Source organism: Mycolicibacterium aromaticivorans JS19b1 = JCM 16368 (assembly GCF_000559085.1).
In the GTDB taxonomy this organism is placed as follows: domain Bacteria; phylum Actinomycetota; class Actinomycetes; order Mycobacteriales; family Mycobacteriaceae; genus Mycobacterium; species Mycobacterium aromaticivorans.
In genome coordinates, this window is the sequence record NZ_JALN02000001.1 from 4862228 (window position 1) to 4976747 (window position 114520).

The 114520-nt window shown below is 66.4% G+C and carries 106 protein-coding genes, 1 tRNA gene, 3 rRNA genes and 1 pseudogene (2 of these 111 cut by a window edge); 68 read left to right on the forward strand and 43 right to left on the reverse strand.

The window, feature by feature from the left end:
• The 6 genes from cydC to Y900_RS23195 all read right to left on the reverse strand — a co-directional run.
• Positions 1-324, reverse strand: partial view of a thiol reductant ABC exporter subunit CydC gene (gene cydC / locus Y900_RS23170; protein WP_036344726.1) — the 5' end (the start) only. Its footprint begins 1281 nt before the window's first position; 324 of the gene's 1605 nt are visible here — the first part of the coding sequence; the start codon lies at positions 322-324; its stop codon lies beyond the left edge, outside the window.
• Complete coding sequence (gene cydD / locus Y900_RS23175) at positions 311-1915, reverse strand: thiol reductant ABC exporter subunit CydD (protein ID WP_036344727.1); 1605 nt, start codon at positions 1913-1915, stop codon at positions 311-313. The genes cydC and cydD overlap by 14 nt, the downstream gene beginning before the upstream one ends.
• A 56-nt stretch (positions 1916-1971) precedes the next feature.
• Positions 1972-3015 carry a cytochrome d ubiquinol oxidase subunit II gene (cydB, locus tag Y900_RS23180; RefSeq protein ID WP_036344728.1) on the reverse strand — a complete coding sequence of 348 codons (1044 nt, stop codon included), beginning with the start codon at positions 3013-3015 and terminating at the stop codon, positions 1972-1974.
• Between the two features lie 10 nt (positions 3016-3025).
• Positions 3026-4474 (reverse strand): cytochrome ubiquinol oxidase subunit I, encoded by a 1449-nt coding sequence (locus tag Y900_RS23185; RefSeq protein WP_036344729.1) that lies wholly within the window; start codon positions 4472-4474, stop codon positions 3026-3028.
• Between the two features lie 110 nt (positions 4475-4584).
• On the reverse strand, positions 4585-5166 hold the full coding sequence (locus Y900_RS23190) for an HdeD family acid-resistance protein (RefSeq protein ID WP_036344730.1): 582 nt from the start codon (positions 5164-5166) through the stop codon (positions 4585-4587).
• A 67-nt stretch (positions 5167-5233) separates the two neighbouring features.
• Positions 5234-5557, reverse strand: coding sequence for a hypothetical protein (locus tag Y900_RS23195; RefSeq protein WP_237752630.1), 324 nt, complete (start codon positions 5555-5557; stop codon positions 5234-5236).
• A 180-nt stretch (positions 5558-5737) separates the two neighbouring features.
• On the opposite strand from Y900_RS23195, the gene Y900_RS23200 reads away from it, so the two are divergent.
• The 3 genes from Y900_RS23200 to Y900_RS23210 are packed head-to-tail and all read left to right on the forward strand — an operon-like array spanning position 5738 to position 8297.
• Positions 5738-6607, forward strand: coding sequence for an ABC transporter substrate-binding protein (locus Y900_RS23200; RefSeq protein ID WP_109751129.1), 870 nt, complete (start codon positions 5738-5740; stop codon positions 6605-6607).
• A 5-nt stretch (positions 6608-6612) separates the two neighbouring features.
• A complete protein-coding gene (locus Y900_RS23205; protein ID WP_036344733.1) occupies positions 6613-7533 on the forward strand; it encodes an amino acid ABC transporter permease in 921 nt (306 codons plus the stop codon).
• A gap of 11 nt (positions 7534-7544) precedes the next feature.
• Positions 7545-8297, forward strand: a complete 753-nt coding sequence (locus Y900_RS23210; RefSeq protein WP_192827607.1) for an amino acid ABC transporter ATP-binding protein — start codon at positions 7545-7547, stop codon at positions 8295-8297.
• Positions 8298-8299: 2 nt separating this feature from the next.
• Here the strand turns inward: Y900_RS23210 and Y900_RS23215 are convergent, their stop codons facing one another.
• Positions 8300-9571, reverse strand: coding sequence for an adenylate/guanylate cyclase domain-containing protein (locus tag Y900_RS23215; protein WP_081845353.1), 1272 nt, complete (start codon positions 9569-9571; stop codon positions 8300-8302).
• 81 nt (positions 9572-9652) lie between these two features.
• The gene (speB, locus tag Y900_RS23220) at positions 9653-10621 is read right to left on the reverse strand and encodes an agmatinase (protein WP_036344735.1); all 969 of its coding nucleotides are present in this window, start codon (positions 10619-10621) and stop codon (positions 9653-9655) included.
• Between the two features lie 45 nt (positions 10622-10666).
• On the opposite strand from speB, the gene Y900_RS23225 reads away from it, so the two are divergent.
• Complete coding sequence (locus Y900_RS23225; RefSeq protein WP_036344736.1) at positions 10667-11464, forward strand: nitrilase-related carbon-nitrogen hydrolase; 798 nt, start codon at positions 10667-10669, stop codon at positions 11462-11464.
• Between the two features lie 132 nt (positions 11465-11596).
• Here the strand turns inward: Y900_RS23225 and Y900_RS33600 are convergent, their stop codons facing one another.
• From Y900_RS33600 to Y900_RS23245, 4 genes are all read right to left on the reverse strand, one after another.
• On the reverse strand, positions 11597-11806 hold the full coding sequence (locus tag Y900_RS33600) for a hypothetical protein (RefSeq protein WP_157838268.1): 210 nt from the start codon (positions 11804-11806) through the stop codon (positions 11597-11599).
• 65 nt (positions 11807-11871) lie between these two features.
• Complete coding sequence (locus Y900_RS23235; protein ID WP_036344738.1) at positions 11872-12600, reverse strand: phosphatase PAP2 family protein; 729 nt, start codon at positions 12598-12600, stop codon at positions 11872-11874.
• A 1148-nt stretch (positions 12601-13748) separates the two neighbouring features.
• Positions 13749-15530, reverse strand: coding sequence for a PE family protein (locus tag Y900_RS33155; RefSeq protein WP_157838269.1), 1782 nt, complete (start codon positions 15528-15530; stop codon positions 13749-13751).
• 691 nt (positions 15531-16221) lie between these two features.
• Positions 16222-16298: transfer RNA gene (locus Y900_RS23245), tRNA-Leu, on the reverse strand.
• A 115-nt stretch (positions 16299-16413) separates the two neighbouring features.
• Here Y900_RS23245 and Y900_RS23250 point away from each other — a divergent pair.
• From Y900_RS23250 to Y900_RS23275, 6 genes are all read left to right on the forward strand, one after another.
• Entirely contained in the window at positions 16414-17031 is a 618-nt protein-coding gene (locus Y900_RS23250) for a two-component system response regulator PdtaR (RefSeq protein ID WP_036344739.1), read from the forward strand.
• Positions 17032-17217: 186 nt separating this feature from the next.
• Positions 17218-18438, forward strand: a complete 1221-nt coding sequence (locus Y900_RS23255; RefSeq protein ID WP_036344740.1) for a branched-chain amino acid ABC transporter substrate-binding protein — start codon at positions 17218-17220, stop codon at positions 18436-18438.
• 79 nt (positions 18439-18517) lie between these two features.
• The gene (locus tag Y900_RS23260; protein WP_036344741.1) at positions 18518-19555 is read left to right on the forward strand and encodes a branched-chain amino acid ABC transporter permease; all 1038 of its coding nucleotides are present in this window, start codon (positions 18518-18520) and stop codon (positions 19553-19555) included.
• A complete protein-coding gene (locus Y900_RS23265) occupies positions 19552-20742 on the forward strand; it encodes a branched-chain amino acid ABC transporter permease (RefSeq protein WP_036344742.1) in 1191 nt (396 codons plus the stop codon). The genes Y900_RS23260 and Y900_RS23265 overlap by 4 nt, the downstream gene beginning before the upstream one ends.
• A complete protein-coding gene (locus Y900_RS23270) occupies positions 20739-21608 on the forward strand; it encodes an ABC transporter ATP-binding protein (protein WP_051660216.1) in 870 nt (289 codons plus the stop codon). The genes Y900_RS23265 and Y900_RS23270 overlap by 4 nt, the downstream gene beginning before the upstream one ends.
• Positions 21595-22332, forward strand: a complete 738-nt coding sequence (locus tag Y900_RS23275; protein ID WP_036344743.1) for an ABC transporter ATP-binding protein — start codon at positions 21595-21597, stop codon at positions 22330-22332. The genes Y900_RS23270 and Y900_RS23275 overlap by 14 nt, the downstream gene beginning before the upstream one ends.
• On the opposite strand, the gene Y900_RS23280 is transcribed toward Y900_RS23275, so the two are convergent.
• Positions 22333-22815, reverse strand: a complete 483-nt coding sequence (locus Y900_RS23280) for a hypothetical protein (protein ID WP_036344744.1) — start codon at positions 22813-22815, stop codon at positions 22333-22335. It lies immediately after the preceding gene.
• Positions 22816-22859: 44 nt separating this feature from the next.
• Complete coding sequence (map, locus tag Y900_RS23285; protein ID WP_036344745.1) at positions 22860-23630, reverse strand: type I methionyl aminopeptidase; 771 nt, start codon at positions 23628-23630, stop codon at positions 22860-22862.
• Between the two features lie 50 nt (positions 23631-23680).
• Between map and Y900_RS23290 the strand changes: the two genes are divergently transcribed.
• Positions 23681-23959: a helix-turn-helix domain-containing protein gene (locus Y900_RS23290; RefSeq protein WP_036344746.1), complete on the forward strand. Its 279-nt coding sequence runs from the start codon at positions 23681-23683 to the stop codon at positions 23957-23959.
• On the opposite strand, the gene Y900_RS23295 is transcribed toward Y900_RS23290, so the two are convergent.
• Genes Y900_RS23295 through Y900_RS23305 form a run of 3 tightly spaced genes read right to left on the reverse strand, consistent with a single transcriptional unit; the run spans position 23937 to position 25813 of the window.
• Positions 23937-24164, reverse strand: a complete 228-nt coding sequence (locus Y900_RS23295) for a DUF167 domain-containing protein (protein ID WP_036344747.1) — start codon at positions 24162-24164, stop codon at positions 23937-23939. The genes Y900_RS23290 and Y900_RS23295 overlap by 23 nt on opposite strands.
• On the reverse strand, positions 24165-25364 hold the full coding sequence (locus Y900_RS23300; RefSeq protein WP_036344748.1) for a lipid-transfer protein: 1200 nt from the start codon (positions 25362-25364) through the stop codon (positions 24165-24167).
• On the reverse strand, positions 25361-25813 hold the full coding sequence (locus Y900_RS23305) for a Zn-ribbon domain-containing OB-fold protein (RefSeq protein WP_036344749.1): 453 nt from the start codon (positions 25811-25813) through the stop codon (positions 25361-25363). Before Y900_RS23305 ends, Y900_RS23300 begins: the two co-directional genes overlap by 4 nt.
• A gap of 94 nt (positions 25814-25907) precedes the next feature.
• On the opposite strand from Y900_RS23305, the gene Y900_RS23310 reads away from it, so the two are divergent.
• Positions 25908-26204: a hypothetical protein gene (locus tag Y900_RS23310; protein ID WP_036344750.1), complete on the forward strand. Its 297-nt coding sequence runs from the start codon at positions 25908-25910 to the stop codon at positions 26202-26204.
• A gap of 29 nt (positions 26205-26233) precedes the next feature.
• The gene (polA, locus tag Y900_RS23315) at positions 26234-28945 is read left to right on the forward strand and encodes a DNA polymerase I (RefSeq protein WP_036344751.1); all 2712 of its coding nucleotides are present in this window, start codon (positions 26234-26236) and stop codon (positions 28943-28945) included.
• Here the strand turns inward: polA and Y900_RS23320 are convergent.
• Positions 28912-29580 carry a trimeric intracellular cation channel family protein gene (locus tag Y900_RS23320; RefSeq protein WP_051660218.1) on the reverse strand — a complete coding sequence of 223 codons (669 nt, stop codon included), beginning with the start codon at positions 29578-29580 and terminating at the stop codon, positions 28912-28914. The genes polA and Y900_RS23320 overlap by 34 nt on opposite strands.
• 23 nt (positions 29581-29603) lie before the next feature.
• On the reverse strand, positions 29604-30749 hold the full coding sequence (locus tag Y900_RS23325) for a PrsW family intramembrane metalloprotease (RefSeq protein ID WP_036347622.1): 1146 nt from the start codon (positions 30747-30749) through the stop codon (positions 29604-29606).
• A gap of 180 nt (positions 30750-30929) precedes the next feature.
• Between Y900_RS23325 and rpsA the strand changes: the two genes are divergently transcribed.
• Positions 30930-32384, forward strand: a complete 1455-nt coding sequence (gene rpsA / locus Y900_RS23330) for a 30S ribosomal protein S1 (RefSeq protein ID WP_036344752.1) — start codon at positions 30930-30932, stop codon at positions 32382-32384.
• Between the two features lie 74 nt (positions 32385-32458).
• Entirely contained in the window at positions 32459-33640 is a 1182-nt protein-coding gene (coaE, locus tag Y900_RS23335) for a dephospho-CoA kinase (RefSeq protein ID WP_036344753.1), read from the forward strand.
• Here the strand turns inward: coaE and Y900_RS23340 are convergent, their stop codons facing one another.
• From Y900_RS23340 to Y900_RS23350, 3 genes are all read right to left on the reverse strand, one after another.
• Positions 33641-34093, reverse strand: coding sequence for a nitroreductase/quinone reductase family protein (locus Y900_RS23340; protein ID WP_036344754.1), 453 nt, complete (start codon positions 34091-34093; stop codon positions 33641-33643).
• 29 nt (positions 34094-34122) lie between these two features.
• On the reverse strand, positions 34123-34659 hold the full coding sequence (locus tag Y900_RS23345) for a hypothetical protein (protein WP_036344755.1): 537 nt from the start codon (positions 34657-34659) through the stop codon (positions 34123-34125).
• A gap of 61 nt (positions 34660-34720) precedes the next feature.
• The gene (locus Y900_RS23350) at positions 34721-35227 is read right to left on the reverse strand and encodes a ribonuclease FAU-1 family protein (RefSeq protein WP_081845209.1); all 507 of its coding nucleotides are present in this window, start codon (positions 35225-35227) and stop codon (positions 34721-34723) included.
• A 69-nt stretch (positions 35228-35296) separates the two neighbouring features.
• Between Y900_RS23350 and uvrB the strand changes: the two genes are divergently transcribed.
• Both uvrB and Y900_RS23360 read left to right on the forward strand, forming a co-directional pair.
• The gene (gene uvrB, locus Y900_RS23355; RefSeq protein ID WP_036344756.1) at positions 35297-37468 is read left to right on the forward strand and encodes an excinuclease ABC subunit UvrB; all 2172 of its coding nucleotides are present in this window, start codon (positions 35297-35299) and stop codon (positions 37466-37468) included.
• Positions 37469-37515: 47 nt separating this feature from the next.
• On the forward strand, positions 37516-38919 hold the full coding sequence (locus Y900_RS23360; RefSeq protein ID WP_036344757.1) for an MFS transporter: 1404 nt from the start codon (positions 37516-37518) through the stop codon (positions 38917-38919).
• Positions 38920-38922: 3 nt separating this feature from the next.
• Here the strand turns inward: Y900_RS23360 and Y900_RS23365 are convergent, their stop codons facing one another.
• A complete protein-coding gene (locus tag Y900_RS23365) occupies positions 38923-39627 on the reverse strand; it encodes an MgtC/SapB family protein (RefSeq protein ID WP_036347625.1) in 705 nt (234 codons plus the stop codon).
• 517 nt (positions 39628-40144) lie between these two features.
• Between Y900_RS23365 and Y900_RS32175 the strand changes: the two genes are divergently transcribed.
• Positions 40145-43615: a hypothetical protein gene (locus Y900_RS32175; RefSeq protein ID WP_131536252.1), complete on the forward strand. Its 3471-nt coding sequence runs from the start codon at positions 40145-40147 to the stop codon at positions 43613-43615.
• A gap of 21 nt (positions 43616-43636) precedes the next feature.
• Here Y900_RS32175 and Y900_RS23380 read toward each other — a convergent pair whose 3' ends face one another.
• Positions 43637-44506 (reverse strand): alpha/beta fold hydrolase, encoded by an 870-nt coding sequence (locus Y900_RS23380; RefSeq protein WP_036344758.1) that lies wholly within the window; start codon positions 44504-44506, stop codon positions 43637-43639.
• A gap of 140 nt (positions 44507-44646) precedes the next feature.
• Positions 44647-46185 (reverse strand): glycosyltransferase family 39 protein, encoded by a 1539-nt coding sequence (locus Y900_RS23385; RefSeq protein ID WP_036344759.1) that lies wholly within the window; start codon positions 46183-46185, stop codon positions 44647-44649.
• 337 nt (positions 46186-46522) lie between these two features.
• Between Y900_RS23385 and Y900_RS23390 the strand changes: the two genes are divergently transcribed.
• Both Y900_RS23390 and Y900_RS23395 read left to right on the forward strand, forming a co-directional pair.
• Complete coding sequence (locus Y900_RS23390; RefSeq protein WP_036344760.1) at positions 46523-46969, forward strand: universal stress protein; 447 nt, start codon at positions 46523-46525, stop codon at positions 46967-46969.
• A gap of 34 nt (positions 46970-47003) precedes the next feature.
• The gene (locus Y900_RS23395) at positions 47004-48014 is read left to right on the forward strand and encodes a magnesium transporter CorA family protein (RefSeq protein ID WP_036344761.1); all 1011 of its coding nucleotides are present in this window, start codon (positions 47004-47006) and stop codon (positions 48012-48014) included.
• A 4-nt stretch (positions 48015-48018) separates the two neighbouring features.
• Here Y900_RS23395 and Y900_RS23400 read toward each other — a convergent pair whose 3' ends face one another.
• Entirely contained in the window at positions 48019-48459 is a 441-nt protein-coding gene (locus tag Y900_RS23400) for a DUF2752 domain-containing protein (RefSeq protein ID WP_081845210.1), read from the reverse strand.
• Positions 48456-48758: a CD225/dispanin family protein gene (locus Y900_RS23405; RefSeq protein ID WP_036344762.1), complete on the reverse strand. Its 303-nt coding sequence runs from the start codon at positions 48756-48758 to the stop codon at positions 48456-48458. The genes Y900_RS23400 and Y900_RS23405 overlap by 4 nt, the downstream gene beginning before the upstream one ends.
• Before the next feature lie 222 nt (positions 48759-48980).
• Between Y900_RS23405 and Y900_RS23410 the strand changes: the two genes are divergently transcribed.
• Positions 48981-49469 carry a lipoprotein LpqH gene (locus Y900_RS23410; protein ID WP_036344763.1) on the forward strand — a complete coding sequence of 163 codons (489 nt, stop codon included), beginning with the start codon at positions 48981-48983 and terminating at the stop codon, positions 49467-49469.
• Here the strand turns inward: Y900_RS23410 and Y900_RS23415 are convergent.
• Entirely contained in the window at positions 49466-49912 is a 447-nt protein-coding gene (locus tag Y900_RS23415; RefSeq protein WP_036344764.1) for a MarR family winged helix-turn-helix transcriptional regulator, read from the reverse strand. The two genes, Y900_RS23410 and Y900_RS23415, sit on opposite strands and share 4 nt — an antisense overlap.
• A gap of 167 nt (positions 49913-50079) precedes the next feature.
• Here Y900_RS23415 and Y900_RS23420 point away from each other — a divergent pair, with 167 nt between their 5' ends.
• The 3 genes from Y900_RS23420 to Y900_RS23430 are packed head-to-tail and all read left to right on the forward strand — an operon-like array spanning position 50080 to position 53869.
• Positions 50080-50523 (forward strand): MmpS family transport accessory protein, encoded by a 444-nt coding sequence (locus Y900_RS23420; protein WP_036344765.1) that lies wholly within the window; start codon positions 50080-50082, stop codon positions 50521-50523.
• A gap of 35 nt (positions 50524-50558) precedes the next feature.
• The gene (locus Y900_RS23425) at positions 50559-53378 is read left to right on the forward strand and encodes an MMPL/RND family transporter (RefSeq protein ID WP_051660462.1); all 2820 of its coding nucleotides are present in this window, start codon (positions 50559-50561) and stop codon (positions 53376-53378) included.
• Positions 53375-53869, forward strand: a complete 495-nt coding sequence (locus Y900_RS23430; protein ID WP_237752631.1) for a hypothetical protein — start codon at positions 53375-53377, stop codon at positions 53867-53869. The genes Y900_RS23425 and Y900_RS23430 overlap by 4 nt, the downstream gene beginning before the upstream one ends.
• On the opposite strand, the pseudogene Y900_RS31100 reads toward Y900_RS23430, so the two are convergent.
• Positions 53840-54025 (reverse strand): annotated as a pseudogene (locus Y900_RS31100) (MBL fold metallo-hydrolase); the annotation flags it as partial. The gene Y900_RS23430 and the pseudogene Y900_RS31100 sit on opposite strands and share 30 nt — an antisense overlap.
• A 15-nt stretch (positions 54026-54040) precedes the next feature.
• Between Y900_RS31100 and Y900_RS23435 the strand changes: the two are divergent.
• From Y900_RS23435 to Y900_RS23490, 13 genes are all read left to right on the forward strand, one after another.
• On the forward strand, positions 54041-55471 hold the full coding sequence (locus tag Y900_RS23435) for a recombinase family protein (protein WP_036344767.1): 1431 nt from the start codon (positions 54041-54043) through the stop codon (positions 55469-55471).
• Positions 55472-55709: 238 nt separating this feature from the next.
• A complete protein-coding gene (locus Y900_RS32180) occupies positions 55710-55958 on the forward strand; it encodes a hypothetical protein (RefSeq protein WP_131536254.1) in 249 nt (82 codons plus the stop codon).
• 545 nt (positions 55959-56503) lie between these two features.
• Complete coding sequence (locus tag Y900_RS30450; RefSeq protein WP_131536255.1) at positions 56504-57730, forward strand: AAA family ATPase; 1227 nt, start codon at positions 56504-56506, stop codon at positions 57728-57730.
• A gap of 384 nt (positions 57731-58114) precedes the next feature.
• A complete protein-coding gene (locus Y900_RS23445; RefSeq protein ID WP_036344768.1) occupies positions 58115-58480 on the forward strand; it encodes a hypothetical protein in 366 nt (121 codons plus the stop codon).
• On the forward strand, positions 58477-58923 hold the full coding sequence (locus Y900_RS23450) for a hypothetical protein (protein WP_036344769.1): 447 nt from the start codon (positions 58477-58479) through the stop codon (positions 58921-58923). Before Y900_RS23445 ends, Y900_RS23450 begins: the two co-directional genes overlap by 4 nt.
• Before the next feature lie 2 nt (positions 58924-58925).
• Positions 58926-59504 (forward strand): hypothetical protein, encoded by a 579-nt coding sequence (locus tag Y900_RS30455; protein ID WP_051660223.1) that lies wholly within the window; start codon positions 58926-58928, stop codon positions 59502-59504.
• A 213-nt stretch (positions 59505-59717) separates the two neighbouring features.
• Positions 59718-60563 (forward strand): phage major capsid protein, encoded by an 846-nt coding sequence (locus Y900_RS23460; protein ID WP_036344770.1) that lies wholly within the window; start codon positions 59718-59720, stop codon positions 60561-60563.
• A gap of 563 nt (positions 60564-61126) precedes the next feature.
• Positions 61127-61492, forward strand: a complete 366-nt coding sequence (locus Y900_RS23465; RefSeq protein ID WP_036344771.1) for a hypothetical protein — start codon at positions 61127-61129, stop codon at positions 61490-61492.
• Positions 61492-61746: a hypothetical protein gene (locus Y900_RS23470; RefSeq protein ID WP_036344772.1), complete on the forward strand. Its 255-nt coding sequence runs from the start codon at positions 61492-61494 to the stop codon at positions 61744-61746. Before Y900_RS23465 ends, Y900_RS23470 begins: the two co-directional genes overlap by 1 nt.
• Positions 61743-62375 carry a hypothetical protein gene (locus Y900_RS23475; RefSeq protein ID WP_036344773.1) on the forward strand — a complete coding sequence of 211 codons (633 nt, stop codon included), beginning with the start codon at positions 61743-61745 and terminating at the stop codon, positions 62373-62375. Before Y900_RS23470 ends, Y900_RS23475 begins: the two co-directional genes overlap by 4 nt.
• Before the next feature lie 203 nt (positions 62376-62578).
• The gene (locus Y900_RS32185; protein ID WP_131536257.1) at positions 62579-62905 is read left to right on the forward strand and encodes a hypothetical protein; all 327 of its coding nucleotides are present in this window, start codon (positions 62579-62581) and stop codon (positions 62903-62905) included.
• Positions 62902-63399, forward strand: a complete 498-nt coding sequence (locus Y900_RS23485; protein ID WP_036344775.1) for a hypothetical protein — start codon at positions 62902-62904, stop codon at positions 63397-63399. Before Y900_RS32185 ends, Y900_RS23485 begins: the two co-directional genes overlap by 4 nt.
• Positions 63396-63677, forward strand: coding sequence for a hypothetical protein (locus tag Y900_RS23490; RefSeq protein ID WP_036344776.1), 282 nt, complete (start codon positions 63396-63398; stop codon positions 63675-63677). Before Y900_RS23485 ends, Y900_RS23490 begins: the two co-directional genes overlap by 4 nt.
• A 188-nt stretch (positions 63678-63865) precedes the next feature.
• Here the strand turns inward: Y900_RS23490 and Y900_RS23500 are convergent, their stop codons facing one another.
• Together Y900_RS23500 and Y900_RS23505 are read right to left on the reverse strand one after the other, a co-directional pair.
• The gene (locus tag Y900_RS23500; protein WP_036344778.1) at positions 63866-64210 is read right to left on the reverse strand and encodes a hypothetical protein; all 345 of its coding nucleotides are present in this window, start codon (positions 64208-64210) and stop codon (positions 63866-63868) included.
• 157 nt (positions 64211-64367) lie between these two features.
• Positions 64368-65045 carry an MBL fold metallo-hydrolase gene (locus Y900_RS23505; RefSeq protein ID WP_036347636.1) on the reverse strand — a complete coding sequence of 226 codons (678 nt, stop codon included), beginning with the start codon at positions 65043-65045 and terminating at the stop codon, positions 64368-64370.
• A gap of 83 nt (positions 65046-65128) precedes the next feature.
• On the opposite strand from Y900_RS23505, the gene uvrA reads away from it, so the two are divergent.
• Positions 65129-68029, forward strand: coding sequence for an excinuclease ABC subunit UvrA (uvrA, locus tag Y900_RS23510; RefSeq protein ID WP_036344779.1), 2901 nt, complete (start codon positions 65129-65131; stop codon positions 68027-68029).
• On the opposite strand, the gene Y900_RS23515 is transcribed toward uvrA, so the two are convergent.
• The 5 genes from Y900_RS23515 to Y900_RS23535 form a co-directional block, all read right to left on the reverse strand.
• Positions 68026-68760, reverse strand: coding sequence for an SDR family oxidoreductase (locus tag Y900_RS23515; RefSeq protein WP_109751131.1), 735 nt, complete (start codon positions 68758-68760; stop codon positions 68026-68028). The two genes, uvrA and Y900_RS23515, sit on opposite strands and share 4 nt — an antisense overlap.
• Positions 68754-68999 (reverse strand): hypothetical protein, encoded by a 246-nt coding sequence (locus tag Y900_RS23520; RefSeq protein WP_036347638.1) that lies wholly within the window; start codon positions 68997-68999, stop codon positions 68754-68756. Before Y900_RS23520 ends, Y900_RS23515 begins: the two co-directional genes overlap by 7 nt.
• Positions 69000-69004: 5 nt before the next feature.
• Entirely contained in the window at positions 69005-70420 is a 1416-nt protein-coding gene (locus tag Y900_RS23525) for an alpha/beta hydrolase (RefSeq protein ID WP_036344781.1), read from the reverse strand.
• Positions 70421-70507: 87 nt separating this feature from the next.
• Positions 70508-73804, reverse strand: coding sequence for a bifunctional lysylphosphatidylglycerol synthetase/lysine--tRNA ligase LysX (gene lysX / locus Y900_RS23530; RefSeq protein WP_036344782.1), 3297 nt, complete (start codon positions 73802-73804; stop codon positions 70508-70510).
• 45 nt (positions 73805-73849) lie between these two features.
• Complete coding sequence (locus Y900_RS23535) at positions 73850-74185, reverse strand: DUF1844 domain-containing protein (protein ID WP_036347640.1); 336 nt, start codon at positions 74183-74185, stop codon at positions 73850-73852.
• A gap of 283 nt (positions 74186-74468) precedes the next feature.
• Between Y900_RS23535 and infC the strand changes: the two genes are divergently transcribed.
• The 4 genes from infC to Y900_RS23555 are packed head-to-tail and all read left to right on the forward strand — an operon-like array spanning position 74469 to position 76535.
• Positions 74469-75071 (forward strand): translation initiation factor IF-3, encoded by a 603-nt coding sequence (infC, locus tag Y900_RS23540; protein ID WP_081845211.1) that lies wholly within the window; start codon positions 74469-74471, stop codon positions 75069-75071.
• A gap of 29 nt (positions 75072-75100) precedes the next feature.
• A complete protein-coding gene (gene rpmI, locus Y900_RS23545) occupies positions 75101-75295 on the forward strand; it encodes a 50S ribosomal protein L35 (RefSeq protein WP_036344784.1) in 195 nt (64 codons plus the stop codon).
• Between the two features lie 48 nt (positions 75296-75343).
• On the forward strand, positions 75344-75733 hold the full coding sequence (rplT, locus tag Y900_RS23550) for a 50S ribosomal protein L20 (RefSeq protein ID WP_011780528.1): 390 nt from the start codon (positions 75344-75346) through the stop codon (positions 75731-75733).
• A gap of 1 nt (position 75734) precedes the next feature.
• Positions 75735-76535 (forward strand): TrmH family RNA methyltransferase, encoded by an 801-nt coding sequence (locus Y900_RS23555; protein ID WP_036347642.1) that lies wholly within the window; start codon positions 75735-75737, stop codon positions 76533-76535.
• Positions 76536-76620: 85 nt separating this feature from the next.
• Here Y900_RS23555 and Y900_RS23560 read toward each other — a convergent pair whose 3' ends face one another.
• Together Y900_RS23560 and Y900_RS23565 are read right to left on the reverse strand one after the other, a co-directional pair.
• Positions 76621-77856, reverse strand: a complete 1236-nt coding sequence (locus tag Y900_RS23560; protein WP_036344785.1) for an acyl-CoA dehydrogenase family protein — start codon at positions 77854-77856, stop codon at positions 76621-76623.
• Between the two features lie 12 nt (positions 77857-77868).
• Positions 77869-78891: an oxygenase MpaB family protein gene (locus tag Y900_RS23565; RefSeq protein ID WP_036344786.1), complete on the reverse strand. Its 1023-nt coding sequence runs from the start codon at positions 78889-78891 to the stop codon at positions 77869-77871.
• Between the two features lie 188 nt (positions 78892-79079).
• On the opposite strand from Y900_RS23565, the gene Y900_RS23570 reads away from it, so the two are divergent.
• Positions 79080-79925, forward strand: coding sequence for an adenylate/guanylate cyclase domain-containing protein (locus tag Y900_RS23570; protein WP_051660463.1), 846 nt, complete (start codon positions 79080-79082; stop codon positions 79923-79925).
• A gap of 9 nt (positions 79926-79934) precedes the next feature.
• Positions 79935-80723: a rhomboid-like protein gene (locus tag Y900_RS23575; RefSeq protein WP_036347644.1), complete on the forward strand. Its 789-nt coding sequence runs from the start codon at positions 79935-79937 to the stop codon at positions 80721-80723.
• Here Y900_RS23575 and Y900_RS23580 read toward each other — a convergent pair whose 3' ends face one another.
• Complete coding sequence (locus Y900_RS23580) at positions 80724-82304, reverse strand: FMN-binding glutamate synthase family protein (protein ID WP_036344788.1); 1581 nt, start codon at positions 82302-82304, stop codon at positions 80724-80726.
• Between the two features lie 119 nt (positions 82305-82423).
• On the opposite strand from Y900_RS23580, the gene pheS reads away from it, so the two are divergent.
• The 10 genes from pheS (at position 82424) to argH (ending at position 94460) form a co-directional block, all read left to right on the forward strand.
• Positions 82424-83467 (forward strand): phenylalanine--tRNA ligase subunit alpha, encoded by a 1044-nt coding sequence (pheS, locus tag Y900_RS23585; protein ID WP_036344789.1) that lies wholly within the window; start codon positions 82424-82426, stop codon positions 83465-83467.
• Positions 83467-85962: a phenylalanine--tRNA ligase subunit beta gene (gene pheT / locus Y900_RS23590; protein ID WP_036344790.1), complete on the forward strand. Its 2496-nt coding sequence runs from the start codon at positions 83467-83469 to the stop codon at positions 85960-85962. The genes pheS and pheT overlap by 1 nt, the downstream gene beginning before the upstream one ends.
• Before the next feature lie 125 nt (positions 85963-86087).
• Positions 86088-87122, forward strand: a complete 1035-nt coding sequence (gene argC / locus Y900_RS23595; protein ID WP_192827542.1) for an N-acetyl-gamma-glutamyl-phosphate reductase — start codon at positions 86088-86090, stop codon at positions 87120-87122.
• The gene (gene argJ / locus Y900_RS23600; protein WP_051660224.1) at positions 87119-88378 is read left to right on the forward strand and encodes a bifunctional glutamate N-acetyltransferase/amino-acid acetyltransferase ArgJ; all 1260 of its coding nucleotides are present in this window, start codon (positions 87119-87121) and stop codon (positions 88376-88378) included. Before argC ends, argJ begins: the two co-directional genes overlap by 4 nt.
• The gene (gene argB, locus Y900_RS23605) at positions 88375-89247 is read left to right on the forward strand and encodes an acetylglutamate kinase (protein ID WP_036344792.1); all 873 of its coding nucleotides are present in this window, start codon (positions 88375-88377) and stop codon (positions 89245-89247) included. Before argJ ends, argB begins: the two co-directional genes overlap by 4 nt.
• On the forward strand, positions 89244-90410 hold the full coding sequence (locus Y900_RS23610) for an acetylornithine transaminase (protein WP_036344793.1): 1167 nt from the start codon (positions 89244-89246) through the stop codon (positions 90408-90410). The genes argB and Y900_RS23610 overlap by 4 nt, the downstream gene beginning before the upstream one ends.
• Positions 90407-91336: an ornithine carbamoyltransferase gene (gene argF, locus Y900_RS23615; protein WP_036344794.1), complete on the forward strand. Its 930-nt coding sequence runs from the start codon at positions 90407-90409 to the stop codon at positions 91334-91336. Before Y900_RS23610 ends, argF begins: the two co-directional genes overlap by 4 nt.
• Entirely contained in the window at positions 91315-91818 is a 504-nt protein-coding gene (locus tag Y900_RS23620; RefSeq protein ID WP_081845212.1) for an arginine repressor, read from the forward strand. Before argF ends, Y900_RS23620 begins: the two co-directional genes overlap by 22 nt.
• Before the next feature lie 24 nt (positions 91819-91842).
• A complete protein-coding gene (locus Y900_RS23625) occupies positions 91843-93051 on the forward strand; it encodes an argininosuccinate synthase (RefSeq protein ID WP_036344796.1) in 1209 nt (402 codons plus the stop codon).
• The gene (gene argH, locus Y900_RS23630; protein ID WP_036344797.1) at positions 93048-94460 is read left to right on the forward strand and encodes an argininosuccinate lyase; all 1413 of its coding nucleotides are present in this window, start codon (positions 93048-93050) and stop codon (positions 94458-94460) included. The genes Y900_RS23625 and argH overlap by 4 nt, the downstream gene beginning before the upstream one ends.
• Position 94461: 1 nt before the next feature.
• Here argH and Y900_RS23635 read toward each other — a convergent pair whose 3' ends face one another.
• Positions 94462-96261 carry an ABC-F family ATP-binding cassette domain-containing protein gene (locus Y900_RS23635; RefSeq protein ID WP_036344798.1) on the reverse strand — a complete coding sequence of 600 codons (1800 nt, stop codon included), beginning with the start codon at positions 96259-96261 and terminating at the stop codon, positions 94462-94464.
• A 129-nt stretch (positions 96262-96390) separates the two neighbouring features.
• Between Y900_RS23635 and Y900_RS23640 the strand changes: the two genes are divergently transcribed.
• From Y900_RS23640 to Y900_RS23655, 4 genes are all read left to right on the forward strand, one after another.
• Positions 96391-99381 carry an acyl-CoA synthetase gene (locus tag Y900_RS23640; RefSeq protein ID WP_036344799.1) on the forward strand — a complete coding sequence of 997 codons (2991 nt, stop codon included), beginning with the start codon at positions 96391-96393 and terminating at the stop codon, positions 99379-99381.
• Positions 99382-99452: 71 nt separating this feature from the next.
• Positions 99453-100004 carry a hypothetical protein gene (locus tag Y900_RS23645; RefSeq protein ID WP_051660225.1) on the forward strand — a complete coding sequence of 184 codons (552 nt, stop codon included), beginning with the start codon at positions 99453-99455 and terminating at the stop codon, positions 100002-100004.
• Between the two features lie 5 nt (positions 100005-100009).
• The gene (locus tag Y900_RS23650; protein WP_036344800.1) at positions 100010-100210 is read left to right on the forward strand and encodes a Trm112 family protein; all 201 of its coding nucleotides are present in this window, start codon (positions 100010-100012) and stop codon (positions 100208-100210) included.
• A 33-nt stretch (positions 100211-100243) separates the two neighbouring features.
• The gene (locus tag Y900_RS23655) at positions 100244-101056 is read left to right on the forward strand and encodes a 1-acyl-sn-glycerol-3-phosphate acyltransferase (RefSeq protein WP_036344801.1); all 813 of its coding nucleotides are present in this window, start codon (positions 100244-100246) and stop codon (positions 101054-101056) included.
• 4 nt (positions 101057-101060) lie between these two features.
• Here Y900_RS23655 and Y900_RS23660 read toward each other — a convergent pair whose 3' ends face one another.
• Genes Y900_RS23660 through Y900_RS23670 form a run of 3 tightly spaced genes read right to left on the reverse strand, consistent with a single transcriptional unit; the run spans position 101061 to position 103203 of the window.
• Positions 101061-101678, reverse strand: a complete 618-nt coding sequence (locus tag Y900_RS23660; RefSeq protein ID WP_036344802.1) for a TetR/AcrR family transcriptional regulator — start codon at positions 101676-101678, stop codon at positions 101061-101063.
• The gene (locus Y900_RS23665) at positions 101675-102505 is read right to left on the reverse strand and encodes an ABC transporter permease (protein WP_081845213.1); all 831 of its coding nucleotides are present in this window, start codon (positions 102503-102505) and stop codon (positions 101675-101677) included. Before Y900_RS23665 ends, Y900_RS23660 begins: the two co-directional genes overlap by 4 nt.
• The gene (locus Y900_RS23670) at positions 102439-103203 is read right to left on the reverse strand and encodes an ABC transporter ATP-binding protein (RefSeq protein ID WP_036344804.1); all 765 of its coding nucleotides are present in this window, start codon (positions 103201-103203) and stop codon (positions 102439-102441) included. Before Y900_RS23670 ends, Y900_RS23665 begins: the two co-directional genes overlap by 67 nt.
• Positions 103204-103262: 59 nt before the next feature.
• Here Y900_RS23670 and Y900_RS23675 point away from each other — a divergent pair, with 59 nt between their 5' ends.
• From Y900_RS23675 to Y900_RS23720, 10 genes are all read left to right on the forward strand, one after another.
• Positions 103263-103874 (forward strand): DNA-3-methyladenine glycosylase, encoded by a 612-nt coding sequence (locus Y900_RS23675; protein WP_036344805.1) that lies wholly within the window; start codon positions 103263-103265, stop codon positions 103872-103874.
• 27 nt (positions 103875-103901) lie between these two features.
• Complete coding sequence (gene tyrS, locus Y900_RS23680; RefSeq protein WP_109751133.1) at positions 103902-105173, forward strand: tyrosine--tRNA ligase; 1272 nt, start codon at positions 103902-103904, stop codon at positions 105171-105173.
• 392 nt (positions 105174-105565) lie between these two features.
• Positions 105566-107085 (forward strand): 16S ribosomal RNA (locus Y900_RS23685).
• A gap of 412 nt (positions 107086-107497) precedes the next feature.
• Positions 107498-110618: ribosomal RNA gene (locus Y900_RS23690) — 23S ribosomal RNA — on the forward strand.
• Positions 110619-110765: 147 nt separating this feature from the next.
• Positions 110766-110878: ribosomal RNA gene (gene rrf / locus Y900_RS23695) — 5S ribosomal RNA — on the forward strand.
• The 16S, 23S and 5S rRNA genes sit together here, the layout of an rRNA operon.
• Before the next feature lie 122 nt (positions 110879-111000).
• The gene (locus Y900_RS23700) at positions 111001-111837 is read left to right on the forward strand and encodes a tetratricopeptide repeat protein (protein ID WP_081845214.1); all 837 of its coding nucleotides are present in this window, start codon (positions 111001-111003) and stop codon (positions 111835-111837) included.
• A 1-nt stretch (position 111838) separates the two neighbouring features.
• Complete coding sequence (locus Y900_RS23705; RefSeq protein ID WP_036344807.1) at positions 111839-112864, forward strand: HAD-IIA family hydrolase; 1026 nt, start codon at positions 111839-111841, stop codon at positions 112862-112864.
• Entirely contained in the window at positions 112861-113049 is a 189-nt protein-coding gene (locus Y900_RS23710; protein WP_036344808.1) for a hypothetical protein, read from the forward strand. The genes Y900_RS23705 and Y900_RS23710 overlap by 4 nt, the downstream gene beginning before the upstream one ends.
• 8 nt (positions 113050-113057) lie before the next feature.
• Positions 113058-113867 (forward strand): TlyA family RNA methyltransferase, encoded by an 810-nt coding sequence (locus Y900_RS23715; RefSeq protein ID WP_036344809.1) that lies wholly within the window; start codon positions 113058-113060, stop codon positions 113865-113867.
• Positions 113864-114520, forward strand: the 5' portion of a protein-coding gene (locus tag Y900_RS23720; RefSeq protein WP_036344810.1) for an NAD kinase. The gene runs 264 nt beyond the window's last position; only the first 657 of its 921 coding nucleotides appear in the window; the start codon lies at positions 113864-113866; the stop codon falls past the right edge of the window. The genes Y900_RS23715 and Y900_RS23720 overlap by 4 nt, the downstream gene beginning before the upstream one ends.

Below are 114520 nucleotides of genomic sequence, written 5' to 3' on the forward strand. Positions count from 1 at the left end.
GGTGAGCAGGTCACCGCTGTGCAACCGCGCCGTGATGTCGGCCGGGCCGTGGGCCAGGCGGCGGTAGATCTCAGCCCGGGCACCGGCCGCCGCCCGCAGCGCGGTGTCGTGGGACGCCAAACGTTCGCAGTAACCGAACACCCCGCGCGAGATGCCCAGTGCGCGCACCGCCACCACGGCGATCGACAGGTCCAGCACCAGCGGCATCTGCCACGCGCGGGTGATCAGCCAGGCGGACACCCCGGCCAAAGCCAGTGCACTCCCCAGCGCCAGCGTGCCGAGCGCGATGGCAAGCAGCAGCCGGAGTCGGTCAAACGCGGGCATGGTGATCGGCCTCCACCGCGATGACGTGGTCGGCGATCCGGACCACACTGTCTCGATGCGCGACCACCACCACGGTGGATCCTCCTGCTGCGCGATCGCGGATCGCTTGCAGCACAGTCTCTTCGGTGGCCTCGTCCAGGTGCGAGGTCGGCTCGTCGAGCAGCAGTACGGGCGCGCGGGAACCGAGTGCCCGGGCCAGGCCCAGTCGCTGGCGTTGCCCCAGGGACAACCCCACGCCGCCCCGGCCGAGCATGGTGTCCGGTCCGTTGGGCAGTGCGGCCAACACGTCGGTGAAACCGGCTGCGTCGCAGGCGGCCTGAGGATCGGTGAGCGTGCCGAACAGTGCCAGGTTCTCCGCGACCGTGCCTGGAATGATCACCGGGCGTTGAGCCAACCAGGCCAGCTGCCGCCACCAGGCCGACCGGTCCATATCGTCGACGTCGAGATCGTCAACGGTGATCCGGCCGTGGGTGGGACTGACCAGTCCCGCGATCGCGAGCAGGGTGGTGGACTTGCCTGCGCCGTTGGCGCCGGTGAGTACGGTGACGCTACCGGGCAGTATGCGACCCGACAGCAGGTGCGGTGACATTCCGTCGCGGCCCGCGACACTCAGGGCGTCGATGACGATCTCCGCGCCTGCCGCGTCCACGGTGCCGGTGCCGTGCAACGGCGCGGGATTCTGCTGGATCAAGGCGAAAGCTTTGTCGGAAGCCGCCTTTCCGTTCTGGGCGGCGTGGAATTCTACGCCGACTCGACGCAGCGGCCAGAACACGTCGGGCGCCAGCAACAACACCGTCAGCCCCGCGGCCAGACTCATTTCGCCGTACACCAGTCGCAGACCGATGCTGACCGCGACCAGCGCGACACCCAGAGTGGCGATGAGTTCGAGTACCAGTGCCGACAGGAACGCGATGCGCAGGGTGGCCATGGCCGAACGACGATGGGCGGCACTGAGTGTGGTGATGCGCTGTGCCGGGCCGTCGGCACGGCCGAGGGCCCGCAAGGTGGGGATGCCGGCGATGAGATCCAGCAGCCGGGCCTGCAGTGTGGTCATCGCGGCCAGCGCCGCGGCTGATCGCTCCGCGGTGGCCAGACCGATCAGCACCATGAAGATCGGGATCAGTGGCAGGGCGACGAGGACGATCAACGCGGATTGAAAATCGTTGAACGCGATCACCACAACGGTGGCCGGGGTGAGGATCGCTGCCAGGAACAGCGCCGGTAGATACGCAGTGAAATACGGCCGCAGGCCGTCAAGTCCGGTGGTGATCACGGTTGCGGCGTCGTCGTGCTGGGCGTCGCGCGCACCGGGTGGCAGCCCGGTCACCGTCCGCAGCACCTGGCCGCCGAGGTCGGCGATGACCGCACTGGCGCCCCGCTGACCGAGCCGGCCCTGCAGCAGGAGGATCAGCGCCCGAAACAGCCAGAGCCCGGCCAGGATCGCCAGTTCGGCGCGCCAGTGGCCAAGGCTGCGGGTGGCCGGGTCGGTGATGACGCCGGCCACCAGATGGCCGAGGATCACCGCGCCGGCGATCGCGCAGCCCGCGATCAGCGTTCCGCAGCCGACTGTCGCGACCACGTACCGGCGCACAGCCGAAGAGGCCCGCCACAGACGTGGGTCCAGCGGGCCCGACCGGCGCTGGGAGCTCAGGGCACGCGCCTCAACGGCAGGCCGACGGACTTCGGAATCGACTCGGCGAAGACGCGTTTACGGAACACCCAGTAGGTCCAACCCTGGTAGATCAGCACGATCGGAGTGAATATCGCGGCCGCCCACGTCATCACCTTCAGGGTGTACGGACTGGACGAGCCGTTGTAGATCGTCACGTCGTAGGCCGGGCTGATGGTAGACGGCACCAGGTTGGGGTATAGCGACCCGAACAGCAACGTCACCACCGCGGCGACGACGATCGTCGTGGCCAGGAACGCCCAGCCTTCCCGCGCGGCCCACGCCGCCGCGACGGCGGCCAGTTGGGCGATCACGGCGATTGCCAGGACTGCCCAGGTCCACGGCTTCCCGTACGCCAGTTGCGTCCACACGCCGAACGCGGCGACCAGTACCGTCGCGGGGACGCTGAGCGTGCGGGCCAGCCCGACGGCATCGCCGCGTACCGCACCGCCGCTCTTGAGGGCCAGGAACACCGCGCCATGGAACAGGAACAGCGAGCAGGTGGCCAGCCCACCGAGCAAGGTGTACGGGTTCAGCACGTCGGACACGGCGAGGTCTGCAACGTTCTTGTCCGGCCCAACGGGGAGTCCCTTGACCAGGACCGCGAACGCGACACCCCACAGGATCGCGGGCAGCCACGACCCGGTCGCGATGCCGATGTCACACCAGCGCCGCCACTTCGGATCGTCGATCTTGCCGCGCCATTCGATGGCCACGACACGCGCGATCATCGACAGCAGGATCACCAGCAGCGGCAGGTACAGCGTGGAGAACACGGTGGCATACCAGTGTGGAAAGGCCGCGAACATGGCTCCGCCCGCGGTGATCAGCCACACCTCGTTGCCGTCCCATACCGGGCCGATCGTGTTCAGCACCGCCCGACGATGAGTCTCGTTATCTCCCTTGCCGATCCGGCCCAGCCAGGTCATCACCATGCCTACGCCGAAGTCGAAGCCTTCCAGGACGAAGAAGCCCAGGAAGAGCACCGCCACGATCACGAACCAAATCTGTTGCAGCCCCATGGTTGGCTCCTCAGTACGCGAACGATAGGGGTGCGACTTCGTCGTCCCCGGGTGGGGTGGGCGGTGCCGGCTCGGCGTCGTGCTCGAGCGGGCCCGCGGTGACATATCTGCGGACCAGGTAGAACCAGATGACCGCCAACACGGCGTAAATCAGCGTGAACGAGATCAGCGACACCCACACCAGACCCGGTCCGTGTAGCGACACGCCTTGCCGGACGGTCAGCCGGACCAGTTGGTCGCCATCGGGGTTGGGCGCGACCACCCACGGCTGGCGGCCCATCTCGGTGAACACCCAGCCGGCTATGGCACCCAGGAACGGTGTCGGAATCGTCCACAGCGCGAAGCGGGAATACCACCTTGTGCCGGGCACCCGGCCGCGGCGCGTCAGCCACAGCGTGGCCAGTGCGAACAGCAGCGGCACCGCCATCAGGCCGATCATCGCGCGGAACGCCCAGTAGGTGACGAACAGGTTGGGCACGTACCAGCCGGGACCGAACTTCTGTTCGTATTGCTGCTGAAGGTCTTTGGTGCCCTGCAACGTCACGCCGCTGAGCTTGCCCTCGGCCAGGAATGGCAGTGCGAAGGGCACTTCGACGACGCGAGTGATGCTGTCGCAGTTGTTGTGCGTCCCGACGGTCAGAAGTGACAGTTTGGGATCGGTTTCTGTGTGGCACAACGATTCGGCGGCAGCCATCTTCATCGGCTGCTGGTGAAACATCAGCTTGCCTTGCACGTCGCCGGTGAAAAACAAACCGACACAGGCGACCAGCGCCACCAGCGAACCGAGGATCGCGCCCGGGCGGTACATCGCGACGGCATCCGGGCCGCCTTTGGACCGCACCATCCACCAGGCGCAGACAGCAGCCACGAACGTCGCGGCGGTGAGGAACGACGCGGTGACCGCATGCCAGAAAGCCGCGACTCCGGTGTTGTTGGTGAACAACTCGACGATGCTCCGCAGTTCGGCGCGGCCCGTCTGTGGGTTGAACCGGGTGCCCACCGGGTGCTGCATCCAGGAATTCGCGGTGATGATGAAGAAGGCCGACAGGTTGACCGCGATGGCCACCAGCCAGATCGACGTCAGGTGCAACCAGCGGGGGAGTCGGGTCCAGCCGAATATCCACAGCCCGATGAACGTCGACTCCAGGAAGAAGGCAACCAGGCCTTCCAGCGCCAGCGGTGCGCCGAACACATCGCCGACGAAGCGCGAGTATTCGCTCCAGTTCATCCCGAATTGGAACTCCTGGACAATGCCGGTCGCGACACCGATGGCGAAGTTGATCAGGAAGATCTTGCCGAAGAATTTGGTCAGCCGATACCAGGCCGGGTTGTCGGTGATCACCCAGATCGTCTGCATGACAGCGATCAGCGGCGCCAGCCCGATCGTGAGTGGCACGAATATGAAGTGGTAGACCGTCGTGATTCCGAATTGCCACCGGGACACGTCAAGAGCGCTCATCGCCGAACTCTCCAATTAACGCGAAAGGCGCGGATCGCCTATCTACGACAAAGTGTAGTAGTGATCCGCGCCGTTCGCGCTAGAGCCTTTTGGCCTTTGTGACGAGAATCCTAGGGCGCTGTGGCGGCGATTCGGTCGCCGAGGTTTTTCGAGGCCTTGCGGATTCCGAAGGAGGCCACCACCTCGAAAACGCCGATGACGACCAGCCAGATGCCTACGACGAGGGTCAGTGTGGCCAGCGACGGGAATGGCGACGCCAGCACGACGATGCCGGCGATGAGGCTGATCACGCCGACGAAAATCTCCCAGCCGCGGCCGGGGGTGTCCGGGTCGCTGATCGCGGACACCGCGGTGGCGACGCCACGGAAGATGAAGCCCACGCCGATCCAGATCGCCAGCAGCAGAATGGAGTTCTGGATGCTGCGGAAGCAGAGCACCGCCAGGATCAGCGCAGCGGCACCGCTGATGAACAGCATGACCCGGCCGCCGGCCGACACGTGCAGGGTGAAGGCGTGGAACACCTGCGAGATGCCCGTCACCAGAAGGTAGGCGCCGAAGAAGATCGCGGCGACGAGGATGGAGATTCCCGGCCAGACGAGTACCAGGACTCCGAGAACGAGCGACAGAACGCCCGACAGCAGGACCGACTTCCACAGATGCGGCAGAAGCGGCGGGGCAGAGGTGGTTGTCATGGCCGGAAGTGTTGCACAGCAGGTAGACAATGGACGCCATTTGAGCACTTCAACGGGTGAATTGACGTCAAAGAGTGTCCTCGTCGTCACCGCGTTCGCGCAGCGACAGCCAGTACAGCATGGTGATCAATCCGAAAATCAGGAGCGCGGCGATCAGATCGGACCACTGGAACGGGTAGACGGCCCCGTCGATGGACAGCACCATCACGGTTTCGGCGACGGCGAAGAACAGAAAGAAGACACCGAGGAACCGGCGGGCCGCCGAACGATGCAACCGGGTCCGGCGGACCTCCACCATCAGGCTCAGCAGCAGAACCGGCAGCACTTGCGCGAGGGTCGCGGCCGTCGGGCCGTCCATGATGGCGAAGTGGACTCGATTGAGGTCAGGCACGCCAGGCCACACTAGCTGCGCGTACCTGTGGATCCGCTGCCAGATGGTTACGGTGCTACTACTGTTCCGTTACCGGGAGTACAAAACCCGGATGGGGCCATTAGTTTCGGGCAGGACGGCCCGGGATGCAGTCGAGAGAAAGAGGCAACCGTGCTCACTGGATGGTGTCGCGTAGTTGGAGTGATTGGCATAGCCGGTGCCCTGGCATTGTCCGGCTGCAGCAGCAAAAGCGACTCTGGCGCAGGGCCGTCGACGGCGACCACGGCGGCCAAGGCGCAGAAGGTCGACGAGATCGCGGCGACGGTTCCCGATGACATCAAGAAGTCGGGCAAGTTGGTCGTTGGCGTGAACATCCCTTATGCGCCTAACGAATTCAAGGATTCCAGCGGCAAGATCGTCGGCTTCGACGTCGACCTGATGAACGCCATCGCCTCCACGATGGGCTTGACCGCCGACTTCCGCGAAGCGGACTTCGCCAAGATCATTCCCTCGATCCAGCAGGGCACCTTCAACGTCGGCATGTCGTCGTTCACCGACACCAAGGAGCGCCAGCAGTCGGTGGACTTCGTCGACTACTTCAACGCGGGCATCATGTGGGCGCAACGGCCCGGGTCGCCGATCGACCCCAACAACGCGTGTGGCAAGAAGGTCGCCGTGCAGGCGACCACCACCGAGGAAACCGACGAGCTCCCCAAGAAGAGCAAGGCGTGCACCGACGCCGGCAAGCCGGCCATCGAGATCCTGAAGTTCGACGGGCAGGACGCCGCCACCAACGCAGTGGTGCTCGGCCAGGCCGACGCGATGTCGGCGGACTCGCCGGTGACCGCGTACGCCATCAAGCAGAGCAACGGCAAGCTGGAGGCCGCCGGCGAGATCTTCGACTCGGCGCCCTACGGCTGGCCGGTCGCCAAGGGTTCGCCGTTGGCCGCTTCCCTGCAGAAGGCGCTCGAACACCTCATCGAGACCGGTGATTACAAGACGATCGCCAGCAACTGGGGTGTCCAAGCCGGGATGATCACCAAGCCGGTCATCAACGGGGGGACCAGCTAACCGATATGGCTGTCGACGAGTCGGCTCCACCTGCCATCAACGCGGTACCGCTTCGTCATCCGTGGCGGTGGGTGGGGGCGGCCGTCATCATCGTCCTGGTTGCCCTGTTCATCTATGGCGCGGCCACCAATCCGGCCTACGGCTGGTCGACGTACGGCGAGTATCTGTTCAACGACCGGATCATGCTCGGTGTCTTCAACACACTGCAGCTGACGGTGTACGCGATGGTGCTCGGCATCGTGCTCGGTGTGATCCTGTCGGTGATGCGGCTATCGCCGAACCCCGTATTCGGTTCTGTGGCATGGGTTTTCCTGTGGATCTTCCGCGGCACACCGGTGTACGTGCAGCTGGTGTTCTGGGGGCTCATCCCGACTATCTATCAGCACATCCAGTTGGGCGTGCCGTTCGGGCCGTCGTTCTTCCACCTCGACCTGCAGAACCTGTCCATTCCGTTCCTGCTGGCGGTCATCGGTCTCGGACTCAACGAGGCCGCGTACATGGCCGAGATCATCCGAGCAGGCATCACGTCGGTGCCCGAAGGGCAGTCGGAGGCATCGACCGCGCTGGGTATGTCGTGGGGAATGACGATGCGCCGCACCGTGCTTCCACAGGCGATGCGGGTCATCATTCCGCCGACCGGCAACGAGGTCATCAGCATGCTGAAGACCACATCGCTGGTGACGGCCGTGCCGTATTCCTATGACCTGTACAGCATTGCCTCGCGGGAGATCGCGGCTCGGACATTCGAACCGGTTCCGATGCTGCTGGTGGCCGCGACCTGGTACCTGGTGATCACCAGCGTGCTGATGGTGGGGCAGTACTACCTCGAGAAGTACTTCTCCCGCGGCATTTCCCGAAAGTTGACCTCCAAGCAGCTCGAGGCCTTGGCCAAGGCGCAGACCGGTACGGAGGCGGGACACGTATGACCGGCGAACCCATGGTGCGCGCTGAGCGGGTGTGCAAGGACTTCGGCGCCCTATCGGTGCTCAAGGGTGTGACGCTGTCGGTGGACCCCGGCAAGGTGCTCGTCCTTGTCGGGCCGTCGGGCTCCGGCAAGTCCACATTCCTGCGCTGTATCAATCACCTTGAAAACGTCAGTGCCGGAAGGCTTTACGTCGACGGTCAATTGATCGGCTATCGCGAGCGTGGCGGCAAACTGTACGAGATGGCCCCGCGTGACGCGGCCAAGCAACGCCGCGACATCGGTATGGTGTTCCAGCACTTCAATCTTTTCCCGCACCGCACGGCGCTGGCCAACATCATCGAATCGCCAGTACACGTCAAAGGGGTCAAAAAGGCGGCCGCCCTCGATCGGGCACGGGATCTGCTCAATCAGGTGGGCATGACGGACAAGGCCGACGCGTACCCGGCGCAGCTCTCAGGCGGCCAACAACAGCGGGTGGCGATAGCCCGCGCGCTGGCGATGGACCCCAAGCTGATGTTGTTCGACGAGCCCACCTCGGCGTTGGACCCCGAACTCGTCGGCGAGGTGCTGGGCGTGATGAAAAAGCTTGCCAGCGAGGGCATGACGATGATCGTGGTGACGCACGAGATGGGCTTCGCCCGTGAGGTCGCCGACGAGCTGGTGTTCATGGACGGTGGGGTGATCGTCGAAAGCGGGCCGCCGCGGGAAGTCCTGAGCAATCCGCAGCACGACCGGACGAAGGCCTTCCTGTCCAAAGTCATGTAGCGCTAACCGGTTGGACTTTCGACCCGCCCGCTCTCTTCGTGGGCGGGTCGATCGCCGTCCGGACTGGTGGTGGCTCGGCGGTCGACCAGGTACCAGGTATGCATCAGGCCCTTGCCCTTCACGTCGACGTCGCCGCGCTCCTCGAGGACGAACCGGTCCCGCAGCCGTTCGTAGACATCCTGGGGGACCTGAATGCGGCCCTCGGGGTCGGTGGTCTCCATGCGGGAGGCGACGTTGACCGCGTCTCCCCACACGTCGTAGAAGAACCTGCGGGCACCGACCACGCCGGCGACCACAGGGCCGGCGGCCATTCCCATTCGTAGCGGCACGAGCTGACCGTTGGGATCGCGCAGATCCCGCACGGCCTTGGCCATGTCGAGCGCGAGGTTCGCCAGCGCGTCGACGTGATCGTCGCGGGGCTCGGGCACGCCGCTGACGACCATGTAGGAGTCGCCGGTGGTCTTGATTTTCTCCAGGGCGTGCTTGTCGACCAGGCGATCGAACGTGGTGTACAGCCGGTCGAGGAAGCGCACCAGTTCGGCGGGGGCGATCTGGCTGGCTCGCTCGGTGAAGCCGGCGATGTCGGCGAACAGGATCGAGGCGTCGTCGTATCGGTCGGCGATCGTGCCGCGGGCCGGGTCTTTGAGCCGGGCCGCGATGGTGGCCGGAAGGATGTTGGCCAGTAGCGCTTCGGAGCGCAGGTACTCGAATTCCATTGCCGCCTCGGCGCGGGAGACTTCCCGCATGGCGTACCAGACCGTCGCGAAGATCATCACACATGCGGACACCGTGGTGATCACGAAGCCGGCGTTGACCAGCCAGCGCGGCTGTATACCGGTGTCTCCGGGGACCAGGAACTGAGAAGCGATGGTCAACCCGGCGCCGATCGCCACCACCATCGAGGCCAGCACGACGTGCTCGACACCGAGCACGAGCACGGCCAGCGACGCCGACACCAGATAGTAGAACTGGATGCCGGAGTCGGTCCCGACCTGCCAGCCGACGATCGTCAGGGACAAGAACGCGAAGAAGATGAAGGCCAGCGCGGCGATGCTCTCGCCGAAGCGGTGCAGTAAAGGGATGACCCCGAAGATGGCCGCCGTACCGAGATTGACCAGCCCGATGGTGACCAAATGGTCTGCGGTGATGAATTGCAGGATGCCGATGACGGCGGTGACGACGGCAGCCATCGTCGCCGCGATGTTGAGCACGCGCTGACGGCGGGTGATCGACTCGGCCCAATGCAGGTTGCGAGCCGGCGCGCGGCGCTGCATCTTCTCGCAGTCCGCGCGCTGGGCCGGTCCGTCCGACGGCACCGAACCAGCGCATTTCCGCAGGGTGCCCACAATCGCAGCCTATCGGTTGGCCGCAAGCACCGAGAGGAGTTCGTATCCGACGTGGGCCGCGGCGATCCCGGTCATCTCGGCGTGGTCGTAGGCCGGGGCCACCTCGACGATGTCGGCACCGACCACGTCGAGGCCCACCAGCCCGCGCAACGTGTTGAGCAGTTCGCGCGACGTCAACCCACCGGCTTCCGGAGTTCCGGTGCCGGGTGCGTGCGCGGGATCGAGGACGTCGATGTCGACCGAGACGTACACCGGTCCGCCCGCGAGACGCTTGCGCATACGCTCCACAATGCTTGTGACACCGTCGAATTCGTAGTCATCGGAGCGGATGACCTGGAAGCCCAGAACGGCGTCATCCTCCAGGTCGGTCTTGCTGTACAACGGGCCGCGGATGCCCATGTGCAGCGACCTCTCCATATCGATCAGCCCTTCCTCGCTGGCCCGCCGGAACGGCGTGCCATGGGTGTAGGGCGCGCCGAAATAGGTGTCCCAGGTATCGAGGTGGGCGTCGAAATGCAGCACTGCCACCGGGCCGTGGTCGCGGGCCAGCGAGCGCAGGATCGGCAGGGCGATGGTGTGGTCACCGCCGATGGTCAGAACAGTCGAGCCGTCCTTGCGCAGGTCGGTCATCGCGGTGTCGATTCCCGCGATCGCCTCCTCGATGTCGAAGGGATTGACGGCGACGTCACCGCAGTCGGCCACCTGCTGAGTGATGAACGGATTGACGCCCAACGCCGGGTTGAACGGCCGCAGCAGCTTGGAGGCCGCGCGGACGTGCGATGGCCCGAATCGCGCTCCGGGCCGATAGGACACGCCGCTGTCGAAGGGAACCCCGACGATGCGAACGTCGGCGCCGGGCACCTCGGAGATCCGCGGCAGCCGCGCGAACGTCGACGGCTCGGTGTAGCGGGGATACTTCGTGGCGTCGACGGGTCCGACGATCCCGGAGTCCGGCACGTTGTCGATCTCGGATGCCATGTTTCCTCCTCTGCCGGTTCCTTGCGGCGAGGTTAGCCTGCAAGGATGACCCGGATCGCGTGCGCCCAAATCGACCCCACCGTCGGCGCGCTGGCCGCCAATCTCGAGCTGTCGACGGATGCTGTCGCTGACGCCGTCGCGCAAGGGGCCGACGTCGTGGTGCTGCCGGAGCTGGCCACCTCCGGCTATATGTTCGCCGATGCTGACGAAGCCCGCTCGGTGGCGGTGCGCCCCACCGATCCGGCGTTCGACGCGTGGCGCTCCGCCGCCGGCGACGCGATCGTGATCGGCGGGTTCTGCGAGCTCGGTGACGACGGTTTGCTGTACAACAGCGCGATCGCGCTCGACCGCGACGGACTGATCGCGACCTACCGCAAGACACATCTGTGGGACCGGGAGAAGCTGATCTTCACCCGCGGCGCCGCGCTGCCTCCGGTGCTGAAGACACGGCACGGCGCGATCGCGGTGATGGTCTGCTATGACCTGGAGTTCGGTGAGGTGACTCGCCAGGTGGCCGTTGACGGCGTGGAATTGATTGCGGCGCCGGTGAATTGGCCGCTGTTCCCCCGTCCCGAGGGGGAGCGGCCGGGAGAGGTGATCACGGCGATGTCCACCGCACGGCTCAATCGGGTGGTGGTCGCGGTGTGCGACCGCGCGGGAGTCGAACGTGGCCAGCCGTGGACGCAGGGCAGCGTGATCGTCGACCCCGACGGCTGGGTGGTCGCCGATGCAGGGTCGGGACCGGGGCTGGCCATCGCCGACGTCGACCTGACCGCCACGCACGACAAGACTCTGACGGAGTATGTCGACCTGCTCTCCGATCGGCGCCTAGACCTCTACTGAAAAGCCGCCCAAAAGTTTGCTTGAGCAGTATGCTGCCCTCGTTGGACCCACAGCGGTTATCCAGTAAAGTGGCCTTTCGCCACTACGGTGTACGCAGATAGGAATTATCATGAGCTCTTGTCGCCTGACTCGTCAGATTGCACTCTTTGCTGGCGGGGCTGCAATCGTCGGGATGGGCGCGTTGACCGCGTGCAGCTCGAACGCGAAGGAGGCCCCCTCGTCGACGACGACCACTCCGTCGTCCACCGTGGCGCCCTCGCCGACCGAGAAGGCTGTGTCGCCGGGTGGCGCGAACTCGTTCTCGCCGACGGTCAACCCCGCGCCGCCGGGAACGGTCTGCAAGCAGATCGTCGGCAACCAGTGCGTCCGGTGATCGTGGACCGTCGTTAAGCGGCTGGCGGCAGCTTTCAGACGGTACGGCTGCGGGTCCGCCTCACCTGGCGGCCGTCCTCCGTGTCGTCTCGCCTTTGCGGCCGCGACGTAATGGCCGCAGCACTCAGTGCCACGAGCGCCCCGCCGAGCAGCATGCCCCCGATGACATCGGTGAAAATGTGAGCGCGGACGTAGAGCGCCAGCCATGCGACGGCAAGGACACCTATCGCGGCAACGCTTGAAATCACTGCCTTCGCAGCGTGCTTGCGCCCGACGCCTACGCACACCGCGATCGTTCCGAACAGTGTGGCGGCTCCGGTGACATGACCGGAGGGAAACGAATTCATGTAATCGAGGTCTGACCAGTCAAGCATTGACCCGTCGCGCAACTGGGCGAGATTTTCGGGCGTTCGCTCGACGATGTGCTTGAGCGCCTGCTCGAGCACCGCACCCGCGCCGACGGATCCAGTCACGGCAACGAGGCGCATGATCGAACGCGCGTTCACGGCCAGTAGAGTTCCGCTCACCAATCCGGCGACTGCCACGTGGATGGGTTGACCGATGTAGTCGAAGATCCCGGTCGAATCGCCCCGCCGATTGTGCGATCGATGCGCGTCGAACCAATTCCAGACCGATGTGTCGAGCGCTGTCATCCACCAGGAGTTGATCTCGGCAGCCATGTACGCCAGCGCGCCGAACAGGCCCGCGGCGAGCAGGACCAGCGCGAATCGCTGCCGTCTCGATGTGATGTCGATGTCGCTCATTGTGCCGCAATGGCTCATCTCATCGTTGCGGGTAGTCCAAGGCGCCAATCGGCCGCGATTGATCCGGACCCGGTCAAGGGAACCCGCCACGGCAAGGGGGGATAAGGGGCCGTGGCGGGCTCGATACGTCAACGGTGGGTGGACCGGAGCAGTTCCCCGACCGCGACACCGATGCGGGAGGCGGTATCTGCAGGCGCTTTGCATCTGCGCGCTCCGCAGGCCCCAGCCGCCTGATTGCGGGCGGTACGGATAGCGCGTTTCTGGTGCCCTCGGTGAGATCCGAACTCACACTGCACGGGTTGTGAAGGTGTGGATCCTACGTTGTTCCAGCTCACAGCTGTTGGGGCAGGTTGATGACCGTCGGGGACCGGTGAGGATGAACTACCAGTGCAGATAGGTTTTTTATCGATGTCTCCCGATAGTCCTCGGGTGTCCGCGATCGGTGCCCTGCTTACTGTCTGCTTACTGGAATCGAGTTGTCCGAAACAGCCTTTCAGCCCGTTCACCCTAGCCATCGCTCCCAAGAATGCGAACTAATTGATAGCTCGAATGACCCGGGGAGTCGACTTGCCAGTAATTTTCTGACAGTGCTGGCAGGGGAGAAAACCTGTTCCGCACTCCAACCGAATCAGGCGACCTCCCTTGCGCGTCCACTCTTTGGCCCTTGGGTTCTCACCCCGCGGGGGCAGGTGGGCGGACCCACCTCAGCGCGGCCACGATCCGGTTTTACATCCTGAAGAATATTGAGTTGGGGCGTGCACTTCGGCCACGTCGGTCGTCGTCGCCTCGCTCGGCGTAGCGATGTGCAGGCGTGGATTGACTCGAGAACCACGACAGTGTGATGGGTACTGCGCACGCGGCGTCGACTCGTTGTCGGCTGGGGTCACCGAGACGACGGTGTTGGTGACCGTGGCGATCACCGATACGCCGGTGAAGTAGACGTAAGCGCCGTCGGGGCTGATCGCGACCCCCGGCTCCGCTGAGGTCGCGGGATGCCGGAGTCATGGGAAATCTGACCCACACTCGGAGCACCCGGGCGGTGATCCGGGGCAGCGGGGTCGGAGTGCGGGCGTGAACCCTGGGGGCACTCGAACTACGCCTCACATGCACGCCGAATCCGTTGCCGCACAGCAGATTCGCGCGCGAAGTTACCCGCCCGCGCCGGTGGTGCCCGGGCTGCCCGACAGCGCCCCCGCGGCTCCGCCCTTGCCGCCCTCCCCGTCGGACCCGTTCGGAAGCCCACCCTCGCCGGTCCCGCCCGCCCCGCCGTCGCCACCGTTGCCGCCGTTGCCGATCCGCCCGGCGTTCCCGCCGGCCCCGCCGCCCGCACCGTTCCCGCCGGCGTCGAACGAACCGTTGCCGCCGGAGCCGCCGGCCCCGCCGGCCCCGCCATTGCCGTACAGGGACCCGCCGGTGCCGCCCTGACCGCCGAGCCCACCGTTGCCCCCGGGAGCATTATTCGGCGGCTGGCCGTCGCCGCCGGTGCCGCCGGCCCCGCCAACTCCGCCCGTGCCGATCAGCCCGGCATTGCCGCCGGCGCCGCCGCCACCACCGTTCCCCCCTGAAACGCCTTCAGCGAAACCGCCACCGCCGCCGCTGCCGCCGGCCCCACCGGTCCCGTAGAGCCATCCGCCGTTGCCGCCGTTGCCGCCGGGTCCGCCGTTCCCGCCTACGCTGTCGAAGCCGGCCCCACCGGGCCCGCCGGCGCCGCCGGCCCCGATCAGCCCGGCGGCGCCCCCCGCCCCGCCACGTCCTCCGACAACGTTGGGGCCGCTCCCCCCGCCGCTGACCCCACCGGACCCGCCGGACCCGCCGGCGCCGTACAGCCAGCCGCCGGCGCCCCCGTTGCCGCCGTTGCCGGCGGGCTCGACGTCACCGCCGGGCGTGGCGTCGCCGCCGGTCCCACCCGCCCCGCCGGTGCCGATCAGGCCCGCGGCGCCGCCGTCCCCGCCGGTGCCGCCGGTGAAACCGCCGCCGCCGCCCTGGCGGGCGTTCCCGCCGTCCCCGCCGGCTCCAGCACTGCCGTACAGCCAGCCGCCGTGGCCACCGGCGCCGCCATCGCCGCCTGACCCGGGGACATGTACGTCCGTCGCGTTGCCGCCGTGGCCGCCGCTACCGCCGGCCCCCAACAAGCCCGCGCCCCCGCCGGCTGCCCCGGCGCCGCCGTTCCCGCCGCCGCTGGTGTTCCCGCCGGCCCCGCCGGCGCCGGCGTCGCCGGTCAACCAGCCGCCGTGCCCGCCTGCCCCGCCGTTGCCGCCGGCGCCCCCGGCGCTGGAGTCCCCGCCGGCCCCGCCGGCCCCGCCGTTGCCCACCAAGCCGGCACAGCCACCGGCACCACCCGTACCGCCGCTGACCCCGCCGGCGCTGCTGGCCCCGCCGGCCCCGCCGGCGCCGCCATCCCCGCCCAACAACCCGCCGCGCCCGCCGTTGCCGCCCGCACCGTCGTTGATCCCCGCGACCCCGGCCCCGCCGTTACCACCCTTACCGAACAACCCGGCCGCCCCGCCGTTGCCGCCGTTGAAGCCGTCACCACCGCCACCGCCGAACAATCCGCTGCGCCCGCCGTTGCACGCCACCCCGCCGGTGCAGGTGGCTGCGGTGTAGCTGAATCCGGTGCCGAACAACAACCCGCCGTTGGGGTGCGTTGCGGTGCCGTTGCTCACGAAAACACCGATCCACCCCGCGATCAGCGCACCCGGATGCCAACCTCCACTCGTCGGCCCCACCACCGCAATCGGCATGGTGACAGTGCTGGTGCGGCGGGGATCAGCCAGCGTGGACACCACAGACGCCGCGGTCAGCGCCGCACCTGAGCTGCTACCCGAGGACAGCGGCGACGACGACGTGGTGGGTGTGGTTGGCGTCGTGTCGTGAGGCGGCGTCGGCGACCCTGCCGAGCCGGTCACGATGGACGCCGAGAGTTTGCTCACCGGAGTGCGGTGCTGATCGCCGGCACTTGCACCCGACCCACCTGCATGACCAGTCGACGACGACGAGGTCCCAGAGCCCGAAGCACTTGAGGACCCCAACGACGGCGTGTGATGGGTCGAGCCGGCCGGCGACGCCCCCGAGGCTGCCGAGCCGGCATCCGCCCACGCCACCGCTGGCACTGCCGCGATCCCCACCCCGAGACCCAGTGCGATCGCCAGACCACCGACGCGGCCCATGTACCGAGACCCATCGGGCGAGGGCGCTACCGGCGACCGATCACGATGGGCGACACGGGTCTGAGACGAGTGACGAGCGACCATTGGCAACTCCCGAACAGCTGAGGTCCACGAGGCACCGGCACCCCGCAGAATGCCCCGATTATTAACGCAACTGCCCATATCCGCTTGTCGTTTCGATCAAAACAATCGCTCCGCCAGCGCAGTGCCAGCACCTCACCGCATGCCCTGGACTTACTCAGCGGCAAGAACCCGATAGACCGTGGTGTTCGGGACTCGGAAAATCGATGCTAGGGGCGCTGAGAATTGCTCGATGCCGTCGTGCGCGTTTGGCCGTTCTGGCGTAGCTAGTGGCGCGGCGCAACGCTCTGACCTGCGAGCGCGCGGTGCGTAGGACGTACGTAGGGTGCTTGCATCCGCAACTGCTAGCAGGGCTAACAACAACCGCGGTTTCTGGTGCCCTCGGTGAGATTCGAACTCACACTGCACGGGTTTTGAATCCGTTTCCTCTGCCAGTTGGGATACGAGGGCAGGCCGCGTTCACGGCGGTGTCCCACCATAGTGGATGACCGCGCCGGGGGCGCCAACCGGTCGGTCGCAGTGCTGCGAGGTGGCTGATTACCGCTGACCACGCAACAATGGCCGCATGACGGACGCCGAAGACCGCACATCCCGCCGGGTGCTGATCGCCGAGGATGAAGCGTTGATCCGGATGGATCTGGCCGAGATGCTTCGGGACGAGGGCTACGAGGTGGTCGGCGAAGCCGGGGACGGCCAGGAGGCCGTCGAGCTGGCCGAGCAGCTGCGCCCCGACCTGGTGATCATGGACGTCAAGATGCCGCGGCGTGACGGGATCGACGCGGCCGCCGAGATCGCCAGCAAGCGCATCGCGCCGATCGTTGTGCTGACCGCCTTCAGTCAGCGTGACCTGGTGGAAAAGGCGCGCGATGCCGGCGCCATGGCGTACTTGGTCAAGCCGTTCTCCATCAGCGATCTGATCCCGGCGATCGAGGTGGCGGTCAGCCGGTTCGGCGAGATCGCCGAACTGGAGCGTGAGGTCGCCAACCTGTCGGACCGCCTGGAGACCCGCAAGCTGGTGGAGCGGGCGAAGGGGCTGCTGCAGGCGAACCAGGGCATGACCGAACCCGAAGCGTTCAAGTGGATTCAGCGTGCGGCCATGGACCGGCGCACCACGATGAAGAGGGTCGCCGAGGTGGTGCTGGAGACGCTCGACACGCCCGGTTCGGATCCCGCGTCGAATTGACGCGTTAACTTTGCATTTCCTCTGACCGCGCCGTTTACGGCGATCCGGAATATGCTCACGGCCAGGCGTGGGCCAACAAGACGCGCTGCGGCCACCGGTTGGTTATGTTCTACCGCAGTGTCGAGAGTGGGCCGGAGAGCGGTCTGCGATGTCGGCGCCGTGAAACTACTGACCCGGAGGTGAAACGTGCGCGCACGCGCGACACGCAGTGCAATCGCCGCTAGCTCGGCGCTGCTGGCGGTCATCGGCATCGCCGGCTGCAACCAGCAGTCCCCGTCGAACGGTGGTGGGAACTCCTCGCAGGGCGACCTGAAGATCGTCGAGCAAGTCCAGATCGACCAGAACGGTGCGGAAGTCAAGCCCGACGCCGGTGCCACTCCGGCCGATCCGGCCGGTGACGGCAAGGCGACGTGCCCGCCGGTGTCGATCGCGATGGCCGGTGCGCTCAACGGACCAGACGCCGCGCTGGGCATCAACATCAAGGACGGCGTGCAGCTGGCCATCGACAAGCACAACGCCGCCAACCCCGGCTGCCAGGTGCAGTTGAAGCCGTTCGACACCGAGGGTGACCCGCAAAAGGCCACCGCCATCGCGCCGCAGATCGTCGACGATGCGTTCACGATCGGGCTTGTCGGACCGGCGTTCTCGGGCGAGACCAAGGCCACCGGCGGGGTGTTCGACCAGGCCGGCCTGGTCGCGGCAACCGCGTCGGCCACCAACGTCACGCTGTCCGAGCAGGGCTGGAAGACGTTCTTCCGTGGCCTGGCCAACGACGGCGTGCAGGGTCCCTCGGTGGCCAACTATCTGAAGAACACCCTCAACCAGAAGAAGGTCTGCGTCGTCGACGACAGCACCGACTACGGTGTCGGCCTGGCACAGGCGGTCCGCGAGACCCTCGGCCCGGTCGCTCTCGATGCCTGCAAGATCTCGGTCAAGAAGGGCGACAAGGACTTCTCGGCCGCGGTCACCCAGGTCAAGGGCCAGTCGCCGGATTCGGTGTTCTACAGCGGTTACTACGCCGAGGCCGCTCCGTTCGTCCAGCAGCTGCGCGACGGCGGGTACACCGGCAAGTTCGTCAGCGCTGACGGCACCAAGGATCCGGAGTTCGTGAAACAGGCGGGGCAGTCCTCCAAGGACGCCATCCTGTCCTGCCCCTGCGGGCCGGCCACCGGCAGCTTCGCCGACGAGTACACCAAGAAGTTCGGTCAGCCGCCCGGCACGTACAGCACCGAGGGATACGATCTCGGTACTGTTCTGCTGAAGGGCATCGACGCCGGCAAGATCACCCGCCCCGACCTGCTTGCCTGGGTCAAGAACTACAACGGCCAGGGTGTTGCCCGTAAGTACCAGTGGACCGACAAGGGCGAACTCACCACTACCCTGATCTGGATCTACAAGGTTCAGTAGCCGATTCGCGAGACGCGTCCGGGACCGCAAGGCTCGGACGCGTTCTCGTTTCAGACACCCAAGGAGGCCGCCGCTAACGATGGTCTACCAGAGCTTCGGCCAGATCACGTATCTCGCCAGTGACATCGGTTTCAATATCGACAATCTGCGAGACGGCTTCTGGCAGTTGACCATCGACGGCCTGTCGTGGGGCGCCATCTACGCTCTGGTGGCTGTTGGGTACACCTTGGTGTTCGGCGTCCTGCGCCTGATCAACTTCGCGCATTCCGAGATCTTCATGCTGGGCATGTTCGGCTCCTACTTCTGCCTGGACATGATTCTCGGGTTCACCCCGAGCGGTGATGCCTACAGCAAGGGCATCTTACTGACGGTGTTGTACCTCGGCATCGCCATGCTGTTCGCGATGTTGGTATCGGGTTCGGCCGCAATGGGTTTGGAGCTGGTCGCCTACCGGCCGCTGCGGCGCCGAAACGCCCGGCCGCTGACGTTCCTGATCACCGCCATCGGTATGTCGTTCGTGCTGCAGGAGTTCGTCCACTTCGTGTTGCCGAAGATCATCAAAGACTACGGCGGCAGCAACGCCCAGCAGCCGATCATCTTGGTGCAGCCGAAGACTCAGTTCGAAGTTTTCGGTGCGACGGTCTCCAACGTCACACTGGTGATCGTCGCGGCCGCGCTGATCTTCGCGGCGCTGACCGATATCGCGATCAACCGGACCAAGTTCGGCCGCGGTATCCGGGCGGTGGCCCAGGACCCGACGACGGCGACGCTGATGGGGGTGTCCCGGGAGCGGATCATCCTGACGACGTTCCTCATCGGTGGTCTGCTGGCCGGTGCCGCCGCGATGCTCTACACCCTGAAGGTGCCGCAGGGCATCATCTACTCGGGCGGATTCCTGTTGGGCATCAAGGCGTTTTCTGCGGCCGTGCTCGGCGGAATCGGCAACCTGCGCGGGGCGCTACTCGGCGGACTGGTGCTGGGCATCATGGAGAACTACGGCCAGGCCGTGTTCGGCACGCAATGGCGTGACGTCGTCGCTTTCGTGCTGTTGGTTCTGGTGCTGCTGATCAGGCCCACCGGGATACTCGGGGAAAGCCTCGGAAAGGCGCGAGCATGAGCGAGCAGACGCCAGGGAAGTGGTCGGGCCGGCTGCTCGCCCCCGGCGACGGTCTGCGCGGCTGGTGGTCGGGCCTGAGCCGGGTGCAGAAGTGGGGCTTCGGAATTCTGGGTTTCGCGCTGCTGGCGTTGTCACCGCTGCATCCGCCGCCGTTCTTCGATACGCCCGGAATCAGCTTCGGCGGCACCATGGCACAGTTCGCCATGGTGGCGATCATCGCGATCGGCCTCAACGTCGTCGTAGGCCAGGCCGGGCTGCTGGATCTGGGTTACGTCGGCTTCTACGCCGTCGGCGCCTACACCGTCGCCCTGCTCACCAGTCCGGACAGCCCCTGGAACCAGATAAGCGGCAGCGGGGCGTTCAGCGAGAACTGGGCGTGGCTGTCGTGCGTTCCGCTCGCGATGGCCTTTACCGCGCTGGCCGGCTTGATACTGGGCATTCCGACGCTGCGGCTGCGCGGCGACTATCTGGCCATCGTCACATTGGGTTTCGGCGAGATCATTCGGTTGCTCGCCGACAACCTGTCCGGGATCACCAACGGTTCCCGCGGCCTCAACGGGGTCGCTTACCCGAGGGTCGGTGAGACCGACAAACTGCCCGACGGGGTGTTCTCGAGCGGTAACTCCACTGGCCATGCGAACTACGGCACCTGGTGGTTCTGGCTGGGATTGATCCTGATCGTCGCAATTCTGCTGCTGGTCGGCAACCTGGAACGCAGCCGGGTCGGCCGGGCCTGGGTGGCGATCCGCGAGGACGAGGACGCCGCGGAAGTGATGGGCGTCAACACGTTCCGGTTCAAACTGTGGGCATTCGTGATCGGCGCCGCGATCGGTGGACTGTCCGGGGCGCTGTACGCCGGACAGGTGCAATACGTCGCGCCGCCCACATTCAACATCATCAACTCGATGCTGTTCCTGTGCGCGGTGGTGCTGGGCGGGCAGGGCAACAAGCTCGGCGTCATCTTCGGGGCGTTCGTCATCGTGTACCTGCCGAACCGCCTGCTCGGCGTGCACTTCCTGGGCATCAACCTCGGCGACCTGAAGTACTTGTTCTTCGGCCTGGCGCTGGTGGTGCTGATGATCTTCCGCCCGCAGGGACTGTTCCCGGTTCGCCAGCAACTGCTCACCTACGGCAAACGCGCCCGCTATCTGTTGCGCAGCGCCGACGAGTCGAAGTCGGCCGCATGACGCACGCCGCCCGCGGTCCCACTCAAGACGATCCGGACACCCCGATCGACGAGAGTCTGGCCGTCTTCACCCGTGACACCGATGTCGCCGAGGGCGAAACTCTGCTGGAAACACAGGATCTCACCGTGAAGTTCGGTGGCCTGACGGCGCTGGATTCGGTGAGCTTCGAGATCAAGCGGGGCGAGATCCTCGGCCTGATCGGGCCGAACGGCGCGGGCAAGACCACCTGCTTCAACGCGATCACCGGTGTGTACCGACCGAGTTCGGGATCGGTGACCTTCGACGGGGCGCCGCTGGGCCGGATCAAGCGGCACCAGATCACCCGACGAGGGATCGCACGGACCTTCCAGAACATCCGGCTGTGGGGCGAGATGACCGCGTTGGAGAATGTGGTGGTGGGCACCGACGCGCGGCACAAGACGTCGGTGCCCGGCGCGTTGGTGCGTACGCCTCGGCACCGCCGCGAAGAGCGTTCGGCCATCGAAAAGGCATCTGCTCTGCTGCAATTCGTTGGCATCGCGCATCGCGGCGAGGAGAAGGCCAAGAACCTGCCATACGGTGACCAGCGCCGGTTGGAGATCGCCCGGGCACTGGCCACCGAGCCGAAACTGCTGTGCCTCGACGAGCCGGCGGCCGGCTTCAATCCCAGCGAGAAAGCCGCGCTGATCGAATTGATCCGGGCCATCCGCGACGACGGCTACACCGTGTTGCTCATCGAGCACGACATGCGACTGGTCATGGGTGTCACCGACCGGATCGTGGTGCTGGAGTTCGGCCGCAAGATCGCCGACGGTCTGCCGGCCGAGATCCGCGACGACCCGGCCGTGATCGCCGCTTATCTGGGGGTACCCGATGACCAGCTCTGACAACGCACCACTGCTCGAGGTTCGCGACGCTGTCGTTCACTACGGCAGGATCGAAGCGCTGCACGGGGTTTCACTCGAAGTGCGGCAGGGTGAGCTGGTGACGCTGTTGGGCTCCAACGGCGCCGGTAAGACCACGATGATGCGCGCGATCTCCGGCCTGCGGCCGTTGTCGTCGGGATCGGTGTGGTTCGAGGGCCGCAACATCAGCCGGGTCAAAGCCCATCAGCGCGCCATCGACGGACTCATCCAGGCTCCCGAGGGTCGCGGCGTCTTTCCCGGCATGACCGTGACCGAGAACCTCGAAATGGGCTGCTACGGACGCAAGTTCGACAGCAAGACCGAGCACCGTGAGCGCCTGGATTGGGTGTTCGAAACCTTCCCGAGGCTCGCCGAGCGCCGTACTCAGGTCGGCGGCACCTTGTCCGGTGGAGAGCAGCAGATGCTGGCGATCGGGCGCGCGCTGATGGCCCGCCCACGGGTGCTGCTGCTCGACGAGCCGTCGATGGGCTTGGCGCCCATGATCATTTCGCAGATCTTCAAGATCATCTCCGAGATCAACGCGCAGGGCACCACCGTCCTGCTGGTGGAGCAGAACGCCCAGCAGGCGCTGACCCGCTCCGACCGCGCCTACATCTTGGAGACCGGAACGATCACCCGCAGCGGGGTGGCCCGAGAGTTGTTGGCCGACGACAGCATTCGCGCGGCCTACCTCGGCGTGGCGTAGTCAGTCGGAGAGCTTGGTCAGCAATAGGTAAGCGCTGGTCAGGCCCCCCACGATCGCGGCGCAGGTGGTGGGCAGCAGCGCGTACGGAGCCCACCGCACACCGGTCAGTAGCAGTAGGCCCGTCACCGCGACGCCGAGTGCCGTGCTGACATTTGGGTTGACCCGCTTCAAGACTCGGCCCAGTGGGTTCTCGCCGGCGACGTCTCCGGCTTCCTTGTCCAGGAAGATCAGCAGGATCGCGGCGCCCACAGCGAGCACGATGAGCTCGCCGCCGATCACCCGGTTCGGCTGGGATGGAACAACCAGTACGACCGCGACCAGCAGCAGCATCGTGAACACCACCAAGGTTTGTGCTGCGCGTCCGCGGAGGCTGGCGGAGTCGCCGATCTGCTTGGCATGGATCGAGATCGTGACAAACAGCAATCCGACCAGCGCTCCGCCGACGCCGCCCACTATGACGGCAAAGGAGTCCCAACCAGGCATCAGATGACGGTACCGGCCGGAGCCGAGCCGGGCTGGTTGGGTTTCTACCCGACCAGAGTGAGCACGCGCGGACCGTGCTCGGTGATCGCGATGGTGTGCTCGGAATGGGCGGTGTTGGATCCGTCGGCCGCGCGCAGTGTCCAACCGTCCGGATCGACGACCAGCTGGTTGGCTCCGCGTCCCCACCACGGCTCCAGCGCCAGCGTCAGGCCGGGTTTGAGGACCATGCCGCGACCGCGCTTGCCTCTGTTCGGCACGTGCGGGTCCTCATGCATGGTGCGGCCCAGCCCGTGACCGCCGAAGTCGGTGTTGACGGCGTACCCCGCGGCGGCGGCCACGTCGCCGATGGCCGCCGAGATGTCGCCGAGCCGTCCGCCCGGGACCGCGGCCGCGATGCCGGCGGCCAGGGCGCGGCGCGTGGAGTCGACCAGCGCGGTGTCCGCGGCGTCCGAGGTGTCGCCGACCACCACCGTGATCGCGGAGTCCGCCACCCATCCGTCGATCGAGACGGCGAAGTCCAGCTTCAGCAGATCGCCGTCGCGCAACACGTAGTCCCACGGAAGACCATGCAGCACAGCATCATTGACCGAGAGGCAGATGACATTGCGGAAGGGGCCGCGGCCGAACGACGGCGAGTAGTCCCAGTAGCAGGATGTCGCGCCGCGCTCGTCGATCAGCGCCCTCGCGCGGTGTTCGAGCTGCATCAGGTTCACGCCCGGCTCGGCGTCGTGCGCCAGCGCGGCCAGTGTGCGCGCGACGAAATCGCCGGTGACGGCCATCTTGTCGATTTCTTTGGCGGTTTTGAGTTCGATCATCGGAATGCGGCTCCCTGCTGTCGGTATTTTTATACCGTATACTCGGCCGCATGGTGCGTGTGCCGCTGACCCCCGAACAGATTCGAGCCGGACAGCGCCTCGGCGCGTTGATCAGGACGGCCCGGGCCGGCCGTTCACCCGAGCTCGTCGCCAACGATGCGGGCATCTCGCCAGAGACGCTGCGCAAGATCGAAGTCGGCAGGCTGCCCAGCCCGAGTTTTGGCACCGTCGTAAGCCTGTGCGAGGCACTGGGTTTGCCGTTGCAGGACGCCGTCGACGTATGGCGGGACGACGATGCGGCGCAGGCTAGTCGACGCGAAACCGCTTGACCCGAGACGTCGCTCCGGCCGTCAACGTCACGGCGCTGCGCGCCACCCCCAGGTGCTCCGCGAGCAGCCGAGCCGCGGCCTCGGTGGCTTTGCCCTCATTGGCCGGCTCACGTACGAAGATCGTCAGCGAGCCGTCGTCGGCAGTCTCGACCAGCGGCCCCTTGCGGCTGCCCGGCTTGACGGTGACGACGACGGTCCGGCTCACCTAGCGCGCGACGACCACCGACGAGCCGTGACCGAACAGGCCCTGGTTGGCGGTCACGCCGACCTTGGCGCCCTCGACCTGACGTCCGGTGGCCTGACCCTTGAGTTGCCAGGTGAGTTCGCAGACCTGGGCGATCGCCTGGGCGGGGATGGCCTCGCCGAAGCTGGCCAGCCCGCCGGAGGCGTTGACCGGAATCCGGCCGCCGATCGTGGTGGCGCCGCTGCGGAGCAGCTGTTCGGCTTCGCCCTTGGCGCACAAGCCCAGATGCTCGTACCAGTCGAGTTCCAGCGCGGTGGACAGGTCATAGACTTCGGCCAGCGACAGGTCCTCGGGGCCGATCCCGGCCTCGGCGTAGGCGGCGTCGAGGATCTGATCCTTGAACACCCGGTCCGGTCCTGGCACCACGGCGGTGGAATCGGTTGCGATGTCCGGCAATTCGGGCAGGTGCTGCGGATATTGCGGGCTCTGCAGGCTCACCGCGCGTACCGACGGCACGCCTTGTACCGAGCCGAGATGCTTCTCGGCGAACGCCTTGCTGGCCACGACCACCGCGGCCGCGCCATCGGAGGTCGCGCAGATGTCAAGCAGCCGAAGGGGATCGGAGACCACCGGGCTGGCAAGCACGTCCTCGACGCTGGCCTCCTTGCGGTAGCGGGCGTACGGGTTGTTCAACCCGTGCTGCGCATTCTTGACCTTCACCTGAGCGAAGTCCTCGAGGGTGGCCCCGTAAAGGTCCATCCGGCGGCGCGCCAGCAGCGCGAAGTACACCGTATTGGTGGCGCCGATCAGGTGGAAGCGCTGCCAGTCGGGATCGTTGCGGCGTTCCCCGCCGACCGGGGCGAAAAAGCCCTTCGGGGTGGTGTCCGCGCCGATGACCAGTGCCACGTCGCAGAAGCCGGCCAGGATCTGCGCCCGCGCGCTCTGCAGGGCCTGCGAGCCGCTCGCGCAGGCCGCATAGCTCGAGGTGACCGGGATGCCGTTCCAGCCGAGTTTCTGCGCGAACGTCGCACCGGCCACGAAGCCGGGGTAGCCGTTGCGGATGGTGTCGGCGCCGGCCACCAACTGGATCTGGCGCCAGTCCAGGCCGGCTTCGGCCAGCGCGGCGCGGGCGGCGACGACGCCGTACTCGGTGAAGTCGCGGCCCCACTTGCCCCAGGGGTGCATGCCTGCGCCGAGGATGTAGACGGGCTCAGCGGTCATTTGGCGATCTCCCATGCGTAGGTGACGCGCTCGGTGCCGTCGTCGTCGGTGTAGAGCGTCATGGTGGTCAGCTCCACCTCCATACCGACCTTCAAATCAGCGGCCAGCGTGCCTTCGGCGACCTTGCCCAGCACGATCAGGCCCTCGTCGGCGAGCTCGACAGCGGCGACCGCGAACGGTTCGAACGGGTCCGGCGACGGATACGGCGGGGGAGGTGCGTAGCGGTTCTCGGTATAGCTCCACACCGTGCCGCGCCGCGAGAGCGCGACGGCGTCGAGGACATCGCTGTCACACGCCGGGTTGGGGCAGTTGTTGGCCCGCGGCGGGAACACGTATGTCCCGCACTGAGGACACTTGCCGCCGATCAGATGCGGCACACCGGCGTCGTCGTGGTCCCACCAACCATCGATCGCCGGTAGTTGCGTGGGGGCGTCTGGAGAAGCTGGCACGGGGTCATCGTAAGCGATGCGACCCGCCGAATTGAAACGTGTTCCAGTTCAGAAGTTGGGATCGGTAGCCGGCCACGAGAGGTGAAGTCGTGGCATGGGACTTTTCAAGAAACTGAGGGATCCGGCCCTGCTGGGCGGCCCGTCGAACGCGTCGGTGGCCGACGACGACCCGATCTGGGAACCGATCAACGGCATCTCGTTGGGCAATTACGCCGAACTCGCCCTCGCCGCGCAGAAACGCGGTGTCACCGACGAGGCCGGCATGATCGCACTCGGTCAGGAACGCGGCTGGGATCCGGCCGACACGAAGGCCGCGCTCGACGGATGGGTGCAGCGGATGGGCCAGTCGATGGCCGTCGGGCAGCGATTTCGCAAGCTCCTCGGGTACTGAGTGTCGGGGGCGGTGCATAGAGTGATGGCGTGACGGCGAGCGCTACGGACCAGAAACCGACCCTGCTGCTGCTGGATGGCAATTCGCTCGCGTTCCGGGCGTTCTATGCGCTGCCCGCCGAGAACTTCAAGACCAAGAACGGGCTGACCACCAACGCGGTCTATGGCTTCACCGCCATGCTGATCAACCTGCTGCGTGACGAGGCGCCCACCCACGTGGCCGCCGCCTTCGACGTCTCCCGGCAGACCTTCCGCAAGGAGAAGTACCCGGAGTATAAAGAGGGCCGCTCGGCAACGCCGGACGAGTTCCGCGGCCAGATCGAGATCACCAAAGAAGTGCTCAACGCACTCGGGATCACCGTTCTGGCCGAGCCCGGCTTCGAGGCCGACGACATCATCGCCACGCTGGCCACCCAGGCCGAGCAGGAGGACTACCGGGTGCTGGTGGTCACCGGCGACCGGGACGCGCTGCAACTGGTCAGCCCGGACGTCACGGTGCTCTACCCGCGCAAGGGCGTGAGCGACCTCACCCGGTTCACCCCCGAGGCGGTCGTGGAGAAGTACGGCCTGACCCCGACGCAGTACCCCGACTTCGCGGCGTTGCGCGGCGACCCGAGCGACAACCTGCCGGGCATCCCGGGGGTGGGCGAGAAAACCGCCGCCAAATGGATCGTCGAATACGGCTCGCTGCAGGGCTTGGTCGACAACGTCGACTCGGTGCGCGGCAAAGTCGGAGATGCGTTGCGCGAGAACCTGTCCAGCGTCATCCTCAACCGGGAACTCACCGACCTGGTCAAGGAGGTTCCGCTGGCGCAGACCCCCGACACGCTGCGGGTGCAGCCGTGGGACCGCGACCAGATCCACCGTCTTTTTGACGACCTCGAATTCCGGGTCTTGCGCGATCGGCTGTTCGACACGCTGGCCGCCGTCGAACCCGAGGTCGACGAGGGCTTTGACGTCCGCGGTGGGCAACTCGAACCCGGCACGGTGGCGGCGTGGCTGGACGAGCACGCCCGCACCGGCGCCCGGTCCGGTGTCGCGGTCGTCGGCACCCACCGGGTGTACGACGGTGATGCCACCGCTGTGGCGATCGCCACCGCCGACGGCGACGGCGCCTACATCGACACCGCCGGTCTGACGCCCGACGACGAGGCCGCGCTGGGGGCGTGGCTGGCCGACGAGAGCGCGCCGAAGGTGTTGCACGAAGCCAAGATTGCAATGCATGACTTGGCCGGCCGGGGCTGGCAGCTGGCCGGTGTCACTTCCGATACCGCGCTGGCGGCGTATCTGGTGCGGCCCGGGCAGCGCAGTTTCGCCCTCGACGACCTGTCGCTGCGTTACCTGCGTCGCGAGCTGCGTGCCGACAACCCTGAGCAGCAACAGCTTTCGCTCCTCGACGACAGTGAAGGCGTGGACGATCAGGCGGTGCAGACGCTCATCCTGCGCGCCCGCGCGGTCGCCGACCTGGCCGACGCACTGGATGAGGAGCTGGAGCGCATCGACTCGTCGTCACTGCTGGGCCAGATGGAGCTGCCGGTGCAGGCTGTGCTGGCCGGGTTGGAGAATGTCGGCATCGCCGTCGATTTGGACAAGCTGAACACTCTGGAGCGGGAGTTCGCCGAGCAGATTCGGCAAGCCGCCGACGCGGCGTACGAGGTGATCGGTAAACAGATCAACCTGGGTTCGCCCAAGCAGCTGCAGGTTGTGCTGTTCGACGAGCTCGGCATGCCGAAGACCAAGCGCACCAAGACCGGCTACACCACCGACGCCGACGCGCTGCAGTCCCTGTTCGACAAGACCGGACACCCATTCCTCGAGCATCTGCTGGCGCACCGCGACGCCACCCGGCTCAAGGTCACGGTCGACGGGCTGCTCAAGTCGGTGGCCGCCGATGGGCGCATCCACACCACGTTCAACCAGACCATCGCCGCGACCGGGCGGCTGTCGTCGACCGAGCCCAACCTGCAGAACATCCCGATCCGCACCGACGCCGGGCGCCGGATCCGCGACGCGTTCATCGTCGGATCGGGCGGTGGCTCGGCATTCAGCGAGTTGATGACCGCCGACTACAGCCAGATCGAGATGCGGATCATGGCGCACCTGTCCAAGGACGAAGGCCTGATCGAGGCGTTCCGGACCGGGGAGGACCTGCACTCGTTCGTGGCGTCGCGCGCGTTCGACGTCCCCATCGACGAGGTCAACGCCGAACTGCGGCGCCGCGTCAAGGCGATGTCGTACGGCCTGGCCTACGGGCTCAGCGCCTACGGTTTGTCGGCGCAGCTGAAGATCTCGACCGAAGAAGCCAAGGTCCAGATGGAGCAGTACTTCAACCGGTTCGGCGGCATCCGGGACTACCTGCGCGACATCGTCGACCAAGCCCGTAAAGACGGATACACCTCGACCGTGTTCGGCCGCCGGCGTTACCTGCCGGAGCTGGACAGCAGCAACCGGCAGGTGCGCGAGGCCGCCGAACGCGCCGCGCTCAACGCACCCATCCAGGGCAGCGCCGCCGACCTGATCAAGGTGGCGATGATCAACGTCGACTCGGCGATCAAGGAGCGTGGACTGGCATCGCGCATGCTCCTGCAGGTGCACGACGAGCTGCTGTTCGAAGTCGCGGACGGCGAACGTGACACCCTCGACGAGCTGGTGCGCGACAAGATGGGGAGCGCGTACCCGCTGGAAGTTCCGTTGGAGGTGTCGGTGGGTTACGGCCGAAGCTGGGACGCCGCCGCGCACTGACGGTCCTCGACGGTGGCGGGGTTGACGTGCAACTCGCGAGGCCCCGTCGGTAGCCGCCAGTGGAACGTGATCGCCGCCAGCCGCAACAGGGTGGCCACGATCGACCCGACGGCCACCCCCAACCACTGCGAGCCGACCGAATCGATCGCGACGTAGACAACTGCGCCCAGCATGGCCGGCGCCGCATACATGTCGTCGGGACCCATCACCATCGGGACCTCCCGCGCGACGATGTCACGCATGATGGTGCCGGCGATCGCGGACACCATGCCCAGCAGTGCGGCGGCGAAATAGCTGGCGCCGTGATCGACCGATATCGCCGCGCCGGTGGTCGCGAAAAATCCCATGCCGATGGCGTCGAGCACCAGCACGAGTTGGCTCAACTTGATCACCAGCTTGGCGAAAGCCGTGGTCAGCACCGCAGCCACGAAACACACCGTGACAGGAGCCCAGTGCTGCAGCGACGCCGGCGGGAACGCGCCCAGTAGCACGTCGCGCATCACATTCCCCCCGATGCCGGTCAAGACGGCCAGGACGGCGATGCCGAACAGGTCGAACCCCTTGCGGACACCGACCACCGCACCGGATGCGGCGAGGACTGCGATCCCCGCGTATTCCAGGATGTGCTGGATCATGCCCGCGAAGGTAGGAGGCGAAGCTAGGAACCGGCTGAAAAGGGCTGCGGACTCAGCCAGTGCAGCACCGGGCCGGCGGCGGCGCGGGCAGCGACCACGCCGTCGACCTCCAGCTGCAGTAGCGCGAACACCCTGGCATCGCCGAAACCGCGGTCTATGCGGTCACGGACGAATGCCAGCTCGACAACTTGGACTGCAAATTTCTTGACGCCGCGACCGGCCGGGCGCCCACCGAAGCGGGTGGCGGCGGCCACCGCCTCCTTGCGGGTGCGGATCGACCCCAGCCAGCCGGCCTCGGCCGGGGTCAGCAGGCCTGCGGCGACCATGCCCGGCAGCTTCTCGGCGACGACGCGTTGTTCGCCGCGGCGACTGCGTACGGCCAGCATGACCGCCAAGAAGAACATCGGCATCATCCACACCACGTACAAGCCGAAGTACGCGCCCGGACCGGCCAGAGAAGACCCGTTCCACAACCCGTGCATCACCACTGCGGCCAGGTACCCGAGCGTCACACACCCCGCCTTGGCAAACCAATTGCGTTGCTGCAGAGCGAAATGCACGCCGATCGCGGTGAAAGTCGTGAACAGCGGATGGGCGAACGGGCCCATCACCAGACGCAATCCCGCCGTCAGCAGAGAGTCGCCCAGCGAGCCGCCGTCGGCGATGTAGAAGATGTTCTCCAGCCAGGCGAAGCCGATCGCCGTCATTCCCGCATAGACCAAACAGTCGGTCAGCGAGTTCAGCTCGGCACGGCGCACACCCGTCATCATCAACAGCAGGAACGCGCCCTTGGCTGCTTCCTCGATCAGCGGAGCGCCGACCGCGATGGTGAAGGGGCTGGAATCCGAACCGCCGGTGTTCACCGCGGCGTCGAAGACCACCTCGAGGCCCACTGACACCACAACGGCCACCGAGGCGCCCCAGACGAAGGCGAACACGAGCAGCCGCGGCGGCTCCGGTTCCCATCGGTCCAGCCACAGATACGACAGCACCACCAGCGTCGTCGCTGTGGTGGCCAGGATGAAACCGATCACGGTGCCTGCCGGATTCACCGCGGTCAGCAGGGTCAAGATCAACCCGGCGACGGTGCCGAGAATGATGATCACCGCCAGCGGGGCGCCGACCTTGCGGACCGGCCGGGGCAACGGTGGCGGGAAGGGGTAGGACACCTGAGCAGGGTATTCGACCAGAGGCGTCCACAGCGGGCTCACAGACCCGGGTTTGTCCAGCGTGTGCCTAGTCGAGTAGTCTCGGAGAGTACCTGTGTGCACTTAGCGGGTACAGCACCACAGATACATCCCCGAAAGCACTGTCCCTACGATTAAGCCTGTCCGGAGCAACCCAACAATATGCCAAGTCCCACCGTCACCTCGCCGCAAGTAGCCGTCAACGACATCGGCTCGGCCGAGGACTTTCTCGCCGCGATCGACAAGACCATCAAATACTTCAACGATGGCGACATCGTCGAAGGGACCATCGTCAAGGTTGACCGCGACGAAGTCTTGCTCGACATCGGCTACAAGACCGAGGGCGTCATCCCCTCCCGCGAACTCTCCATCAAGCACGACGTCGACCCCAATGAGGTTGTGTCCGTCGGCGATGAGGTGGAAGCCCTCGTCCTCACCAAGGAGGACAAGGAAGGCCGCCTGATCCTGTCCAAGAAGCGCGCTCAGTACGAGCGTGCCTGGGGCACCATCGAGGCACTCAAGGAGAAGGACGAGGCCGTCAAGGGCACCGTCATCGAGGTCGTCAAGGGCGGCCTGATCCTCGACATCGGCCTGCGCGGCTTCCTGCCCGCATCGCTGGTCGAGATGCGACGCGTCCGCGATCTGCAGCCGTACATCGGCAAGGAGATCGAGGCCAAGATCATCGAGCTGGACAAGAACCGCAACAACGTGGTGCTCTCGCGCCGCGCGTGGCTCGAGCAGACCCAGTCCGAGGTGCGCAGCGAATTCCTCAACCAGCTGCAGAAGGGCGCCATCCGCAAGGGTGTCGTGTCCTCGATCGTCAACTTCGGCGCGTTCGTCGATCTCGGCGGCGTCGACGGCCTGGTGCACGTGTCCGAGCTGTCCTGGAAGCACATCGATCACCCGTCCGAGGTGGTTCAGGTGGGCGACGAGGTCACCGTCGAGGTGCTCGACGTGGACATGGACCGCGAGCGGGTTTCGTTGTCGCTCAAGGCGACTCAGGAAGACCCGTGGCGCCACTTCGCCCGCACCCACGCCATCGGCCAGATCGTGCCCGGCAAGGTCACCAAGCTGGTGCCGTTCGGTGCGTTCGTCCGTGTCGAAGAGGGCATCGAGGGTCTGGTGCACATCTCCGAGCTGGCTGAGCGCCACGTCGAGGTGCCGGATCAGGTCGTGCAGGTCGGCGACGACGCCATGGTCAAGGTCATCGACATCGACCTGGAGCGCCGCCGGATCTCGCTGAGCCTCAAGCAGGCCAACGAGGACTACACCGAGGAGTTCGACCCCTCGAAGTACGGCATGGCCGACAGCTACGACGACGCGGGCAACTACATCTTCCCGGAGGGCTTCGACGCCGACACCAACGAATGGTTGGAAGGCTTCGACAAGCAGCGCACCGAGTGGGAGGCCCGTTACGCCGAGGCCGAGCGCCGGCACAAGATGCACACCGCACAGATGGAGAAGTTCGCCAAGGCTGAGGCCGAGGCGGCCGAGCGTCCGGCCGGTAACGGCTCGTCGTCGTCTTCCTCGTCGAGCTCGGGTGAGTCGGCCGGTGGTTCGCTGGCCAGCGATGCTCAGCTCGCGGCTCTGCGCGAGAAGCTGGCGGGCAACGCCTAAGTAATCCACGATTGACGCCCCGGCTCATCCGAGCCGGGGCGTTCGTCGTCTCGGGCGCCTGAAAGACTGTTCTAGTGCTGCGTATTGGACTCACCGGCGGTATCGGCGCCGGCAAGTCGACGGTGTCCGCCACGTTCTCGGAATGTGGCGGCATCGTCGTCGATGGGGATGTCATCTCCCGCGAAGTCGTCGAACCGGGGACCGAAGGTCTGGCCAAGCTGGTCGACGCGTTCGGGTCACAGATCCTGCTGCCCGACGGCGCGCTGAACCGCCCGGCATTGGCCGGAATCGCCTTCAGCGACGAGGATAAGCGGCAGACCCTGAACGGCATCGTCCACCCGCTGGTGGCGACTCGGCGCTCGGAGCTGATCGCCGCGGCAGGCGAGGATGCCGTGATCGTCGAGGACATCCCGCTGCTGGTCGAATCGCAGATGGCGCCGATGTTCCCGCTGGTCATCATCGTGCACGCCGACCCCGAGGTGCGAGTCAAGCGGCTGATCGAATACCGCGACTTCTCCGAGTCCGACGCCAGGGCCCGGATCGCCGCGCAGGCGACCGAAGAGCAACGACGACTGGTCGCCGATGTCTGGCTGGACAACTCCGGCAGCTCCGGGCGGCTCGTCGAGCAGGCGCGTGAGCTGTGGTACCAGCGGATCGTGCCGTTCGCGCACAACCTCACGACCCGTACCCCGGCGCCGAGTTCGACCGCGGTGGTGCCCGCAGATCCCAGTTGGCCCGACCAGGCCCGACGAATCCTGGCCCGGCTCAACTCCACCTGCGGGCACCGGGCGGTGCGGATCGACCACATCGGGTCGACGGCAGTGCCCGGTATGGACGCCAAGGACATCATCGACGTCCAGGTGACGGTTACCTCGCTGGAGGTCGCCGACGAACTCGCCGACGACTTACTGCGGGCCGGATATCCCCGCGTCGACTCGATCACCTCTGACGTGCCGAAGGCAGGTACCGATCCGGCCTTGTGGCACAAGCGTTTCCATGCTTCCGGCGACCCGGGCCGGCCTACCAACGTCCACATCCGAGTGGACGGTTGGCCCAATCAGCGGTTCGCGCTGCTGTTCGTGGACTGGCTCACGGCCAACCCTGGTGTGCAGGCCGACTACCTGGCGGTCAAACACTCCGCGGCTCGGCACGCAGACATCGGGGCATACGCCGAGGCGAAGGAGCCGTGGTTCCTCAATGCCTACCGCCGGGCGTGGGAATGGGCCGACACAACCGGCTGGGCGCCGGCCGTCTGACTATCGGAACGCTCGGCGCCGTTCCAAGATCAGCAACGGGATCTCGCGGGGCGTGTTGCGCTGATAGCCCGCATATCCCTTGTAGGCCTTGACAACTCGCGGCCACAACTCGGCTCGCTCTTCTGTGCTGGCGGTGCGGGCCAGCATCGGAACAGTCGCGCCGTCAACGGTCACGCCGACGTCCGGGTTGGCGATCGCGTTCTTGTACCAGTCGGGGTGATCCTGGTGGCCGCCCTTGGATGCGACGACGACGATGCGGTCCTTGTCGTGAACCGGAGACGTCAACAGGTTGGCGTACGGCTTCCCGGATTTGCGGCCGACGGTGTGCAACTCGACGGTCAACATACCCATGACCGTGCGTGGAAAGCGCCCGCCGGTGAGTGTGAGCATCATCCGGTGGCCGTTTTCCAAGAGCCAGGCGCCGGCCTCGGCGACACGATCGGGTTTCTGCACGTGCCCAGAGTATCGGCGATCGCGGACTTCTACGTCGTCGGTTCCGGCGCCGGGGCGGGTGCGGGCGGGGGCGCGGCGCTCGGGGCAGGGGTGTCCAGCGGCGCGCCGCACTGGATGGTGCCGTAGAGCGGGTCGTCCTTGGGGCGGAACAGTCGGGGGGCGATGAACTGGTCCGCCTGCGCCACGATCTGGTCGTCCACCAGGATCTCGCAGTGCAGATTCGATCCGTACGGCCACTGGATGGACAGTTCCATGCCGGCCTTTTTGGGATCGTGCAGAACCGTGTTGACCTCGAAGGTCATTCCCGGTAGCAGCGTGGGTTGGTCGCTGTTGACGTTGTTGTCGTCGATCTTGTATGCGACCACGGCGCCGCGTGAGGTCCCGTCCGCCCGGGCCCGGTAGGTGATGTTGTGCAGCAACTGCGGGTTGGCGTCATCGGCGGCCACGGGCGTCGGTGGGGGCGCGGGATCCGGGTCGGCCAGCGCGGTCGCCGCCGTTAACTGAGAACCCACGACCAGAGTGGCCGCGGCGACGATGCTCAGCCATCCGCGCGTGGTGGAGCTCATAGCTAGGCAGACTACCCGTCCGGTGGGGCACTGCCGATTCGTTGCCCCGCCCGAAGGAGGCTCAGCGCCAGGTCAATGTCATTCCCTCGGCGGAAAGCCAGGCATTGAGGTCGTGGTCGTGACGGGCGAGGCCGGCCACGGCGCCGACAACGCACTGCAGGGCGGCCTCCGCGGTCTCGGTGGGCAACAAGCCCTCGCGGTGGGCGGCGAACAGCTCGTCGGTGTCGATGAGGTCGGTGCGGTCACCGGCGTAGACCACCAGGTCGAGGTAGTGGTCCTCGGTATGCCAGGCGGTGTCGCCGACAGTGATCATGCCGATGTCGAGGTAATAGTCCTGCGGCCGCTCGTAGCCGGGGTTGAAGTGGAAGACATTGGCCCGCAGACCCAGCGACGGCAGCAGCCACGACTCCAGATAGTGGAACTGGGCGCGGCCCGGGGTGGGCCGGGCCATGTACAGGCCCCACGGGGTGAGCACGTAGTCGTCCACCGCCCGCACGAAGCCCTTCGGGTCGGTGTTGGTGTACGCGACCAGGTCGAACGTCTCCTGCTTGGGCGGATGGACCGTCACCGCGTCAGCGTAACGAGGGCCGGCGTCACGAGGAATGAATGTGTCGGTGGGGACGCTTAACCTGGGGACATGGCATTCGCTACCGAACACCCGGTGATCGCGCACTCGGAGTACCGACCTGCCGCTGACGCTGTGGACGGCCTGGTGCGCACCGGCGCCGAGTTCCAAGTGGTCAGTGAGTACGAGCCCGCCGGTGACCAGCCTGCCGCGATCGAGGAGCTGGAACGCCGGATCAGGGCGGGGGAGCGTGACGTCGTGCTGCTCGGTGCGACGGGCACCGGCAAGTCCGCGACCACGGCGTGGCTGATCGAACGGCTGCAGCGGCCCACGCTGGTGATGGCGCCGAACAAGACGCTGGCCGCCCAGCTGGCCAACGAGTTGCGGGAGATGTTGCCGCACAACGCTGTTGAATACTTCGTCTCGTACTACGACTACTACCAGCCTGAGGCATACATCGCCCAGACCGACACCTACATCGAGAAGGACAGCTCGATCAACGATGACGTGGAGCGGTTGCGCCACTCGGCGACATCGAGTCTGCTGTCCCGACGCGACGTTGTCGTCGTCGCGTCGGTGTCGTGCATTTACGGCCTGGGCACCCCGCAGTCCTACCTCGACCGGTCGGTCGAATTGGAGGTGGGCACCGAGGTGCCCCGCGACGGCCTGCTGCGGCTGCTCGTCGACGTCCAGTACACCCGCAACGACATGTCCTTCACCCGTGGTTCCTTCCGGGTGCGCGGCGACACCGTCGAGATCATCCCGTCCTACGAGGAGCTGGCGGTTCGCATCGAGTTCTTCGGCGACGAGATCGAGGCGCTGTACTACCTGCACCCGCTCACCGGTGACGTGGTCCGCCAGGTCGACTCGCTGCGGATCTTCCCGGCCACCCACTACGTGGCGGGTCCGGAGCGGATGGCGATCGCCATCTCGACGATCGAGCAGGAGCTGGCCGAGCGGCTGGCCGAGCTGGAGAACCAGGGCAAGCTGCTCGAAGCCCAGCGGCTGCGGATGCGCACCAACTACGACATCGAGATGATGCGTCAGGTCGGCTTCTGTTCGGGCATCGAGAACTATTCGCGCCATATCGACGGCCGGCCGGCCGGGTCGGCGCCGGCGACGCTGCTGGATTACTTTCCCGAGGACTTCCTGCTGGTGATCGACGAGTCACACGTCACCGTCCCGCAGATCGGCGGCATGTACGAGGGTGACATGTCCCGCAAGCGCAACCTCGTCGAGTTCGGCTTCCGGCTGCCGTCGGCGGTGGACAATCGGCCGTTGACCTGGGAAGAGTTCGCCGATCGGATCGGCCAGACGGTGTACCTGTCGGCAACGCCCGGGCCGTACGAGCTCAGCCAGACCAGTGGTGAGTTCGTCGAGCAGGTCATCCGCCCGACCGGCCTGCTCGACCCGAAGGTCGTGGTCAAGCCGACCAAGGGCCAGATCGACGACCTGATCGGCGAGATCCGGGCCCGCACCGAACGCGACGAGCGGGTCCTGGTCACCACGCTGACCAAGAAAATGGCCGAGGACCTCACGGACTACCTGCTCGAAATGGGCATCCGGGTGCGCTACCTGCATTCCGAGGTCGACACCTTGCGTCGGGTCGAGTTGCTGCGGCAGCTGCGCCTCGGCGAATACGACGTGCTGGTCGGTATCAACCTGCTCCGAGAAGGTCTGGACCTTCCCGAGGTGTCCCTCGTGGCGATTCTGGACGCCGACAAGGAGGGGTTCCTGCGCTCCACCCGAAGCCTGATCCAGACCATCGGCCGTGCGGCGCGCAACGTGTCCGGTGAGGTGCACATGTACGCCGACAAGCTCACCGATTCGATGAAGGAAGCCATCGACGAGACCGAGCGGCGCCGCGCCAAGCAGATCGCCTACAACGAAGAGCGCGGCATCGACCCGCAGCCGCTTCGCAAGAAGATCGCCGACATCCTCGATCAGGTGTACCGAGAAGCCGACGACACCGAAGCGATCGAGGTCGGCGGCTCGGGCCGCAATGCGTCCCGGGGCCGGCGGGCGCAAGGCGAGCCGGGGCGTGCGGTGAGCGCGGGCATCGTCGAAGGTCGTGACACCGCGAACATGCCGCGCGCCGAACTCGCCGATCTGATCAAGGATTTGACTGCGCAGATGATGGCGGCGGCACGCGACCTGCAGTTCGAGCTGGCCGCCCGGATCCGCGACGAGATCGCGGATCTGAAGAAGGAGTTGCGGGGGATGGACGCGGCCGGGCTGAAATAGCCGGGCGCGCTTGAACTCAACCATGGTTGAGCCTTTACGGTGATGCCATGACCGAGACGACCGCATCGGCCGCAGGCAGCTGGCGCGAGCTGCTGGGTCGCGACTATCTCGGCGCCGTCATCGTGCTGGCCGGTGGCGTGGCGATCTACGCCATCAACGAATTCATCACCATCAGCCTGCTCCCGAGCGCCGTCGCCGACATCGGGGGTGAGCGGCTCTACGCCTGGGTGACCACGGTGTACCTGGTCGCGTCGGTCACCGCGGCGACGACGGTAGGCCCGGTTCTGACCCGATTCGGCCCGCGCGCCGCGTATCTGGGCGCGTTGCTGTCGTTCGCGGCGGGCAGCGCGCTGTGCACGCTGGCGCCGTCGATGCCGCTGCTCCTCGGCGGGCGGGTCGTGCAGGGCTTGGCCGGTGGTGTGCTGGCCGGTCTCGGCTATGCGGTGATCAGTGCGGCGCTGCCAGACCGATTGTGGACCCGCGCGTCGGCTGTGGTCTCGGCGATGTGGGGAGTGGGCACCCTGGTGGGGCCGGCCGCCGGCGGCTTGTTCGCCCAATTCGGTGTGTGGCGAGGCGGATTCGGCTTGCTCGCGGTTCTCGCAGTGGCGATGAGCGTGTTGGTCCCGCTGGCGTTGCCGGCCCGGGCCGACACCGACCAGCAGGTGCCTCGGACACGAATCCCGGTGTGGTCGTTGCTTCTTCTCGGTGTGGCAGCTCTGACGGTCAGCGCGGCGGTGATTCCGCACAGGGCAGGCGCCATCGCGGGACTGCTGATCGCAGGCGCGGTGCTGGTGGGGGTGTTCATTGTCGTCGACCGGCGGGCTTCGGCGGCGGTATTGCCGCGCAGAGCATTTGAGCCGGGGCCGTTGAAGTGGATCTACCTGACCCTGGGTCTGTTGATGGCGTCGACGATGGTGGACATGTATGTGCCGTTGTTCGGTCAGCGGCTGGGCGGTCTGGCGCCGGTCGTGGCGGGTTTCCTGGGTGCGGCTCTGTCGGTGGGCTGGACGGTGGGGGAGATCGCCAGCGCGTCGATCACCAATGTCCGGACCACGGTGCGCGTGGTGGCGATCGCCCCACTGGTGATGGCCACGGGTCTGGCGCTGGCGGCAGCGACCCAAACTGACGGTGCGCCAACAACAGTCGTAGTCCTGTGGGCTGTGGCGCTGGTGATCACGGGCTCCGGTATCGGCATGGCGTGGCCGCACCTGTCGGCGTGGGCGATGGGTTCGGTGATCGACGACGCTCCTCAGCAGGCGGTGGCCGCGGCCGCGATCAGCACTGTGCAGCTGATGTGCGGAGCGTTCGGCGCCGGGTTGGCAGGTGTCGTGGTGAATGTGCGTGTTGCGCCCGATGCGAGCGCGAGCCGGCTGATGTTCGGTGCGTTCGCCGTTCTGGCGGCGGCGGGGTGCGTGGCCTCCTACCGTTCCGGGTGTGAACGGGCGGACTGAGGCCTACTCGTCCTTCTCGTCAATCCGGTGCACGCCGGTGACCCCGGCTATTGCCGCGACTGTGGTAGGGGCGCGCAGGATTTGGGTGCCCGACAACGTCAACATGACACCGCCGTCGCTGTCGGTACTCAGCTCGGTGAGGCTCCACTGGTGTTTCTCGCAGGTGGCGAGGATGCGGGTCAGCACGCCGCGGTCGACGTCGTAGGTGACCCGCAGCCGCACCGAGCCGGCCAGTCGCGCGGTCAGACGCCTGCTGAGCGGGTTGAAGCCCAAGACGATCACGAAGTGCAGGATCGTCACGATGATCGCGAGCTTGACCAGCCCCGCGGCGGCGGCCATGCCGATGGCCGCGCACTCCCAGATCGCGGCCGCTGTGGTCAACCCGTGCACGGCGCCCTGCCGGGTGATGATCAGCCCCGCGCCGAGGAAGCCGATGCCGGAGACGATCTGGGCGGCCACCCGCGACGGGTCGACCTCCACCAGGCCTGTGCTCAGCACGTCGGAGAAGCCGTACTTGCTGACGATCAGGATCAGTGCGGACGCTGTGCCGACTATCGCCTGGGTACGCAGGCCGGCGCTCTTGCCATGAATTTCGCGCTCCAGGCCGATCAACGCGGTCAGCCCGAACGCGATCAGAAGTTCGACGATCTGCCGGGTGCCCTGTCCGGGACCACCGAGCAACGGCGGGTCGGCCAACCAGATCTGCATGTCGCCACCGTATTCGCCCGGCGGCGACCCGGGCAGCAATCACGCTGAGCCAAACGATGGGCGAGTCGCGGTAGCGCTGGAAAAGTATCGCCTGACACGCGGGTGTGGCTGAGTGGCTGGGCACCGGCTTGCAAAGCCGTTTAGACGGGTTCGAATCCCGGCACTCGCTCCGATCGTGATCTCGGTACCGTTGCCTGCCGTGGCGAAGTCGAAGAAGAAATGCTGTCGAAGCACGCCACGCTGCACGAGCTGTCCGCTCGTGCTGCACAAGGCCCAGCAGCCCGAACGGCGAGGCGTCAGCGGCACAGACCTGGACAAGGTGTTCCGGCGCCGCGAGTCCTGATCTCGTTCGGCGCGCGACCTGCAGGTCAGCGAATGTTGCGCGATCAAATTGTCGCCGGGGTAACCGCGACAACACCGCTTAGCAACAGTTCGATAACCCCCGAATGGCTGGCCCGGTTCGGTACTTACACGTCTGTAGTTTCCCTGGCAGGCCTCTCACAGAAACGGGGAAACGATGTCTCGGACCACCTCTCGCGTGGCGGCGGTCACTGCCATGGCGACGGCGGGGTTTTTCTGGACGGCTCCGCTGTTCAGCCCCCGTGCGGTTGCCGACTTCGGCAGCCCCGGTGTTCCGTGCATGGGCATCCTTCACCAAGGCCTCACGACGCCGCCCGATCTGTCCCAGGGCATCCCCGGTACGTCGAACACGCTGTTCACGAACAATCCTCCGACTGCAGGCGGTCCCATCCCGCCCGCGACCGTGCCCGGCACCATTCGCGTCCCACCCGCCAGCGCGCCCGGCTCGCCCGGCATGCCCGGCACCGGTGGCGTGACCGTCCCGCCGGCGTCCGTCCCCGGTGCGCCCGGGACCAGCACGACCCGCGGCATCCCGACGCCGCCCGCCGCGGTTCCCGGCGCTCCCGGCGTTCCCGGCGGTGGGGGCGTCCCCGGTACGCCGCTCGGTGTTCCTGGTACTCCTCCCGGCGGTGGCGGTGGCGGTATTCCGGGGGTGCCCGGTGGTGTTCCCGGTACTCCTCCCGGTGGCGGGGGTGGCGGTATTCCGGGGGTGCCCGGTGGTGTTCCCGGTACTCCTCCCGGTGGCGGGGGTGGCGGTATTCCGGGGGTGCCCGGTGGTGTTCCCGGTACTCCTCCCGGTGGCGGGGGTGGCGGTATTCCGGGGGTGCCCGGTGGTGTTCCCGGTACTCCTCCCGGGGGTGGTGGCGGCGGTATTCCCACCCCGCCCGCAGGTGTGCCCAGCGCTCCCGTCAGTGACGCTGCGGGCGTGCCCAACGGTGGTGCCGGCGCGGCTGGCGCCCCGGTGAGCGATGCCGCTGCTGCCGCTCAGCCCGGTGGTGGCGGAGCCGGTGCGCCCGGTGGCGGTGCCGGCGGCCCAGGTGGCGGCGGTGCCGGCGGAGGCTCGGGTGCCGGTGGCCCCGGCGCGCCCGGCGCTCTGCCTGCCGGCGCCGGAGGCGCGGGCGCTCCGATCTCTGATGCCAACGGACTCGTTCCTCCGGCTCCTGCCGGTGTTCCGGCCGCTCCGCTCGCCGACGCCTCCGGCCTGGCGCCTGCGCCGCCGGCCGCAGCTCCTCCCGCCGCCGTCCCCGGTGGCGGCGCAGTCCCGCCCGGGCCGCCAGCCGGCGTGCCCGGCATCCCCGGCGGCGGTGGCGGCGACGTCCCGGGTACTCCGCCTGCTGGTGTCCCTGGTGTTCCCGGTGGTGGCGGTGGCGACGTCCCGGGTACTCCGCCTGCTGGTGTCCCTGGTGTTCCCGGTGGTGGCGGTGGCGACGTCCCGGGTACTCCGCCTGCTGGTGTCCCTGGTGTTCCCGGTGGTGGCGGTGGCGACGTCCCGGGTACTCCGCCCGCCGGCGTCCCCGGCGTCCCCGGGGGAGGTGGCGGTGGGACCCCGCCGGTTCCGCCGGCCGCGGTCCCGGGCGATGTTGTGCCCGAATCCGTTGTGACTCCGCCGGTTCCGCCGGCCGAGGTCCCCGGTGGCTCGATCCCGGGCTCCGGTGGAACCCCGCCCGCGCCGCCGGCGGCGGTCCCCGGTGGCGACGTCAACGGCTCGGTGTCAACGCCTCCGGCCGAGGTTCCCGGCGTCCCCGGGGGCTCGAACCAGGTCACCGTCAACACGCCGCCGGTTCCGCCGGCCGCAGTCCCCGGCAACGTGATCAACGACGCGTCCGGCACGTTGCCGCCGCCAGGAGCTTCGGTGCCGGGTGTCCCGCTCGGCGGCGGAATGCTCAACGTTCCCGGAACTCCGCCGGTCACCCTGCCGGGTGTGCCCAGCGCGGCGTCGACCCCGGGTATCGTCACGCCGCCCGCCGCGGTCCCGGGTGGCCCCGGAGTCCCGATCAACGTGAATGTGCCGGGAGCACCCGTGGCGGTGCCCGGCACCCCGGGAACCCCCGGTATGGAGATCCCGCCGACGCCGCCGCAGGTGATCCCCGGCACGCCGGGAACCCCTGGCGACGAATCGCTTCCAACCCCGCCTGCCGCAGTCCCCGGCGCCCCCGGTGGGGGTACCGGTGGCGGCGTGCCGACTCCGCCGGCCGCAGTCCCCGGTACTCCCGGAGGCAACCTTGTCGAGACCGGTTCGACCCCGCCGGCCGCTGTTCCGGGTACGCCCGGTGGTGGCACCGGTGGCGGTGTGCCGACCCCGCCCGCTGCGGTTCCCGGTACACCCGGTGAAGGCACCGGTGGTGGTCTGCCGACACCTCCGGGTGCGGTTCCCGGTGGCCCCGGCGAAGGTACCGGTGGCGGATTGCCGACGCCGCCTGCTGCCGTCCCTGGTGGTCCAGGTGGTGGTACCGGTGGCGGTGTGCCGACCCCACCGGCCGGCGTTCCCGGCGTGCCGGTCGGCGAAGGTGGTGGCATCCCCGGCCCCGCCGGTGTCCCGGCCGCGCCGATCACCGACAACGCGGGTGCCGCCGTTCCGGCGGCACCGATCACCGACAACGCCGGAGCAGCCGGTGTGCCGGCCGCCGCGGTCACTGACAACTCCGGGCTCGCAGCCGCTGGAGCTGGAGCCGGGGCTGGTGGCGGTGGTGGCGCAGGCGCTGCCGGAGCTGGCGGCGCCGCAGGCGCGCCGGTCGCCGACGCATCGGGTGTCGTCGCACCGTCGGCCGGTGTGCCCGCGGCGGACATCGCCGCTGCCGCAGCCGGTGTGCCCGCCCCGCCGGGGGCACTACCCGCGGCCGCTGACGCCGGCGGTGGTGCCGGCATCCCGACGCCGCCGGCAGCTGTTCCCGGCGGTCCGGGTGGTGGTGGCGGCGGTGGAGTTCCGACGCCTCCGGGTGCGGTCCCGGGTGGTCCGGGTGGTGGCGGTGGCGGTGGAGTTCCGACGCCTCCGGGTGCGGTCCCGGGTGGTCCGGGTGGTGGCGGTGGCGGTGGAGTTCCGACGCCTCCGGGTGCGGTTCCGGGTGGTCCGGGTGGTGGTGGCGGCGCTGGCCTCCCCACTCCGCCTGCCGCGGTGCCGGGCACTCCGTTCACCAACAACATCGTGACGCCGGGTACCCCGCCCGCAGCGGTGCCGGGTGGTCCGGGAGGCGGCGGAGGAGCCGGACTCCCGACTCCGCCCGCCGCGGTGCCGGGTACGCCGGGCGGCAATCGGGTGGCGACCCCGCCGACCCCGCCGACAGTGCTGCCGGGTGGTCCGGGTAGTTATGTCGGACCCACGCCGGGCGGCCTTGGAACCCTGATCCCGTCGGCGCCGATCTCCGACGCCGCGGGCAGCCTGCCCACGCCTCCCGCGCAGCTGCTGCCGACGATGGCGCAAGGTGTCGCGACGCTGCTCTCGCCGCCGCAGATCACGATCCCCGGCATCCCGGGCTTCGGGATTCCGTTGCCGTCGACCATCTCGACGCCGCGTGACCTGCTGTGCATGGGCACGGGCTGGTCGGCGAAGGCGGGAACCGAGTCCGGTGCCCCGGCCGGGGCCCTGCTGGGCACCGAAGTGCCACCGGCGAACCGCTGGTTCGGTAACTGACATCGGAATCGAGCCGGGGGATCAACCATCCTCGAGCAAGCGCGCCAAGATGTCCGGGTAGTAGAGGTGAGCCAGGAAGTGCCCGCCGGGTCGCTCGTACAGGGTCGCGCCGGGAATGCGACGGGCCAGTTCGGGCGGCCAGGCGCGGTCGACCAGTTCGTCCTGCTGACCGCCCCAGACGTCGGTCGGGACGGTGATCTGCTCGGGGGCGAAACCCCACGGTCGCAGCCATGTCCGGTAGTCCTCGGCGACGCCATCGGGTCGGCGCAGTGCCTCGGCCGACATCCGGGCGAACTCGTCGTAGCCCTCGTCGCGCACCACGGCGGCGTCCGCGGTGCCCAGCTGGCCGGCGGCGAGGCGCCCGTATAGCGCGGGCGCCCGTCGCGCGGTCAGCGCCATTGCGGCGAAGCACGGTGTGACCAGCCGTGGCGCCCGTTGCGACAGCCGGGTGTAGATCCGGTCGAACGCCGGCAGGCGCGCGAACACTCCCGGCTCGGTCAGCGGCAGCGCCCCGGCGATGATCGCCACCCTCCGCACCCGCTCTGGCAGCGCCCAGGCCAGTGCTGCCGCGTACTGGCCCCCCATCGACCAGCCCATCGCGGCGAATCGCCCGACGGCGAGCTGGTCCATCAGGTCGGCCACGTCGTCGGCCCAGTCCAGGAGGGTGCGGCCGGGCCGCGGATCGGATCCACCGATTCCGGGCCGGTCCGGCGAGATCAGCCGGACGCCGGCCGTGCGCGCCGCGGCGTCGGCGGCGGCCACATCCAGCCGGCAGGCCAGTCCGCCGTGGGCGTTGACGACGACCTCGCCGTCGGGCGCGCCGTACTGCGCGTAACACACCGCCCGCCCGTCACGTAGTCGTGCGGTGAGGCTCTCGGCGGGTGCGCGCATCGTCGGTCGCTTTCTCTTCAGCCGGATACTGGCCCCGCAGCTCGGCCGGGCCGGTCGCCATTCTTCAGCGCAATGCAACGCGGGCCGAAAGTCACTGCCCGGCAATACTTGTGCGGTATCTGTCGGTGTCCGGCGGCGCATCATCGAAGTGACTTGGTGACCTGTGCGAAATTGAACTGCCAGCGTTCGACGATGCGGAAGCCGAATCGGTAGGGCACCTGGTAGGCCATCGCCCTCCCGAGTCGTGGACCCGCGTGCAGCGCGGTGCCCTGCTCGTGCCGCGGCAAGGACGTGTCGTGCTCGGATACTGTCCAGATCGCCGGGCAGTAGGGCATCTTGTCCGCCCACGCCCAGACGGCAATGTGCGCGTCCCACAACATGTTTCGTTGAATGCCTGTTGGGCCACGGCCGTAGTCGCGCAGCTTGGCGAATGCCGCGGGTCGCGCGGCGATCAGCGGGCGGATCGGGCCGGGTTTCCATGCCGTCGAGTTGTCCATCACCAGGCAGTCGCCAGGCGCCGCATGTCGGGTGATGACGTCGGCGACCTGGCTGTAGTCCATGCCCTCCTTGGCATACGGCCCGCGCTGGGCCAGGTAGTTCGGCGTCGCCGCGATCGCGAACACCACGAGCAAGGCGGTGATCCACGCACGGGACGAGCGTCCGATCGTGACAATGCACAGGCCGAGGATGAGCGCCATGGCGGGAGTGGTGAACGACAGGTAGCGCGGGTAGTAGACCGGGTTGCGCAGCATCGAATACCCAAGCACAGCCATAGTGGGTAGAAGGATCCACGCGAGCGCGACCACGACCAGTCGCCGCGGGCGCCACCCGGCCCGCCGCCACGAGATCAGGCCGGCGAGACCCAGCAGTCCGCAGAGCACCGCGACGGCTCGTGAACCGTCAAAGTATTGGTCTACCAAGATCATTCCGACGGTTCGAGCACTCAGCGGCGAAATCCACCCCACCTGGAACAGCTGGCCCTGGCTGAAGAACAGGAAAGGGCACGTCGCAGCGCCGGCTGCCGCCGCTGCCAGCACCCAGCCCCACCGCGCCCTCCTGGATTCGGCCATGGTCGTGACCATCACGGCGTGAGCCGGCAGCAGCAAAATCGCGAAGACATTCAACAGCGTCGCGCCGATCGCGAGAACCGCGTATCCGAGCCACCATCTCGGCCGGTCGCGGCGCAACGCGAGCACGCACAGCACCGTGAGCCAGACAGCGGCGACCACGGTCAGTGCATAGGAGCGGGCTTCCATGCCCGCCCACGTCACGCGCGGCAGCATCGCGAAAACCACGCCTGCCGTGACCGCGACTGTACGGGTCGACAGAAGGCGGCCCAGCACCACGACACCAGCGGCCGCCAAGCCCACGGCGACCGAACTGGACAACCGCGACCAGAATTCTGTCGCGGGGAACACCGCGAACCAACCGTGCATGAGCAGGTAGTAGAGGCCGTGAACGGCGTCGATGTTGCCGAGCATCCGCCACAAGTCGGGCAGCGGCCTGGTGGACGCCGAGATCGTGGCGGCTTCGTCGAACCACAGTGATGGACGCGCCGCTCCGGCGGCGCTGAGCGCAGCGGCGAACACCGCCACCCACGCGGCGTCCAGGGGCCGGGCGGGCGGGGCGCGCCGCTGCTCGTCGCCGAGGACCCGTTCGGTCCGGAGGGTGATACTCACATGGGTCGTCCTGTACCGCTGTCGATGGTGCGCCAAACGTTAACCCGCAGCCCACCCATCCTGTCCGGCGAACCAACCGTTGTGCCGGCAAAATTCGTTGGTTTTGAATTGCGTCTATTGGTGTGGCAGTGCCGACAATCGCGAATCGGATGCGATGTGGATTTGCAATTTCCGGTGCTGTCGTACGGCTCACGCAACTGTCGGGGACGCTATTTTCCCCGGTAGAGTGGCATTGCGCGGCGCGCCGGAATTGCCGCGTGACGTGAATCGCACCCTTGTGCGGTGCCAAAGCGATAGTGTTCCCGGTGGCGTTGAAATTGGAGACTGGAGGGTACGAATGGGCGGTTACAAGACCGTGGTCGTCGGCACGGACGGCTCGGATTCATCGCTGCGTGCAGTCGACCGGGCGGGTTACCTCGCCTCCGAACCTGGCTCCAAAGTCATCGTGGCGACCGCCTATTTCCCGGCCAATGAGGACACCCGCGCGGCAGACCTGCTGAAGGACGAGGGCTACAAGATGGCGGGCAATGCTCCCATCTACGCGATCCTGCGCGAGGCACGCGACCGTGCGAAGGCTGCAGGTGCGGCCGAAGTCGAAGAGCGCGCTGTTGTCGGCGCTCCGGTTGACGCGCTGGTGGAACTGGCCGAAGAGGTCAGCGCCGATCTGCTGATTGTCGGCAACGTCGGCTTGAGCACGATCGCCGGCCGCCTGCTGGGTTCGGTGCCGGCCAATGTGGCACGCCGGTCCAAGAGCGACGTGCTGATCGTTCACACCACTGGTTAGCCGGCCCGGTTGGGGGTAGGCGCAGACTGGTCTGATGACCTACTGCCGAACCCGCCTGTGGGTCGATGGCGTACTGAAGGCGGAAGACTTTCCGCTGCAGGAGACCTCAAACCATCTTGCCGAGCGCAACGCGCTGGTCTGGGTGGACATGTGCAATCCGGATCACGACGTGTTGTGTGAGCTTGCCCAGGAACTGGGCTTCGATCAGCACGCGATCGAGGACACCGTTGCGCACGCCGAACGCACGAAGGCGACTCGGTATGCGACGCATACGTTTCTGACGGTGTACGCGACCGCGTTGGCCCCGCCGCTGGCCAATGATCTGGAGTCGCGTCTGCTGCTGGCGAGGGTGTCCATCTTCGTGCTGCCGGCGGGGATCGTCACGGTGCGTCACGAATTAGACCCGCAGAAGCCGGTTTTCGACATCGACGAGGTGGTCCGGCGGTGGGATGAGAACGCCGATCTGCTGAAGATGGGTCCGCCGGCGTTGCTGCACGGCTTGCTCGATGTGATCGTCGACGGACAGTTCGACACCATCCAGCAGCTCGATGACGCCATCGAGGCACTGGAGGACGGCTTGTTCGACGACCGGGCGGTGACCCGCACGATCCAACGCTCCACATACCGGCTCCGCAAGGAACTCGTGGAGTTGCGCCGAGTCGTGCTGCCCATGCGTGAGGTCATCAACACGATCATGCGACGTCGGGCCGAGCATGCCGACACCGTCGCACTCGACAGCTGGTATTCCGATCTCTACGACCACGTGATTCGCGCGGCAGAGTGGACGGAGTCGTTGCGCGACATGATCACGACGGTGTTCGAGACGAATCTGTCGCTGCAGGACGCGCGACTCAACACGATCATGAAGAAGCTCACCGGCTGGGCGGCGATCATTGCGGTGCCCACCGCGGTCACTGGGTGGTACGGCCAGAACGTCCCCTACCCGGGCTTTCAAAGTGTGGTCGGTTTGGTGTCCAGCGCGGTGATCATCGTCTTGGTCTCGGGGCTTCTCTACGTCACCTTCAAACGACGCGGCTGGCTCTGAGACATCAGACGCGCAGTGCGGTGAACGGTGCGAAGGGCAGATTGCGTATGACGAACCAGACCGACACCAGCGCGAGCGTGATGAACGGGGCCCATCGACGGTGTTGCCATCCGGTGAGCTGACGACCGGTGACCCGACCGTAGGTCCAGGTTCCGTAGGCGACAGCGAGAAAGCCGAGCCCCACCAACGCCAGTGCGTTGAACTGGATCGCCGCAAGCAGGTCGCCGTGCAGCAGCGAATAGATCATGCGTAGGGTGCCACAGCCCGGACAGTCAACGCCCAGAAGGGCTTTCGTCGGGCACACGGGTAGAACGCCGCCCGGGGTGGTGGGGTCGCCGATCCACACGGCGGCACAAACACCCGCCGCCAGCGCTGCGACGAGCAGCGGCGGGCCAAGGCCGGCAAGACGACCGCCGGTCGCCTTGCCGGTCGCTGTCGAGATCACGACGTGGTGGTGTCGACGTCCATGTTCATCACACCGGTGGCGAAGAGGATGCCGTAGATGACGATGATCACGAACCAGATGACGACGCTCCAGATCACCCACTTCTTGGCGGAAGCTGCCGACGCCTGAGCTTCGGCGTACTGGCCCTGCACCCAGAGTCCATTGACCTGAGCGGCTTTCACGATCGCGACGATGCCGGTAATCGGGAAGCAGAAGATAGTCGCCAGGATGGCGAGTGCCAAGTTGTTCTTCGGCTGCTGAGCGGGGGGTGGGGCATAGCCGGGTGGTTGCTGGGTCATCGACGCCTCCGTGTTTTCTGGCTTGTTAGCAGGGCAAAGCAGTGCATACGCTACCGGACGAAGTCGCTGCGTATGGGGCATCATCGCGGATGTCGCCAAGTGGTATTTCCGCTCGAGACGAAATTTTGCCGGCCGGTCATCTCGATCATCGCCGTTTCAGCTGTCGGTCGGTTCCGGAGGTCTAGGCTCGGCCCTGGGGCCGGGCATGCGGAGGAGACAACGATGACGGTTCGATTGCTGAGTGTTGTTGGCGCAGTGGTGATTTTGATGGTTGGCGGGGTCGGTTGCTCGAAGGGCGGCAGCTCCGGTGACGCGACGACGACGTCGAAGGCCGCAGCCACGACCTCGGCGGTGGTCGCGACGAGTGCGGCGGCCGCGGGGCCTGGCGCCAAGGTCACGATCGACGGTCAGGTCAAGCAGGTCGACGGTCCGGTGGTGTGCTCGACGACGGACGGTAAATTCTCAATCGCCATCGGAGAGGTGATCACCGGGGTGATCGTCGGTCTCGAGCAGGACGCATCCAAAGTCCGCGGCGTCGGACTCGGAGACGTCAATGGAATGGTGCTGAACTTCACCGACGGGGTGCCTGGTAATACGGCCACCGCCACCAAGGACGGCAACACTTACATCATCAAGGGCACCGCCAGCGGATCGGACTCGGCCGGCAACCAGGTCAGCAAGCCGTTCGAGGTCGTTGCGACCTGCCCCTAACGCGCAGCCTCACGCATCTCGCTGAGCACGCGGATAACGACTTTCGCGGCTAGCCATAGTGCCACCCGGTCATCCTCGGGCACCCACACCATCCACTCGGCGATGCGCTGCTTGCGGACCTCGGCGCGGGCATCCCAATTCTGCTTGCCGTTCTCGCTGAGCATGACTCGCGAGGCTCGGCCGTCCTCTGGATCGCTCGATCTCTCCAGGAGTCCTTGTCGCTCCAAGCGCTGGACCAATTGCGTCATGCCTGACTGGCTGGCTCCCTCGGCGGCGGCCAGTGCTGTCACCCGCATCGGACCCTCGTGGGACAGCCGATTGAGCACCAACGCCGCGCTGGCACTGAGATCGTCACGATTGATGAGATACCGCCACATGGTGTCCGTCGCCAGCGCGAGCATCTCGGAAACGGACTCGACGCCGTCGGTAGCCGCTGATTGCATAGCGCATTTATATCACTTGAGTAATGCACTGGGAATAAAATGGCGCGGCTGTGCGTTTGCGGCTGGATCGACCAAGAAGCCTAGTCAATAGGCTCACAGCAACCCTCAAGGTTGAAGAAGCGGATTCGACTTGCGTTCCATAACTGCATTCTGCATAGGATGCAAATGTGGGGCAACGTGTTAACGGTCGAGCGGTTTTGGCCAGGACCTGGCTACCTCTGGTGGTTGTCATCGCGCTCGCCGTCGGCGCCTTGTGCATGTGGAAGGTGCGCCAGTCGTCGGCGCCGGGACCGGTCCTGGCGGTCAGTCCACCGCAAGCCCCCGAGGAGTTCACGCCCAAAAGGTTGACCTACGAGTTGTCCGGTGACCTCGGCAGCAGCGGGATGCTGGACTACATCGACATCGACGGGCACCCGCACGAAGTCGATCTCACCGAACTGCCGTGGACGCACACCGAGACCACCACACTCACGGTGGTGTCCGGCAGTATTTCGGCGCACGTGCACGGATCGCACATCGAGTGCCGGATGTTGGTGAATGACATTGTGCGCGATCAGCAGTCGGCCGATCGTGATGACGCTGACGTCACCTGCAGAGTGAAGTCCGCGTGAGTGCGCATCAGGCGAAACGCCCGTTCTTTCCCCGAATGGTGCGTCTGTTCGCAATTCCGATCATCATCTTCTGGGCGCTGCTTGCGATCGCGACGAATACGTTCGTGCCGAAAGTCGAAGATGTCGCCACCGAACTCGCCGGACCCGAGATACCTACCTATGCGCCATCGCAATTGGCTCTGCTACATATCGGGGACAAGTTCCAGGAGTCCAACTCCACCAGCCTGACCATGGTCGTCCTGGAGGCCGACCATCCACTCGACGACCACGATCATGAGTACTACAACGGCTTGGTTCAGCGCCTCAAACACGACACCCGACACGTGCAATACGTGATGGATCTGTGGGGCAAGCCGATCACCGCCGCAGGTGCGCAGAGCATAGACGGCAAATCCACCTATGTGCTGCTGCGTCTCGCCGGAAATGTCGGCCAAATCGAGGCGAACCAATCTGTGCAGGCCGTGCGGGACATCGTTGAGAACGACAGTCCCCCAAAGGGTGTGAGGGTATATGTCAGCGGTTCTGCGCCCATGGCGTCGGACACCCTGTCCATCGCGAACTCGAGCCTGAACAACATCACGATCGTCACCATCGTTCTGATCCTGGTGATGTTGCTACTGGTGTACCGCTCGCTGACCAACGTGGCTGTCCCGATGTACAGCGTGCTGTTCGAGATCCTTATCGCCAAGGGCGTGGTATCCACCTTGGGCCACTGGGGCATCATCCCGATGTCATCGTTCGCGGTGAATATCGTTGTCTCGCTGACCCTCGGCGCGGGAACCGACTACGGCATCTTCCTGCTGGGGCGCTATCACGAGGCCAGGCAGCTGGGGGAAACCCGAGAGGAGGCGTACTACACCGCCTATCGTGGCGTCGCGCCGATCATCATCGGATCGGGGCTGACGATCGCGGGCTCGTGTTTCTGTCTGACGTTCGCCCGCCTGGACTACTTCCACACCATGGGCCCCGCGGTCGCCATCAGCATGCTGTTCACCATCGCCGCGGCGCTGACGCTGGCACCGGCTTTGCTCACATTGGGTACGTTGTTCGGACTCTTCGATCCCAAGCAGGCCAGGCGTGGACGGTTGTACCGGCGCATCGGCGCCAGCGTGGTGCGCTGGCCGGTCCCGATACTGGCGGCCAGCACCGCGGTGGTGGCGCTCGGCGCGATTTTCGTTCCGAGTTACCGGGTGAGCTACGACGATCGCGCCTACCAGCCGGCGAGCGGCGCAGCCAACCAAGGCTTCACGGCTTCGGACCGGCACTTCCCACCCAGCAAGCTGTTCACCGAGATGATGATGATCGAGTCCGATCACGACATGCGCAATTCGGCGGATTTCATCTCGCTGGATCGGGTGGCCAAGGAATTGATTCGACTACCCGGCGTCGCCATGGTGCAGAGCATCACCAGACCACTGGGCCGGCCACTGGACCACGCGAATATTCCATACCTGTTCACCGTGCAGGGTGGTGCCGCCGGACAGCAACTGCCGTTCAACGAACAAGCCAACAACAACACCGATCAGCAGGCGGGGATCCAGGCGGACACCGTGGCGACACTGGGCAAGACCATCGACCTCACCCAGAAGCTTGCCGATGATCTCCACACCACAGTGCTCACGCTGGAGAACCTGCAGCAGGTCACCGATGAGATCAACCAGGACATCTCGAATCTCGACGACTTCATCCGGCCTCTGAAAAACTATTTCTATTGGGAGCCACACTGTTACGACATCCCGATCTGCTACTCGTTCCGGTCGTTGTTCGATGGGCTCGACGGCATCGACGCCTTGGATGAACAGATCCACAACGCCGTCAGCGACTTTCAGGCGGTCGATGCACTCATGCCGCAGATGGTCGCCCAGCTGAAGGTGACCCGCGACGAGACGCAGGCGCTACAGACAGTCATCGTCAACAGTTACGGCCCGGCGCACCTGCAATCCACCCAGACTGATCAGACCTTCGAGGATCAGATCAACGTGGGCAACGATTTCGACAAGTCACGCAGTGACGACTATTTCTACATGCCCCGAGAAGCCTTCGACAACGAAGACGTGAAAACCGGTATGCAGCTGATGATGTCGCCGGACGGCAAGGCCGCACGGTTCGTCATCACACATGAGGGCAATGCGATGGCGCCAGAGGGCATCGACCACGTCAACGCGTTCCCGGACGCGGTGAAGGCGGCGTTGAAGGAAACGTCGCTGGCCGGGGCGAAGATCTACATCGGCGGCGCGGCGTCGAACAACAAGGACATAAAGGAGTACGCGGCTTCGGATCTGAAGATCGTCGCGATCGCCGCATTCGTCCTGATTTTCCTGATCATGCTGGTCCTTACACGCAGTCTGATCGCCGCGATGGTGATACCCGGTACCGTGGCGTTCTCGTTCGCCGGCGCGTTCGGTCTGTCAACACTGTTGTGGCAGCACCTCATTGGACTACATCTGCATTGGCTGGTGTTGCCGATCACCTTCGTCATCCTGGTGGCGGTCGGTTCCGACTACAACCTGCTGCTGATCGCCAGGGTCAAGGAGGAGATCGGCGTGGGGTACCAGACCACCGGTTTGCACACCGCGCTGATCCGGGCGCTCGGCAGTACTGGCGGTGTGGTGACATCGGCAGGTCTGGTGTTCGCGTTCACGATGCTGGCGATGCTTGCCAGCGACCTGAAAACCATCGCGCAGGTGGGCACTACGGTGTGCATCGGCTTGCTGCTCGACACATTGATCGTGCGGTCATTCATCGTGCCATCGCTGATTCGGCTGCTCGGTCCGTGGTTCTGGTGGCCGACGCTGGTTCGCGCTCGCCCGCGGCCGCGGCGAACTCCGGCCGACTTCGCGGGGGTGGCGCGGTGAACCTGAGCACGAACACCGCGGGCATGGGCCTGTGGGGCCTGCTGATGTTCGTCGCGCTCGGATTCGAGGTGGTGTTCGCGGCCCTGGCTTTCGTCTACACCCGGCGCCTGCTGCGGTTGCGGACTTTGCCGCTCGGCGACGATCTGAACGGCTATCAGAAAGCCCTGCGCAAGCTCCGCAAGGACGAACCCATGTCCCGGGACGAGTGGAATCTGGCCGAGCGGATCATCGACATCCGCCGGGCGCCGATCGCCTACGCGGTACCCGCCGCCTTCATGACGTTGGGCATCTTCTACATTCTCGGCAGCTTGGAATACCTGCACGGCCACACGCCGTCGGAACGGACGTTCCTGGGGGTGATCCCCATGTTCACCTCGACCAACCTGATTATCCAGATGCGCAAAAGCGCGCGGCTCAAGAAGAAACTGGGCAAGGTCGCCGTCGTCGAGCCGGACGAACCGTCACCAGCCGCGCTCACGCCATTCGGCTAGGTGCGGACGTTCGGCGCCCAGCGTGGTGTCGTCGCCGTGCCCGGGATAGACCACGGTGTCGTCGCCGTATCGGTCGAACACCTTGCTGTTCACGTCGCCGAGTAGTTGCTCGAACCCGCCGGGCTCCCACGTCTTGCCGACTCCGCCCGGGAATACCGTAGGCTCTAAGGGGTGAATACCTCGACCGAGCGTGTCGCCCTCTATGCGCGGATCAGCCAGGACACCAGCGGCGAGGCCGTAGGCGTGTCTGACCAGCTCGAACACGCCCGAGCCTTCGCGGCGGCTCGCGGGTACACCGTTGTGGCAGAGCACTCCGACAACGACATTTCGGCTTTCAAGGGCGCCGAGCGCCCGGGGTACCAGAAGGTACTGCAGCTCGCGCGTGAACACCGGATTGACCGCGTGGTCGTCTACCACATGTCGAGGATGACCCGTAATCGCCGCGAGCGTGCCGAGTTCATCGACGGCTTTCATGCGGCCAAGGTGAGCGTGTCCGAGGCGCAGGGCGCCGACTACGACCTGACGACGGCATCGGGGCGATCGTGGGCCGACATTCAGGGCGCGCTATCAACGTGGGAATCGGAAATCAAATCCGAGCGTGTCACCGCGGCGGCCGTGCGGCGCGCCCGCTCGGGACGACCCTCTGGCGACCTCGGATACGGATGGGAGAAGCACGGCACCGGAGCGGCGGCCAGCTGGACTGAACACCCGCACGAGGCCGCAGTCGTGCGCGAGATTGTCGACCGGCTGCTCGGTGGCGACACGCTCCGCGGCATCACCGACGACCTCAACCGCCGAGGCGAGCCCGCGCCGAAGACGGCTCGCTGGGGCAAGACATCGGTCAAGAAACTCGCGCTCCGCGAGTCGAACATCGCGCAGCGCATTCACCACCGTGGGCAGCCCGACGAGGAGCGGTTCGACGGCTGCTGGCCGGCCATCGTCGACAGGGCCAAGCACGAGAAGGTTGTCGCGCTGCTCACCGGGTCGGGGCGGCAAACTAACGGCGTCAAGCGCCCGGGCGCACGCAAACATCTGCTGTCGTGGGGGATAGGCGAGTGCGGAGTGTGCGGCGGCATGCTGCGAGCGGTCACTAAGCGTGGCCGTCACGGGCGGCCGCTCGACCTGTACGTGTGCGACGACAAGGGTTGTGTCGGCCGTTCCGAGCCCGCGGTGGACCAGCTCGTGGAGAAGATCGTCATCGGCCGCCTGGCGATGCCCGACGCCCTCGACTGGCTGCTCGGCGACGACGAGGAGGCTCGGCTCTGGTCTGATCGCGTGGACGAACTCAGTCGACGGCTAGTCGAGTCCGCTGACGCCTTCGCTGAAGGCGCTATCACGTCCGAGCAGCTGCGGCACATCACCGCGCGATTGCGGCCCGAGCTGGACGAGGCCGAGCGGCGGCGCGCGGAATCCGTTGTTGCGCTCGATCTTGAGGCGATAAGACCGCTGGCGGGGCCGACCGCGCGGGAGTACTGGGCAGAGATGACGGCGGCGCAGCGCCGTGCGGTGTTGGCGGCGATCGGGTTGCGGGTGATTGTCGATCGTACGCGCCCCGGGCCGGGATTCGATCCCACCAGCGTCAGGTTTGAGTGGCGTCGCTGAATCTATGTACCCGATTGGCGACATGCTGCGACGTAACTTGCCGTAACACGCCGTAAATTCGGGTTCAGTCGCCCAACCGGCGGCGGCATCCGTAACGAAAATTGCTTTACCACAACAGAATAAGGCACACCCGATGTCAGAAGCTGCATGTATTGAACCTGGCTGCGAACTCGCGGCCCGGGCACGCCAGCGCTGCGCTGCTCACTATCAGCGCTGGCGCCGCGCCAATTTGAACACGGTGGCGTCGCGCAACGAGGACCCATTAGAGGGGTTCGCTACCCGCTTCGTCGCACTCCTCGACGAAGCGCCAAGCGGCATGTTCAGCCCAGCCGAGCGCGACCTGCTGGCCGCAGCGGCATTCCTGTCGCTGTCGATGGCTCGCGGCGCCATACCCATCACGCCCGAAATCCGCAGCCAGGTACTGCAGGCCGCCGTCGATCGGGTCAAGGCTGAGCAGCGGTCGCTGGAATTGCCGGCCGACTCATGACCACCGACGAGTACGTGCAGCACGTGCTTGCGCAGGCGCCCCCGCTCACGCAAGAACAGCGCTCCCGGTTGGTGGAACTGCTTCGGCCCGTGCGCATCCGAGCGGACAGGCAGCAGGTCGCGGCGTGAGCGGCGCTTCGCCGGCCGTCGCGCGTTGCCACCGCTGCCGACGCCCCATCTGGGCTGTGCGCAGCCTGCGCCGGCACTGCGGGCCAGTGTGTTGGAGGCGCCTGCGCCGACAGGAACGGGCCGCGTGAGTGCGAAAAGGCGAAAGCCGCCCAGGTTTACCAGGCCTGGACGGCTTCGCAACAGGATTCCGAACCCCCGCCCCGCAGCGAGAAAGTCCAAAGGAACCGAACATTGACCATTCTACCGGCGGAAATCGCCGATGCCACCGGGGATGTCGCCAACCAGGAGCGCACGTATCGCCTTCGGACAGCGGCCGAGGCCATCACCAATTCGGAGGCCATTGCCGACTACCAGCGACGCGAGCGGGAGGCTGACGACGCAATGAACGCCGGGACATCCAACGACGAAGTGGCCGCGATGTTCGAGGCCATGGTCACCGCTGAAGACCTCGACACGGCGATGGCACATGCAGCGATTGAGGCACGAGTCGGGGCGCGCCCCCGGTATGGGGATGTTGCTGCCCTGCTCGCTGGCGCCATGCCCGAGCCACCGCGGCCAACGGTCCTGATGCGCGACGACGGCCGCTATATCTTCTACCCCGGCGCGCTGAACCTGCTCTACGGCGATCCCGCTTCCGCGAAAACGTGGGTTGCCTTAGCGGCCGTCGCCGAGACGCTGATTGACGGCGGCACGGCACTTTTCGTCGACATGGACAACAACGGTATGCCCGCGACTGTCGGGCGCCTACTGATACTCGGCGTCCCGAAGGCGATCTTGGCATCCAGGGCGTTCTTCCGCTACTCCGATGCCGCCGACGACCGCGAGTTTTGCGCCGTTGTCGCGGACTGCACTACCGTTGCCGTTGATCGGGACGGCAATCCTCGGGGGCATGTATTCGTGCCCGATGTCGCCGTAGTCGACTGCTCTGGCGAGGTTATGGCCTCGCTGGGTGCTGACTCCAATTCCGCTGAAGACTTCACGCGCATGGTTCAGGGTTACCTACGACCGCTCATGCGTCAGGGGACGTGCGTCATCCTCATCGACCACTCTGGCAAGGGTGCTGCCAGTCGAAAGGCCGGCGCTGCCGGCACATTCGCAAAACGCCGAATCGTTGACGGGTTGTATGTCGAGGCCCGCGTCAAGCGGCAGTTCGTGAAAGGCCGCGGTGGCATCACCGAGCTGGTCGGGCTGAAAGATCGCCACTCAGGTGTTCTCCCGCACTCTGCGGCTATGCCCGATGGGCGGTTCAACATCGGACAGTTTGAACTGGTGGAGACGGACGACGGCACCGCCTGGTACCTCGCGCCACCGTCGTCGGCCGTCGCAGCCGACGAATCGGGCATAGCCGAGCGGCGCGCCAACGACTACCTACCTGCCGCCCTGACGATCGGCGCCGGAAGCGCAGAGTTCACCGTCAGGGATCTCGCCAAGGCCCGCTTCGGGGGCGGCGCCGTCGACAGGTCGGCCAAGATGCAGGCCCGGCGCGGCATCGACGATCTCCTCAACCACGGCGTCGTCGCCCTCGCGCACGCCGGATCTGGGACCGCCACCGATCCGGCCCGCTACCGGTTGACCGAGGCGCACCTTGGGCCACCGCCAGCAAACACCGTTAGCGGCGCGGAGGGCGATTCCGGCGATGAATAGGCGAAAATGTAAAAGCCCAGTTCAGCGCAGTCGGCACCAGGACGGCACGGTAGCTTGTGCCGTGCGTGCCGTGCCGCTGAGCTGCAATTATCGCTATATGAGTGTTTGCTGGGCCGTGGCTGATGCCCCCACCGCGGCAAAAGCCCAGGTCAGGACGGCACGCACCCTCCGTGCCCTCAATTCTATTTTCCCAGGTCAGGTACAGCACGCACCGCACACACCCCCGAAGGGGGTGTGGGGGCGGCGCTGTGTTCGTGCCGGACTTGTTCCCTCGATGTAGTTCTACTGCGGCGGCCAGCGCCACCGCAAAACCAAGCGATGGCCACCAAGCGATGGCCCACCGAAAGCGACAACCCCCACAACCGAACAGGAGCGACCCCACACATGAACGACGACTCTTACCCGGCCGGCTGGCGCGCAGAGCGCCCGGCCGCAAGCGATCCGCGCCTCGGCGCCATCCTCGACGACTACCAACCCAGCGCGGCGCTGAGAGCCCGCGCCGCCGACCTGTGGCGGTCGTACGCAGCACGGGAGCCCGAAGCGGCGCACACGCTGCTCGACCTCGCTGCCGATATCACCGAGGAGATCGAGGACGACCACCGCGCCGTCGTCCGCGTACTGCTCGCCATGCTGGAGCACGCCACCACGACCGCGGTCGGCGCCCAGGGTGAGCCGCTGACCGTGCGGCGGCTCGCGTCTGACACCGCGGCGGCTCGTCAGGATGCGCTCAGCGCAGCGGTGGCCCAGTGAGCGACCTGGCGGGCATCGAGCAGCTCCCGCAGCCCGACCCGCGAGGCTGGCTCGCCCTGCGTGACCTGCCGGCGGAACTGCAGAACACCGAGGACAGCACGCATGCAGCTGACAGCGAGCGGTATCGCTGTGGCGTCCACGGCTTCGCCGCTGCACTGTGGGGAACCGACGACTCTGCCGCGCTGACCCGCCTGCGCCGGTTCGGCGATCGGCTCCTCAAAGTGTCGGGGTCGAGCTGGCGCGCCTTCGCCCGCCCGGCCACCCCGGCCGAGCGGGTACTACTCGCTCACCTCGGACACGCGGCCCCTTCAGGTGCCGACCCCGTAACTATCGCCGATGACGGCCTGCCGGCCGAACTCATCACCATCGTCGACTGGCCAACATCAGGCGTTCGCAACCGCCGCTGGCCTCAACTCGAAACCACAACAGGAGACAAACAATGACCATGCCCGAATCTGGATTCCAGCCCGACAGCGGCGGCTTTGAGGCTGACGACACCCCGGTCACGCCGCCCGCGCCGCCGAGCCCGGCCGGCATGCCGAGGCAGATCACGCAGGAACAGCAAGCGGCGGCCGACGACGACCTCGACCTCGACGACGAGCCCGACGACGACAACAGCCTCGACCCCGACAGGCGGCTGCGGCGCGCCCGCAACGAGGCGCGGAACCTCCGAGGACGCCTGCGCGACACAGAGACCGAGCGCGATGCGCTCACCGCCGTAGTTGATGGGTTGCGGCGTAGCGAGGTCCAGCGCCTGGCCGCCGCCGAGCTGGCCGACGCGCGCGACCTGCTCGACCGCCATGCGGTGGCCGATTTCCTCGACGAGGCCGGCCACGTCGACCCCGCCAAGGTGAGTGCGGCAGCCCGCGCGTTGATCGCCGACCGCCCACATACCGCGGCCCCGCCCGTCGTCACGGCCCCGCCCACGAACAGGCCGCTGGAGAGCCTGCGCCCAGGCGCCTCGCCGGAAATGCAACCCCAGGAAACGACGTGGGCGTCGGCGCTGAGGCCGCTCGTCGGGTAGCCGATTGGAAGGCGACACACTCGCTTGCAACTCAGGCGATCTAACGCAACGCTGATGTTGAGGCCCTCGTGTGCGCGTCCCGGTTGGCGACCGCGAGGGCATCAACCCCGCCCCTGGTGGCATCGCGTGCAGCTTTGAAAGCTGCACCGCCCCAACGCTTCACACGCACGACAGCGCCCCACGCGCTGACAACTTCATAAGGAACAACTCAATATGGCTCTTTACACCACCGGAGCGGGCGCAATCCTGACTCCCGAACAAATCGGTGAGCTGGTCGTCAAGCCGTTCACCCAGCAGTCCGTTGCGATGCGCGTCAGCACCGTCGTCCCCATCGACTCGGCCAGCCTCCGCGTGCCCGTCGTGAGCGCAGACCCGGCCGCCTCCTTCGTTGCCGAAGGCGCCGAAATCACGGCCAGCGACCCCACGGTCACCGAGGTCAACATCGTCGCCAAGAAGCTGGCCGCCCTCACGGTGATCAGCTCCGAACTGGCTGCCGATAGCTCGCCCGCCGCCCTCGGTGTTGTCGGGGACGGCATCGTTCGCGACCTGGCTCGCAAGACCGACGCCGCCTACTTCGGCAACACCACCACGAACGGCCCGGCCGGCCTGCTGTCACTGGCGGCCGGCGACAACGACATCGACGCGGGCGATACCTGGTCGAACCTCGACTGGGCCGAAGCGGCGAAAACCAACGCCGAGCAGCACAACACAGTCGTCACCGCGTTCGTCGCCAGCCCGGCCACCGTCCTCAAGATTGCACAGATCAAGCAGTACGCCAGCGCCGGCTCGAACGTGCCACTGCTGCAAGCCGACCCGACCTCACCGGCCGCACGTGTCGTGGCAGGTGTGCCGCTGCTCAGCTCGCCGGCCATCGCCGACGACATCGTGTGGGCCATCCCGGCCGCGCGGAGCGTCGTAGCGCTGCGCAGCGGCACGCAGGTTGTGCCCGACAGCTCGGTGTACTTCACCAGCGATCGTGTCGCCCTGCGCGGAATCCTGCGCGTTGGTTGGGGTTTCACTGACCCGGGCGCCGTGAGCAAGATCGCCATCACCCCATAGGCCAGCTCGGCCGTCGCACGGGCATGGTTCCGCAATCCTTCCCAGCCAGTGCGGCGGCCGGGCTCGCGCCCCTCGATGGCACTCGACACCGACTCAAGCAGGGGTGTGGTCAGGTCGACGCCGAGCCCATCGAGGGGCGCACCATAAACCAGAGAGAGTTACAATGCCCTGGCCTGAGAAGTTCTGCGGCGCAAGAGTTCCCACCGTGTGCTCGATGCGCGCCACGGGCGACGATCCCGAGGCTGGTCCGGTCTGCGACGGCTGCCGGCGCTACCTTGAGCGTCGGCGGGCCGTGCCACGTAAGCGTCGCTGAGCATGCCGAAATCGTCGCACGCACAACACCACGCGGGCGCCGCAAACGCCAGCCAGCAACGCAGCCAGGTGGCACTGGGGCATGACTCCTTGCGTCCCCTCCTGGTCACCCAAGGGGCCATAGCGTCTCGGCCACCGCGCGCATCCGATCACCAGACTTTGACTCTCAGCCAGCTAATTCGCCCATTGCCGCACGTTGCGGCGGTGGTATGTCCGCCCCGTTCGTTCCCGATTCATCCATAGGAGCCCCCATGACGACCCGCCTCACCCCTGGCCGCCGCCTGCGCAGAGACCTTGACAGTGCTGCACATAACCTCGGTATGGAGTGGTCCGAGACGGACCTGGCCCTGACGTTGCCGACGATCGAGGTCACCCGCGACCGGATCGAGGCGTTGCGCGGCAAGTTCGCCGACGAGGTTGACCGCGATGGCTCGCTCGCTGTGCGTGCTGTGCAACTAGCCTCCGAGCTGCGACAGCTGGAGGCGCAGCTCGGACGCCTGGTGGCGTCGCTGGGCCTCGACGAGGACGACGAACCCGGGCCGCCGAAGTCTCCCCGCCATCAGGCCGCCGCTCAGACCCGGTGGGACAAGCGCTCACATCGACAGCAAGCTGTCTGATGGCCCGCCGCGTTCGGGCTCCAAGCGACGGCCCGCAGCTGCGCGCCGAGATCCTCGCTGAGCTACGGGAGACGCTCAGCACACTCGCTGGCGTGCCGTGGGTGGATAACCACCTGGCCGCTATCGAGCGCGGCGACGAGGTGGTGCTGAAGCGTTGGGATCTGCCTGACTGGTGCCCACAGCAGTACGCCGGCCGCCCTGGCGATCCGGTGATCCTGCGCGCCGACAACACCATTGCCGAGGTGGGCGAATGATCAGTGCGGAGGAGCTTGACGCTGCCCTGAAAACTGGCGATCCGATACAGACAGCCATGACCGGTTGGCGCTGGTGGGAGTTGAGCGATGGGTGGCTGCGCTCGCCCTTTCAGCACCCCCACGCGGAGCGGTTGAGCAGCGCGGCTTTGGAGCGGTCCTTTATCTGGCCGAGGCGTGAATTCCGACCGATCTGCCCGAGGAATGGCGAGCACGTTCCGCCAGTGGCGGATTGCACCTGCGGGGTCTACTTCTCGCCGCGCCCCTACGACATTTTCTGGGCGGCCGAAAAGGCTCGCGAACTGGACATGGACTACGCCGGGCAGGGATTTCGGCCTGATAGCCCCCTGGTGGTTGGACTACTGGAGTTCAAGCCGCCCATCTACGTGTACCTCGACAGGTTCAATCAGTTTGGGTGGGAAGGCCGCGCCGCGGGGGCGACAATTAAACGGTTGTTCATCAGCGATGCCATCCTGCCGCCCGCGCACGCTCGGCCCGAAGACAAATGGCGCGCACAGTCCTTGCTGGGCCTCCTCAAGACTCGCTATCGCGTGCCCATCACCGCCGGGCGACCCGAGGGCGTCGAACTGTTCCGCGGAACGATGGGCAGCGGCAAGAGGTGGGCACCGTGATGACCGGGTGGCGCTACTGGTTCATGCTCGACGAGTGGCTCTACTCGCCACATCCGAGCAATCGTGGCCGCCGCTCCGAGGTTGTTCTGTGGCCCCGGCGTGATTTCCGCCCATCATGCCCAATTCACCCGAATCACGTTCCACCCGTTGACGATTGCTCCTGCGGCGTTTACTTCGCCACCGACCTCGCCGATATCCTCAGCATGGCGACGCTCATCAGCGGCGGCGTGGGCGGAATGCAGCCACGCAGTGGTGTGCGCCTGGTCGTCGGCCAGTTGACGTTCAAGCCCCCGATCATCTTCCGGCGCAATGTGCCGCTCTACGTGGGGCGATCCGACGACGCCGTGGCGTACAAGCTGGAGGGTCGGGCGGCCGGCGCCACCATCGAGAAGCTGTGGATCAGCGGCGGCCAGGAGTCGCATAACTGGGAGTCCGTGAGAACCAAGTCGACAGCCAAGGCTCGCTATCGCGTGCCGGTGGTTCTCGGCTTGCCGAATCTCGCGGCGGCGAGCGGGGGCGCCAGCCGATGACCAGACTCACCGGCTGGCGCTTCTGGGTGCTGAGGGATGACTGGCTGTATTCGCCGTATGCGCCGGCTCGGCAGCCCCCGCACCTTGAGACGGTCACCCTGTGGCGGGGGCGCTCCCTGCGCCCCGTCTGCCCGGCAGTCTCGCGCCACGTGCCGCCAGTGGGCGGATGCACCTGCGGGGTCTACTTCGCGATGCATCTCCGCGACATACTCGCCACGGTTGAGCGGTGGCGAACAAGCACCGGGCCAAACTCGATCGACACGGCCCAACACGTGGTCGGCCGGGTGAGCTTCACGCCGCCAGTGCTTTTCGAACACGACACGGGCGGCGGCGCATTCACGCTTGAGGGCCGCGCCGCCGCCGCCACGATTGAACGGCTCTGGTTTGACGACCGAACGATCTACTCGCCCCGCCGCAACTGGGAAAGGTCGCGCATACAGAACATTCTCCAAGCGCGGTACAGGGTGCCGGTGAGCGTGGGGTTGCCACGATGAGCCTCCGCAGTGATCTGCTGGCCGCCGCGGTGGCTCGGCGCGAGCGGGTGCTCGCTGAATTGGCGGACGACCCCGAGCTGCGCCACATTGCCCGCTACGAGCACGACCTGATGGTCGATAAGCTGCGCTCAGGTAAGACGTTCCGGTTGTCGCGCGACGAGTTGCCGCGCGGACACTCCGAGCGTGGGCGCGGCCGGCCGCTCGACGTGCTCGCCCTCGTCGGTGACGACGATCTGAGCCTATCGAGTGCCCCGATGCGGCTGGACTTCACGGGGTAGGGGGCGTCAAGTCACGCACGTCGGTCCATGCCGTGCCGCCTGGCGCGCAATCCCAGCGAACCTCAGCGTTGCCCGACGAGTCGTCGATGTGCAGGATGATCCCGAGTTCGCCTGGCGCCATAGGGTGCCCGCGGTCCCCGGTCGGCGCATAGCGAACTCGACTGCCGGGTCGGAGCATGTCAGCCACGTCACGCCGTCCCGAGCGAGTCGATTTCATCGGCCGCCGCGGTGCACGCGGCGGCCAGTCGCCGCAGGCCGGCCACGTCGAGTGCGTCGGGGTCGAACCCCTCGCTCTTGATGTGGATGTACGCGCGTCGGTCGACGACCCGGCCGTCGCTCGCTTGATCTCCAGCGATCCAAAGGCGCACAGTCGGCGTGACGACGCGGCTGGTGCCCGAGAAGCCCCGGGCGATGGAGCCGTCGCGGTCTTCGGTCCACGGGGTGCCGCTGAGGGCGCCCGCGGGCAGTGGCACGCCCTCGTAGCGGTCCTGCAGTGCATCGTCGTCTGCGTGGTGAGCGGTGATCGTCGTCATGGTGACGCCTTTCCTAGGCGGATTGGGTGAGTGCGTGGAGCGTATGCAGCCACGGCAGTGGTGTCAATCACCATGAAGTCCGAAAAGTGTTGCGCCCCTTGTTGATAGGTCAACAGGGTGAGTCGTGCGCTGTTGCGGCATCAACAGCGTGGAAGGGTCACCAGCCGCGCTCGCGCCACTCCGCGAGGTGTGGCCGTTCGGCGCCCAACGTGGTGTCGTCGCCGTGCCCGGGGTAGACCACGGTGTCGTCGCCATAGACCTTGAAGACTCGATCGAACAGGTCAAACCACAGCGACTCGAAATCTTCCGGGCGTATTGTACGGCCAGGACCACCGGGGAACAGGCAGTCGCCGGTGAACAGGTGGGTGGCGGTCCGTTCGCCGGCGGGCCGCAGCGCCAGCGCCACCGAGCCGGGGGTGTGCCCGCGCAGGTGGATCACATCGAAGATGAGGTCGCCGACGCTGATCGTGTCACCGTCGGCCAGGTAGCGCCGTGGAGTCACCGGCAGCGGTTCTGCATCGAGCTGGTGGGCGGCGGTCGGAACCCCGGTCGCCTCGGCCAGCGCTTCGAGCGCTTGCCAGTGATCGAAGTGCTGGTGGCTGGTCACTATGAGGGCCAGCTTCGGCGCCTGCTCACGCACCAGGTCGACCAGCAGCTCCGCATCGTTGGCGGCGTCGATCAATAAACTTTCCCCGGAGTGGGAACAGGTCACCACGTAGGTGTTGTTGTCCATCGGGCCCACGGACATTTTCACGATGGTGGCGCCGGGCACCGTCCTGCGAGCCGCGGTCTGCGGTTCGACGTGTCCGGTGTAGGTGTCGGCGACGACTGTCATGGTCGCCACGTTACTTGTCGGTGGGTCGACATAGCATGGGGAGCGGCGTCCTCTCGCCAACAAACCCGCAGGAAGGGGGGCCGGTGGCTGACCGGCTGATCGTCAAAGGCGCGCGTGAGCACAACCTGCGCGGCATCGACTTGGACCTGCCCCGCGACAGTCTGATCGTCTTCACGGGGCTGTCCGGATCGGGCAAGTCCTCGTTGGCGTTTGACACCATTTTCGCCGAGGGGCAGCGCCGCTACGTCGAGTCGCTGTCGGCCTACGCGCGCCAATTCCTCGGTCAGATGGACAAGCCGGACGTCGACTTCATCGAGGGGCTCTCCCCGGCGGTGTCGATCGACCAGAAGTCCACCAACCGCAACCCGCGCTCCACGGTCGGCACCATCACCGAGGTTTATGACTATCTGCGCCTGCTCTACGCCCGCGCCGGTACGCCGCACTGCCCGGTGTGCGGGGAGCGCATCGCACGGCAGACCCCGCAGCAGATCGTCGACCAGGTTCTCGCGATGGACGAAGGTCTGCGGTTCCAGGTGCTGGCGCCGGTGGTGCGCACCCGCAAGGGTGAGTTCGTCGACCTCTTCGACAAGCTCAACAGCCAGGGCTACAGCCGGGTCCGGGTCGACGGCGTCGTGCACTCGCTGACCGAACCGCCAAAGCTGAAGAAGCAGGAAAAGCACGACATAGAGGTGGTCATCGACCGCCTCACGGTCAAGAGCAGCGCCAAGCAACGCCTGACCGATTCGGTCGAGACGGCGTTGAATCTGGCCGACGGCATCGTCGTGCTTGAGTTCGTCGACCGCGAAGACGACCACCCGCACCGCGAGCAGCGGTTCTCCGAGAAACTGGCCTGCCCCAACGGACATCCGCTGGCCGTCGACGACCTCGAACCGCGGTCGTTCTCGTTCAACTCGCCCTACGGCGCCTGCCCGGAATGCAGCGGCCTCGGCATCCGCAAGGAGGTCGACCCTGAGCTGGTGGTACCCGACCCGGATCTGACGCTCGCCGACGGTGCGGTGGCGCCGTGGGCGATGGGACACACCGCGGAGTACTTCACCCGGATGATGGCGGGCCTGGGTGAGTCGATGGGATTCGACGTCAACACCCCGTGGCGCAAGCTTCCGGCCAAGGCGCGCAAGGCAATTCTGGAAGGTTGCGACGAGCAGGTCCACGTCCGCTACAAGAACCGGTACGGACGGACCCGGTCGTATTACGCCGAGTTCGAAGGTGTGATGGCGTTTCTGCACCGGCGGATGGAGCAGACCGAATCCGAGCAGATGAAAGAGCGCTACGACGGGTTCATGCGTGATGTGCCATGCCCGGAGTGTCAGGGCACCCGGCTCAAGCCGGAGATCCTCGCGGTCACGCTGGCGGCGGGGGAGTACGGCGCGAAGTCGATCGCCGAGGTGTCCGAGCTGTCCATCTCCGATTGCTCGGAGTTCCTCAACGCCCTCACCCTCGGTGCCCGTGAGTCGGCCATCGCAGGCCAGGTGCTCAAGGAGGTGCAGTCGCGGCTGGGCTTCCTGCTCGATGTCGGGCTGGACTATCTGTCGTTGTCACGCGCGGCGGGCACGCTGTCCGGCGGTGAGGCGCAGCGCATCCGGCTGGCCACCCAGATCGGGTCGGGTCTGGTCGGTGTGCTGTACGTGCTCGACGAACCGTCGATCGGGCTGCACCAGCGTGACAACCGTCGTCTCATCGAAACCCTCACGCGGCTGAGGGATCTGGGCAACACCCTGATCGTGGTAGAACACGACGAAGACACCATCGCGCACTCCGACTGGGTGGTCGACATCGGGCCTGCGGCCGGTGAGCATGGCGGCCAGGTGGTGCACAGCGGTCCGTATGCCGACTTGCTGCGTAACCCCGACTCGATCACCGGCGCCTACCTGTCGGGCAAGCAGAGCATCGACGTGCCGGCGATCCGGCGCCCGGTAGATCGCCGTAAACAGGTCACCGTCATCGGTGCGCGGGAGCACAACCTGCACGACATCGACGTCGCGTTCCCGCTCGGGGTGCTCACGTCGGTGACGGGCGTGTCCGGCTCCGGAAAGTCGACCCTGGTCAATGACATTCTGGCCACGGTTCTGGCCAACAAGCTCAACGGGGCCCGCCAGGTCCCGGGCCGTCACACCCGGATCAACGGTCTGGAACACCTCGACAAGCTGGTCCGGGTCGACCAGTCGCCGATCGGGCGCACCCCGCGCTCCAATCCGGCCACCTACACCGGCGTGTTCGACAAGATTCGCACTCTGTTCGCCGCCACCACCGAGGCGAAGGTTCGCGGCTATCAGCCGGGCCGGTTCTCGTTCAACGTCAAAGGCGGCCGCTGCGAAGCGTGTTCGGGCGACGGCACCATCAAGATCGAGATGAACTTCCTGCCCGATGTCTACGTACCGTGCGAGGTGTGCCACGGCGCCCGCTACAACCGTGAGACGCTTGAAGTGCACTACAAGGGCAAGACCATCTCCGAGGTGCTCGACATGTCGATCGAGGACGCCGCGGAGTTCTTCGAACCGATCAGCAGCATTCACCGCTACCTGCGCACACTGGTCGACGTGGGGCTGGGCTACGTCCGTTTGGGCCAGCCGGCGCCGACCTTGTCCGGCGGCGAGGCGCAGCGCGTCAAGCTCGCCGCCGAATTGCAGAAGCGCTCGACCGGCCGCACCGTCTACATCCTGGACGAGCCGACCACCGGCCTGCACTTCGAGGACATCCGCAAGCTGCTCAAAGTCATCAACGGCCTTGTCGACAAAGGTAATTCGGTGATCGTCATCGAACACAACCTGGATGTCATCAAGACCTCGGACTGGATCATCGACATGGGTCCCGAGGGCGGTTCCGGCGGCGGCACCGTCGTCGCACAGGGCACTCCCGAGGACGTGGCGGCGGTGCCGAACAGCTATACCGGCAAGTTCCTCGCCGACGTGCTGCCTGCGGCACCGGCGCCGAAGCGGACAACCCGGCGGCGCAAGGTCAGCTAGCCCTGGACCGTCGGGCGGATCGTGATGTCACCGATCTCGACATCACGCGGCTGGTCGATCGCGAACGCGATCGCCCGGGCAACGGCCTCAGGCGGCAGGCCGAAACTCTCCATCGCCGCACGGGTCTGGCGCCGCGCCTCGGGATCCTCGATCGACGAGTCCAGTTCGGTGTTGACGTACCCCGGGGAGATCGACGTGGTGCGGATGACGCCGTCGGTGGATTCCTGACGCAACGCCTCCAGCAGGGTGCGCACGGCGTTCTTGGTTGCTGCGTACACGCCCATACCCGGCACGATCTTCAGTCCGGCGGTCGACACGACCGTGACGAAGTCGCCGTGGCCCTGCCGCCGGAACACCGGCAGCGCGGCGGCGATGCCGTTCAGGACCCCACGCAGGTTCACGTCGATCATCGCCGACCAGCCGTCGACGTCGAGATCGGCTGTCGGCCCGATCCTGCTGATGCCGGCGTTGCCGACGAACACGTCGAGTCGACCGAACTCCTGTACCGCCGCCACCACCAACCGGTCCGTATCGACCTGTTGGGTCACGTCGGTAGCAACGGTCAGCGCCGTCCCGCCGGATTCGCGGATCTCGTCGGCCAGGCCGCGCAGCCGATCCTCGCGGCGCGCGCCGAGCACAACGGCCGCACCCTGCTGCGCCAGTAGCCGCGCCGTCGCCGCACCGATCCCGCTACTGGCGCCGGTGATCGCGACGATCTTTCCGGTCAGGATTGGTCCGGCTTGTGCATCGACGCGCGGATCTCATTCAGCCGCTCGGCCGCCGCCCGCTGACGGGCGTCGTACTGTTCCTCGACGGTGCGGCCCTCCGGTGTCTCGGCGTCCAATTCGGCTGAGCCGAGCGCAGTCCCATACCGCGTCTCGATCTTCTCCTGCACCGATTCGAAGGTGGGCACCCCGGATTCGTTGTAGCCGGAGCCCAGCGGTGGTTCGGCAACGGATTCGTCGGGCATGACGATCACCGTACTCCCGGCGGCCGCCCGGCAGCAGCTATCGTGACCGGTTCCGGTCCCGGTGGCGGCACCGGAGGGCCCGGCAGGGCGACCGTCGGGATGCCGGGCGTCCCGATCTGGCCGGCCAGCCAGGGCAGTGCGTCGGCGAAGGCGCGGGCGGCGAAGGGCCAATCGTGCTTACCCGGCTGAGCCACCACCGAGCAATTGATGCCGTGGGCGGCGCCCAATCCGCACAGGGTCTTCGCCGCGCCGGTCTGGTCGTTGGGATTGGCGTTGGTGTAGCGGCCACCGAGGCCGCTCGCGCCGATCTCGACGGTGCTTGGGGTCGTTCGCTGCGCCGACGGTGCGCCTGAGATCGCGAACCACCCCGAGACACCCTGATAGGAGCCATGTCTGGTGATGACGGTGGCGGGGTCGAAGTTCGCGTAGGCGGCGGCGTCACCCCCGAACAGCCGCGAGATCGTCTGAGTCCTGGTGCCGGAGTTGGGGGTCAGATCGCCTGCGATGTCCTCGAAGGTGCTGAACATGTCCGGATGCATCGTGGTGAGGTCGACCGCGCAGGTGCCGCCCATCGACCAGCCGACCAGACCCCAGTTCGCGCGGTCGGCGCTGACACCGAAGTTGGAAAGCATGAACGGGACAACGTCTTTGGTCAGGTGATCGGCAGCATTGCCGCGCGGACCGTTGACGCATTCGGTGTCGTTGTTGAACGCCCCGCCGGAGTCGACGAACACGAACACCGGGGCATCACCGTGATGTGCGGCGGCGAAGTCGTCGATCGTCTTGATCGCATTGCCTGCACGTAGCCAGTCAGCGGGGGTGTTGAACTCCCCGCCGATCATCATCACCGTCGGCAGCTTCGGTGGGGGGTTGGTGGCGTAGTACGCCGGTGGCAGGTAGACGAGTTCGTCACGATGTGCGAAATGCGATGCGTCCGAGGGGATCGTCACTTTCACGACAGTGCCCTTGGCCGGTATGGCGTGTTGCTGCACCATGGCGGTCACCGTGGCGCGGTCGGTCTGGTCCGGCAACGGGCCCGCGCTGACCTGATTCCAGGCGGTCTCCACGGTAGGGAAATAGCCCACCCACAGGTTGAGCATCAACGCCGTCGCCAGCCCGCACAGCGGTATCGCCAGCACCGACATGCCCCGACGCCACCAGCGTGTGCCGCGCCAGCCGACGACCGCGACCACCGCCGCCAAGCCGGTCGCGGCGATCCACACCCACAGCTGCTGCGGGGCCGGGTCGCCGGCCAGGCCGTCATCGGCGATGCTCCATTGGGTGAACCACGCGGCGGCGATACCGACGATCGCGGCCAGCGGCAGCCACAGCACCCGCCAGCGCCGGGTGCGCCAGCCCACAGCGAACACCAGGACCAGGCCGGCCACGATCTGCACGGTGAGAGGCAACCATCCGTGCATCAACGAAATGTGTTGGTGAGCAGCCGCGGTCACGTTGTCATGGTGACGACACTTCCTGGCCGGTCGCTGTGAAGTTCCTTCGGCCGGCTACCGGGGTTTGGCGAGCGGGAACGGGAGCGTCTCGCGGATGCTGCGGCCGGTGATCAGCATGACCACGCGGTCGACGCCGACGCCGAGGCCGCCGGTCGGCGGCATCGCGTATTCCATTGCCTGCAGGAAGTCCTCGTCGAGTTCCATCGCCTCGCCATCGCCGCCGGCGGCCAGCAAGGACTGCTCCTGCAGCTGGCGTCGCTGCTCGACCGGATCGGTCAGCTCGCTGTAGGCGGTGCCCAGTTCGACGCCCCACGCCACCAGGTCCCACCGCTCGGCGACCCCTGGCTTGCTGCGATGCGGCCGGGTCAGCGGCGACACCGAGGTCGGGAAGTCGGTGTAGAACGTCGGCTCTCTGGTGTGCTCCTCCACCAGCCGCTCGTAGAGTTCGAGCACCACCGCCCCGCAGTCCCAATGGGTCAGGTACGGAATCCGCGCGGCATGGCACAACCGGCGCAGGACAGCGAGATCGGTGTGGGCGTCGATCTGTTCGCCGAGGGCTTCGGAGACGGCGTCGTGCACGGTCTTGACCGTCCACGTGCCGGAGATGTCGATCGGCTCGAGTTCGTCGGGGGAGGCCTGGCCGGGCCGCATCACCACCGCGGAGCCGTTGGCGGCGATCGCCGCGTTCTGGATCAGTTCGCGACAGCCGTCGATCCACACCCGGTAGTCGGCGTGCGCCTGGTAGGCCTCGAGCAGGGTGAACTCCGGGTTGTGACTGAAGTCGACACCCTCGTTTCGGAACGCCCGGCCGAGTTCGAAAACCCGCTCGACGCCACCGACGCACAATCGCTTGAGATACAGCTCAGGGGCGATGCGCAGATAAAGGTCGAGATCGTAGGCATTGATGTGGGTTTTGAACGGCCGGGCGTTGGCTCCGCCGTGGATCTGCTGCAGGATCGGCGTCTCGACTTCGAGAAAACCCTTGTTGAACAACGTGTCCCGGATCGAGTGCAGGACGTTGCTGCGTGCCCGGATCAGGTCGCGGGCTTCGGCATTGACGGCGAGGTCGACGTAGCGCGCCCGAACCCGAGCCTCGGGATCCTGCAGGCCCTTCCACTTGTCCGGCAGAGGGCGCAGGCACTTTCCGAGCATGCGCCACTGCTCGACCAGCACCGATCGGGTGCCGTTCTTGCTGTAGCCCATCTGCCCGGTCACCTCGACGAGATCACCGAGGTCGACGGCGGCGAAGTCTTCGGCTGCGCCGTCGAGCGTTGCTTTGTCCAATAGCAGTTGCACGTCGCCGGACCAGTCGCGCAGTTGGGCGAACACCACGCCGCCGTAGTCGCGGGCACGCAGGATTCGTCCCGCGACGCTCAGCGTGACGTCGTCGGCGGCGTCGAGTGCCTGGGCGACGGTATGGGTCGGCGGGCTGCCCACCGGGTATGCGTCGATTCCGTTACGCTGCAACGCTTTCAGTTTTGCCATCCGAACGCGGACCTGGTCCGGGAGGCGGTCGCGATACCGGGTCTGGGGGTCGTGGGCGGGTTCGTCGATTGCATCGGGTGCCGTGCCGTCGGCGTGCAGCCGTCCTGATGCGGCCAGATCCTCGGGGACTGCCGAATAGTGTCCGGTGTGCTGCTTGGTGCGCCGGGAGAACGGCAGCACCAGGAAGCCTTCGGCGATGACGGACGCGACGCCGACCCGCGGTACCAGCCGCGCATCCTCGTAGCAGGCGTAGCGCGGTACCCAGTGCGGTTGATACTTCATATTGGAGCGGTACAGCGTTTCCAGCTGCCACCACTTCGAGAAGAACACCAGCACGGCGCGCCACAGCCGAGCGACGGGCCCGGCGCCGAGTTGGGCGCCCTGCTCGAACGCGGCGCGGAACATCGCGAAGTTCAGCGAAACACGGTTGACGCCAAGCTCTTCGGCGTTCTGCAGCAGTTCGGTGACCATCAGCTCGATGGTTCCGTTGGGGGACTGCGGCGAGCGGCGCATCAGGTCCAGCGACAGCCCGCTGTTACCCCACGGCACGAGCGAAAGCATCGCGACCACGTCTTTTTCACCCTGGACGGCCTCGACCAACAGGCAGTCACCGTCGGCGCGGTCACCGAGCCGCCCCAGCGCCATCGAGAAGCCGCGTTCGGTTTCGGTGTCGCGCCAGCCGTCGGCCCGGCTGATCACGGCGGCCATCTCATCCGGAGAGAAGTCGCGATGCCGCCGGAATCGCACCGTCAGGCCTGCGCGGCGGGCCCGGGTGACGGCCTGGCGCACCGCGCGCATATCGGACCCGGACAGATGGAACTGGTCGGGATAAAGGATCGCCTCGTCACCGAGTTGGAGGGCGTTCAGGCCGGCCTCGCGGAACGCTTGGGCGCCTGTAGAACTCGCGCCCATCACGCCGGGCGCCCAGCCGTATTCCTGGCACAGCGACAGCCACGCCGCGATCGCCTGCGGCCAGGCACGTGGGTCACCGATCGGGTCCCCGCTGGCCAGGCAGACACCGACCTCGACGCGATAGGTGATCGCGGCACGCCCGTTGGCGGCGAACACCACCGACTTGTCGCGACGGGTGGCGAAATAGCCGAGGGAGTCGTTCTTGCCGTACACCTGCAGCAGTCCGCGGATGGCGGACTCGTCCTCTCCGGTCAACGCGTTCTCGGCGCGCTGGGATTGGAACAGCACGATCGCGGCCACCATCAGCGCCATGGCGCCGAACAGGCCGAGTAATGCGTTGACGAAGATGTGCGGATGGCCGGTGAAGGATTCCGAGCCGGCACCGGCGAACGCGCTGACGCGGTTGAGTGCGTAGAGGAATCGGTCTTCGCGGGCCAGGGTGCCGGGGAAGAATTCGAGAACGGCCCAGCCGATCGCGGTGCCGACGGCCAAGCCGGCCACCAGCGCCGCGGCGGCCTTGACGAGGGCCCCACGGCGGACGCGCACCCAGAATTCCTTGTAGGCCAGCACCAGTGCGATCGCCGCTGCGACGTGGAACACCAGGCCGATGACCTCGCCGACGTCCACTGCTGCGGTCTCGTCGCCGGTCAGCAGATCGGTGATGTTCCATACCGACGCGGCCACCATGTAGAAGACGAGAATCCACCAGGCGATGCGTTTGCGCGCCGCGAGCGCGGCGGCCAGCAGAACAAGGACGAAGGCCCACGCGAAGCTGGTGTCGGGAAAGTTGAACAGATAGCTGTTGATGAACTCCCGCGGTATCCGGATGACATGCCGCAAGATCGTCGAGACGCTCGACAGCAGCGACAGCGTCGCGATCACGCCGATGATCCAGCCGGCCACCGCGGGCACCCAGCGGAACCGTGAAGTTGGCCGACTCGTGGTGACGGTCATAGTGCCGCCGAGGATATTACTTCGACATACGAATTGTCTGTGGTGCTACCAGACAGGCCCGGTGTATTTCTCGCCCGGACCGTGGCCAGGTTCATCCGGGGCAACGCTGGCTTCCCGGAAAGCCAGCTGCAGGCTCTTGAGTCCGTCGCGCACCGGGCCCGCGTGCGGGCCGAGATACTCCGCAGAGGCGGTCACCAAGCCGGCCAGCGCGGTGATCAGCCTGCGGGCCTCGTCGAGGTCGCGATGTTCGCCGGTGTCGGGATCAGGTGAGGAGAGCCCGATTTTCTCCGCCGCCGCGCTCATGAGCATGACCGCGGCGCGCGTGATCACCTCGACCGCAGGAATCTCGGCCAGGTCGCGGATGTTATTGGGATCTGTCATGCCTGCTAGACTGGCATGCACGACCGTCCCGGCGTACGCCAGGGACAGCAAGTGGAGTCCCACTCCCACCGTCGGCCGCGGATGTTTCCGCAGGTACAACGGTCCGGTCGCAGATACCGCGATGGTATCTGTTCTGCGGTTTCGCAGGCGGCGTAAGCCGTGATCGGTCGGCACTGGGCCCTGCGACATGCAGGGCCTTCTCGCTGATGGCGTGGTTTCTCCCCGGCTGTTTCCCTTGTGACATCGCGGTGGTCCGAAGAGGAAACCGAACCAGGGAGGCCCCATCAGCACTGAGACCCGTGTCAACGAGCGCATCCGCGTACCTGAAGTCCGACTGATCGGACCCGGCGGGGAGCAGGTAGGCATTGTGCGCATCGAAGACGCTCTTCGCGTCGCCGCGGATGCCGATCTTGACCTTGTCGAAGTAGCCCCCGACGCCAAGCCGCCGGTTTGCAAGATCATGGACTACGGCAAGTTCAAGTACGAGACAGCCCAGAAGGCGCGCGAGTCCCGCAAGAACCAGCAGCAGACCGTCGTCAAGGAGCAGAAGCTCCGGCCCAAGATCGACCCGCATGACTACGAGACCAAAAAGGGTCACGTGATCCGCTTCCTCGAGGCCGGGTCCAAGGTCAAGGTCACGATCATGTTCCGCGGCCGCGAGCAGTCGCGACCGGAACTGGGGTTCCGACTCCTGCAGCGGCTGGGTGCCGATGTGGCCGATTACGGCTTCATCGAGACCTCCGCCAAGCAGGACGGCCGCAACATGACGATGGTGCTGGCACCCCACCGCGGCGCGAAGACTCGCGCCAAGGCGGCGCACGACGCCGACGCCCCCGCGGGGCGCCCGGCCGAGGCGCAACCCACCGACCTAGACACCACTAATTAGGCCCCGAGACCACGTAGAACTGAGGACCAATGCCCAAGGCCAAGACTCATAGCGGAGCATCGAAGCGCTTCCGCAAGACCGGCACCGGGAAGATCGTGCGGCAGAAGGCGAACCGTCGCCACCTGCTCGAGCACAAGGCCACCAAGCGCACTCGTCGTCTGGACGGTCGCACCGTCGTGGCGGCCAATGACGCCAAGCGCGTCAACGCGATGCTGAACGGCTGAGCGCCGTAACTCCCAACTTTCTGACCGAACGAGAATAGGAACACCCCAATGGCACGCGTGAAGCGCGCACTCAATGCCCAGAAGAAGCGGCGCACAGTACTCAAGGCGTCGAAGGGCTACCGCGGCCAGCGCTCGCGGCTCTACCGCAAAGCCAAAGAGCAGCAGCTGCATTCGCTGACCTACGCCTACCGGGACCGTCGTGCCCGCAAGGGTGAGTTCCGCAAGTTGTGGATCTCCCGCATCAACGCGGCTGCCCGCGCCAATGACATCACCTACAACCGGTTGATCCAGGGCCTGAAAGCCGCCGGTGTCGAGGTCGACCGCAAGAACCTCGCCGAGATCGCCGTCAGTGACCCCGCTGCGTTCACCGCGCTGGTCGAGGTCGCCAAGGCGGCGCTGCCGGAGGACGTCAACGCTCCCTCCGGTGAAGCCGCCTGACATTTCGGAGTCAGAGGCACTCACTGAACGATCCGCCCGGGTGGCGGCTGCAGTAAAACTGCAGCGCCACACCGGGCGTCGTCGTGCTGGGCGCTTTTTGGCCGAGGGTCCCAACCTGGTCGAGGCTGCCGGCCGGCGCGGACTGGTGATCGAGGTGTTCGCCACCGAGCCTGCCATGCAGCGCCATGCCCAGCTACTCACCGGTTTGACCGTCCACCGGGTGACCGAGCGTGCGGCCAAGGCGCTGTCGGAGACGGTGACCCCCTCGGGGCTGGTCGCGGTGTGTACGACGCCCGACGACGATATCGATGCGGTGCTGGCTGACCGGCCGCCGTTGGTGGTGGTGGCGGTCGAACTCTCGGAGCCAGGTAATGCCGGGACGCTGATCCGATTGGCCGACGCGATGGGAGCCGCGGCGGTGATGTTCGCCGGGCACAGCGTGGATCCTTACAACGGTAAGGTTTTACGGTCGTCGGCGGGCAGCATCTTCGCGGTGCCGGTGGTGGTCGCCGACGATCCCGAGGACGTGTTCGCCCGGCTGCGCGGCGCGGGCCTGCAAGTGCTGGCCACGACGCTGGACGGCGAGATGAACCTGGACGACGCCGACCCTGTCTTGGCGGCGCCGACCGCCTGGGTGTTCGGGCCGGAGTCGCAAGGCCTGTCCGCTGACGTCGCCGCGCTGGCCGACCGGCGGGTGAAGATCCCGATGACCGGCGGTGCCGAGAGTCTGAATGTTGCCGCCGCTGCGGCTATTTGCCTGTATCAGAGCGCGCGTGTTCAGCGTGCCGGCGGCAACCCATGACGGCACTGCCGCGAATGTGCGGTTTCGTACGCAACACGCCGCGTCAGGCGTACGAAACCGCACACTGGCGAACCTAGTTCGGAGCTCAGGCCCCGAGCAGCCCCTTGGCCACGTGGGTGATCTGCACCTCGTTGCTGCCGGCGTAGATCATCAGCGACTTGGCATCGCGGGCAAGCTGTTCCACCCGGTATTCGGTCATGTACCCGTTACCGCCGAACAGCTGGATCGCCTCCATCGCCACATCGGTGGCGGCCTGCGAGCAGTAGTACTTCATCGCCGACGCCTCGGCCAGCGAGATCGGTGTGCCGCTCTGCCCGCATTCGATCACCCGAAACAGCATGTTGCGCACGTTCATTCGTGCTACTTCCATGTTGGCCAGCTTGAGCTGGATCAACTGGAACTGCCCGATCTCCTTGCCCCACAGGGTGCGCGTCTTGGCGTAATCGGTGCACAGCCGCAGGCATTCCTCGATGACCCCGAGCGCCATCGACACCACGCCGATCCGCTCCGCGGCGAAGCTGGAGCGGGCGCTGTCGCGGCCGTCTCCGGACTTGTTCTCCTCGGTCTCGCCGAGCAGCTGGTCGCGACCGAGGCGCACGTTGTTGAAGAACAGCTCACCGGTGCGCGAACTGTGAATGCCCATCTTGCGGAACGGCTTCGCCTGAACAAAGCCTTCCATCCCACGGTCCAGCACGAACGTCAGCACCTTGCGGTCGCGCTTGTCGGTGCCGTCGCCCTCGTCCAGCTTGGCGTACACCACGACGACGTCGGCGTCGGGTCCGTTGGTGATGAACGTCTTCTGCCTGTTGAGGATGTAGTCATCCCCGTCGCGCACCACGTAGGACTTCATGCCGCCGAACGCATCCGAACCCGAATCCGGCTCGGTGATCGCCCATGCACCGATCTTGTCGTAGGTCACCAGCTCCGGCAGCCAGCGCTCCTGCTGGGCCAGCGTGCCGCGGCTCTGGATCGTCGGGACCGTGAGTCCCAGGCTGACACCCATTCCGGTGACCAGGCCCATGCTGACCCGGCACAGCTCACTGATCAGGACGAAACCCATTCCGGCCGAGCCACCGTCGCCGAACATGCCACCACCGCCGCCGGACTTCGACTCGGAGCCGGCCCGCAGCCGGTCCAGGCGCTTGTCCAGCGACTCGCGCGCCATCTCGGCAATACCGAAGGTGGCGAACAGTTTGCGGATGATGGGGTACGGCTCCATATCGCCGCTCTCCAGCTCGTCGAGGTGCGGGCGCACCTCTTTGTCGACGAACTCACGGACGGCGTCGCGCACAGCGATATCGACGTCGGACCATTCGATCATGGGTTCTCCGGTTCAGGCGGCGGCGGAACGTCCTCGGGCGGGCCGCAAACCGGCGAGTGAGAACGTCGTGTGAACCAGCGACCCCGCACGCGCGACGAGGCTCTTGGTCCGAGGGACATAGTGCATGGACAGCCCACGGCGATCTTTAGGGGGTGCCATGAAGCCGGGCGCTTCGACCAGCGGCGCATCCGCGGGAAGGTGTCCCGAGGCGCGCCGGTAGGCCGACAGCGCGCGGGGGTGCAGCCGGATCTCGTCGGGCACCGCCCAGAACGCGACCTCGACCGCCTTGCCGAGTAACCGCAGCACCACCTCGTCGCCGGGCGTCCAGCGCATTCCGGCCTTCTCGCGGACCACCGGGTCGAACAATCCGGCGGCGATCCACCGCTGGCCGGCCACCATCGGCTTGAACAACTGATCCCACACCGGAGTCGGCATCAAGACGAACTTCGGCTTGGGAATGCGGATATCGAAGATCTCGAGCGTCGCCCGGTTGATCTCCAATTCGTCGCGGCACACCCGGTCCCAGTACTCGCAGAAGTCCTCCCAGGTGTCCGGGACCGGCTTCATGCTCATCCCGTACATCGCGTACCACTGCACGTGTTCATCGAACAGCTGGCGCTTTTCGGCCTCGGTCAGGCCGCCGCAGAAGTATTCGGCCACCTTCAGGATCAACATGAAGAACGTGGCGTGCGCCCAGTAGAACGTTTCGGGATCCAGCGCGTGGTAGCGCCGGCCCGCGGCGTCGACGCCCTTGATCCCGCGGTGGAATCCCTTGATCTGCTCGCCGGTCTGGCGGGCTCGCTCCCCGTCATAAACCACGCCCATGATCGGGTACACCGACCGGGCCACCCGCTGGAGCGGCTCGCGGTGCAGGATCGAGTGTTCTTCCACCCCGGCGCCCAGCTGCGGGTACATGTTCTGCAGCGAGCCGATCCACACCCCGAGCATCCCGGTGCGCAGATCGCCGAAGTATTTCCACGTCAGGGAGTCCGGCCCGAGCGGCTCGGCGCTATTTCCGGTCGACGTTGACCTCATCGCCTAACGATAGGACTGACAACGAGTGTTGTCTACGACGGCGATGAAGCTGTGACCAGTCGTTTGGCATAGCGAGACGTCGACCGCGTCACACCTGGTTGGCCGCCCGAAAAGCGTTGCCTAGGCTTGATCTTGTGGACGTCGAGCCGTTCGACGATCAACCCGATTCCCTCGTTGACGTCAACCAACTGGTGCGGCCCGGGCGTGGGCCCGCGGCGTGGTGGCACAACACCAATCACAACCCCGGTGTCATCGCCCTCGTTCGTCGTGCCCGGCGGATGCTGCCCGGCGATCCCGACTTCGGCGACCCGCTGTCCGCGGCGGGCGACGGCGGGGCTCGTGCCGCCGCGCGGGCCGCCGACCGGCTGTTGCGGGACCGTGAGGCAGCCACCCGCGAGGTGAGCTTGGCCACACTGCAGATCTGGCAGGCGCTCACCGAACGCGTGTCCGGGCGCCCCGCCAACCCTGAGGTCACGCTGGTCTTCACCGACCTGGTGGGCTTCTCCAGTTGGTCGCTGCAGGCCGGTGACGACGCCACCTTGCGGCTGTTGCGCCGCGTCGCTCAGGTCGTCGAACCGCCACTGCTCGACGCCGGCGGCCACATCGTCAAGCGGATGGGCGACGGCATCATGGCCGTCTTCGCCGACCCCGCGACCGCCGTGCGCGCCACCATGGCCGCCCGCGAGGCGGTCCGAACAGTCGAGGTAGACGGCTATACGCCGCGTATGCGCGCCGGGATCCACACCGGCAGGCCGCAGCGTATCGGCTCGGACTGGCTCGGCGTCGACGTCAACATCGCCGCCCGGGTGATGGACCGCGCGACCCGTGGCGGACTCGTCGTGTCGGGGGAGACGCTGGAGTGCATCAGCCCCGACGAACTCGACGCGCTGGGCGTCACGGTGAAGCGGATCAGGCGTCAGGTGTTCGCACCGCGCGCCACCGGAGTGCCGACCGATCTGGCCATGTATCGCCTCAAAACCCGCAGGGATCTGCCAGTCGAGGACGATGGAGACGATCTCGAAGCCCAGGCATAGTGGATGGAGATGGTCCTTTCACTGCTGAGGAGGCTGGTCCGCCTCCGCGTCACCCTGGGTTACACCGCCGCGCTCGTGGCGGTGGCGGCCGTGCTGCTGGCGCTCGGCCCGCACTTCCGCGAACAGGTCATCTGGCATGCGAGCACCAACCTGCACAATCTCGCGCACGGCCGCATCGGCACGCTGATCGGCAGCGCGTTCGTCATTGAAACCGGACCTATCTACATCTGGCTGCCCGGCTTGTTCGCGATCCTCGGCCTGGCCGAACTGTTGTGGCACAGTCGCCGGATGGTGGTGGCCTTCGTCGTCGGCCATGTCGGTGCGACGCTGCTCGTCGCAGCGGGCCTGGCAGGTGCGTTGGCAGCCGGGCTGGCTTCGTGGTCGATCGTCAACGCCACCGACGTCGGCATGAGCTACGGGGCCGTCGGTGTGCTCGGCGCGTTGACCGCGGCGATACCGCGCCAGTGGCGCGCGGCGTGGACCGGATGGTGGCTGGCGGTCGCGGTCGGTTCGGCCGTCGGAACCTTCGGTGACTTCACCAACGTCGGCCATGGCGTGGCACTGGTTCTCGGCATGGCGGTCGGCACCCGATTCGGCCATCCCGCGCACTGGACCACCGCGCGGTACGCGCTGCTCGCTGTCGCGGCGGCGTTCGGCTACCTGATCATGGCCAACACCGGGCTGTCGATCCTCACGACATCGACGCTGGGCGTGCTGGGCGCGTTGACCGCTGCGCACGTTTCCCGTCGGCGCGCGGTGCGCAGGGCCTTGCTGATGCCCGCGCCGCAGCCCGCCTAGCTAGCGGAACTCCTCGGCGCACGCCTCGATCCAGTCCGACCGCCACGACTCCGGTGGATCGTCGAGCAGCTCCCCGGGCATCAGCCAGTCGTAGATCTCGGCGTAGGTGCGGGTGCGCTGACCCTCGATGCGGCGGTTGAGCATCGACGGCTCCAGCTCGTCGAATCCGTTGAGTCCCATCGAGGCGACGATCTGAGCGGCGCTGGCCACCGTCGCGCGTTGGAAGTTGACCACGCGCTCGGTCTTGTCGGGAACGTAGAGCGCCCGGGCCCTGGCGTTGTCCTGGGTGGCCACACCGGTCGGACATCTGTTGGTGTTGCACTTCATCGCCTGAATGCACCCGATCGCGAACATCATCGCCCGGGCGGACATCGTGAAGTCCGCACCCTGGCAGATGCGGCTGACGATGTCGACCCCGCTGGCGACCTTGCCCGAGGCCCCGATCCTGATGTGGCCGCGCAACCCAGTCCCGACAAGGGAGTTGTGCACCAGCATCAGACCCTCGGTCAGCGGCATTCCGACGTGATCCTCGAATTCCTGTGGCGCCGCCCCGGTTCCGCCCTCAGCGCCATCGACAATGATGAAGTCCGGCGTGATCCCGGTGTGCAGCATCGCCTTGCAGATCGACAGGAATTCGGTGCGCGCACCGATGCAGAGTTTGAATCCGACCGGTTTACCGCCGGACAGGCTTCGCAGCGTTGCGATGAAATGCATCATCTCCAGCGGGGTTCTGAAGGCGGTGTGTGCCGGCGGCGACACCACCGTCTGCCCGATCGGCACGCCACGGGTGGCGGCGATCTCCGCGCTGACCTTGGCGCCGGGCAGCACCCCGCCGAGGCCGGGCTTGGCGCCCTGAGACAGCTTGATCGAGATCGCTTTCACCGTCGGCCCGGCCGCCTTCTCCTCGAACAGTGCGGCGTCGAAGTGCCCACCGGCGTCGCGGCACCCGAAATAGCCGGAGCCGATCTCCCAGATAAGGTCGCCGCCGTGCTTGAGGTGATAGGGGCTGATACCGCCCTCACCGGTGTCGTGGGCGAATCCGCCGCGGGCGGCGCCGCCGTTGAGGGCCTCGATCGCATTGCCCGACAGCGCACCGAAGCTCATCGCCGAGACGTTCAACAGCGCGATGTCGTAAGGCTGCGCGCAGTCCGGACCGCCCAGCCGCACCCGGGGTGCCAGTTCGGACGCGAAGTGAGCCCGCAAGGAGTGGCGGAGGAATTCGTAGCCCAGCGCGTTGACGTCCCGTTCGGTGCCGAACGGCTCATCACTCTTGGTGCCCTTCGCCCGTTCGTAGACCATGTCGCGGGTCTCTCGATCGAACGGACTGGCCTCGGTGTTCGACTCGATGAAGTACTGCCTGATCTCGGGGCGCATCGCCTCGGCCAGCCAGCGGGCGTGCGCGAGCACCGGGTAGGACCGCAGCAGGGTGTGCCGGGTCTGAAGCAGGTCCCAGGTGCCCAACGCCGCGATCGCCACCAGCGGCGCCGCAATCAGCCACCACCAGGGACTGCATGCCAGCGCGAGCCCCGCGGCGGCCAGTGCCACCAGCCACAGGGATGTGACGGCGAGGGCTCTGAGCATCGGGCTCCCTTGAGGGTGAAATGCCTGCGGGGCGTCATTCTGGCATCACCTATGATCGGCACTTGCGTCACATCCGTGGCGGAAATAAGCCCAGCTGCGAAAAAGGAGTGTCTTGCCGCGTGGGTTCCCAACCCGTCGACTTGTCGCAGGAATCGCTGACCGACGCCGTCAGCGCGGCCCGGCTCGCCTTCGAAGAGGCGGCCGACCTGGACGCGCTGGCTCGCGCCAAGACTGATCACCTTGGCGACCGCGCGCCGCTCGCACTGGCCCGTCAGGCGCTGGCGACACTACCGAAGGCCGACCGCGCCGAGGCGGGCAAGCTGGTGAACGTCGCCCGTGGCGACGCCCAGCGCAGCTACGACGAGCGACTGGCGGTGCTGCGCGCCGAACGTGACGCGGCGGTCTTGGTTGCCGAGGCCATCGACGTGACGCTGCCTTCGACACGGCAGCCCGTCGGGGCGCGGCACCCGATCACCATCCTGGCCGAGCACGTCGCCGACACGTTCATCGCGATGGGCTGGGAGCTGGCCGAAGGCCCCGAGGTCGAGACCGAGCAATTCAACTTCGATGCGCTGAACTTTCCGCCCGACCACCCGGCCCGCAGCGAGTCCGATACGTTCCACATCGCCCCGGAGGGTTCGCGCCAGCTGCTGCGCACCCACACCTCCCCGGTGCAGGTGCGCACGCTGCTCGACCGGGAGCTGCCGGTCTACATCGTGTCGATCGGGCGTACGTTCCGCACCGACGAGCTGGACTCCACCCACACCCCGGTCTTCCATCAGGTGGAGGGGCTCGCGGTGGATCGCGGGCTGACCATGGCCCACCTGCGCGGCACGCTGGACGCGTTCGCACGCTCCGAGTTCGGCGAGGGCGCCCGCACTCGGATGCGGCCGCACTTCTTCCCGTTCACCGAACCATCGGCCGAGGTGGACATCTGGTTCCCGAACAAGAAGGGCGGCCCCGGTTGGGTCGAGTGGGGTGGCTGCGGCATGGTCAATCCGAACGTGTTGCGCGCCGCGGGTATTGATCCGGAGGTCTACTCGGGCTTCGCATTCGGGATGGGCCTCGAGCGCACGCTGCAATTCCGCAACGGCATCCCCGACATGCGCGACATGGTCGAAGGCGACGTGCGGTTCTCGCTGCCGTTCGGGGTCGGAGTCTGATGCGCCTTCCCTACAGCTGGCTGCGTGAAGTCGTGCAGCGCGGCGCACCCGACTGGGATGTCGAACCGCACGACCTCGAACAGGCCCTCATCCGCGTCGGCCACGAGGTTGAGGACATCGTCGCCCTCGGCCCGGTGAGTGGTCCGCTGACCATCGGGCGGGTCACCGCCATCGAAGAACTCACCGAGTTCAAGAAACCCATCCGGGCCTGCAAGGTTGATGTCGGTGAGGACGGGGATCGCGATATCGTCTGCGGTGCGACGAACTTCGCGGTAGATGATCTTGTTGTCGTCGCGCTTCCCGGCACCACGCTTCCGGGTGATTTTCACATCGCCAGCCGCAAGACCTATGGCCGGCTCTCCGACGGCATGATCTGCTCGACGGCCGAATTGGGTTTGGGTTCCGATCATTCCGGCATTCTCGTGCTGCCGCCGGACACCGCTGAGCCTGGTGCGGACGGTATCGGCGTGCTCGGGCTCGACGACGTGATCTTCGACCTGGCGGTGACCCCGGACCGCGGTTACGGCATGTCGGTGCGTGGCATCGCCCGCGAAATCGCCTGTGCCTACGACCTGGATTACGGCGACCCGGCCGATATTCCGCCACTGCCCGCCGAGGGTGTGGCGCTCCCGGTCACTGTCGAGCCGGAGACCGGCGTCAGCCGGTTCGCGTTGCGGCCGGTAACCGGCATCAATCCGAATGCATTGTCGCCGTGGTGGTTACGCCGGAGGCTGATGCTGTGCGGTATCCGGCCCATCTCACCCGCCGTCGACGTGACCAACTACGTGATGCTCGAGCTCGGCCACCCGATGCATGCACACGATCGCAGCCGCATCAACGGCGAATTCGTGGTGCGGTTCGCCAAGCCGGGGGAGACCGTCGTCACGCTCGACGATATCGAACGCAAACTCGACCCGGCCGACGTGCTGATCGTCGACGATGTCGCGACGGCGGCCATTGGCGGCGTGATGGGCGCGGGCACCACCGAGATCGACGACGACTCGACCGACATCCTGCTGGAAGCGGCGGTATGGGATCCGGCCGCGGTGTCACGGACCATCCGTCGTCTGCACCTGGTCAGCGAGGCGGGCCGGCGCTACGAACGCTCCGTCGACCCCGCCATCTCCGTTGCCGCGGTCGATCGCTGCGCCCGGCTGCTCGCCTCGATCGCCGGTGGCACCATCGAACCCACCCTCACCGACTGGCGCGGGGACCCGCCACGCGACAACTGGTCCCCGCCACCGGTGCGGATCCGCTTCGATCTGCCCGATCAGCTCGCCGGGGTGGAATACGACGGTGGCACCACGGTCAGGCGGTTGACCCAGATCGGCGCCGAGGTGACCGAGGACGAGGCCGACCCGGCCATCCTCGTCGTCACGCCGCCCAGTTGGCGCCCGGATCTGGCGCAGCCCGCCGACCTGGTCGAAGAGGTGCTGCGGCTGGAAGGCCTGGACAAGATCCCGTCGGTGTTGCCCACCGCACCCGCCGGCCGCGGCCTGACCGCGGCGCAGAAGCGGCGACGGGCTGTCGGCAAGGCGCTGGGCCTGTCCGGCTTTGTCGAGGTGCTGCCCACTCCGTTCCTGCCCGCCGGCGTCTTCGACGCCTGGGGCCTGCCGGACCGCGACCCGCGCCGGGTCACCACCACGGTGCTCAATCCGCTGGAGGCCGACCGCCCCAGCCTTGCCACCACGCTGCTACCGGCTCTGCTGGAAGCGCTGTCCCGCAACGTGTCCCGAGGCTTCGGCGACGTCGCGCTGTTCTCCATCGCGCAGGTGGTGTACCCCACCGACCAGACCACGGGTGTCGAGTTGATCCCGACGCACCGCAGGCCGAGCGATGAGGAGATCGCGGCACTGGACGCCTCTCTGCCCAGTCAGCCGGTGCACGTCGGTGCCGTGCTGACGGGGCTGCGCGAGCCCCGCGGACCCTGGGGTCCCGGGCGTGCGGTGGAGGCTGCCGACGCTTTCGAGGCGGTGCGGACCATCGCCCGCGCCTGCGGTGTCGACGTGACGCTGCGCGCAGCGCAGTACCTGCCGTGGCATCCCGGCCGCTGCGCCGAGGTTCTCGTCGACGGGCAGGTGGTCGGCCATGCCGGGCAGCTGCATCCGTCGGTCATCGAGCGCTCCGGGTTGCCGAAGGGCACCTGCGCACTGGAACTGGACCTGGATGCCGTCCCGATCGTCCAGACGCTGCCCGCCCCGCGGGTGTCGCCGTTCCCGGCGGTTTTCCAGGACGTCAGCCTCGTCGTCGCCGGTGATGTCTCCGCTGCGGCGGTGGTGGACGCCGTTCGTGACGGCGCCGGTGAGCTGCTGGAAGATGTTGCACTGTTCGACGTCTACACCGGGCCGCAGATCGGCGCGGACCGCAAGTCGCTGACGCTGGCGCTGCGCTTCCGGGCGCCGGACCGGACGCTGACCGAGGACGAGGCCAGCGCCGCCCGCGATGCGGCGGTGGCTGCGGCTGCCGAGCGGGTCGGCGCCGAGCTGCGGGGCTGATCCCTCGCCGCGCCCAAACCGACGTTTGGCCGACGTTGTGCGAGGAGATCGCAGCATTTCGTCGATCTCGACAAGGGGTTCAGAATGAATTTGCATACGGTTGCATAACCATGCAGAATCACGGGATGACTTCGGTGGCGATTGCCGGCGCCAGCGGCTACGCCGGCGGTGAGATCCTGCGCTTGTTGCTCGGACACCCGGCGTACGCCGACGGCCGCCTGACCATCGGCGCGCTGACCGCCGCCGCCAGTGCGGGCACTCAGCTGTCCGAACATCACCCGCACCTGCTGCCGCTGGCCGGCCGGGTACTCGAGCCCACCGAGACCGAGATCCTGGCTGGCCACGACGTGGTGTTCCTGGCCCTTCCGCACGGCCACTCGGCGGCGCTGGCCGAGCAGCTCGGCGATGACACCGTGATCATCGACTGCGGCGCCGACTTCCGGCTCACCGACGCCGGCGACTGGCAGCGGTTCTATGGTTCGGAGCATGCGGGCAGCTGGCCTTACGGGCTGCCCGAACTGCCCGGTGGGCGGGACCGGCTGCGGGACGCCACCCGCGTCGCTGTACCCGGCTGCTATCCGACCGCAGCGCTGCTCGCGTTGCTGCCCGCGGTCGCCGCCGACCTGGTCGAGCCTGCGGTCACCGTGGTGGCGGTCAGCGGCACCTCCGGCGCGGGCCGCGCTGCCAAGGTCGACCTGCTGGGCTCGGAGGTCATCGGGTCGGCGCGCGCGTACAACATCGCCGGAGCGCACCGGCACACCCCGGAAATCGCGCAGGGCCTGCGGGCGGTCACCGATCGCGACGTCACGGTCTCGTTCACTCCGGTGTTGATCCCGACGTCCCGCGGCATTCTGGCCACCTGCACCGCCCGCACCCAGGCGTCGGTGTCCGAGATCCGCACGGCGTACGAAAAGGCCTATGACGCCGAACCGTTCATCCATCTGCTGCCCGAAGGCCAATTGCCCCGCACCGGTGCCGTGATCGGCAGCAATGCCGCCCAGCTGGCGGTCGCTGTCGACGCCGACGCCGGCGTGCTGGTCGCGGTGTGCGCCATCGACAACTTGGTGAAGGGCACCGCCGGTGCGGCGGTGCAGTCGATGAACCTGGCGCTCGGCTGGGGCGAGACCGAAGGACTGTCGATCGTGGGAGTGGCGCCATGACAATCGGAGGGCGGGAGCGGAGCGACCTGGGAACGGGCACCGCGGATCAGGCCAAACTGGTTCGTACCCAGGGGGTTACCGCGCCTGCGGGGTTCCGCGCGACCGGAATCGCGGCCGGTATCAAGAAATCCGGCGCGCTCGACCTGGCGCTGGTGTTGAACGAAGGTCCCGACTGTGCAGCCGCAGGGGTGTTCACCCGAAACCAGGTCAAGGCGGCCCCGGTGTTGTGGAGCCAGCAGGCGCTCACCACCGGCCGGCTGCGCGCGGTGTTGTTGAACTCCGGTGGCGCCAACGCCTGTACCGGTGCGGGAGGCTTCCAGGACACCCACGCCACCGCCGAGGCTGTCGCCGGGGCGCTGTCGCAGTGGGGCACCGAGACCGGCCCGGTGGAGGTCGCAGTCTGTTCGACGGGCCTGATCGGCGATCGGCTACCGATGGACAAGGTGCTGGCCGGTGTCACGGAGATCGTCCACGAACTCGGTGGTGGGCTGACCGGCGGTGATGAGGCCGCGCGGGCCATCATGACCACCGACACCGTCCCGAAACAGGTTGCCCTGCACCATGCCCCGGAAACGGGGGAGAACTGGACCGTCGGCGGCATGGCCAAGGGTGCGGGCATGCTGGCCCCGTCGCTGGCGACGATGCTGGTGGTGCTGACCACCGACGCGGTGGCCGACGCCGCCGCGCTGGACACCGCGTTGCGCCGGGCCACCGCCAAGACCTTCGACCGCCTCGACGTCGACGGCAGCTGCTCGACCAATGACACGGTGCTGCTGCTGGCCTCCGGCGCCAGTGAGATCGCGCCCAGCCAGGACGATCTGGACGCGGCCGTGCTGCGGGTGTGCGACGACCTTTGCGCGCAGCTGCAGGCCGATGCCGAAGGCGTGACCAAGCGCATCGCGATCACCGTCACGGGGGCACCCAGTGACGACGACGCGGTGACCGCAGGCCGGATCATCGCGCGCGACAGCCTGGTCAAGACGGCGCTGTTCGGCTCCGACCCGAACTGGGGACGGGTGCTCGCCGCCGTCGGGATGGTGCCGTTCGAGATCGACGCCCAGCGGATCACCGTGTCGTTCAACGGTTTCCCGGTGTGCATCGACGGGGCCGGCGCCCAGGGGGCCCGCGATGTGGACCTGGCGGGCCCGGACATCGAGGTGACTGTCGATCTCAAGCTCGGCGGCGGGCGCGCGACCATCCGCACCACCGACCTGTCGCACGCGTACGTCGAGGAGAACTCGGCCTACAGCTCATGACCGCGACCGTGAACACCAAGGCGACGGTGCTCGCCGAGGCGCTGCCCTGGCTCAAGCAACTGAACGACAAGATCGTTGTCATCAAGTACGGCGGCAACGCCATGACCGACGACCGGCTCAAGGCCGCATTCGCCGACGACATGGTGTTCCTGCGCAACGCCGGTATCCACCCGGTCGTGGTGCACGGCGGCGGTCCGCAGATCAGCGCCATGCTCAAAAGGCTGGGCATCGAAGGAGAATTCAAAGGCGGATTCCGGGTCACAACCCCCGAGGTGCTCGACATCGCCCGGATGGTGCTGTTCGGTCAGGTCGGGCGCGAGCTGGTGAACCTCATCAACGCCCACGGCCCGTATGCGGTCGGCATCACCGGGGAGGACGCACATTTGCTCACCGCGGTACGACGCGGCGTCACCGTCGATGGTGTTCTCACCGACATCGGCCTGGTGGGCGACATCGATCACGTCAACTCCGCTGCCGTCCTGGATCTCATTGCGGCCGGGCGCATTCCGGTGATCTCGACCATCGCGCCCGACACCGACGGTGTGGTGCACAACATCAACGCCGACACCGCCGCAGCTGCGGTGGCCAAAGCCCTTGGCGCCGAGAAGTTGCTGATGCTCACCGACGTCGAAGGCCTCTACACCCGCTGGCCCGACCGGGATTCGCTGGTCAGCCAGATCGACACCGTCACCCTTGCCGAGATGCTGCCCAACTTGGAGACCGGGATGATCCCGAAGATCGAGGCCTGCCTGCGGGCCGTCGAGGGTGGGGTGCCCAGCGCGCACGTGATCGACGGACGGGTCGAACACTGCGTGCTGGTCGAACTTTTCACCGATGAAGGCACCGGAACGAAGGTGATGAACCCGTGACGCTGACCGAGCGTTGGAAGTCCGTCATGATGGACAACTACGGCACCCCGCCGTTGGCATTGGCCAGCGGCGACGGCGCCGTCGTCACCGACGAGAACGGCAAGACCTACCTCGATCTGCTCGGCGGCATCGCTGTCAACATCCTCGGCCACCGCCACCCGGCGATCATCGACGCGGTCACCACCCAGCTCAACACGCTGGGGCACACCTCGAACCTGTATGCGACCGAGCCGGGTATCGCGCTGGCCGAAGCGCTGGTCGACCAGCTCGGCGCGCCGGCGCGGGCGTTCTTCTGCAACTCCGGCACCGAGGCCAACGAGGTCGCCTTCAAGATCACCCGGCTGACCGGCCGCACGAAACTCGTTGCCGCCCAGAACGCCTTCCACGGCCGCACGATGGGCTCGCTCGCGTTGACCGGCCAGCCCGCCAAGCAGGCGCCGTTCGAACCGCTGCCCGGCTTCGTCACTCACGTGCCCTACGGCGATGTCGATGCGCTCGCAGCAGCTGTCGGCGATGACACCGCGGCGGTCTTCCTGGAGCCCATCATGGGCGAAGGCGGCGTGGTGGTGCCGCCCGAGGGCTATCTGGTCGCCGCACGCGAGATCACCAGCCGCCACGGCGCACTGCTGGTGCTCGACGAGGTGCAGACCGGTGTCGGGCGCACCGGTGCGTTCTTCGCTCACCAGCACGACGGCATCACACCCGACATCGTCACGCTGGCAAAGGGACTCGGCGGCGGGCTGCCGATCGGGGCCTGCCTGGCCATCGGCCCGACCGCCGACCTGTTGACCCCCGGCCTACACGGCAGCACCTTCGGTGGCAACCCGGTGTGCACCGCGGCCGCCCTGGCGGTGCTCACGGTGCTTGCCCACGACGACCTGGTCACCCGCGCCGACGTCCTCGGCAAGACGCTGAGCCACGGCATCGAAGCGCTGGGCCACCCGTTGGTCGACCATGTCCGGGGACGGGGTCTGTTGCGCGGTGTGGTGCTGACCGCGCCGCAGGGCAAGATCGTCGAAACCGCCGCCCGTGACGCCGGTTTCCTGGTCAACGCCGCCGCACCCGACGTGGTGCGACTGGCCCCGCCGCTGATCATCACCGAAGCGCAGATCGACAGTTTCCTGCACGCACTACCCGCGATCCTGGACGAGGCGGCCCGATGAGCACCCTGAGACATTTCCTGCGTGACGACGACCTGAACCAGCAGGAGCAGGGCGAGATCCTGGAACTGGCGGCCGTTCTCAAGAAGGAGCCTATGAGCCGGCGCCCGCTGGAGGGCCCGCGCGGCGTGGCGGTGATCTTCGACAAGAACTCCACTCGCACCCGGTTCTCGTTCGAGGTGGGCATCGCCCAACTCGGCGGGCACGCCGTCGTGGTCGACGGCCGTGCCACCCAGTTGGGTCGAGAAGAGACCCTCGAGGACACCGGTCGGGTGCTGTCCCGCTACGTCGACGCGATCGTCTGGCGAACCTTCGCGCAGCAGCGGCTGAACGCAATGGCCTCCGCGGCAACGGTTCCCGTGGTCAACGCGCTGTCGGACGAGTTCCACCCGTGCCAGGTGCTGGCGGATCTGCAGACCCTGGCCGAGCGCAAGGGCTCGCTGAACGGCCTACGGATGACCTACTTCGGTGACGGCGCCAACAACATGGCGCACTCGCTGATGCTCGGCGGCGTGACCGCGGGCATCCACGTGACAATCGCCGCGCCGGCCGGATTCGAGCCGCACCCGATGTTCGTGGCCGCCGCCGAACACCGTGGCAGGCAGACCGGCGCCACCGTCACACTCACCACCGATGCGGTCGCCGGCGCGAAAGGCGCCGACGTCCTGGTCACCGACACCTGGACGTCGATGGGACAGGAGAACGACGGCCTCGACCGGGTGGTGCCGTTCCGGCCCTTCCAGCTCAACGCCGGCCTTCTCGACCACGCCGACTCCGATGCCGTTGTGCTGCACTGCCTGCCGGCCCACCGGGGACACGAGATCACCGACGAGGTGATCGACGGCCCGCACAGTGCGGTGTGGGACGAGGCCGAGAACCGGCTGCACGCTCAGAAGGCGCTGCTGGTGTGGTTGCTGGAGAACAGGTGACCAGCGAGGTCAGCACCACACGGGCCGGGCGGCAGGCCCGGATCGTGGCGCTGCTGTCCTCCCAGTCGGTCCACAGCCAGAGTGAGCTCGCCGCGCTCTTGGCCGACGAGGGCATCGACGTCACCCAGGCGACGTTGTCGCGTGACCTCGAGGAACTGGGCGCGGTCAAGCTGCGCGGTGCTGACGGCGGCAGCGGCGTCTACGTCGTGCCCGAGGACGGCAGCCCGGTGCGGGGGATATCCGGCGGCACCGAGCGGGTGTCCCGCCTGCTCGGCGATCTGCTGGTGTCCACCGATGCCAGTGGCAACCTGGCCGTGTTGCGCACCCCGCCCGGTGCGGCGCACTACCTGGCCAGTGCGATCGACCGGGCCGCGTTGCCCGACGTCGTCGGCACCGTCGCCGGCGATGACACCATCCTGGTGGTGGCCCGCGAGCCGATGACCGGCGCGCAACTGGCCACCATGTTCGAGACCATTCACTAGAACCCAAAGGCAAAGGAGCACTTCATGTCCGAACGCGTCATCTTGGCGTATTCCGGCGGCCTGGACACCTCGGTGGCCATCAGCTGGATCGGCAAGGAGACCGGCAAGGAGGTGGTGGCCGTCGCCATCGACCTCGGCCAGGGCGGCGAGGACATGGAGGTCGTCCGCCAGCGTGCCCTCGATTGCGGCGCCGTCGAAGCGGTCGTGGTCGACGCCCGCGACGAGTTCGCCGAGCAGTACTGCCTGCCGGCGATCAAGTCCAACGCGCTGTACATGGATCGCTACCCGCTGGTGTCGGCGCTGAGCCGGCCGCTGATCGTCAAGCATCTGGTGACCGCGGCCCGCGAACACCGCGGTGGCATCGTCGCGCACGGTTGCACCGGCAAGGGCAACGACCAGGTTCGCTTCGAGGTCGGATTCGCTTCGCTCGCACCAGATCTCGAGGTGCTGGCCCCGGTCCGCGACTACGCCTGGACCCGGGAGAAGGCAATCGCGTTCGCCGAGGAGAACGCCATCCCGATCAACGTCACCAAGCGCTCGCCGTTTTCCATCGACCAGAACGTGTGGGGACGCGCGGTGGAAACCGGCTTCCTGGAGCATCTCTGGAACGCACCTACCAAGGATGTGTACGACTACACCGAGGACCCGACGCTGAACTGGAGTACCCCCGACGAGGTGATCGTCGGCTTCGAGAAGGGGGTGCCGGTCTCCATCGATGGGCGCGGCGTTTCCGTTCTGCAGGCCATCGAGGAGCTCAACCGGCGGGCCGGTGCCCAGGGGGTCGGTCGCCTCGACGTCGTCGAGGACCGGCTGGTCGGCATCAAGAGCCGCGAGATCTACGAAGCCCCGGGCGCGATGGTGCTGATCACTGCCCACACCGAACTCGAGCACGTCACGCTGGAGCGTGAACTCGGCCGGTTCAAGCGCACCACCGATCGCAAGTGGAGCGAGCTGGTGTACGACGGCCTGTGGTTCTCGCCGCTGAAGCGCTCCCTGGAGGCCTTCGTCGCCGACACCCAACAGCATGTGACAGGCGAGATCCGGATGGTGTTGCACGGCGGGCACATCGCGGTCAACGGCCGGCGCAGCCCCACATCGCTGTACGACTTCAACCTCGCCACCTACGACGAGGGCGACACCTTCGACCAGTCGTCGGCCAAGGGATTCGTCCACGTGCACGGGTTGTCGTCGAAGATCGCCGCCCGCCGGGACTTGGCAGGCAATCAGACGTGAGCACCAACGAGGGCTCGTTGTGGGGCGGCCGCTTCGCCGACGGCCCGGCGCCCGCCCTGGCGGCGCTGAGCAAGTCCACCCACTTCGACTGGGTGTTGGCGCCCTATGACGTGGCCGCCTCCAAGGCGCACGCCAAGGTGCTGCACACCGCGGGGCTGCTGACCGACGAGCAGCGCGACGGGTTGCTCGCCGGTCTGGACAGTCTGGGACAGGACGTCGCCGACGGCAGCTTCACCCCGCTGGTCACCGACGAGGACGTGCACGGGGCGCTGGAGCGCGGCCTCATCGACCGGGTCGGTCCGGATCTCGGTGGCCGGTTGCGGGCGGGACGGTCACGAAATGACCAGGTGGCCACCCTGTTTCGGATGTGGCTGCGCGATGCGATGCGGCGCGTCGCCGACGCTGCCCTCGACGTGGTCGGGGCACTGTCGGTGCAGGCCGCCGCTCACCCGACGGCGATCATGCCAGGCAAGACCCACCTGCAGGCCGCGCAGCCGGTGCTGCTGGCCCACCACCTCCTGGCACACGCCCACCCGCTGCTGCGTGACGTCGACCGCATCGCCGACTTCGACGATCGCACCGCGGTATCACCCTATGGTTCGGGCGCTCTCGCCGGCTCGTCGCTGGGGTTGGATCCCGACGCCATCGCCGAGGAGCTGGGATTCGCTGCCGCAGCCGACAATTCGATCGACGCCACTGCTTCTCGCGACTTCGCCGCCGAGGCTGCCTTCGTGCTGGCGATGATCGGAGTCGACCTGTCCCGGCTGGCCGAGGACATCATCCTCTGGAGCACAACCGAATTCGGATATGCGACGCTGCACGACGCCTGGTCGACGGGCAGCTCCATCATGCCGCAGAAGAAGAACCCGGACATCGCCGAACTCGCCCGCGGCAAGTCGGGCCGGTTGATCGGTAACCTCACCGGCCTGCTGGCGACCCTGAAGGCTCAGCCGCTGGCCTACAACCGGGACCTGCAGGAAGACAAGGAGCCGGTGTTCGACTCGGTGGCTCAACTCGAGCTCGTGCTGCCCGCGATGGCCGGACTGGTCGCGACCCTGCGATTCGACACCGACCGGATGGCCGCACTCGCGCCGGCCGGCTACACCCTTGCCACCGACGTCGCCGAGTGGCTGGTGCGCCGCGGGGTGCCGTTCCGGGTGGCCCACGAAGCGGCAGGTGCCGCGGTGCGGACCGCCGAGGGCCGCGGGGTCGGCCTCGATGAGCTCACCGATGCGGAACTGGCCGAGATCAGCGGCGAGCTGACCCCGGACGTGCGCAGTGTGCTGACCGTCGACGGGTCGGTGTCCTCCCGCGACGCCCGCGGCGGCACCGCGCCGACCCAGGTGGCCGCTCAGCTGGGCGTGGTGCGGGACAGCGTCGAGAAGCTGCGGTTGCGTCTGCGGCGCTGATTCACTCGAGTTGTTCCGAAAGATCCAGCCAGCGCGCCTCGGCCGCGGCGACTTCGTTTTCTAGTGCGCGCAATTCCGTTGTCAAACGGCCGATTTCGACGTGGTCGGACTGATCGTGCGCGGCCAGCTCGGCATGCATCGCGGTGATGCGGCCGTCGAGTTTGGCCAACGACCGCTCGATCGACGTGATCTCTTTCTGCACACTGCGTAATTCGGCGCCCGACAGCGCTGCGGACGACGGTGCGGAGCCGGATCGGGTGGGGGAGCCAGGCGTCGCGGCGGCGGGTTGCGCCTTCGCCAGCCGCAGGTACTCGTCCACGCCGCCCGGAAGGTGGCGTAGCCGCCCGCCGAGGATCGCGTACTGCTGATCGGTGACGCGCTCGAGCAGGTAGCGGTCGTGGGATACGACGATCAGGGTGCCAGGCCAGGAGTCCAGCAGATCCTCGGTGGCCGCCAACATATCGGTGTCGACATCGTTGGTGGGCTCGTCGAGGATCAGCACGTTCGGCTCCGACAAGATCGTGAGCAACAGCTGGAGTCGACGTCGTTGGCCGCCGGACAGTTCCCCGACTCGCGCGGACAGGTGTTCGCGGCGGAAGCCGAGCCGTTCCAGCAGCTGAGCCGGTGTGACGTCCTTGCCGTCGACAGAGAAGTCGGTCTGCAGCTGGGCGAGAACCTCGCGGACCATATCGCCCTCGAACTCGGCGAGAATGCCTGCCTGCTGGTCGAGCATCGCGAGTTTGACGGTCTTGCCGCGCTTGACCCTGCCGCTGTCGGGTGTGACCGTGCCCGCGATCAGGCCCAGCAGCGTCGACTTGCCTGCACCGTTAGCGCCGAGGATCCCGGTGCGCTCGCCGGGCGCGATCCGCCACTCGATGTCGCGCAGCACCTGTCGGCCGTCGTAGGTCACGCCGACGTCGAGGAGGTCGACGACTTCTTTACCCAGCCGGGCGGTCGCCAGTTTGGCGAGTTCGATCGGGTTGCGCAGTGGCGGCACGTCTTCGATCAGCTGGTTGGCGGCCTCGATGCGGAACTTCGGTTTGGACGTCCGCGCGGGCGCACCGCGCCGCAACCAGGCCAGCTCCTTCTTCATCAGGTTCTGGCGCTTGGCTTCCACTGTCGCGGCCTGCCGGTCCCGTTCGACCCGCTGCAGAATGTAGGCGGCGTAGCCGCCGTCGAACGGTTCGATCACACTGCCGTTGGGGCCGGAATGAACCTCCCACGTGGTCAGGGCAACCTCGTCGAGGAACCACCGATCGTGGGTCACGACGAGCAGCCCGCCGCCGGTGCGGGCCCACCGCGTCTTGAGGTGCCCGGCGAGCCAGGTGATGCCCTCGACATCGAGATGGTTGGTGGGCTCGTCGAGTGCGATCACATCCCAGTCGCCCATCAGCAGCCGGGCCAGCTGGACACGGCGGCGCTGACCGCCGGACAGCGTCGACACCAGCGCATCCCACGCGATATCCGCGACCAGGCCACCGACGACATCGCGGACCTTGGGGTCACCGGCCCACTCGTGATCAGCCAGATCGCCGACCAGAACGTGCCCCACGGTGCTGGCACCGTCCAACGTGTCGGATTGGTCGAGTGCGCCCACGCGGATGCCCGTGCGACGGGTCACCCGTCCTGAATTCGGTGTCAGTTGCCCGGTCAGCATGCTCAACAGGCTCGATTTGCCGTCGCCGTTGCGGCCCACGATGCCGATGCGGTCGCCTTCGTTGACTCCGACGGTCACGGAGTCGAAGACCACCTGGGTCGGGAATTGCAGGTGCAGGGCTTCAGCTCCGAGCAGGTGTGCCACTGGCATGAGGCTACTGGGGAGAACCCAAAGCGACGGGACGCGGATCGGCCTTATGCCATGATGTGCTGGCTGTCGGGGCCTCAAGCAGCAGCGACGTGGGACACACACGTTAAACAGGGGAGAACACCCGTGGATCTGAATCTGTCGGCGGTAACCAGGCCTGTGGAGCGCCTGATGGCGACGGCACAGAACGGTTTCGAGGTACTGCGGCTGGGGGGTTTGGAAACGGGGGCGGTGCCCTCACCGTTCCAGATCGTCGAGAGCAAGCCGATGTACAAGCTTCGGCGCTACTTCCCGCCGGACAGCAGGCCCGGCCAGCGGCCCGCGGGTCCGCCGGTGCTCATGGTCCACCCGATGATGATGTCGGCGAACATGTGGGACGTCACCCGGGAGGACGGCGCCGTCGGCATCCTGCACGAGGCGGGCATCGACCCGTGGGTGATCGACTTCGGCTCACCCGACGAGGTCGAGGGTGGCATGGAACGCAACCTCACCGACCACATCGTCGCGCTCAACGAGGCCATTGACACCGTCAGGGACACCACCGGCCAGAGCGTCCATCTCGCCGGCTATTCGCAGGGCGGCATGTTCTGCTACCAGACCGCGGCCTACCGGCGGACGAAGGACATCGCCAGCATCATCGCGTTCGGCTCGCCGGTGGACACGCTGGCCGCGCTGCCGATGGGCATCCCGCCCAACATCGGTGCGGTGGCCGCGGACTTCATGGCCGACCACGTGTTCAATCGCATTGACGTCCCGGGATGGTTGGCCCGCACCGGTTTTCAGATGCTCGACCCCCTCAAGACCGCGAAAGCGCGCCTCGACTTCCTGCTCCAGCTGCACGACCGCGACGCCCTGCTGCCGCGCGAACAGCAGCGGCGCTTCCTGGATTCCGAAGGCTGGATCGCCTGGTCCGGACCCGCGGTCTCCGAGCTGCTCAAGCAGTTCATCTCGCACAACCGGATGATGTCGGGCGGGTTCAACATCAACGGCCAGCTGGTGACGTTGTCCGATATCACCTGCCCGGTGCTGGCTTTCGTCGGCGAGGTCGACGACATCGGTCAGCCCGCCTCGGTGCGAGGCATCAAGCGCGCCGCCCCCGGCGCCGACGTCTATGAGGTGATGATTCGGGCCGGACACTTCGGTCTGGTTGTCGGATCCAAGGCGGCGACGGCGACGTGGCCGACGGTGGCGGACTGGGTGCGCTGGCTCGCCGGGCAGGATTCCCGCCCCGCCGCCATCGCGCCCATGCAGGACAGCGACGCCGAGCCGGACGAGTCCGGGGTGGCCCTGTCCGCGCGACTGATGCACGGCGTTGCCGAGGCGTCGGAGGTCGCCTGGTCGCTGGCGCGCGGTGCGGCCGGGGCGGTGGTGAACACCAGGAAGTCGATGCGCACGCTCGCGGTGGAGACCGCGCGCACGCTGCCGCGACTGACCCGGCTGGGGCAGATCAACGACCACACCAGAATCTCGCTGGGCCGCATCATCGACGAGCAGGCCGACGGCGCCCCCAACGGCGAGTTCCTGTTGTACGACGGGCGGGTGCACACCTACGAGGCGGTGAACCGACGGATCAACAACGTTGTCCGCGGCCTGATCTCGGTTGGCGTGCGTCAGGGCGTACGGGTTGGTGTGCTCATGGACACCCGGCCGTCGGCATTGGTGGCGATCGCTGCGTTGTCCCGCCTAGGTGCAGTCGCGGTGCTGATGCCTCCCGACGCCGACCTCGCCGAAGCGATCCGAATCGGTGGCGTCAGCGAGGTCATCACCGACCCGGGCAACCTCGACGCGGCCCGCCAACTCCCGGTCCAGGTGCTGGTTCTCGGTGGCGGCGAGACCCGCGACCTGAACCTGCCCGGCGACAGCAATGTCGTCGACATGGAGAAGATCGATCCGGACGCCGTTGCTTTGCCGGGCTGGTACCGGGCCAACCCGGGCTTCGCGCGGGATCTGGCGTTCGTCGCGTTCAACACGGTCGGCGGAGCGTTGGTGCCCAAGCAGATCACCAACTACCGCTGGGCGTTGTCCGCGTTCGGCACCGCCTCGGCCGCGGCGCTGGGCCGCGGTGACACCGTGTACTGCCTGACTCCGCTGCATCATCAGTCCGGGTTGCTGGTCAGCCTCGGCGGCGCGGTGGTCGGCGGCACCCGCATCGCGTTGTCGCGCGGGCTGCACCCGGACCGCTTCCTCACCGAGATCCGGCAGTACGGCGTCACCGTCGTCTCCTACACCTGGACGATGCTGCGCAGCGTTGTCGACGACCCGGATTTCCGGTTGCGCGGCAATCATCCGGTACGGCTGTTCATCGGCTCGGGCATGCCGCCGGGACTCTGGCAGCGGACCGTCGACGCCTTCAGCCCGGCCAACGTGGTCGAGTTCTTCGCCACCACCGACGGACAGGCCGTGCTGGCCAACGTGGCCGGCGCCAAGATCGGCAGCAAGGGCCGTCCGCTGCCCGGTGGCGGCCAGGTCGAGTTGGCTGCCTACGACGCCGAGGACGACCTGATCCTCGAAGACGACCGTGGGTTTGTCACAGTCGCCGAGCCCAACGAGGTCGGCGTGCTGCTGGCCCGGCCGTGGGGGCCGATCGATCCGACCGCATCGGTCAAGCGCGGCGTGTTCGCGCCGGGGGACACCTGGATCTCCACCGAGTACGTGTTCCGGCGCGACGCCGACGGCGATTTCTGGCTGCTGGGCAACCGCCCGCTGCTGATCCGCACCGAACGCGGCGTCGTGTTTCCCGAATCGGTCACCGACGCCGTCGGCCGGATCAATGCCGTCGACCTGGCCGCCACCTACAGCGTCGAGGGGGCCGACGGAGTCGTCGCTGTCACCGCGATCACGCTGCGCGACGGCATGGCGGTGACCACTGCGGACCTGACCGACGCATTCGCGTCGATGCCGGTGGGTCTGGCGCCCGACGTGGTGCACGTGGTGCCGGAGATGCCGCTGAGCGCTACGTTCCGGCCGACGGTGTCGGCGTTGCGCGCCGACGGGATACCGAAGGCATCTCGTAACGCCTGGCATTTGGAGCCCGATACGGGGAAGTACAAGCGTTTGACGGCTGCGGCACGCGCTCAGCTTTGCGGTACCGATGACTCGAGCGGTGCCGAGAACTGAGCTTCTGCCCAGGTCGCGCGGCGCTGTTAGGCTCGCCGATAACCGCAGATCGCCACGCGTCGGAGGAATGCATGACAACCCAGACCGCTTCACGTCACTGGCGTCGCGCCGTCCGCGGCACGGCGATCGGTGCCCTGGCCGCTGGGCTGCTGGTCGGCATCGGTACGCAACAGGCGCTGGCTGATCCGAGCACCGCGCCGGCGAATCCGACGGCCCCGGCGACAGCGGATGCCAATGGCGTCCCGCAGTTTCAGAGCGCCGACCAGCTGCTGCAGTTCATCGACCAGAACTACGACCAGGGCGCCGGCGGCGGCCAGCTGTCCAACCTGATCAAGTCGGTGATGAAACTCCGTGCACAGGGCATCAAGCCGTCGAGGACGAATATCGCCGAGATTCAGAACGCGCTGCAGTACCGCCCGAATCAGAAACCGCTTATCGAGGCGCTCCAGAACACGTTGGGTTACCAGCAGAAGATCTTCGCCCAGATGCAGCTCCTGCAGCAGGCGCAACAGCGGCAGCAGAACAATGCCGTGATGGGGGCCGGTCAGATGCCCAGCGACGGCGCACCGACCATCGGCGGCAATCAGGCCCCGGCGGCGGCGCCTCCGGCTGTGAGCCCGTAGCCCACATGCTGGACCAGAAACTGCTGAACATCCTGGTGTGCCCGGCCGACCGCGGGCCGCTGCTGCTGGTGGACGAACTTCTGTACAACCCTCGGCTGCACAAGGCCTACCGCATCGACGACGACATCCCGGTGTTGCTGGTCGACGAGGCCGTCGACGTCAGTCCCGAGGAGCACGAGCGTCTGATGGCGCGCTCGGCGTCCTAACCCGTCAGGTCAATCGGGCGTACCGTTTGGGCCATGGGGGACGCCGTCGTCGTCGAGCAGTTGGATGGCGAACTCGCCAACTGGGATCCTTCCTTCACCCGACAAGTACTTGGCCGGATGTGGCCGTTGTTGCGGTTGTACTTCCGCGCCGAGGTCCGTGGCCTGGGGTTGATGCCGCGGTCGGGCGGTGCGCTGGTGGTGTGCAACCACTCCGGGGGCATGTTGACACCCGATGTGTCGATCTTCGGGCCGGCGTTCTATGCCGAGTTCGGATATGAGCGGCCCCTGTACACGCTGGCGCACTACGGAATCTTCATCGCGCCGTGGGGTCCGCTACTGCCACGTCTGGGTGTTGTGCACGCCAGCCCGAAGGCCGCCAGAGCAGCACTGGACGCCGGGGCCGTCGTGCTGGTCTTCCCGGGCGGTGACTACGACGCCTACCGGCCCACATCACGGCGAAACGCGATCGACTTCGACGGACGCACCGGCTATGCGCGCACCGCGATAGAGACCGGCGTGCCGATCGTGCCGATGGTCTCGATCGGCGCCCAGGAGACCCAGTTCTTCCTCGGTCGTGGCACTCGATTCGCGCATCTTCTGGGGCTCAACAAGATTCGAATGGAGATCCTGCCAGTGACGGTCGGGCTCCCGTTTGGGTTGACCGTCACCGTCCCGCCGAATCTGCCGCTGCCCTCGAAAATCGTCATGGAAGTCCTCGAACCGGTCGATCCCGCGGCGTTCGGGAGGCATCCGGATGTCGACGAGGTCGACACTCATGTGCGACGGGTGATGCAGCGGGCGCTGAACCGGCTGTCGCGCCAACGGCGTTTGCCCATCCTGGGTTGAGGGGTTAGTACAGCGAAGGCAGTTCACCGGTGAGGTAACGCTGCAACGTGGGCGCAATGGTTTCACTGATCTGTCCCGGTGTCAGGGACGCGAACGGCTCCAGCCCGATGATGTAGCGCGCCATCACCACACCCACCAGTTGCGAGGCCACGAATTGGACGCGCAATCGTCCCGTGCCAGGTGGGTTGTCGACTCGGCGCCCGACTTCGGTAGTGATGACCTCTTGGAAGAACGAGCGGACCAGCGTGACGTCGGCACCCGCCAGCAGTGACCGCATCGTCGCGATCAACCCGTTGCCCATCTCCGAATCCCACAGCGGCAGAAGGATCGACGGTAGGACCCGGCCGAGTTCGTCGACCGGGGTGTCGCGCAGCGGAGCCAGTACCGCCATGGGGTCGATCGGGATGTTGATCGCAGCGGCGAACAGCTGCTCCTTGGTGCCGAAGTAGTGGTGCACCAAGGCTGAGTCGACACCGGCGGCCGCGGCGATCGACCGGATCGACGTCTTGTCGATGCCGTTGCGGGCGAACAATTCTCGCGCGTTGGCCAGGATTCGTTCGCGGGTATCGGATGTGCCCGGTGGGCGTCCGGGGCGCTTGGTTTGCCGGGGTCCGGCGGTCACGGGGTGCGCCGCCGCAGGGTGGCCGCGGCCAAGGCCATCGCCGCGGTGGCGAAAGCCAGGACCACGATGATGTCCCGGACCGCGATGGTGGTCAGGTCGGTGTGGGTGTTCACCTGCTGCAAGGCCTCCAGCGCATAGCTGGCGGGCATCGCGTTGCTGATCCATTCCAGCCAGGTCGGCATCTGATTGCGCGGCACGATGATCCCGGCCAGCAGCAGTTGGGGGACGATCACCACCGGCATGAACTGCACGGCCTGAAATTCGGTGCGGGCGAACGCACTTGCCAGCAGGCCCAGGCCGACACCCAGCACCGCGTTGATGACGGCGATGACGAACACCCACACCGGGCTGCCCTTGGTGTCGAAGCCCAACAGCCAGAACGCGACGATGCACGCCAGGATCGCCTGCGCGGCGGCCGCGACCGAGAACGCCGTGCCGTAGGCGGCCAGCAGGTCCAGTCGGCGCAACGGGGTGGTCAGGATCCGTTCCAACGTTCCCGATGATCGCTCGCGCTGCATGGTGATCGAGGTGATCAGGAACATCACGAACAGTGGGAACAGTCCGAGCAGGATCAGGCATGTCGTCTGGAACGGCGAAATCGCGCCGGGAAATTTCGGCACGTCGTCGAACATGAAGTACATCAAGGTGATCACCGCGCTGGGCACCACGAGAATCATTGCGACACTTCGGTGATCGGCCCGTAGTTGGCGCAGAATACGGCCGGTGGTGGCGAGATAGGCGCCCAGATAGGCACGAGGGTTCAGCTTGCTGACGCTGCGGTGCTGTGCTTGATGATGGACAGGAACGCTTCCTCCAGTGATGCGCATCCGGTGTCCTCTCGCAGTCGGGCGGGGGTGGTGGTGGCCAGCAGTCGGCCTTCGCGCATGAGCAGCAGGCCTGCGCAGTGGTCGGCCTCGTCCATCACGTGGCTGGACACCAGCAAAGTGGTGCCCCGGCGGGCCAGTGCGTCGAACTGGGCCCACAAGTCCACGCGCAGCACGGGATCGAGGCCGACCGTCGGTTCGTCGAGCACCAGCAGGTCGGGCGTACAGACCAGCGCGCAGGCCAGCGAGACCCGGGCGCGCTGTCCGCCGGACAGGTTGGCGCAGTACGCGGAGGCGTGATCACGAAGTCCGACGTCGTCGACCGCGCGATCGGCCACCGCGGGGGCAGCGCCGTACAGTGCCGCGAAGTAGCGGACGTTGTCGATGACCCGGAGGTCGTCGTAGATCGTCGGATCCTGGGTGACGTAGCCGACCCGGTGCCGCAGCCCGGGGGAGCCGGCCGGGTGTCCGAGTACGGTCACGGATCCCGACGTGACGATCTGGGTGCCGACGATGCTGCGCATCAGCGTGGTCTTGCCGCAACCTGACGGGCCGAGCAGTCCGGTGATCGAACCGTGGGGGATTGTCACCGAGATGTCGTGCAGGGCGACCCGTTTACCGCGCACGACGCGCAGGTGCTCGACTCGGATGGCGGGTTCGCCACGGCCGGTCAATAATTCATCACCCGATGAACTCATCATGCGATGAATAATGCTCCCCGGCGCAGGGCAGGTCAAGGCCTGGGGCAGAATTTCGTCCGATGGGTGATCAGCTGGATACAGATCCGGTCTCGGCAGCGCGACTGCTGCTCGGCGGGGTGATCAGCTGCCGGGGTGTCAGCGCGCTGATCGTGGAGGTCGAGGCCTACGGCGGCCCGCCGGACGGTCCGTGGCCGGACGCCTCGGCCCACTCATACCGGGGTCCGAGTATCCGCAACAACGTGATGTTCGGCCCGGCCGGTCACCTCTATACGTATCGAAGCCACGGCATCCACGTCTGCGCCAACGTGTCGTGCGGCCCCGACGGCACGGCTGCGGCGGTGCTGGTGCGGGCCGCGGCGATCGAGTCGGGTCGCGATGTGGCGCAGATTCGGCGCGGCCCGGCGGTTCGTCCAGTGGCGCTGGCCCGCGGTCCGGGCAACCTCTGTTCGGCGTTGGGCATCGTGATGGACGACAACGGGGTCGACGTCTTCGATCCCGCGTCGCCGGTGACCGTCCAACTCGGCCACGGGGAGGGCCCGGAGAGCGCCGGCCCGCGGGTCGGGGTCTCGCAGGCGGCCGACCGACCGTGGCGATTGTGGCTCACCGGACGTCCGGAGGTGTCGGCCTACCGTCGCAGTCCCCGCGCCCCAATCCCGGGCGCGAGCGACTGAGCGCATCCCATGCGGGAAGATCAACGCATGAGCACGACGATTCTCGACGAGTTGGGCTGGCGGGAGCTGATTGCGCAGTCGACCGACATCGACGCGCTCGCCGCGGCGGCCGCGCAGCCCCCGATGACGGTGTATTGCGGATTCGATCCGACCGCTCCGAGCCTGCACGCGGGAAATCTGGTGCCGTTGCTCACACTTCGTCGATTCCAGCGGGCCGGACACCGGCCGATCGTGTTGGCTGGCGGCGCCACCGGCATGATCGGTGATCCTCGCGACACCGGCGAGCGGACCATGAACACCACCGACACCGTCGCCCAGTGGGCCGAGCGAATCCGCGGCCAGCTGGAGCGTTTCGTCGACTTCGACGAGTCGCCCAGCGGGGCAATCGTGGAGAACAACCTGAATTGGACCGCGCAGCTGAGCGCCATCGATTTCCTGCGCGACGTGGGCAAGCACTTCTCGGTGAACGTGATGCTCGACCGCGACACGATCCGTCGCCGGCTCGACGGCGACGGCATCTCGTACACCGAATTCAGCTACATGCTGCTGCAGGCCAACGACTACGTGGAACTGCACCGGCGCTACGGCTGCTCGCTGCAGATCGGTGGCTCCGATCAATGGGGCAACATCATCGCCGGGGTGCGGCTGGCCCGCCAGATGCTCGGCGCGAGCGTCCATGCGCTGACGGTGCCGCTGGTCACCGCGGCGGACGGAACCAAGTTCGGCAAGTCCACCGGAGGCGGCAGCCTGTGGCTGGATCCGGAGATGACCAGCCCTTATGCCTGGTACCAGTACTTCGTCAACACCGCCGACGCCGACGTGATCCGGTACCTACGCTGGTTCACCTTCCTGTCGGCCGACGACCTGGCCGAGCTCGCGCAGGCCACGGTCGAACGTCCACACGAGCGCGCCGCACAGCGGCGGCTTGCCCAAGAACTGACCACGTTGGTGCACGGCCAGGCCGCGACTGACGCCGTCGAGCACGCGTCGCAGGCGTTGTTCGGCAGGGGTGAGCTATCCAGACTCGATGAACCGACCCTGTCCGCGGCGTTGCGGGAGACGACAGTGGCCGAGCTCGGTCCGGGCGGCGCGGACGGCATCGTCGATCTGTTGGTGGCCACCGGCCTGTCGGCGAGCAAGGGTGCCGCCAAGCGCACGATCGCCGAGGGGGGAGTGTCGGTCAACAACGAGAAGATCGACAGCGAGGACTGGGTGGCACAACCGTCCCACTTCCTGCACGGGCGCTGGTTGGTGCTGCGCCGCGGGAAGCGGAATATCGCTGGGGTACAGCGGGTTTGAGCCTTCGGGGCGAGCGCGAAACGCCGATCTAGCAGGCGATTTGACTCGCCGTTAGCTCGTCTGTAACTTATTCCAAGTCAGAGCGGCCCGGCCAAGCCGGAGAGCGCGAAGACCTCCCGGGAATCAAACCTGGCAACAGGGTTGTTCCTCTTGTCCGCACGATATCTACGCGGCCTTCGGGTCGCGGAATTACTGCGCGGTCGAGTGGGTACTGGGGTGTGTTGTTTGAGAACTCAATAGTGTGTTTGGTGGTTTTTGTTTGTTGTTGTTTTTTGCCGTGCTCTGATACCCCCGTGTTGGGGTGCGGTTTTTTTGATGCCAGTTTTGGTGTCTTTGTTTGGTTTCAGGCTTGTTCTGATTCGAATTCCACCTGTCTTTGGATGGGTTGTTTTTGTTTGGAGAGTTTGATTCTGGCTCAGGACGAACGCTGGCGGCGTGCTTAACACATGCAAGTCGAACGGAAAGGCCCTTCGGGGTACTCGAGTGGCGAACGGGTGAGTAACACGTGGGTGATCTGCCCTGCACTTTGGGATAAGCCTGGGAAACTGGGTCTAATACCGAATATGATCATGGCCTGCATGGGTTGTGGTGGAAAGCTTTTGCGGTGTGGGATGGGCCCGCGGCCTATCAGCTTGTTGGTGGGGTAATGGCCTACCAAGGCGACGACGGGTAGCCGGCCTGAGAGGGTGTCCGGCCACACTGGGACTGAGATACGGCCCAGACTCCTACGGGAGGCAGCAGTGGGGAATATTGCACAATGGGCGCAAGCCTGATGCAGCGACGCCGCGTGAGGGATGACGGCCTTCGGGTTGTAAACCTCTTTCAGTAGGGACGAAGCGCAAGTGACGGTACCTATAGAAGAAGGACCGGCCAACTACGTGCCAGCAGCCGCGGTAATACGTAGGGTCCGAGCGTTGTCCGGAATTACTGGGCGTAAAGAGCTCGTAGGTGGTTTGTCGCGTTGTTCGTGAAAACTCACAGCTCAACTGTGGGCGTGCGGGCGATACGGGCAGACTTGAGTACTGCAGGGGAGACTGGAATTCCTGGTGTAGCGGTGGAATGCGCAGATATCAGGAGGAACACCGGTGGCGAAGGCGGGTCTCTGGGCAGTAACTGACGCTGAGGAGCGAAAGCGTGGGGAGCGAACAGGATTAGATACCCTGGTAGTCCACGCCGTAAACGGTGGGTACTAGGTGTGGGTTTCCTTCCTTGGGATCCGTGCCGTAGCTAACGCATTAAGTACCCCGCCTGGGGAGTACGGCCGCAAGGCTAAAACTCAAAGAAATTGACGGGGGCCCGCACAAGCGGCGGAGCATGTGGATTAATTCGATGCAACGCGAAGAACCTTACCTGGGTTTGACATGCACAGGACGCCGGCAGAGATGTCGGTTCCCTTGTGGCCTGTGTGCAGGTGGTGCATGGCTGTCGTCAGCTCGTGTCGTGAGATGTTGGGTTAAGTCCCGCAACGAGCGCAACCCTTGTCTCATGTTGCCAGCACGTTATGGTGGGGACTCGTGAGAGACTGCCGGGGTCAACTCGGAGGAAGGTGGGGATGACGTCAAGTCATCATGCCCCTTATGTCCAGGGCTTCACACATGCTACAATGGCCGGTACAAAGGGCTGCGATGCCGTGAGGTGGAGCGAATCCTTTCAAAGCCGGTCTCAGTTCGGATCGGGGTCTGCAACTCGACCCCGTGAAGTCGGAGTCGCTAGTAATCGCAGATCAGCAACGCTGCGGTGAATACGTTCCCGGGCCTTGTACACACCGCCCGTCACGTCATGAAAGTCGGTAACACCCGAAGCCGGTGGCCTAACCCCTTGTGGGAGGGAGCCGTCGAAGGTGGGATCGGCGATTGGGACGAAGTCGTAACAAGGTAGCCGTACCGGAAGGTGCGGCTGGATCACCTCCTTTCTAAGGAGCACCACGAGAATCAGGCCCGCCCACATCGTGTGGGGGTTCGGGAGTTCTGATCGATTCGTTGGATGGCCCTCTGTGACTCCAGTGATGGGGTCGACCTGTAGTGGGTGGGGGTCTGGTGCACGACAAGCAATCATCCAGGACGGGGACCCTTCTTTTGTGGGGGGTTGTCTGGTGCTGCCAAACACACTGTTGGGCTTTGAGACAACAGGCCCGTGTTTCCCTGGCCCCTGTGTGGGGTGGGAGGCGTGTTGTTGCTCCATCTTTGGTGGTGGGGTGTGGTGTTTGATTTGTGGATAGTGGTTGCGAGCATCTGGCACGCATGAGGCGCCGGCTTCCTTTGGGGGGTTGGTGGTTTGTGTGTGCAATTGATGTGCAATTTCTTTTTTCGAATTGGTTTTTTGTGTTGTAAGTGTTTAAGAGCGCATGGTGGATGCCTTGGCACTGGGAGCCGATGAAGGACGTGGGAGGCTGCGTTATGCCTCGGGGAGCTGCCAACCGAGCGTTGATCCGAGGATGTCCGAATGGGGAAACCCGGCACGAGTGATGTCGTGTCACCCACTACTGAATACATAGGTAGTGGGGGGGAACGCGGGGAAGTGAAACATCTCAGTACCCGTAGGAAGAGAAAACAATTGTGATTCCGTTAGTAGTGGCGAGCGAACGCGGAGGATGGCTAAACCGTATGCATGTGATACCCGGCAGGGGTTGTGTGTGCGGTGTTGTGGGACGTTTCGTCTTCGGTCTGCCGGCCGGGGCGGGAGTGATAAACCGTGGTGTTAGGTGAAGTGGCCTGGGATGGTCTGCCGTAGTGGGTGAGAGCCCCGTAACTGAAAACATCACGGCTCCTGTGGAACTGTTCCCGAGTAGCAGCGGGCCCGTGGAATCTGCTGTGAATCTGCCGGGACCACCCGGTAAGCCTGAATACTTCTCAGTGACCGATAGCGGATTAGTACCGTGAGGGAATGGTGAAAAGTACCCCGGGAGGGGAGTGAAATAGTACCTGAAACCGTGCGCTTACAATCCGTCAGAGCCCTCGACTTGTCGTGGGGTGATGGCGTGCCTTTTGAAGAATGAGCCTGCGAGTCAGGGACATGTCGCGAGGTTAACCCGGGTGGGGTAGCCGTAGCGAAAGCGAGTCTGAATAGGGCGTATCCACACAGTAGTGTGTGGTGTAGTGGTGTGTTCTGGACCCGAAGCGGAGTGATCTACCCATGGCCAGGGTGAAGCGCGGGTAAGACCGCGTGGAGGCCCGAACCCACTTAGGTTGAAGACTGAGGGGATGAGTTGTGGGTAGGGGTGAAAGGCCAATCAAACTCCGTGATAGCTGGTTCTCCCCGAAATGCATTTAGGTGCAGCGTTGCGTGTTTCTTGCCGGAGGTAGAGCTACTGGATGGCCGATGGGCCCCACAGGGTTACTGACGTCAGCCAAACTCCGAATGCCGGTAAGTGAAAGCGTGGCAGTGAGACGGCGGGGGATAAGCTCCGTACGTCGAGAGGGAAACAGCCCAGATCGCCGGCTAAGGCCCCTAAGCGTGTGCTAAGTGGAAAAGGATGTGCAGTCGCAGAGACAACCAGGAGGTTGGCTTAGAAGCAGCCACCCTTGAAAGAGTGCGTAATAGCTCACTGGTCAAGTGATTGTGCGCCGATAATGTAGCGGGGCTCAAGCACACCGCCGAAGCCGCGGCATCGAATTTATTCGATGGGTAGGGGAGCGTCCTGCACACCGGTGAAGCAGCCTGGTAATGGAGCTGTGGAGGGTGTGGGAGTGAGAATGCAGGCATGAGTAGCGATAAGGCAAGTGAGAACCTTGCCCGCCGAAAGACCAAGGGTTCCTGGGCCAGGCCAGTCCGCCCAGGGTGAGTCGGGACCTAAGGCGAGGCCGACAGGCGTAGTCGATGGACAACGGGTTGATATTCCCGTACCCGTGTGTGAGCGTCCCTGATGAATCCATTCTGCTAATCGCCCAAATCCAGAATCACTGATCCCTTCGGGGTGACGGTTTCTGGGGCTGCGCGAGACCCGGGTGGGTAGTAGTCAAGCGATGGGGTGACGCAGGTAGGTAGCCGTACCAGTCAGTGGTAATACTGGGGCAAGCCCGTAGGGAGTCAGATAGGCAAATCCGTCTGGCACATATCCTGAGAGGTGATGCATAGCCGAGTGAGGCGAATTCGGTGATCCTTTGCTGCCAAGAAAAGCCTCTAGCGAGCGCACACACGGCCCGTACCCCAAACCAACACAGGTGGTCAGGTAGAGAATACCAAGGCGTACGAGTGAACTATGGTTAAGGAACTCGGCAAAATACCCCCGTAACTTCGGGAGAAGGGGGACCTCCTACTGTCATGGCACGAGCTGCCGGCAGCGGTGGGGGGTGGCACAAACCAGTGAGAAGCGACTGTTTACTAAAAACACAGGTCCGTGCGAAGTCGCAAGACGATGTATACGGACTGACGCCTGCCCGGTGCTGGAAGGTTAAGAGGACCCGTTAACCCCTTGCGGGTGAAGCGGAGAATTTAAGCCCCAGTAAACGGCGGTGGTAACTATAACCATCCTAAGGTAGCGAAATTCCTTGTCGGGTAAGTTCCGACCTGCACGAATGGCGTAACGACTTCTCAACTGTCTCAACCATAGACTCGGCGAAATTGCACTACGAGTAAAGATGCTCGTTACGCGCGGCAGGACGAAAAGACCCCGGGACCTTCACTATAGCTTGGTATTGGCGTTCGATACGGTTTGTGTAGGATAGGTGGGAGACTGTGAAACTCACACGCCAGTGTGGGTGGAGTCATTGTTGAAATACCACTCTGATCGTATTGGACTTCTAACTTCGGACCGTATATCCGGTCCAGGGACAGTGCCTGGTGGGTAGTTTAACTGGGGCGGTTGCCTCCTAAAATGTAACGGAGGCGCCCAAAGGTTCCCTCAACCTGGACGGCAATCAGGTGTTGAGTGCAAGTGCACAAGGGAGCTTGACTGCGAGACGGACATGTCAAGCAGGGACGAAAGTCGGGACTAGTGATCCGGCACCCCCGAGTGGAAGGGGTGTCGCTCAACGGATAAAAGGTACCCCGGGGATAACAGGCTGATCTTCCCCAAGAGTCCATATCGACGGGATGGTTTGGCACCTCGATGTCGGCTCGTCGCATCCTGGGGCTGGAGCAGGTCCCAAGGGTTGGGCTGTTCGCCCATTAAAGCGGCACGCGAGCTGGGTTTAGAACGTCGTGAGACAGTTCGGTCTCTATCCGCCGCGCGCGTCAGAAACTTGAGGAAACCTGTCCCTAGTACGAGAGGACCGGGACGGACGAACCTCTGGTCCACCAGTTGTCCCACCAGGGGCACCGCTGGATAGCCACGTTCGGACAGGATAACCGCTGAAAGCATCTAAGCGGGAAACCTTCTCCAAGACCAGGTTTCTCACCCTTTTAGAGGGATAAGGCCCCCCGCAGACCACGGGATCGATAGACCAGACCTACACGCACCGCAAGGTGTTCAGGGAACTGGCACTAACCGGCCGAAAACTTACAACAACCAAAACAACAAACCAGTTGACACGGGAAAAGTAAGACGCACACCAAGACGCCCGCAACCACACCACAGCAATCACAACACTGCACCCCACCACCAAAACTAAACCTCCCCCACACGGGGGACACTCAAAAAAGAGTGAATACAGTTACGGCGGCCATAGCGGCAGGGAAACGCCCGGTCCCATCCCGAACCCGGAAGCTAAGCCTACCAGCGCCGATGATACTACCCAACAGGGTGGAAAAGTAGGACACCGCCGAACACAATTTAGTGAAACGCCCCCCGAGAAATCGGGGGGCGTTTCCATTTGAATATCGAATTCCATTGACAGCGTTTCAATTATCCGAATTGTGACTGTCTGAGGCCTGCCCGTATCCTTTACAGGTGGTCGATGACAGGCAAGGCAATTCCGGTGGGCGTCCGCCCCGTCGTCCCGCGGCGGCCGGTGCCGGGAACCGCGATCGCTGGGGCAGCAACGCACCACGCCGGTCGGGGCCGGGCCGTGCCCGGCCGGCACAGCCACGGCAGACCTCTGACGACGACAGCGGCAACGCGACCCAGGCCGGTCCGGTCATTCCGTCGTCTATCGAGGCCAAGCAGCTCGCGCCCGAGATCCGGGGCGAGCTCTCAACTTTGGATCGTTCGACCGCCGACACCGTGGCCCGTCACCTGGTCGCGGCCGGCGAGCTACTCGACGAAGATCCGCAGGCCGCGCTGGAGCACGCCCAGGCCGCGCGGGCTCGGTCGGGGCGGATCGCTGCGGTACGCGAGGCCGTCGGCATCGCCGCCTACCAGTGCGGTGACTGGGCTCAAGCGCTGTCCGAGTTCCGTGCCGCCCGGCGGATGGGCAGCAAGTCGCAACTGCTTCCTCTGATCGCCGACTGCGAGCGCGGCGTAGGGCGGCCCGAACGCGCCATCGAACTGGCCCGCAGCCCCGAAGCGGCCGAGCTCACCGGCGACGACGCCGACGAGCTGAGGATCGTCGCCGCCGGGGCGCGTGCCGACCTCGGTCAGCTCGAGCAGGCGCTGGTGGTGTTGTCCACGCCCCAACCCGACCCGTCGCGCACCGGCTCGACTGCCGCCCGACTGTTCTACGCCTACGCCGAGACGCTCCTGGCCCTCGATCGCGGTGAGGACGCGCTGCAGTGGTTCATCCATGCCGCCGCGGCCGATATCGAAGGCGTCACCGACGCCGAAGACCGGGTCGGCGAGCTGGCCTGAGGTGACTACCCTTGCGCAGCAACATGATTGCTTGCTGCTCGATTTGGACGGCACCGTGTTTCGCGGTCACGAGCCGACCGAGGGCGCGATCGATGCCCTCGACGCCGCGCAGACCCGCAAGCTGTTCGTCACCAACAACGCCTCCCGCGCCGCAGAGGATGTGGCCGCCCACTTGCGTGAACTCGGCTTCGTAGCGGACGCAGCCGATGTGGTGACCAGTGCCCAAAGTGCGGCACGACTGCTGGCCCAGCAGCTGAAACCGGGGTCCAAGGTGCTGATCGTCGGGACCGATGCTTTGGCCGGTGAGGTCGAGGCGGTCGGACTGCAGCCGGTCAGACGGTTCGATGACGAGCCCGTCGCCGTCGTGCAGGGACATTCGATGACGACCGGGTGGCCCGAACTTGCCGAGGCTGCGCTGGCCATCCGCTCCGGTGCGCTCTGGGTGGCCGCCAACGTCGACCGCACCCTGCCCACCGAACGGGGCCTGTTACCCGGAAACGGCTCAATGGTCGCCGCACTGCGCACCGCCACCGACGCCGAATACCAGGTGGCGGGTAAGCCCGCTCCGGCACTGATGCGAGATGCGCTGGCGCGCGGCTCCTTTGGCACTCCGCTGGTGGTCGGTGACCGCCTGGACACCGACATCGCCGGCGCCAACGCAGCGGATCTGCCCAGCCTGATGGTGCTGTGCGGGGTCAGCACCGCGGCCGAGGCGGTGCACGCGGTCCCGGAGCAACGCCCCACCTACATCGGCGCTGACCTCCGCGATCTGCACACCGGCTCCGAGGCTCTGCGGGTAGCCGACCAGGCGGCCTGGCGTGTCGAGGTCAGCGACGGTTCGGTGATCGTGACCACGGCAGACGCAGACCACAGCGACGACGGGCTCTCGGTGGTTCGTGCCACCGCCCGTGCGGTGTGGGATGCAGCCGACGGCGAACGCCGACTTGCCGTGCGCGCCGGTGACGATGCCGCACGCGCCGCGCTGCAGCGCTGGTCCCTGCTGACGGCGCAGGATCAGCTAGCGTGAACGGTGATATGAACGCCGACCCCGAACAGATTCGCGCCGATATCGACGCCGTGCTGGCCCAGGTGCCCAGCGTCGATCCCGACAGCGCCGACGTAGCCGGTGTCGACATCGATGCCGTCGGACGGCAGCTCGAGGAAGCGCACCAGATCCTGGTCAATGCGCTGGAATCGGTGGAGAAGGGCTGAGTTCGCGCATGACGCGGCGTGCCCGGGTTGACGCTGAGCTGGTCCGTCGTGGACTGGCTCGCTCACGACAGCAGGCCGCTGAACTCATCGCCGCCGGCCAGGTGAGCATCGACGGTATGCGTGCGGTCAAACCCGCCACCGCGGTCGCCGTCACCGCCAACCTGACCGTCGAGGCCGGCGACGAGCGGACCTGGGTGTCGCGCGGGGCCCACAAGCTGATCGGTGCCCTCGACGCCTTCGGTATCGGCCCGGTAGGGCGGCGCTGCCTGGATGCCGGCGCCTCGACCGGCGGCTTCACCGAAGTGCTCCTGGACCGCGGCGCCACCGAGGTCGTCGCCGTCGACGTGGGCTACGGCCAGCTGGCCTGGTCGCTGCGCTCCGATTCGCGGGTGACGGTCATCGAGCGTACGAATGTGCGGGACCTGACACCCGATGCGATCGGTGGCCCCGTCGACCTCGTGGTGTCCGACCTGTCGTTCATTTCACTCGCGACGGTGTTGCCCGCACTGACTGTTTGCGCGTCCTCGCACGCCGATATCGTTCCCATGGTGAAGCCACAGTTCGAGGTCGGTCGCGAACAGGTCGGTGCCGGCGGGGTGGTGTCCGATCCAGAATTGCGGACCGCAGCGGTGCTGGCCGTCGCTACTCGCGCGGCTGAGCTCGGCTGGCAGGCCATCGGCGCGACCGCGAGCCCGCTGCCCGGGCCTTCGGGCAACGTCGAATACTTTTTGTGGCTGCGTGCCGAAACAGACAACGGATTGCACGGAGACGAACTGGACGCCGCGGTACGCCGCGCTGTCGCGGAAGGACCGCAATGACTGCTGAGCGGGCGATCCTGCTCGTCGTACACACTGCCCGGGAGGAGGCCATCGAGACCGCCCGCCGGGTGGAAAAGGTGTTGGGCGACAACGGTATAGCGTTGCGGGTTCTCTCCGCCGAGTCCGTGGACCGTGGCACCCATTTCGACCCCACCGAGATGCACGCGGTGGGCTCGACCACCGAAGTGGTCGACGCCGACGCCAACGCGGCCGTCGGGTGCGAGCTGGTGCTTGTTCTCGGGGGTGACGGCACCTTCCTGAGGGCCGCCGAACTGGCCCGCAACGCGGAGATCCCCGTGCTCGGAATCAACCTGGGGCGCATCGGGTTCTTGGCCGAGGCCGAAGCCGAAGCCATCGACACCGTCCTCGAGCACGTGGTCACCCGCACCTACCGCGTCGAGGAGCGGATGACTCTCGACATCGCGGTGCGCGCCGAGGGGGAGGTCATCGCCCGCGGTTGGGCCCTCAATGAGGCCAGCCTGGAAAAGGGCGCGCGGCTCGGGGTGATCGGTGTCGTGCTGGAGATCGACGGCAGGCCGGTGTCCGCCTTCGGCTGCGACGGCGTCCTGGTGTCCAGCCCGACCGGGTCCACCGCCTACGCGTTCTCGGCAGGCGGCCCCGTGGTCTGGCCGGATCTGGAGGCAATGATCGTG

What these genes read in the sequence shown, in the direction of transcription:
- Y900_RS23260 (WP_036344741.1), top strand. Translation starts at nt 18,518, where the DNA reads ATGGTCTACCAGAGCTTCGGCCAGATCACGTATCTCGCCAGTGACATC.
- Y900_RS23290 (WP_036344746.1), top strand. Translation starts at nt 23,681, where the DNA reads ATGGTGCGTGTGCCGCTGACCCCCGAACAGATTCGAGCCGGACAGCGC.
- argF (WP_036344794.1), top strand. Translation starts at nt 90,407, where the DNA reads ATGAGCACCCTGAGACATTTCCTGCGTGACGACGACCTGAACCAGCAG.
- Y900_RS23210 (WP_192827607.1), top strand. Translation starts at nt 7,545, where the DNA reads ATGGTGCGCGCTGAGCGGGTGTGCAAGGACTTCGGCGCCCTATCGGTG.
- map (WP_036344745.1), bottom strand. Translation starts at nt 23,630, where the DNA reads ATGATCGAACTCAAAACCGCCAAAGAAATCGACAAGATGGCCGTCACC.
- Y900_RS23300 (WP_036344748.1), bottom strand. Translation starts at nt 25,364, where the DNA reads ATGACCGCTGAGCCCGTCTACATCCTCGGCGCAGGCATGCACCCCTGG.
- Y900_RS23410 (WP_036344763.1), top strand. Translation starts at nt 48,981, where the DNA reads ATGACGGTTCGATTGCTGAGTGTTGTTGGCGCAGTGGTGATTTTGATG.
- Y900_RS23235 (WP_036344738.1), bottom strand. Translation starts at nt 12,600, where the DNA reads ATGAGCGACATCGACATCACATCGAGACGGCAGCGATTCGCGCTGGTC.
- Y900_RS23380 (WP_036344758.1), bottom strand. Translation starts at nt 44,506, where the DNA reads ATGCGCGCACCCGCCGAGAGCCTCACCGCACGACTACGTGACGGGCGG.
- Y900_RS32185 (WP_131536257.1), top strand. Translation starts at nt 62,579, where the DNA reads ATGGCGACGCTCATCAGCGGCGGCGTGGGCGGAATGCAGCCACGCAGT.
- Y900_RS23425 (WP_051660462.1), top strand. Translation starts at nt 50,559, where the DNA reads ATGGTGCGTCTGTTCGCAATTCCGATCATCATCTTCTGGGCGCTGCTT.
- Y900_RS23490 (WP_036344776.1), top strand. Translation starts at nt 63,396, where the DNA reads ATGAGCCTCCGCAGTGATCTGCTGGCCGCCGCGGTGGCTCGGCGCGAG.
- Y900_RS23525 (WP_036344781.1), bottom strand. Translation starts at nt 70,420, where the DNA reads ATGCACGGATGGTTGCCTCTCACCGTGCAGATCGTGGCCGGCCTGGTC.
- Y900_RS23460 (WP_036344770.1), top strand. Translation starts at nt 59,718, where the DNA reads ATGGCTCTTTACACCACCGGAGCGGGCGCAATCCTGACTCCCGAACAA.
- Y900_RS23575 (WP_036347644.1), top strand. Translation starts at nt 79,935, where the DNA reads ATGGTCCTTTCACTGCTGAGGAGGCTGGTCCGCCTCCGCGTCACCCTG.
- Y900_RS23415 (WP_036344764.1), bottom strand. Translation starts at nt 49,912, where the DNA reads ATGCAATCAGCGGCTACCGACGGCGTCGAGTCCGTTTCCGAGATGCTC.
- Y900_RS23190 (WP_036344730.1), bottom strand. Translation starts at nt 5,166, where the DNA reads ATGACAACCACCTCTGCCCCGCCGCTTCTGCCGCATCTGTGGAAGTCG.
- Y900_RS23280 (WP_036344744.1), bottom strand. Translation starts at nt 22,815, where the DNA reads ATGCCTGGTTGGGACTCCTTTGCCGTCATAGTGGGCGGCGTCGGCGGA.
- Y900_RS23320 (WP_051660218.1), bottom strand. Translation starts at nt 29,580, where the DNA reads ATGATCCAGCACATCCTGGAATACGCGGGGATCGCAGTCCTCGCCGCA.
- Y900_RS23505 (WP_036347636.1), bottom strand. Translation starts at nt 65,045, where the DNA reads ATGACAGTCGTCGCCGACACCTACACCGGACACGTCGAACCGCAGACC.
- Y900_RS23445 (WP_036344768.1), top strand. Translation starts at nt 58,115, where the DNA reads ATGAACGACGACTCTTACCCGGCCGGCTGGCGCGCAGAGCGCCCGGCC.
- Y900_RS23675 (WP_036344805.1), top strand. Translation starts at nt 103,263, where the DNA reads ATGGGTGATCAGCTGGATACAGATCCGGTCTCGGCAGCGCGACTGCTG.
- Y900_RS23185 (WP_036344729.1), bottom strand. Translation starts at nt 4,474, where the DNA reads ATGAGCGCTCTTGACGTGTCCCGGTGGCAATTCGGAATCACGACGGTC.
- Y900_RS23520 (WP_036347638.1), bottom strand. Translation starts at nt 68,999, where the DNA reads ATGCCCGACGAATCCGTTGCCGAACCACCGCTGGGCTCCGGCTACAAC.
- Y900_RS23310 (WP_036344750.1), top strand. Translation starts at nt 25,908, where the DNA reads ATGGGACTTTTCAAGAAACTGAGGGATCCGGCCCTGCTGGGCGGCCCG.
- Y900_RS23265 (WP_036344742.1), top strand. Translation starts at nt 19,552, where the DNA reads ATGAGCGAGCAGACGCCAGGGAAGTGGTCGGGCCGGCTGCTCGCCCCC.
- Y900_RS23250 (WP_036344739.1), top strand. Translation starts at nt 16,414, where the DNA reads ATGACGGACGCCGAAGACCGCACATCCCGCCGGGTGCTGATCGCCGAG.
- Y900_RS23565 (WP_036344786.1), bottom strand. Translation starts at nt 78,891, where the DNA reads ATGAGGTCAACGTCGACCGGAAATAGCGCCGAGCCGCTCGGGCCGGAC.
- cydB (WP_036344728.1), bottom strand. Translation starts at nt 3,015, where the DNA reads ATGGGGCTGCAACAGATTTGGTTCGTGATCGTGGCGGTGCTCTTCCTG.
- Y900_RS23395 (WP_036344761.1), top strand. Translation starts at nt 47,004, where the DNA reads ATGACCTACTGCCGAACCCGCCTGTGGGTCGATGGCGTACTGAAGGCG.
- lysX (WP_036344782.1), bottom strand. Translation starts at nt 73,804, where the DNA reads ATGACCGTCACCACGAGTCGGCCAACTTCACGGTTCCGCTGGGTGCCC.
- Y900_RS23560 (WP_036344785.1), bottom strand. Translation starts at nt 77,856, where the DNA reads ATGATCGAATGGTCCGACGTCGATATCGCTGTGCGCGACGCCGTCCGT.
- Y900_RS23405 (WP_036344762.1), bottom strand. Translation starts at nt 48,758, where the DNA reads ATGACCCAGCAACCACCCGGCTATGCCCCACCCCCCGCTCAGCAGCCG.
- Y900_RS23650 (WP_036344800.1), top strand. Translation starts at nt 100,010, where the DNA reads ATGCTGGACCAGAAACTGCTGAACATCCTGGTGTGCCCGGCCGACCGC.
- Y900_RS23270 (WP_051660216.1), top strand. Translation starts at nt 20,739, where the DNA reads ATGACGCACGCCGCCCGCGGTCCCACTCAAGACGATCCGGACACCCCG.
- Y900_RS30450 (WP_131536255.1), top strand. Translation starts at nt 56,504, where the DNA reads ATGTTCGAGGCCATGGTCACCGCTGAAGACCTCGACACGGCGATGGCA.
- Y900_RS23670 (WP_036344804.1), bottom strand. Translation starts at nt 103,203, where the DNA reads ATGATGAGTTCATCGGGTGATGAATTATTGACCGGCCGTGGCGAACCC.
- Y900_RS23500 (WP_036344778.1), bottom strand. Translation starts at nt 64,210, where the DNA reads ATGACGACGATCACCGCTCACCACGCAGACGACGATGCACTGCAGGAC.
- Y900_RS23275 (WP_036344743.1), top strand. Translation starts at nt 21,595, where the DNA reads ATGACCAGCTCTGACAACGCACCACTGCTCGAGGTTCGCGACGCTGTC.
- argB (WP_036344792.1), top strand. Translation starts at nt 88,375, where the DNA reads ATGACCGCGACCGTGAACACCAAGGCGACGGTGCTCGCCGAGGCGCTG.
- Y900_RS23465 (WP_036344771.1), top strand. Translation starts at nt 61,127, where the DNA reads ATGACGACCCGCCTCACCCCTGGCCGCCGCCTGCGCAGAGACCTTGAC.
- pheT (WP_036344790.1), top strand. Translation starts at nt 83,467, where the DNA reads ATGCGCCTTCCCTACAGCTGGCTGCGTGAAGTCGTGCAGCGCGGCGCA.
- Y900_RS23625 (WP_036344796.1), top strand. Translation starts at nt 91,843, where the DNA reads ATGTCCGAACGCGTCATCTTGGCGTATTCCGGCGGCCTGGACACCTCG.
- Y900_RS23345 (WP_036344755.1), bottom strand. Translation starts at nt 34,659, where the DNA reads ATGAGCTCCACCACGCGCGGATGGCTGAGCATCGTCGCCGCGGCCACT.
- Y900_RS30455 (WP_051660223.1), top strand. Translation starts at nt 58,926, where the DNA reads ATGCCCGAATCTGGATTCCAGCCCGACAGCGGCGGCTTTGAGGCTGAC.
- Y900_RS23225 (WP_036344736.1), top strand. Translation starts at nt 10,667, where the DNA reads ATGACCCGGATCGCGTGCGCCCAAATCGACCCCACCGTCGGCGCGCTG.
- rpsA (WP_036344752.1), top strand. Translation starts at nt 30,930, where the DNA reads ATGCCAAGTCCCACCGTCACCTCGCCGCAAGTAGCCGTCAACGACATC.
- argC (WP_192827542.1), top strand. Translation starts at nt 86,088, where the DNA reads ATGACTTCGGTGGCGATTGCCGGCGCCAGCGGCTACGCCGGCGGTGAG.
- Y900_RS23475 (WP_036344773.1), top strand. Translation starts at nt 61,743, where the DNA reads ATGATCAGTGCGGAGGAGCTTGACGCTGCCCTGAAAACTGGCGATCCG.
- Y900_RS23390 (WP_036344760.1), top strand. Translation starts at nt 46,523, where the DNA reads ATGGGCGGTTACAAGACCGTGGTCGTCGGCACGGACGGCTCGGATTCA.
- Y900_RS23470 (WP_036344772.1), top strand. Translation starts at nt 61,492, where the DNA reads ATGGCCCGCCGCGTTCGGGCTCCAAGCGACGGCCCGCAGCTGCGCGCC.
- Y900_RS23665 (WP_081845213.1), bottom strand. Translation starts at nt 102,505, where the DNA reads ATGCGCATCACTGGAGGAAGCGTTCCTGTCCATCATCAAGCACAGCAC.
- Y900_RS23535 (WP_036347640.1), bottom strand. Translation starts at nt 74,185, where the DNA reads ATGACAGATCCCAATAACATCCGCGACCTGGCCGAGATTCCTGCGGTC.
- argJ (WP_051660224.1), top strand. Translation starts at nt 87,119, where the DNA reads ATGACAATCGGAGGGCGGGAGCGGAGCGACCTGGGAACGGGCACCGCG.
- rplT (WP_011780528.1), top strand. Translation starts at nt 75,344, where the DNA reads ATGGCACGCGTGAAGCGCGCACTCAATGCCCAGAAGAAGCGGCGCACA.
- Y900_RS23715 (WP_036344809.1), top strand. Translation starts at nt 113,058, where the DNA reads ATGACGCGGCGTGCCCGGGTTGACGCTGAGCTGGTCCGTCGTGGACTG.
- Y900_RS23215 (WP_081845353.1), bottom strand. Translation starts at nt 9,571, where the DNA reads ATGCAGCGCCGCGCGCCGGCTCGCAACCTGCATTGGGCCGAGTCGATC.
- Y900_RS23655 (WP_036344801.1), top strand. Translation starts at nt 100,244, where the DNA reads ATGGGGGACGCCGTCGTCGTCGAGCAGTTGGATGGCGAACTCGCCAAC.
- Y900_RS23485 (WP_036344775.1), top strand. Translation starts at nt 62,902, where the DNA reads ATGACCAGACTCACCGGCTGGCGCTTCTGGGTGCTGAGGGATGACTGG.
- Y900_RS23365 (WP_036347625.1), bottom strand. Translation starts at nt 39,627, where the DNA reads ATGCAGATCTGGTTGGCCGACCCGCCGTTGCTCGGTGGTCCCGGACAG.
- rpmI (WP_036344784.1), top strand. Translation starts at nt 75,101, where the DNA reads ATGCCCAAGGCCAAGACTCATAGCGGAGCATCGAAGCGCTTCCGCAAG.
- Y900_RS32175 (WP_131536252.1), top strand. Translation starts at nt 40,145, where the DNA reads ATGTCTCGGACCACCTCTCGCGTGGCGGCGGTCACTGCCATGGCGACG.
- uvrB (WP_036344756.1), top strand. Translation starts at nt 35,297, where the DNA reads ATGGCATTCGCTACCGAACACCCGGTGATCGCGCACTCGGAGTACCGA.
- Y900_RS23645 (WP_051660225.1), top strand. Translation starts at nt 99,453, where the DNA reads ATGACAACCCAGACCGCTTCACGTCACTGGCGTCGCGCCGTCCGCGGC.
- Y900_RS23360 (WP_036344757.1), top strand. Translation starts at nt 37,516, where the DNA reads ATGACCGAGACGACCGCATCGGCCGCAGGCAGCTGGCGCGAGCTGCTG.
- Y900_RS23580 (WP_036344788.1), bottom strand. Translation starts at nt 82,304, where the DNA reads ATGCTCAGAGCCCTCGCCGTCACATCCCTGTGGCTGGTGGCACTGGCC.
- Y900_RS23205 (WP_036344733.1), top strand. Translation starts at nt 6,613, where the DNA reads ATGGCTGTCGACGAGTCGGCTCCACCTGCCATCAACGCGGTACCGCTT.
- speB (WP_036344735.1), bottom strand. Translation starts at nt 10,621, where the DNA reads ATGGCATCCGAGATCGACAACGTGCCGGACTCCGGGATCGTCGGACCC.
- tyrS (WP_109751133.1), top strand. Translation starts at nt 103,902, where the DNA reads ATGAGCACGACGATTCTCGACGAGTTGGGCTGGCGGGAGCTGATTGCG.